The following is a 113,150-nucleotide window of genomic DNA, read 5'->3' on the forward strand; positions in this document are numbered from 1 at the left end:
TCGGCGTGGTCGCAATACACCGCCGCGCAGCAGAGCGTCGCCGCCAACAGGCAGGTGATCGACGCCGCTCAACTGGCGCTGAACGGTGTCATCGAGGAACGCAATGTCGGCCAGCGCACCACGCTGGATGTGCTCAACGCGCAGGCCACCGTCATCACCGCCAAGATCAACCAGGCAAATTCCGAGCACGACGTTGTGGTGGCGAGTTATGCCATCCTGTCGGCGATCGGCCGCCTCTCGGCCGAGCGCCTTGCGCTGCAGGCGACGAAGTACAGGCCTGAAGAGCACTACAATGCCGTCAAGGACAAGTGGATCGGCCTGCGCACGCCGGATGGCCGCTAAACTCCACAGATTCGAGTAGTTCTCTCGAAGCGACCCGGCGTTCGATCGAAACGCCGGGTCGCTTCATTGTTTGCGCAACTGCGCCGGCAACCCGTCACATGCTTTTCGACGAATTGCGCTAATCTGTTGAAATCCCACATGTCCCCAGAATGGGGATTCTCGTACGGCGCTCCGTCGGTTACGCTGTCGCCATGATTCGAATCCGGCGTTTACCGGAGCGGAAGTCTGTAACAGGTCACAAGGGCGGCGGATGTGACGATGGCAACGGCAAGCAGCGCACAGCGCGAACCTTCCATGGAAGAGATACTGGCTTCCATCAGGAGGATCATCGAGGACAGCGACAGCGGCCGCAAGCAGCCGGACGATGCCGATGACTTGCGGCAGGATCTGAAGCCGGCGGCGGGCGCCGCTCCCGACGTCGATGCGTTCCGCGCCGAATTGCATGCCGCTCCCGAGGTCAGGAAGCCGGTCACGCTGGCGGAGGTGCAGGCACAGACATCGGCGGCCGAACCAACGGTCGCGCGCATGGAAGCGCCGGAGCGAACCGATCCCGTGGCACCAAGGGCGTCGATGACGCTTGCCGAGGTGAGCGCCCGGATCGCCGCCGAGCCGCTGCCCGCCGAAAGGACCGACAGGCCCGCGACGCCCGAGGCCGGCGCGGCAAGCGATGCCATCGTCGCCGATTGGCGCCGCGAGATCGCGGCGGTCGGCGAGCAGGCGAAGGCGATACCAGGCATTCGCAAGCCGGTTGTTCAGCCCGAAGCGCCGGTGGACGAGCCGATGCCGGAGCCGGCGTTCGAGCGGACCCCTTCGATCGCCGCCCCGGCGAGCACCGACGAGGCGCGCAAGGCGGCGGATGAAACGCCTGCGGCCCGTCCGGCAATCCTTTCCGAGCATACGGGCCGGCAGGTCGCCGCGGCCTTTGGCGAACTCTCCGACGCCTTTGCCAGCCGCAGCAAGAAGACATTCGACGAGATGGCCGAGGAGATGCTGCGGCCGATGCTGCAGGACTGGCTGGACAACAACCTGCCAACGCTGGTCGAGCGCCTGGTGCGCGAGGAGATCGAGCGCGTGGCGCGCGGCGCGTAATGATTTTCCCGGGTCGCCTTAGGTGGCTAGTTGGACACCGCTGCGCCTTCACCCTGGCGCAGGCACGGTAATCTCAGGATCGGCATGTCGAGGGAGGCGGTGGCCGCAATAATAGCTCCGATGATGGCGATTGCCACGACCACGCCGCTCCACGCTTCATATAGGCCGATCCAAGCATAGAGCCCGCCAACCTTATTGCTCGAACATATCTCGGCAGTCATTTCGGGTCTTCTCCGGGTTGGACTAGGCCCATGCGGGCCAAATAGGTTTCGAGTTTCGCGGTTCGGTCTGCACCAAGAATCGCCATCACACCGATATATCCGTCCGGCCGGATCAGCACACATTCGCCCGGTGCCAGTGCATAAGCATCGCGAAGGTGTCCCCAGGCATCGATGACATCGCCTTGCGGGCCGATGTGGTGGACATGCAGCCCCTTGAGTGGCCCAACCGTCTCTCTCCCGGCTTGATGAACAAGCAGTGTCCAATGCGGCCCTTGCAGCAATTGGAACAGTCGCCATGGTTGCCCCGCCGCGCCGCTGATTTGGGCATCCGGCGCGCGGTCCCCCGCACGCGGGCCGCCGCCGCGTTCGGCCATTTCCCTGGAGAGCGGCGATTCCGGATAGGCGATATTGAGCTGGCGCACCTCGCGGCCGCGGTGCATTCCACCCTGTTTCTGGGCGTCGAGCAGCCGGGTCGAAAGGCCGAGAACCGATTCTGCGACCGGACGTCGTTCCTGCTCATAGGTGTCGAGCAGGCAATCATCCGCGCCGTCGAGGACGGCGGCAAGTTTCCAGCCCAGATTATAGGCATCCTGCACGCTGGTGTTCAGGCCCTGGCCGCCGGTTGGCGGATGGATATGAGCTGCATCGCCAACGAGGAATACCCGATCGACCCGGTAGCGATCGGCAAGCCGGGCGTTCATCAGGTAGGCCGACGCCCAGGCGACCGAATCCACCCGCACGTCGCCGCGGCCGGTCCGCTCATTAATCAAGCGCCCCAGCTGTTCTGCTGAGAGGTCCACTTCGCCGTCCAGCAGAATGGGTGCCTGAATCTGGAAGAGATCGGTTCCGGCGAGCGGGCAAATCGCGACCATTCGCTCCATGTCACCGTCGTTGAACTGGTGCCACGCATCGCGGTCCAGCCCGGTCAACAGCACATCCGCCACGACCGCACGCACGCCCAGCGTCTTGCCGGGGAAATTCAAGCCGAGCGCGCCGCGCACGAAGCTGTGCCCGCCGTCCGCCCCGACAAGATAGCGTGCGCGAACGGTTTGCTCGCCATTCGGCCCCGCAAGACGTGCCATGACACCGTTCTCACCTTGCTCGAACCCAACCAACTCACATCCGTACTCGACCCTATGGCCTAGTTCTGCCAGCCGCTCTCGCATGATCCGCTCGGTGAGGAATTGCGGAATCATTAGCGCGATGGCGTAAGGCTCTGCCGGGGTCGGATCGGGGCGCTCGCCGGTGTCCTTTTCGATATAGCTGCCGTCATCGCCATACACGCGCATCGGCGGATAGACGCCGCCTGCGGCAACGACCCTGTCGAGAATGCCAAGATCTTCGAAAATCTCCTGTGTCCTCGGCTGGATGCCCTTGCCGCGCGAGCCACGGAAGGGGTCGCTCATCTTCTCAATGAGCTGGAAGGATATACCGCGCCGTGCAAGCTCGATCCCAAGCGTCAGGCCAGCCGCTCCCGCGCCGCAGATGAGCACATCTGCCGTAAAACCGTTTGTCATGTCGATCTCCTTGTGTGTAAAATGCACATAATGGAGAGTCGGAGTGGCGTCAATGAAAAACGTGAAAAATACACATATTGGGAGTCATCAGATTCGTGAACTCCACGGAGCGCTGATCGAGATTGCCAGCCTTATGAACCGGCCTCAGCGCGATGAGCAGATGGTAAAGGAGGCCGGAATTGCGCTCGACCGCGCACTGTTTCCTCTGCTGGTCGGGATAGAGCGGCTTGGGCCGATCGGGATAGTGGACCTCGCCGACCGGGCTGGCCGCGATTACACCACTGTCAGCCGTCAGGTGGCGAAGCTCGAAAGCCTTGGCCTGGCCGTGCGCCGGCAGAGCGAGACAGACCGCCGCGTGAATGAGGCTGTCGTCACGCCAAAGGGCAAGGCGATGACCGACAAGATCGACGCAGCACGAGAGAGAAACGCTCGCGCCGTTTTCGAAAGCTGGGACGCACACGACATCGACGAACTCGTGCGGCTCATGCGCAAGTTCGCCGAAGCTTTGAAAGAAAAACCAGAGGACTCCAGCGCGTCCTGAGACGTCGCACTATTCCTCGTTTCGTACGACCCGAGCTGGCATTTGGGATTGGGCGGCGTAGGCGTGCAATGCCTCTCCGGCTGGAGCCGGTGACAGTGCCGACGCCACCAGGGATTGTCGCATACGGGACAGACACTATCTGAACGGTGATCCTCTTTCTGTTGTGCCGGTTGCCGAGGCGGCCCCTACGGTTGACTCGGTCAAAGCCTTCCGATTTACACCGGACCAGCAAAAATCCGACAGCGCGGACCATTTTCCCATGCTTGAAAAGACCTACGACGCCAAAACCGTCGAACCGAAGATTGCCAAGGTGTGGGAAGAGGCCGACGCGTTTCGCGCCGGCGCCGGCGCCGAGGAGGGGGCCGAGGCCTTCACCATCGTCATCCCGCCGCCCAACGTCACCGGCTCGCTGCATATGGGCCACGCGCTCAACAACACGTTGCAGGATATTCTTGTTCGCTTCGAGCGCATGCGCGGCAAGAACGTGCTGTGGCAGCCGGGCATGGACCATGCCGGCATCGCCACGCAGATGGTGGTCGAGCGGCAGTTGATGGAAAAGCAGATCCATCGCCGCGACCTCACCCGTGAACAGTTCATCGAGAAAGTGTGGGAGTGGAAAGCCGAATCCGGGGGCGCGATCCTCAACCAGCTGAAGCGGCTCGGCGCCTCGGCCGACTGGTCGCGCGAACGCTTCACCATGGACGAAGGCCTGTCCAAGGCCGTGCTCGAAGTGTTCGTCACGCTCTACAAGGAAGGCCTGATCTACAAGGACAAGCGCCTTGTGAACTGGGATCCCAAGCTGCTCACCGCGATCTCCGATCTCGAGGTCGAGCAGCAGGAGGTCAACGGCAATCTCTGGCACTTCCGCTATCCCGTCGAAGGCGTGGCCTTCGATCCGGAAAACCCGAAGACCTTCATCATCGTGGCGACGACGCGCCCCGAGACGATGCTGGGCGATACGGCCGTCGCCGTGCATCCGGACGACGAGCGCTTCCGGCACCTGGTCGGCAAGAATGTCGTCCTGCCGATCGTCGGCCGCAAGATTCCCGTGGTGGCGGATGAGTATTCCGACCCCGAGAAGGGCTCTGGCGCGGTCAAGATAACGCCGGCGCATGACTTCAACGACTTCGAGGTCGGCAAGCGCCACAAGCTGCCGGCGATCAATATCCTCACCGTCGAGGCGGCGGTAAACCTCAGGGACAACGAGGATTTCCTCGCCGGGCTCGAGGTGACGCCGGAGCGCCAAGCCGTCTGGGATGAACTCAACGGCCTTGACCGCTTTGTCGCGCGCAAGAGGATCGTCGAATTGATGGAAGAAGGCGGCTTCCTCGACAAGGTCGAGCCGCATCGCCACGCCGTGCCGCATGGTGATCGCGGCGGCGTGCCGATCGAGCCGTTCCTGACCGAGCAGTGGTATGCAAACGCCGCCGAACTGGCCAAGCCGGCGATCGCCTCGGTGCGCGAGGGGCGTACCAAGATCATACCCGCGAATTGGGAAAAGACGTACTTCCAGTGGATGGAGAACATTGAACCCTGGTGCATCTCGCGCCAGCTTTGGTGGGGCCACCAGATTCCGGCATGGTATGGGCCGGACGGGCGCGTCTTCGTCGAGAAGACGGAGGAAGAGGCGCTGAGTGCCGCGATCGAATATTATCTGGCGCTCGAAGGACCCTGGAAGGCCTGGGTCGAGGACAAGCTCGAGAATTTCCAGCCGGGCGAAATCCTGACCCGTGACGAGGACGTGCTCGATACCTGGTTTTCCTCGGCGCTGTGGCCGTTCTCGACGCTGGGCTGGCCGGATGAGACGCCGGAGCTGAAAACCTACTACCAGACCGACGTGCTGGTGACCGGCTTCGACCTGATCTTCTTCTGGGTCGCGCGCATGATGATGATGGGCCTGCACTTCATGGACGAGGAGCCGTTCCACACCGTCTACATGCACGCGCTGGTGCGCGACAAGAACGGGCAGAAGATGTCGAAGTCGAAAGGCAATGTCGTCGACCCGCTCGACCTCATCGACGAATATGGCGCCGACGCGCTGCGCTTCACGCTGACGGTGATGGCGGCGCAGGGGCGTGACGTGAAGCTCGACCCGGCGCGCATTGCCGGCTACCGCAATTTCGGCACCAAGCTTTGGAACGCGACGCGCTTCGCCGAGATGAACGAAGTCGCGCGCAACGACGATTTCTGGCTGAACGACGCCAAGCTGGCGGTCAACCGCTGGATCCTGACCGAGCTGACGCGCGCCGCGCGAGAGGTCACGGACGGCATCACCTCATATCGCTTCAACGAGGCGGCGGGGGCGGCCTACCGCTTCGTCTGGAACCTGTTCTGCGACTGGTATCTGGAGCTGCTGAAGCCGGTGTTCATGGGCACGGACGAGGCGGCCAAGGCCGAAAGCCGCGCCTGCGTCGCCTTCGTGCTCGACGAAATCTACAAGCTCCTGCATCCGATGATGCCGTTCATGACCGAGGAACTTTGGGCGCAGACCGCGGGCGAGGGCAAGGAGCGCGCTTCGCTGCTTTGCCATGCCGCGTGGCCGTCGCCGGATTTCGAGGACGCTGAAGCGGCCGCCGACATCAACTGGCTGGTTGATCTCGTCTCCGGCATTCGTTCCGTGCGTTCGGAAATGAACGTGCCGCCGGCAGCCATCGCGCCGCTGATGGTGATCGGAGCCAACACGCTTACCCGCGAACGGCTGGAGCGCCACGCCGCCGCGATCAAGCGGCTGGCGCGCGTCGGCGACATCTCGCAGGTTGACGCCGCACCCAAGGGCTCGGCGCAGATCGTGCTCAACGAGGCAACGGTCTGCCTGCCGCTCGGCAGCCTGATCGATCTCGCCGCCGAGGCCGCGCGCTTGCAGAAAGAACTGGCCAAGGTGACCGAGGAGATCGCACGCCTGCACAAGAAGCTGTCGAACGAAAGATTCGTCGCCAGCGCGCCGGCCGAGATCGTGGAAGCCGAGCGTGAAAAGCTGGCCGAATACCGCGAGGCGCAGGGCAAGCTTTCGGTGGCGCTGGCCAGGGTTCGCGAAGCGGGTTGAGGGCAGATTCGGGAGACTTTAGGGCCCTCTAAAATGGGGTGGCTTTTTGCCTCGAAACTGGCATTCCGTAGCGTTAATGTTGACGTAAACGGAAGTTTTCGCCCCATTGTTGCCATAATGTAACAATGGGGCATTCGACTGCTCAAAACTGATTATTTTTGGCCTTTTTGGCCGATTTTCTCCCGTTTTTCTGAGTGAGACACGCCCGGCGAACCGTTTTTCTGCCTCGCTGCGCTGGTCTGCATTTTGTCCGGAATGCGTCCGGTGGACATGTACATGTACGCCCCAAGAATTCGTTGTTGCACCGTTAACCCGAATTGGTTCTAGCTGGATGCACTGACTATTCGGGGAGGACATCCATGAACAATCTGCGTTTGAAAGCACTGCTGGGGGCAGGGTGCTTTTCGCTGGCTTTGCTGGGGACGGCAATGAGCTCGGCACATGCCGGCGGCCTGGAACGTGGCGGCTACGATATCGACCTGCTGTTTGATCCGGCGCCGTTCGCGACGGACGCGGAAGCGACCTATGTGATGCCGGACCGTAAGTACGAGAATGCGCGTGGTCCCGGCGGAGCCAATCTCGGCCTTGGTACCTCGGCCGACGGAGCCGAGGGCTATTGGGTACCGCGCATAGGAATGAAGGCCCAGGTTGTGCAGGGCGTCGACTGCATGGTCGATTATTCGCAGCCTTGGGGCGCGCATACCGCACCAGGTATGTGGAACGGAGCGCTTTCTAACGTCGAGACCGATATCAAGAGCAACAATTACGCCGGCACCTGTTCCTACAAGTTTGATGCTGGCAAGGGCCAGCTCCGCTTTATCGGCGGGTTGTTCTATCAGGACATTTCAGGCTTCAAGGAAAGCTTGGTCGGTTTTACTCCCCTCGGACAACCGCTGCTTGGTCGTGTCGATCTGGAGGCTAACGGTTGGGGCTGGCGCGCCGGCGTTGCCTACGAAATCCCTGATATCGCGCTCCGCGCCAGCTTGGTCTACAATTCGAAAGTCAAGCTAGACAACATTTCGGGCACACTCACCTTACCAGCTATTCTTGGAGGTTCTCGGCCGATCTATGGCGCAGAGGAGTCGATGCCGGATTCGCTGGAACTGAAACTGCAGTCCGGTATTGCGCCTGACTGGCTGGCCTTCGGCTCAATCAAGTGGGTCAACTGGAGCGTGCTGCAGAGCGTTCCGATCTGTCCAACAATTGCGCCTGGGGCGGCTTGCTTCACGAACGGCCCGGGTCAGGTGACGTCGCTCGACCTGATGTATCGTGACGGTTGGACCGTTTCAGGTGGTATCGGCCACAAGTTCAATGATCAATGGAGTGCCGCCGGTCAATTGACCTGGGATCGTGGCACCTCGCATGGCTATGGTGCGCAGACCGATACGTGGACCCTGGGCGGCGGCGTCGCCTATACGCCGCAGCCCAACATCGAAGTGCGGCTCGCTGGAGCGGTCGGCGTTTTGACCAGCGGCCACTCGGGGACATTGGCTGGTGAGAACGGCTATGTTGCAGGCGAGGATGCCAGCTATGATTTCGGGAATGATCTGATCACGGCGATCTCTGGTGGTGTGAAGATCAAGTTCTAAGTCTCTGTAAAATCAAATGAAAGGCCGGGCAATGCCCGGCCTTTTTCGTTCCGGGGCTGTGGCCGAGCCTGTCGGCCCCAGGGCTGCGTTGCAGATAAACCGCACCAGCTCCGCCTCGTGTCGTTGTGATGTTTTGGCAACACTTTCTGAACAACCCCTGCGCTAGAAGTCAGGCCGACGAAATTGCCCATTTCCCGCCATAAACCCGGCGCACCTCGATCTTGTCTCGGGACACGCGCCAAAAGGCTCGGCGATGGGAGCAGGCCGCACCGCCCTCTTGCGAGGAAGATGTGGGGCAAGGAAGAGTATGGACGCCAAAGTCATCTCCAAGGCTAAGCTCCCCAGCCGCTATGTGACCGTCGGTCCGGCGCGTGCGCCGCATCGCTCCTATCTCTATGCCATGGGCCTGTCGGCGGCCGAGATCGCACAGCCGCTGGTCGGCGTCGCCTCCTGCTGGAACGAAGCGGCGCCCTGCAACATTTCGCTGATGCGCCAGGCGCAAGTGGTCAAGAAGGGCGTCGCGGCCGCCAACGGCACGCCGCGCGAATTCTGCACCATCACCGTCACCGACGGCATCGCCATGGGCCACCAGGGCATGAAGTCGTCGCTGGTGTCGCGCGAGGTCATCGCCGATTCGGTGGAGCTCACCATGCGCGGGCATTGCTACGACGCGCTGGTCGGGCTCGCCGGCTGCGACAAGTCGCTGCCCGGCATGATGATGGCCATGGTGCGGCTCAACGTGCCGTCGATCTTCATCTATGGCGGCTCGATCCTGCCCGGCAGCTACCGCGGCCGCCAGATCACCGTGCAGGATGTGTTCGAAGCGGTCGGCCAGCACTCGGTCGGCACGATCGGCGATGCCGAACTGCTTGAAATCGAGCAGGCCGCCTGTCCCTCGGCCGGCTCCTGCGGCGCCCAGTTCACCGCCAACACGATGGCGACCGTGGCCGAGGCGATCGGTCTGGCACTGCCCTATTCCTGCGGCGCGCCGGCGCCTTATGAAATGCGCGATCGTTTCAACTTCGCCTCCGGCGAGAAGATCATGGAACTGATCGCCAGGAACATCCGGCCGCGCGACATCGTCACGTTGAAAGCACTGGAGAACGCGGCGACGGTGGTTTCGGCCACCGGCGGCTCGACCAATGCGGCGCTGCATTTGCCGGCCATAGCGCATGAGGCCGGCATCAAGTTCGACCTGTTCGATGTCGCCCGGATTTTCGAGAAGACGCCATACATCGCCGACCTCAAGCCCGGCGGCAAATATGTCGCCAAGGACATGTTCGAGGCCGGCGGCATTCCGCTGTTGATGAAGACGCTGCTCGACCACGGCTACCTGCATGGCGATTGCCTGACGGTCACTGGCCGCACTTTGGCCGAAAATATGGAGCATATTGCCTGGAATGAACACCAGGATGTGGTCCGCCCGGCCGACAGACCTATTACCCAAACCGGCGGTGTCGTGGGCTTGAAGGGAAACCTTGCCCCGGAAGGCGCGATCGTGAAGGTCGCGGGCATGACGGAGTTGAAGTTCTCCGGCCCGGCGCGCTGCTTCGATTCGGAAGAGGAATGTTTCGAAGCGGTGACGCATCGCAACTACCGGGAAGGCGAAGTTCTCGTCATCCGCTACGAAGGGCCGCGCGGCGGACCTGGCATGCGCGAGATGCTGTCGACGACGGCGGCACTCTACGGCCAGGGCATGGGTGGCAAGGTGGCGCTGATCACAGACGGCCGTTTCTCGGGCGCGACGCGCGGCTTCTGCATCGGCCATGTCGGGCCCGAGGCCGCCGTTGGTGGTCCGATTGGCCTCATCCGGGACGGCGATGTGATCTCCATCGATGCCGTGAACGGCACGATCGATGTGGCGTTGTCCGATAGGGAACTGGCTGCGAGGGCAAAGAGTTGGAAGGCGCGCACAACCGACTATCAGTCCGGCGCGATATGGAAATACGCACAGACGGTAGGTTCCGCCCGCGACGGCGCGGTCACCCATCCGGGCGGTGCGAAAGAAACACACTGCTATGCGGACATCTGAGTTGTTGAAGTCAACACCAGAGTTGTTGAGGTCGTCTGTCCTTCCGGCACTGGTCGCGTTAGCGATCTTTGGCGCCGTCGGCCAGGCCATGGCCTTCGACGACAAGGTGTTCGACGACAAGACCGGCGTGAAGCCGCAGTCGAGCCCCTGGGCGGTGTTCCAGTTCGGCTTCTCCGCCTACAAGAACGGCCACAAGGAACAGGCCGCGGAGGCTTATAAATACGCCGCCGAGAACGGCCAGATCGGCGCTACCTGGAAGCTTGCCCGCATGTATGCCGAGGGTGATGGCGTGGCGCGCGACGATTACGAGGCGTTTAAGTTCTTTTCGGAGATCGTCGATCAGGACGTCGAGCCCGGCTCACCGGAAGAAAGCTACGTTTCCGACGCGCTGGTGGCGCTGGGCGACTATTTGCGCAAGGGCATTCCCGGCAGCCCGGTGACCGAGAACGAAGTGGCGGCCCAGGAATATTACATGCGCGCCGCCGCCAACTACCGCAACCCGAATGCCCAGTTCGAGATGGGGCAGATGTTCCTGAAGGGCGAGGGCGGCGTGAAGGCCAGCGTCAAGCAGGCCGGGCGCTGGTTCCAGCTCGCCGCCGAAAAAGGCCATGCCGGCGCGCAGGCGACGCTTGGCCATCTGTTGTTCCAGAGCGGCAAGATCGTGCGCGGCCTGGCGATGATGACGGCAGCACTCGAACGTGCGGCGCCCGCCGACCAGCCCTGGATCCGCGGCATGCAGGAGGAGGCCTTTGCCGCCGCCGGCGAAGCCGACCGCCGCACAGCGATCTCGCTCGCTGACGACATCCTGACCAAGGGCAACAGCGCCGATCAGTAAGGATGATCTCCCCACGAGGAGATCGCTAATCAGACATTAATTCTCGGTCGGCTCCGCCGGCACCATGCTGGGAGCCGGCGCCGAGATCGGCGTCATCCGCCGGTGCGGCGCCAGCCTGTCTTGCGGGCAGCTGTCCCCGACTTTCGTCCATGAGGTGTTGTTGAGCACCATCTCGCAGCGGGCGAGGTAGTTCTTGTCGGCGATCGTCAGACAGGCGACCTGGCCGACCGGGTAGGATTTTCCATTGGCAAGACATTCCTCGGCGGCGAAAGCCGCCGCAGGGACGGCGACAGCGAATGCCAGGCCGATCGGACAAAGGACAAGTCGTATGGTCATGGGAACCCCAGCCGCCATGATGATCTCCCATCATGCGCCTGATTGTGGCGATACGAGGTCCAGCGCGGGCCCGGGGTCTCCCTCAGGCCGGCAGCAAATCGAGATCGATGGCCACCGGCACGTGGTCGGACGGTTTTTCCCAGGCGCGCACATGCTTTTCGATCGAGGCCGATGAAAACCGGTTGGCGGCCTCGGGCGACAGCAGCAGGTGGTCGATGCGGATGCCGTTGTTCTTCTGCCAGGCGCCGGCCTGGTAGTCCCAGAAGGTGAAGGTGTCGCCCGCATCGGTGACCGAACGCACCGCTTCGGTGAAGCCGAGATTTTTCAACCTGCGGAACGCCTGCCGCGTCTGCGGCTGGAAGAGCGCATCATTCAGCCAGTTCTCCGGGAACTTCGCGTCGACAGGTTCGGGAATGACGTTGTAGTCACCGGCCAGCACCAGGGCTTCCTCCAGCCTCAGCCGCTCCTCGGCCCAGCGCTCCAGCCGTGCCATCCAGGACAGCTTGTAGGAGAATTTCCTCTCGTCATCGATCGGATTGCCGTTCGGCAGATAGAGCGAGGCGACGCGCAATGCGCCCTTGTCGGTCGAGAACACGCCTTCGATGAAGCGCGCATGCTCGTCGGCGTCGTCGCCGGGCAGACCTCTGATGACCTCGTCGAAGCGCAATTTCGACAGCAGGGCGACGCCGTTGAAACCCTTCTGGCCGTGGGTTTCCACATTGTAGCCAAGCGCCTCGATCTCGGCGCGCGGGAACTGCTCGTCGACCGTCTTGATCTCCTGCAGGCAGACGATGTCGGGGGCGCTTTCGGTCAGCCAATGGGTGAGATTGCCGATGCGGGCGCGAATGCCGTTGATGTTCCAGGTGACGATCTTCATGGCGGCCTCAATGTTCTTCCGGGGCAAGACGTTCGACCAGGCCGATCGTATTGCCTGCGGGATCCTTTAGAAAGGCCATCCACTCGCTTTCCCCCGCCGGACCGAACTGGCCCTCGGTGTCGCGATGAACAAGCGTTGGAGGCGCGGTGAAGGGAACGCCCGCAGCTTTCGCGCCGGCGTGGAAATCCTCGAGACCTGATATGTCGAGATAGACGGTTCCGGCCGGAATGCCGTCGGTGAACAGCAGCCGCACGCTGCCGGCCATGATGAAGGCGATGCCCGGCGGATCGTAACGCACATGCACGCTCATCCCGAGCACGTCGCACCAGAAGGCCAGAGTCGCGTCGAGGTCTCGCCCGGCCGAGAGCGCGACCTGACGAACCGCGCCAATGGCAGGCATGTTGTTCCTAAATGGAGAAGCTTGTGCCGCAGCCGCAGGAGGCGACCGCATTCGGGTTGCGGATCTGGAACGACTGGCCCATCAGGTCGTCGACGAAATCAATCACCGACCCGCCCATATAGACCAGCGACAGATCATCGATCAGAACCGTGGCGCCGTCCTTCTCGATGGCGACATCGTCGTCGTTGCGCGCGTCGACCAGATCGAACTTGTAGGAAAAGCCGGAGCAGCCGCCGCCTTCGACGGAAACGCGCAACGCCGTCTTGCCGGCCTCGTCCGACACAATCTTGGCGATCCGCCTTGCGGCGGCATCGGTCATCTCGACTTTCATGGCGGTCTTGGCATCCGCGCCCATGGGCGTCACCTTGCTTTCGGTTTCACATGATAGGTATGAAGCGCGAAGGGCCAAGTCAACCGGCCAAGTCAACCGGCCATAGTCTGGCGGCCAAAGTCAGGCGGCCAAAGTCAGGCGGCATCGACCATGACCAACGAGTTGGGCGACATCGGATTTGGCTATAGGCCCCGCGCGGCCTATGCCAGCGATCCGGCGCGCTCGCGCGGGCGCCTGTTCGAAGAGGTCGAAAGCCCGACCCGTACGCCGTTCCAGCGCGACCGCGACCGCATCATCCATTCCACCGCGTTCCGCCGGCTGAAACACAAGACGCAGGTCTTCATCGCCCATGAAGGCGATCATTATCGCACCCGGCTGACCCATTCGATCGAGGTGGCGCAGATCGCACGCGCTCTGGCGCGGGCGCTGCGCGGCGACGAGGATCTGGCTGAAGCGGTGGCGCTGGTGCATGATTTCGGCCACACGCCCTTCGGCCACACCGGCGAGGACGCCCTCAACGAGAAGATGGCTGATTGGGGCGGCTTCGACCACAACGCGCAATCGCTGCGCATCGTGACAAGGCTGGAAGCGCGCTATGCCGAGTTTGACGGACTGAACCTGACCTGGGAAACGTTGGAAGGCCTGGTCAAGCACAATGGTCCGCTGACCGATGCCAACGGCAAGGGCCTGAAGGGTCCGGTGCCGCAGGCGATCCGCGACTATTCGGAACTGCACGACCTCGAACTCGACCGGTTCGCCGGCATCGAGGCGCAGTGTGCTGCGATCGCCGACGATATCGCCTACAACACGCACGACATCGACGACGGCCTGAGGGCGGGGCTGCTGACGCTGGACATGCTGAAGGCCGTCTCGCTGCCGGGGACCATCCTGGAGGGGGTGCGCGCGCGCTATCCCAATCTCGACGAGGTGCGCACCGGCCACGAGCTGATGCGGCGCCAGATCACCGCCATGGTCGAGGACGTGATCAGGTCGACCACCGCCAACCTGGAACGCACCGGGCCGCGGAGCGCCGATGCGGTGAGGGCGGCGGGCGAGACGATGGTGACCTTTTCCGCCGAAATGGCCGTCGCCGAGAAAGAGCTGAAGGCCTTTCTCTACAAGCACCTCTACCGGCACAAGGAAGTCATGCGGGTGCGCGCCGATGCGGAGCGGATCGTCAGGGACCTGTTCGACGTCTATTTCGCCGACCCGCGCGCTATGCCGGACGGCTGGCGCGAGGGGCTCGACCGGGCCGAGGATCGCATCAAGGCGCGCAGCGTGGCCGACTTCCTGGCGGGGATGACCGACACCTACGCGCTGAAGGAACACCGGCGTTTGTTTGACGATACGCCGGATTTGAGCTAGGGCGGGCTCGATTTTGCCGGCCAACAAGCCGGATTCCCTGCAAAGCCGCCAGAGTCATACCCATGAACATCTTCGCCGACTTCACCGCGCGAATCATAAAAGCCGTCGAGACGCTTGATCTGAAAGACAATGACGGCGTTTCGCCCGACCTGTCGCGCATCGCCGTCGAGCCGCCGCGCGATGCCAGCCATGGCGACCTCGCGACCAATGCGGCGATGGTGCTGGCCAAGCCCACCGGCCAGAGCCCGCGGGCGCTGGCTGAGCGCCTGGCGCTCGCGCTGCGGGACGACAAGGATATCGCGGCCGCCGAGGTTGCTGGCCCGGGCTTCGTCAATTTGCGGCTCAAGGACGGTTTCTGGCAGGCACATCTCACGACGCTTCTGGGCGAGGGCCGCAATTACGGCCGCTCCAGCATCGGCGGCGGCAGGAAGGCCAATGTCGAATATGTATCGGCCAACCCGACGGGGCCAATGCATGTCGGCCATTGCCGTGGCGCCGTCGTTGGCGATGCGCTTGCCAATCTGATGGCCTTTGCCGGTTACGACGTGACCAAGGAATATGTCATCAACGACGCCGGCTCGCAGATCGACGTTCTCGGCCGCTCGGTGATGCTGCGTTATCGCGAGGCGCTTGGCGACGAGGTCGGCGAGATTCCGGCCGGGCTCTATCCAGGCGACTATCTGGTCCCGGTCGGGCAGGCGCTGGCCAAGGAGTTCGGCCGGTCCTTGCTGCAGATGCCGGACGAAGAGGCGCTCGCCATCGTCAAGGACCGCACCATCGACGCGATGATGGCGATGATCCGCGAGGATCTGGCGCTGCTCAACGTGCATCATGACGTGTTCTTCTCCGAGCGCACGCTGCACGCCGACAATGCCAGGAAGATCCGCTCGGCGATCAACGACCTGACGCTGAAGGGCCATATCTACAAAGGCAAGCTGCCGCCGCCCAAGGGCGAGAGGCCGGACGACTGGGAAGATCGCGAACAGACCCTGTTCCGTTCGACGGCGGTCGGCGACGACATGGACCGGGCGCTGGTCAAGTCGGATGGTTCGTTCACCTATTTCGCCGCCGACGTCGCCTATCTCAAGGACAAGGTCGATCGCGGCTTCGTCGAGCTGATCTACGTGCTCGGCGCCGACCATGGCGGCTACGTCAAGCGGCTGGAAGCGCTGGCGCGGGCGATCGCCGGCGACGAGGTGAAGCTCACGGTTCTTCTGTGCAACCTGGTGAAGCTGTTTCGCGATGGCGAGCCGGTGCGCATGTCCAAGCGGTCCGGCGATTTCGTGACGCTGCGCGAAGTGGTGGAGGAAGTCGGCCGCGACCCCATCCGCTTTATGATGCTCTATCGCAAGAACGATGCGCCGCTCGATTTCGACTTCGCCAAGGTGACCGAACAGTCCAAGGACAATCCGGTGTTCTATGTGCAGTACGCTTCGGCGCGCTGCCATTCGGTGTTCCGGCAGGCGAGCGAACAGTTGGGCGAAGCGAATTTCGATCGCAACAGCCTGGCGGCTGCCGTGGCGTTGCTGACCGACGAAGGCGAGATCGGCCTGATCCGGAAACTCGCTGAATATCCACGGTTGATCGAGTCGGCGGCACTTGCGCTCGAGCCGCATCGGCTGGCATTCTACCTCTACGATCTGGCCTCAAGCTTCCACGGGCACTGGAACCGCGGCACCGATAATCCGGACTTACGTTTTGTTAAGGTTAACGACCGACAATTGACGCATGCCAGACTAGGGCTGGTGCAGGCTGTTTCGGATGTCTTGACGTCCGGCCTGACGCTGATCGGCGCCGCGGCGCCCACCGAAATGCGTTAGGTTTGACTAAAAAACCTGTCACCTTTTGCCCACATTGCGCTGGTAAGGGCCAACCCTGCGCGACGTCCATGGCGTCCGAATGAGTGCGAGTTCGGGAACAATAATGGCAGACAGAACCCAGCTGAGAATAGCCGACAACAACGACATCGCCAACGATGATCCGTTCGCGGAACTGACCAGGATCATGGGGTTCGACCCGCGCCAGCCGGTCAAGCCACAGGCGCCCGCCCAACCGAAAGCCGCCGCTGATCAGCAGGCGCAGGAGGGCGATTTCGACATCGATCTCGAAAAGGAATTGATGGGCGACTTCGACTTTGCCGAAGGCAACGCCGCGACGGTCGCCGATGTTGATGAGCCGGCGTTCGACGCCGCCGCTACCGACGGCATGGATGACGAACTCGCCATGGCGTTCGACGACATGCAGCTCGACGATGAGCATGGTGCCGACGACGCTGTTGCCGAGGCCGCGCCAACCGTCGATGCCGCTTTCGATACGGATTTCGACGATGCGGTAGCCAGCTCTCTCGATGGCGTTTCGCCGCTCGATGACGATCTGCCCATGGCGGACGAGCTTGCGGCATCGCTCGATCAGGACTTCCGGCTTGATGACGCGACCGATGCGGCCGAGCCCGCCTTGGCCGCCGAAGTGGCGGAGCCTGTCGCGGAGCCTACCGTCGACCATGAATTCGACGATGGCTTTGCCCTTTCGCTCGAAGACGAACTGATGCTCGATGGTCACGTGGCGGAGCAGCAGCCTGAAGCGGCCGCGGCTCCGGTCGAGCCTCCCGTCGAGGCGGCGCTGAACGCGAACCATGCGGTTTCCGAAGAGGATTTTGGCGATCGCTTTGATGACGCCACGGCTTTCGACGACGGGCTGGCGGATATCGATTTCGATCTGGCTGCCGATCATTCGGTCGCGACCGATGCGCCCGTGGCTGCGGAGACGGATGCGCTTGACGCGCATGACGTGACCGCCGAGACGGCAGATGCGCACGAAATGGAGGACGTGTTCGCCGAGGCGACGGATGCGGAAGGCGAGGCGGCAGACCTGGCCGCCGATGAGCCGCTGGACGATGCTTTCGAGCAGGATTTCAACGACGCGCTTGCCGAAGCGACGGACGAGCCGGCCGCTGAGCCTGTGGCTGCCCCCGTTCATCCGGCCGCCCCGGCTATGGCCGAACCGGTGCATGCCGCCGCCGTCGAGCGTAGCCTTGAAGACGAGTTGAACGCGCTGTTGGGCGCCATGAGCGCGCGCCCGGCGCCGGTGGCCAAGGAGGAGGTCGCGGTTCAGCAGCCTGTCGCCGCGACCGCGAAACCCGACGAAGAACCGACGGCCGGTGACCTCGACTGGAACCTGGACGAACCTGCGGCGACGCAGCAGCATCAGGCGGTCTCGACCGCTGACGTCGATCTTGACGATCTCATGCTCGATGAGCTTCAGGACCAGGACCTCGGCGCGCATGCCACTGTCTCTGAAGACGATGATTTCGAAGCGGAACTCGCCGCAAGCATCGACCTGGCCGAAGGAATCGACCGGGATGAAGATCTCGCCGCGGATTCCGCCGCGCCGGAAACTTTCCGCGACGATCCCCTCGATTGGCTGACGACGCAGTCCACTCCGCCCGAGCCGGCCCGCTCGTGGAGCCGGGTTACGCCGGTCCCGCAGCCGCAACAGGCGAGTTTTACCGCCCAGCCGATGGCTTCGGCGGCCCCCATGGCGGCGCCGGCTGCCGCGATCCCGACCTATCGTGCGGCTGAGCCTGCCGCTTATGCGGCGCCGGCCGCCGCGCAGCGCGAGCAGTCCGCGTTCGATGACGAGATGCCTGACGTCGAGACCGTCGATGTGCCGGAGCGCGTCGTGGCGCTTCAGGATGATCTCGACATTCCGGAATTGCACTTCGAAGAGGACGAGCCGGCCGCGCCCGGCTACGACGATCTCGACGCCGAATTCTCCAATCTGCTGACCGAGATGAATACAGTGGATGTCGCTGCGGCTCCCGCAAACGCCAGCGCGCCCTATGCCGACGACTCCTACAATCCCGGCTTCAAGTCGGGATACGATGCCTTTGAACAGGGCTATGAGGCTCTCAAGCCGGGCTATGAGGGGCTCAAGCCGGGCTATCAGCCCGAGGCGCGCACCTACGCGGCACGGCCAGCGGAAATGTCTGCCCGCGCGACAGCGCCGGCGGGTTATGCCGACGCCACCAATGGCTTCGACGTCGACGACTTGCCCGGCAGCCAGCCGGTTTCACAGGCCGACGATTTTGCCGTCGACGAGCTCGACTACGATCCCGAGCTGGACGAGGCGATGTCGGTTCCTGGTCTCGCCGAACGCGAGGCCGGCGGGTCGCCGCGCAGGCGCGGCCTGCTCATCGCCGCCATTGTCGGTGCAGTCGTTGTCACCGGAGGCCTCGGCGCCTTCGCGCTGTCTCCGGGCGGCCAGGGCGGCAGTGACGCCCCGGTCCTGGTCAAGGCGGACAATGCACCGATCAAGGTCAAGCCGGAAAACCCGGGCGGCGCCGTGGTGCCGAACCAGGACAACAAGGTCTATGACGCGGTCGCCAAGGGCGCCAAGCCCGCCGAGCCGGTCCAGCAGAAGCTCGTCACCAATGTCGAGGAACCGGTCGATGTGGCGGCGAAAGATCCGGCTCGCGCCGTCGATCTCTCGCCCGACCAGACCGCAGCCGACGCGACCGACGGCGACGGCGGCGATGCTCCAACCGCCGTTGCGGCGCCAGCCGATAACGCCGCGCCCGCAGCCAAGTCCGAGGACCGCATCGCGCAGGTCCTCCAGGATGCCGACAAGGGAACGAATCCCGACGTCGTCGCCGTGGCGCCGCGCAAGGTTAGGACCATGGTGGTCAAATCGGACGGGTCGCTGGTGCCGCGTGAGGATCCGGCGCCCGCCGCACCGAAAGTGGCTGCCGTGGAGCCGGTCGATCCGGCGCCGCAACATGTCGCGCCGTCGGCTCAGGCTGATGCTGACCAGACCGGCACGGTGGCGCCGGACGCCGCGCAGGCGGCCGATGAGCCAGCCCTGAAACCGGTGACCGAGCCCAAGGCGGAAGCCAAGGCCCAGTCGGCCAACACGCCGGCCAAGGTCCCGGTCGCGCCGCAGCGCCCGTCCGACCAGCCGGTCGACGTGGTCGGCGAGGTCAAGCCCGATCAGGTTGCCTCCATCAGTCCCGCGGCGCCCTCGACCGGCGGCGGTTCGTGGTCGATGCAGATCGCCTCGCAGCCGACGGTCGAAAGCGCGCAGTCGACCTATCAGGATCTGCAGCGTCGCTATGGTGGCGTGCTTTCCGGCCGCACCGCCAACATCGTCAAGGCGGAGATCGCCGGCAAGGGGACTTTCTACCGCGTCCGCGTGCCCGCGCAGTCGCGCAACGATGCCATCAATCTGTGCACCAGCTACAAGGCTGCCGGCGGCAACTGCTTCGTGTCGAGGTAGTCATTCACCTCCCGTGTCGGAGGAGAGCAGTTTGAAAACCGGCGCGGCCTCAACGCCGCGCCGTTTTCTTTTTGCACTTTTCGACGTGATTCCCTTTGGCCGCGGAAGATTCTAGACTCGTCGGCATGACCGAATCAAAATCCATGATCCTCGGCTGTGCCGGGAAGTCGCTCACCCGCGAAGAAATCAGTTTCTATCGCAATGAATGCCCGTGGGCCTTCATCCTGTTTGCCCGCAATATCAGCGAGACCGAGCAGATCCGCGATCTGGTCGCCGAGATGCGCGACTGCATCGGACGCCCGGACGCGCTGGTGTTCATCGACCAGGAGGGCGGCAGGGTGCAGCGGCTGCGGCCGCCTCTGGCGCCGAACTATCCAGCCGGCGGCGCGCTCGGTGCGCTGTGGCGCGACGACCATGACGCCGGAGCCCGCGCCGCCTGGCTGATGGCGCGGCTGCACGCTTTCGACCTTCTGCGCTACGGCATCACGGCGGATTGCCTGCCGGTGCTCGACGTGCCGATCGAAGGGGCGAGCGACGTCATCGGCGCGCGCGCCTATGGCAAGGAGCCGCGCCCGGTCATCGAGCTCGGCCGCGCCGCGGCGCAAGGCCTGATGTCTGGCGGCGTGCTGCCGGTCATGAAGCATATTCCCGGCCATGGCCGGGCTTTCGCGGACACGCATTTCGAACTGCCTGTCGTCGACGCTTCGATGAGCGAGCTGCAGCGGCACGATTTTGCGCCGTTCAGGGAACTCAACCACCTGCCGATGGCCATGACCGCGCATGTCGTCTACAGCGCGATCGATCCGAAAAACCCGGCAACCACCTCCGGCAAGGTCATCGACGAGATCATTCGCCGCGAGATCGGCTTCGATGGGCTGCTGATGAGCGACGACACCTCGATGAAGGCACTTTCTGGGGATTTCCCGACAAAGGCGGCCTCGATCCTTGCGGCCGGCTGCGATCTGGTCCTTCACTGCAACGGCGTTTTCGAGGAGATGGCGGGCATCGCATCGCGAACCAAAGGGCTTGAGGGCAAGTCGCTTGAGCGTGCAAACCGGGCAATGACCTATATAGAAAAACGCGACGCGGCTGAAGAAACCGAGATACGCGCCGAATTCGCCACCTATTTCGATGCGGTGGCCTGACAGAGGGAAGAACGGGACGTGGCGGAAGCATTGGAAAGCAAGGCCGGGAAGGCCGCACCGATGGACCGCCTGTGGGCCGAAAGCGATGATACCCGGCTGACCGGCGATCCGTCGCTGGTCGTCGACGTCGCAGGATTCGAAGGCCCGCTCGATCTTCTGCTGCATCTTGCCCGCAACCAGAAGGTCGATCTCGCGCGCATCTCCATCCTGGCGCTGGCCGAGCAGTATTTGGCCTTCGTCGAGACAGCGAGGGCGCTGAGACTTGAGCTCGCCGCGGACTATCTGGTGATGGCGGCGTGGCTCGCCTTCCTCAAATCGAAGCTTTTGATTCCGAAGCAGCCGGGCGAGGAAGGCGAAAGCGGCGAGGAACTGGCGGCGGTGCTGCAATTCCGGCTCAAGCGGCTGGAAGCCATGCGCGATGCATCGGCGCGGCTGGTCAACCGGAACCGGCTCGGCCGCGACGTGTTCGCGCGCGGCATGCCGGAAATGGTTATCATCGAGAAGCGCAATGCCTATTCGGCGTCGCTCTACGATCTGCTCACCGCCTATGCCCAGCAGCGGCAGAAGCAGGCAATCACCAATGTCACGATCGCCAGGCGCGGCGTCTGGTCGCTCAAGGACGCCCGCGACATCCTGACCAGGCTGATCGGAAGCTTGCGGGACTGGACGGCGCTCGACAGTTTTCTCGTCCAATATCTGTCCAGCCCTGAAGAGCGGCGCACCGCGATCGCCAGCTCGTTCGCGGCGACACTGGAACTGGTGCGTGAGGGCAAGATGGATGTGCGGCAGGACGAGGTGTTCGCGCCGATCTATCTGCGCGATCACCGCGCACCGGCAATCAAGGCAGTCGAGGTGGCATCATGAGCGAACGCGCCAACGCTTCGGTTGTCCCGTTCAAGGTGGACAACGAACCGGAGGAGGGCGAGGTCGACCAGGCTTCGGTTCAGAATCCGGCCCAGAATCCGGCGCAGAATCCCGCCGAGCGGCTGCATATGGCGGAAGCGGTGCGCATGGCCGAGGCGATCGTTTTCGCCAGTGCCGAGCCCGTCAGCGAAAAGCAGTTGGCCGCGCGCCTTCCCGATGGCATCAACATCGCGCTCGCGATGGCCGAGCTGCAGCAGATCTATGCGCGGCGCGGCGTCAACCTGGTGCGGGTCGGCGATGCCTGGGCGTTTCGCACCGCCGGCGATCTCGCCTTCCTGATGAGCCGCGACACCGTCCAGCAGCGCAAGCTGTCGCGCGCGGCGCTCGAAGTGCTGGCGATCATCGCCTATCACCAGCCGGTGACGCGCGCCGAGATCGAGGACATCAGAGGCGTCGAAACCTCGAAAGGCACGCTGGATACGCTCTTGGAGACGGAATGGGTGCGCATGCGCGGCAGGCGCAAAACGGCCGGCCGTCCCGTCACCTATGGCACCACCGAAACCTTCCTCGACCATTTCGCGCTCGAGGAAATCCGCGATCTCCCCGGCATGGAGGAGTTGAAGGGCGCCGGCCTGCTTTCGGGCCGCATGCCGTCGAATTTCTCCATTCCGCAGCCGCCGGCCGATCCGGATGCGCTGACCGAGGACGAGGATCCGCTGACCGATATCGATCTCGAGGAACTCGGCCTGCTGACGCCGCGCGTCACGGAAGATTGACCACAAGCCCCTGTTCCTGGAGGCTTTCCCGGGCTAGATGCGCCGATTGGTAGCGGACCGCATCGCCGAAAATGCGTGACATCCGACACCCTTTCATAAACTCTGTCGCGGTTGTGTTTGAATCCCAACGCGAAAACGCATAGATCATCGCCAGGGAAACCATTCGAGAGAGAGTTGCTATGGGTTCATTTTCGATTTGGCACTGGATGATCGTGCTGGTCATCGTGCTTCTGGTGTTCGGCCGCGGCAAGATACCCGAGCTGATGGGCGACATGGCCAAGGGCATCAAGAGCTTCAAGAAGGGCATGGCCGACGACGACGTTGCCGACGACAAGCGTACCGTCGAACATCGCGCCGACGAAACCGTTTCGGCAGCGAAGGAAAAGGCCAGCAAGAGCTGAGCCAAGGGTTGTTGCTTTTGTGCGTGTCGTTGTCCCAGAACCGCTTCGCACTTTTGGGCGGCATGCATTAGTCGGAACGGATAGCCATGTTTGAAGTCGGCTGGACCGAAATGCTGGTGATCGCGATCGTTATGATCGTGGTCGTCGGGCCGAAGGATTTGCCCAACATGCTGCGCACCTTCGGCCGCACGACGGCGAAGCTGCGTGCCATGGCGGCCGATTTCCAGAAGCAGTTCAACGAGGCGCTGAAGGAAGCGGAGCTCGACGACGTCAAGAAATCGGTCGACGAGCTAAGGGGGCTCAGCCCGGTTGCCGAGATCAGGAAACAGCTCAATCCGTTCGAGCAGGCGGCCGCCGATGTACGTTCCGGCGTCGACGCGGCGATGAAGCCGAAGCCGGCCGTCGATACGGCAGCGCCCGCCGGCTCGGTGCCGCAGGCGGCCGAACCGTTGAAGAACGGCGCGACCACCATGCCGGGGCCCACTGAACCCGATACCGCGCCGGCCGCGCCGATCTTCCCAGTCATGACCGATGAATCGGTGGTGGCGTCCTCAGCGCCGACAGAGCTGGCGCCAAAGACACCTGCGGCAGGGAAAGCGGCCAAGCCCGCCAAGGCTTCGGCGAACGGCGCGAAAGCTTCCACGCCTGCGAAAGCGGCGACCGCCAAACCCGCGCCAGCACCCAAAGCGCCGGCGAAGCCCGTGGCGGCGTCAAAGGCTGCCAAACCGGCAGCAGCCAAGGCGGCGACGACCAAGGCCGAGGCGAAACCGGCTCCAGCGAAGAAGCCAGTGGCCAAAAAGACGGCGGGAGCCGCCAAGTGAGCGTTTCGGACAAGGAAAAGGACGAGATCGAGAAATCCTCGGCGCCGCTGATGGAGCATCTCATCGAGTTGCGCCGCCGACTGATCTGGTCGCTCGGCGGCTTCTTCGCCGCGTTCCTGGTCTGCTTCTTCTTCGCCAAGAAGCTGTTCAACCTACTTGTCGTGCCATTCAAATGGGCGACGCAATGGGCGGGGCTCGACCCGCACAAGGTCGAGCTGATCTATACCGCGCCGCAGGAATTCTTCTTCACGCAGGTCAAGCTCGCCATGTTCGGCGGCATGGTGATCGCCTTTCCGCTGATCGCCACGCAGATCTACAAGTTCATCGCGCCCGGCCTCTACAAGAACGAACGCAACGCCTTCCTGCCGTTCCTGATCGCGTCGCCAATCCTGTTCCTGATGGGCGCCTCGCTGGTCTATTTCTTCTTCACGCCGATGGTGATGTGGTTTTTCCTCGCCATGCAGCAGTCGGGCACCAACGACCAGGTGCAGATTTCGCTGCTGCCGAAGGTGTCGGAATATCTCAGCCTGATCATGACGCTGATCTTCTCCTTCGGCCTGGTATTCCAACTGCCGGTGGTGACCAGCCTGATGACGCGCGTCGGCATGCTGTCATCCAAGGCGCTGGCCGAGAAGCGCAAATGGGCGATCGTCATCGCCTTCGTCGTCGCGGCGGTGCTGACGCCGCCCGACCCGATGAGCCAGATCGGCCTCGCCATCCCGACCATCCTGCTCTACGAGGTCGCCATCTGGTCGGCGCGGATGATTGAACGCAGCCAGGAGCGCGAGCGCCTGGCGCGGGAGAAGCAGCAATCCGAGGAAGAGGTGGCGGAAAAGCCGGCAGACGCATCCTCCACATAGGGCAGGCGCGTCGCCCCTGCGGGCTGCCGGCCTCGGAATCGGTGCGCGGCCCGGTGCCGATAGGAATTTTTTCTTGACTTGGTGCCCGCCGCTATGGTACATATTCGGTTATGGTGCTGATTTGCGCCAACGACCCGCCGCCGAGGCGGGTTTTTTATTTCTGGACTGTCGCGCTATCCCTCACCACTCGAAAGCGGGCTCGCGGCCCCTGCCGTCCGCAAGCCCGATCTTGCATCGATCAGAGATGCGGTTTACCCCCTCTGGCCTGAAACGCATCGCGAAACCGACGATGCGTTTCAGGCTATATTCTTGGAGCATATCGTAGCGCAAACCGCCGCGCGCTTTGGCGGCAAGCTACCGCAGGAGCTTTCAGACCATGCTTGACATCAAATGGATTCGCGACAACCCGAAGGCCCTTGTCGAGGCGCTGGTCAAGCGCTCGTGGTCGGTCGAGGAAGCGCAGTCCACCGTCGATGACCTGATCGCCAGGGACGAGGCGCGGCGCGAACATGTTACCGAGCTGCAGACCAAGCAGGAACGCCGCAACGCCGCCTCGAAAGAGATCGGCAATGCCATGCGTTCGGGCGATGCCGCCCTTGCCGAAAAACTGAAAGCCGAAGTCGGCGAGATAAAAACCTTCATCCAGAACGGCGAGGCGCGCGAGCGCGAGCTCGACAAGGCGCTGAACGACGCGCTGGCGGTGCTGCCCAACGTGCCGCTCGACGATGTGCCGGTCGGCAAGGACGAACATGACAACGTGGTCAAGCATATCGTCGGCAAGGTGCCTACCCGCCCGAACTGGGTGAAGGAGCATTTCGAGATCGGCGAAGCGCTCGGCATGATGGATTTCGAGCGCGCCGCGAAACTTTCCGGCTCGCGCTTCACCGTGCTGAAGAGCGGGCTGGCGCGGATGGAACGCGCGATCGGCCAGTTCATGCTCGACCTGCACACGACCGAGCATGGCTATGAGGAAGTCATCCCGCCGCTGATGGTCAAGGACGATGTTCTTTTCGGCACCAACCAGCTGCCGAAATTCGAGGAGGATCTGTTCTTCACCCCGCATGGGGACGGCAGGCTTGGCCTCATCCCCACCGCCGAAGTGCCGCTCACCAACCTCGTGCGCGAGGAGATCACCGCCCATGAGAAACTGCCGCTGCGCTACACCGCGCTGACGCCGTGCTTCCGCTCGGAGGCCGGCTCGGCAGGGCGCGACACGCGCGGCATGCTGCGCCAGCACCAATTCTACAAGGTCGAGTTGGTGTCGATCACCGATCAGGAGTCGTCGCTCGCCGAGCATGAGCGGATGACCGAGTGTGCCGAGGAAGTGCTGAAGCGGCTTGAATTGCCGTTCCGCACCATGGTGCTGTGCACCGGGGACATGGGTTTTGGCGCGCGAAAAACCTATGACATCGAGGTGTGGCTGCCCGGCCAGAACGCCTATCGCGAAATCTCGTCCTGCTCTGTCTGCGGCGATTTCCAGGCCAGGCGCATGGAAGCCCGCTACAAGGACAAGGACGGCAAGGGCAACCGCTTCGTCCATACGCTGAACGGCTCAGGCACGGCTGTCGGGCGCGCACTTATCGCCGTCATCGAAAACTACCAGAACGAGGATGGCAGCGTAACCATTCCTGAAGTGCTGCGGCCTTATATGGGCGGGCTGGAAAAGATCGAATCGAAATAATGCGTATTCTCCTGACCAATGACGACGGCATTCATGCCGAGGGCCTGGCGTCGCTCGAGCGCGTCGCGCGCACATTGTCCGACGATGTCTGGGTGGTGGCGCCGGAGCAGGACCAGTCCGGCTATGCGCACTCGCTGTCGATCTCGGAGCCGCTGCGGCTGAGGAAAATCGGCGAGAAGCACTTTGCCGTGCGCGGCACGCCGACCGACTGCGTCATCATGGGCGTGAAGAAGATCCTGCCCGGCGCGCCCGACCTGATCCTGTCGGGCATCAATTCCGGCGCCAACATCGCTGACGACGTCACCTATTCGGGAACCGTCGCCGGCGCGATGGAGGGCGCGTTGCTCGGCATACGCTCGATCGCGCTCAGCCAGGGCTACAGCACTATCGGCGAGGACCGCGTCGTTCCCTACGAGACCACCGAGGCGCTGGCGCCGGCGCTGCTCAAGAAACTCGTCGCGACGCCGCTGCCGGACGGCGTGCTGCTCAACGTCAATTTTCCGAACTGCCTGCCTGAAGAGGTCGCCGGCACGGTGGTCACCTCGCAGGGCAAGCTCGTACACAGCCTGTGGGTCGAGGAACGCCGCGACGGGCGCGGGCTGCCGTACTACTGGCTGCGCTTCGGCCGCGAACCCGTCGAGGGCAAGCAGGGCACCGACCTTTTTGCGCTGCGCAATCGCCTGGTGTCGGTGACGCCGCTGCAGCTCGACCTCACCGCGCATGAGATTCGTGACCAGCTGAGCAAGGCCCTTGCATGAACCTGCCGATCGATGACCGAGAAGGATTTGCCGCCTTCCTGCTGCGCCTGCGCGGCAGGGGGACCGTGCCGAAGGCGCTGATCGCGGCCTTCGAGGCGACACCGCGGCGCGGCTTCCTGGCCGCCCAATTCCATTCCATCGCCTGGTCGGACCGCATGCTGCCGATCGAATGCGGCGAAGCGATCGAGGGCGCGGACATGCAGGCGGCGGTGATCGCCGCACTCGCCATCGAAGTCGGGAATCGCGTGCTCGAGATCGGTACCGGCTCCGGTTATACGGCAGCGGTGATGTCGCGCCTGTCAGGCCGGGTTGTCACCATCGACCGCTACAAGACGCTGGTCGAACAGGCGCGGCAGCGCTTCGAGGCGCTCGGCATCGGCAACGTCATCGCGCGCCAGGTGGATGGTTCCTCCGGTTTGGCCGCAGAAGGCCCGTTCGACCGGATCGTCGCCTGGGCCGCCTTCGACAGCCTGCCGCGTTTCCTGCTCGACCAGTTGTCGAGCGGCGGCATCGTGATCGCGCCGATCGGACCGGAGGAGGGCGAGCAGGTGCTGGCCAAGCTCACCAAGGTCGGCAGCCGTTTCGAGCGCGAGGATATCGGCCTCGTGCGCCTGCAGCCGGTATTGCGCAGCCTGGCGGCCGTTATCTAGGGATTGTCCATGTCAGCCGGCCTGCAACGGCGGCTGCGCGTGCCTCTATATGGGCAGTCTGGGCGGCCCCCAAATATTTTAAGAAAATTTGCGTCTGATTCTAAGGGGTTAACCGACCAGTAACATTAACGCGCTTTAATCCTGTCCAGTTGGTGCAGAGTTTGTGCGGGTTAGTGCGATGCAACTCAGTGTTTTGAAGGCAAACAGTCGCAATTTGGCGCGGGGCTGCGCTGTTCTCATGATCGCGGGTGCTGCGGCTGGGTGCAGCTCGCAAGTGTCGCGGTTCAACGGCGTCGACGACGTCTTCACCTCCTCGACAAACAATCAGCGCGCCATCATCAACAAGCAGGATGCCGTGCAGCAGCCCTATCCGGGGGATGTCGCGGCCGCGCCGCTCGATGGCAGCCACACGCAGTCGGTCAGCCGCTCCAGCCTCGAACCGGTGTCGACGCGGCCGCTGCCGCCACCGGTCGCCCAGGCGCAGCCCGCTCCCGCGCTGGCACCCGCCGCCAATCCGGTGCGTGTTGCATCGGCGCCCGCTCTGGTGCGCCCGGCACCGCATGTCGACCGGACGGCGACCGGCACGGTTGCTCCCGCGGCCAAGCCCTTCAAGGATGCCCAGCCCGACGCCAAGGCAGCCGGCACGGCGCATGCCACCGAAATCGTCGTCAGGGACGGTGAAACGATCTCCGGGCTGGCGCAGCACTACAAGGTGCCGGCCGACGTGATCATGAAGGTCAACGGGCTGAGCGCGACCAAGGGGCTGAAGACCGGCCAGAAGATCATCATTCCGGCCTACGCCTATTCCAGCAAGGCCGAGCCCAGGGTTGCCGACGCCAAGCCAGCCAACGGCAAGCGCGACTTGCCGGCCACCGCGCCGGAAAAGGTCGCCGTGCTGCCGCAGCAGCCGAAGCTCAAGGAGGGCAAGTCAGCCGCGCAGGTCGATGCTTCGGCCGCGGCGAACAAGCCCAAGGACAACAAGCCCGCGCCGCAAATGGCCGCCGCCGCGCCCAAGGCCGGCGCCGGTGCCTATACGGTGCAGTCGGGCGATACGCTTTCCTCGATCGCCAGGAAGACCGGTGTCGGCGTTGTCGCCATCAAGCAGGCAAACGGCATGCAGGACGGCTTGCTGAAGATCGGCCAGACGCTGAAGGTGCCGGCCGGCGGAACGGCCACGGTGGCCGCCGCAAAGCCTGCGGCGGTGGACCCGGTGACGACAGCCACGACGCAGCCGACGGCCAAGACGACGCCGTCGCAAACGCTGGCTTCCTACACGCCGCCGAAGAAGGACGCCAAGGTCATCCAGCAGGCCGAGGATGACGACGCTGTGGCGCCGGACGCCACCGGCATAGGCAAGATGCGCTGGCCGGTGCGCGGCCGCGTCATTTCCGGCTTCGGTTCCGGCAAGGACGGCGTCGACATCGCCGTGCCGGCGGGCACGCCGGTCAAGGCGGCCGAGAACGGCGTCGTCATCTATGCTGGCGATGGCCTCAAGGAATTCGGCAATACGGTGCTGGTGCGGCACGAGAATGGCCTGGTCACCGTCTACGGTCACGCCAGCTCGATCGAGGTCCAGCGCGGCCAGAAGGTCAAGCGCGGCCAGGAGATCGCGCTGTCGGGTATGAGCGGCACGACGGACTCGCCGAAGCTGCACTTCGAAGTGCGCAAGAACTCGGCCCCGGTCGATCCCTCCGGCTATCTCGAATAGTCGGGGCTATTTCGAATAGAATAAAAAAAGCGATTTGCGGGCCGCCTGACCTCCAGTCCGGCCCGCCGGCTCAGCCCGCCCCGCAAGGAGCGGGCTTTTTCAGTTGGTCGCGGGATGCACGTCGCAATCTCAATGTATGTCGTCGTTCCAAAACCAGGGCCGCCGTCAGAAAAGCGGTTATCTGCATTTTAACTAATGTAGAGGAAAGTCATTCTCGACGCTCTGCAAGGAGAGTGGAATGATTGAATCTGTCGAAGAGGATGAACTTCCGTCCGCCAGCCCAACGCATCGCTGGCAATCGCATGTGCGAGCAACTGCTTTAATTGTTGCACCGGTCATTTCGATCGCAAGTGCCGTTCTGGCCGGTTATTTCTCCTATGCGGTGATCAATACCAAACCGCCCACAGACATGTCCAAGCTGGCCATTTCCATCCTGAAATCAGGTGATGCTTCACCAGAAATGCAGGCCTGGGCGACTGACGCACTAGGGATACAAACCGATATTCCGATGGTCCTGGGAAGCATAAAGCCTGTGCGGGAATGAACACGATATAGACAACCCGGCGTCCACGGACGGGGTCGGCCACGAAGTTTGTGACCGGCTCCTGCCCACCCGTTGTACCCCGCCTAGTCTCTCAACGGCTTGCCGAGCCGGCCAGCCAGGTCCTGCGTGAACTGCCAGGCGACGCGGCCCGAGCGGCTGCCGCGTGTCGTCGCCCATTCCAGCGCCTCGGCGCGCAACTGCCCGGGGTCGATGTCGAGCCCATGATGGCTGGCGTAGCCGTTGACCATTTCGAGATATTCGTCCTGCGAACATTTGTGGAAGCCGAGCCATAAGCCGAAGCGATCGGAGAGCGAAACCTTCTCCTCGACCGCCTCGGACGGATTGATGGCGGTGGAGCGCTCATTGTCGATCATGTCTCGCGGCAGAAGATGGCGGCGGTTCGACGTGGCGTAGAAAATGACATTGGCCGGGCGGCCTTCGACGCCGCCTTCGAGTGCTGCCTTCAACGATTTGTAGGAGGTATCGTCATGGTCGAAGGAGAGGTCGTCGCAAAACAGGATGAAGCGGTAAGGCGCGGCCTTCAGCAGCGTCATCAGCTTCGGCAGCGTATCGATGTCCTCCCGATGGATCTCTATCAGCTTGAGCGGGCGGTCGAGTTTCGGCGAGGCGTTGATTGCGGCATGCACGGCCTTGACCAGCGACGATTTGCCCATGCCGCGCGCCCCCCACAAAAGCACGTTGTTGGCGGCATAGCCGGAGGCGAAGCGCTCCGTGTTGTCGACGAGGATGTCGCGCACGCGGTCGACGCCGCGGATCAGGCCGATGTCGACGCGGTTCACCTTGCGCACCGGCTCCAGATAACCCGGATCCGCCTGCCAGACGAAGCAATCGGCTCCGCCAAGGTCGGTTACGGGCACAGGCGGCGGGGCGAGGCGGCTGACCGCCTCGATCAGGCGGTCGAGTTTCTGGTTCAATGCGTCGATGCTGGTATCGGTCATCTCAGGTCTTTTGCTCTGGTTCCGCGAGGGAAGGTGTGGCCGGGTTCGATCCCGACGGTTTCGAAACTCGCTGCAACCGTTTGTTACAGCGCGATCTTTTGCGAAAACCCGCTCGCGCTTTTCGCGGTCATGCTCTAACACGGGTGAACAGGCCGGAAAAGCAGCCGATTTGCCCGGCCACGCAGTTGCATTGGCAACTTTACCGACTATATTCCGGCCAAATTTCGCGGGGCTGCCAAATCCACTGAACCGTTTGGCGGCTGTTTTCAAAATTCAGGAGTACCTCGATGTTCGTGACACCGGCATATGCCCAAGGCATTGGGGCTTCTCCCGACATGTTCATCAGCATTTTGCCGTTCGTCCTGATCTTCGTGATCATGTATTTTCTCATCATCCGGCCGCAGCGCACGCAGCTGAAGAAGCGCGGCGAGATGCTGGCGGCCGTGCGCCGCGGCGACACGGTCGTCACCGGCGGCGGCTTCGTCGGCAAGGTGACCAAGGTGATCGACGACCATGAGCTCGAGATCGACCTCGGTGGCGGCACGAAGGTGACGGCGTTGCGCTCGACGATCGCCGACGTGCGCGTCAAGGGCGAGCCGGTAGCGAACCAGAACGCCAAGAAATAACCAAATTCCAGGCGGAGCGATCCGCGGACGGGGCCCTGACAAGCGACGGCATATGTCTCATTTTTGGCGCCTGAAGATGATGCTGACGTGGCTTGCCGTAGCCACGATGACCGTCTTGGACGCGTCCAGCCTTTCCGCCGCCAGTCCGCATGCCATGCGGCCCGAACGGCCTGCCGATAGTCCGGCAGTCGTTCGAGCAGGCCAAGACGGTTCGCATCTCCTGCTCCATCTGGTGGTGGCTGATGTGATCGACGGCCGGCTGAAGATTGCGCGTGGCGATGTCCGGGCGCTTCTGATGGAGGCCAGGATCGGCTACACGGGGCTTGCTGTGTCGGGCAGGACCTTGCAGGTGCGCATCACGAATCCGGCTCAGCTTGAGGCGGCAAAGACAGCGCTCAAGAGGGTAACGGATGTTGCCCCGGACAGCCGCGTTCAGGAAATGACGCTGGATTCCGGCAAAGCCGGCTTGCTCAAATTCACGCTGACGGATGCGGGTTTGAAGTATCAGACCTCTAACGCGATTTCTCAGTCGATTAAGGTCATCAAAAATCGTCTCCAAGATCTGCGTGTCGCCGGCACGGTGGCCCAACCAGCGGACCAAGACGGCATACTTGTTCAGACGTCAGACATCGCCGATCGGCAAACGCTGGAAAAAATTCTCACCCGGCCTGGTCGCCTGAGCTTCCATTTGGTTGACCTTTCGATGCCGGTGAACGATGCGATCAGCGGTTCCCCGCCTGTTGGCTCGCTGGTGGTGTATACGCAGGACGATCCGCCGGTTCCTTACCTGGTCGAGAATCGGGTCATCCTCTCGGATAAGGACGTGCTCGACGCCCGCCCAACTTACAGTGGGCAGCAAAATGACCAGCCGGTTGTCATAATCCGGTTTGACGCCAAAGGCGCGGCACGGTTCAAACAGGTTACAACGCAAAATGTGGGCAAGCCATTGGCTGTGATCCTGGATGACCACGTGATTTCAGCACCTGTCATTCGCGAGCCCATCGATGGTGGTTACGGTCAAGTCTCGGGCAATTTCACGGTCCGGGAAGCCAACACCGTCGCCATGCTGTTGCGAACCGGCCCATTGCCGGCAAGATTGACAATCGCTGAAGAAGCACGATAGGGCCGGCCGTGCTCAGAATGAGAAACGGGCCCGCGAACCGAACCGATGGCGGAATGCTGCCGCTTGTACGCCTGAACGGATAAGAACTGATGCTTTATTTCTCGCGCTTCAAGATGATCCTGATCTGGCTGGCCGTGGCCGCCACAGTGGTCCTCGCCGCGCCCAATCTCATTCCCGCAAGCACGCTGGCGCAGCTTCCGAGCTGGGTGCCCAAGCGGCAGATGACGCTCGGCCTCGACCTGCAGGGCGGCTCGCACATCCTGCTCCAGATGGATCAGAACGATCTGGTGAAGGCGCAGCTGGAGACGACGCGTGACGAGATCCGGACACTGCTGCGCGAGGCCAAGATAGGCTATACCGGCCTGGCGGGCACGGGCAGGACCGTACAGGTCCGCATACAGGACCCGAACCAGCTCGATGCGGCCAAGACGGCACTGAAGCCGCTGACCGATCCGGTCGCCGCCAGCCTGTTCACCGGCGGCTCCGTCCAGGAGATGGCGCTGGATGATTCCGAGCCCGGCCTGCTCAAATTCACCGTCACCGACGCCGGCATAAAATATCGCACGTCGGCTGCGTTGGCACAGTCGATCGAAGTCGTCGAACGCCGCGTCAACGAACTCGGCACCACCGAACCGATCGTGCAGCGGCAGGGCGACGACCGCATTCTGGTGCAGGTGCCCGGTTTGCAGGACCCGCAAAGGCTGAAGGAAATCATCGGCCAGACCGCCAAGCTGACCTTCCAGATGGTGGACCAGTCTATGCCGGTGCAGGATGCGCTGAAGGGCCGTCCGCCGGCCGGTTCATCGATCCTCTATTCGCAGGACGATCCGCCGGTTCCCTACCTGATCGAAAACCGCGTCATCGTTTCCGGCGAAGACCTCTCCAAAGCGACCGCAACCTACAACTCGCAGACCAACGAGCCGGTGGTTTCCTTCACCTTCAACTCGCGCGGCGCGACACGGTTCGGGCAGGCGACATCGCAGAATGTCGGCAAGCTGTTCGCCATCATCCTCGACAACCAGGTGATTTCGGCGCCGCAGATCCGCGAGCCGATCCTGGGCGGCAGCGGCCAGATCTCAGGCAATTTCACGGCCGAGAGCGCCAATGACCTCGCGGTCCTGCTGCGCGCAGGCGCGCTGCCGGCAAAGCTGACCGTGATCGAGGAGCGCACGGTGGGTCCGGGCCTCGGCCAAGATTCGATCCATGCCGGCAAGGTCGCCGGCATCATCGGCTCTATCCTTGTCGTCGCCTTCATGTTCGTCGCCTACGGCTTCCTCGGCTTCCTCGCCAACATCGCGCTGGCGGTGCACGTGGCGATGATCGTCGGACTGCTGTCGCTGCTTGGCGCGACACTGACCTTGCCAGGCATTGCCGGTATCGTGCTGACCATCGGCATGGCCGTCGATTCCAACGTGCTGATTTATGAGCGCATCCGCGAGGAGCGGCGCGCCGGACGCTCGGTGATCCAGGCGATCGACACCGGCTTCTCGAAGGCGCTGGCGACGATCGTCGATTCCAACGTCACCTCGCTGATCGCGACCGTGGTGCTGTTCTATCTCGGAACGGGGCCGGTGAAGGGCTTTGCCATCACCTACGCCATCGGCATCCTGACCACGGTGTTCACCGCCTTCACCTTTACCCGGCTGCTGGTGTCCATCTGGCTGCGCCGCGCGCGCCCGAAGGAATTGCCGCGGGCGCCGGTGACCTTCATTCCGCCCGGCACGAAGATCCCGTTCATGGGCATCCGCCGCTGGACCTTCGCGCTGTCGAGCCTGCTGTCGGTCCTGTCGGTGGTGCTGTTCATGACCGTCGACATCAATTACGGCATCGATTTCAAGGGCGGATCGCTGATCGAGGTGAAGTCCAAGAGCGGCAATGCCGATCTTGCCGACATCAGAGCCAGGCTCTCGGAACTGAATATCGGCGAAGTGCAGGTGCAGCAGTTCGGCGAGCCGAACGACGTGCTGATCCGTGTCGGCACGCAGGACGGCGGCGAGAATGCCGAGCAGACCGTCATCGACAAGGTGCGCGGCGAGTTGCAGGACAATTACGATTTCCGCCGCGTCGAGGTGGTGGGACCGACCGTGTCAGGAGAACTGGCCAAGCAAGGCACGATCGCCATGCTGGTCGCGCTGGTGGGTATCCTGATCTATGTCTGGTTCCGCTTCGAATGGCAGTTCGCGGTCGGCGCCATCGTGGCGACGGTCCATGACGTGGTCATGACCATAGGCTTCTTCGTTATAACCGGGCTGGAGTTCAACCAATCGTCGCTGGCGGCGATCCTGACCATCATCGGCTACTCGCTGAACGACACGATCGTGGTCTATGACCGCGTTCGCGAGGATCTCAGGAAATACAAGAAGATGCCGCTGCCGCAGCTCCTCAACAACGCCATCAACGAGACGCTGTCGCGAACGACGCTGACCTCGGTGACGACGATCCTGGCGCTCCTGGCACTGGTGCTGTTCGGCGGCGAGGTGATCCGCTCGTTCACGATGGCAATGCTGTTCGGCGTCATCTTCGGCACCTATTCGTCGATCTTCATCGCCGCGCCGCTGCTGATCCTATTCAAGCTGCGGCCGCAGGCCACGAGTTCGGACGAGGAAAAGCCGGTCGGCGGCGGCAAGGCGGTCGCGACCTGACGCGCGACCCGAAGGGCGGATCGGCAGGGATGGCCAAAGGTATCGTCATCCGCGAGGCGCATTTCCCCGGCCGCGCCCCTATCGAGGCGTATGGCAATGGCGGCTTCCGCTTCGCCGACATGTCGCATCGCGGTTCGCTTCTGTGCCTGCCGTCGGGTATCCATGGCTGGGAGCCGGCGGACCCATCTGCGCTGACGGTGGCGGATTTCGAACGGCTGCTGGCCCAGGCCGAGAAGATCGAAATCCTGCTGGTCGGCACGGGCAAGGATTTACGACCCTTGCCGGCGGGGCTTCGCGCCGCCTTGAAGACCGCGGGCATAGCCGCCGACCCGATGGCGACCGGTGCAGCGGTGCGGACATATAATGTCCTGCTCGCAGAGGATCGCGCGGTAGCCGCCGCGCTGATCGCCGTTGACTGACGTGGACCAAAAGGGCGAAATCGTCATGGGCGCCGTGCGCGCCGCCGACCATGACCGCTATCTCAGCGCGCTCTACGCGCCGACGGACAAGCGCGAAGCGCTGTTTTCGCTCTACGCCTTCAATGCCGAAATCGCGGGCATTCGGGATCGCATCCGCGAGGCCTTGCCGGGCGAGGTGCGGTTGCAATGGTGGCGCGATGTCATCGCAGCCGAAGGGTCCGAGACGGGCCATCCGATCGCGGATGTGCTGAAGGCCACGATTTCCAGGTACGGCCTGCCGAAACAGGCATTCGAGAATATGCTCGAGGCCCGGATCTTCGACCTCTATGACGACCCGATGCCGTCGCGAACCGATCTCGAAGGCTATTGCGGCGAAACGGCAGCCGCGCTTATTCAACTGGCGGCAATGGTGCTGGATCCAGGAGTGGCGCCACGTTTCGCCGAACTGGCCGGTAGGGCCGGTTGCGCGCAGGCGATTACGGGACTGTTGCTCCTGCTGCCGCTGCACCGCAGTCGCGGACAGTGTTTTGTTCCGGCCGATATCCTGGCCGCGGCGGGTTCGTCTCCGGAGGAATTCGTCACCGACGATGGTGGACCAGGTGCGCAGCGCGCCGTCGCCGCCATGATCGCGCTGGCGCGGGAGCATCTCTCGGTCTTCGAGAAAGGCGCATCGGATTTGCCGGCTTCACTGCGCCCGGCCTTTCTGCCGCTGGTCCTGTCGCGAGCCTACCTGACGAAAATGGAACGCGGTTCGCCGCTCGACGGCACGGTGCGACTCTCGACCATGCGCCGCCACTGGCTCATGCTGCGTCGCGCCATGGTGGGCTGGCCAGCAGTTTGACGTAAACGTCAATTGTGTTAAGGGATCGCTCAACCGGAACTGTTGCCAAGACAACAGGCCGGCTGGAGGAGATGCCTGTCCATGAGCCTGCCCGTGCTGGTCGTGATCGTCGTATTCGGCATCGCGTTGTCGGTCGCCGCCGTTCATTTCACCGGCGGCAGCCGCAAGGCCAGGCTGGCCGATGCAGAGCAGGCGCGAGAGCGTTTTGCCGAGGATTTTCCGGATGAACCGGCGGCCGCCATCCACCTCACATCCGATGGCCGAACCGCGTTCCTGGAACTCAGGCGAGGGCGCCTTGGCATCGTCCATGCCATTGGAGATCGTTTCCTGACGCGGATCGTCACGCCGCGCGATGTATTGGCACGCAGCGAAGATGATGTCGGCACGATTGTGCTGCGCCTTGCCGATTTCACCTGGAAAGGCGGTCACTTCACCTTCGCTAACGCTGCCGACGCGCACGCTGTGCTAAGAGTTCTTCAGCCGCAGCATCCTAGTTCGACCAAGGAGGCCGCGTGATGGGCGATTACAATTTCCCGCAGGTTACCCAGCTCGCCATCCCGTTCTTCGTTGCCGCCATCCTGATCGAGCTGTGGCTGGTGCGCACCGGCCGGGCCAAGGGCTCGTTCGAGACGCACGACACGCTGACCAGCCTGATGATGGGCACCGGCAATGTCGTCGCCGGGCTGCTGCTCGGCGTCGTCTCCTACTGGGCGCTGCTGTGGCTCTGGCAGTTCCGTTTCTTCAACCTCGGCCTGTCGATCTGGGTGTTCCTGGCGGCCTTCCTGCTCGATGATTTGCGCTACTACATCTACCACCGCATCGCGCATCGGGTGCGCTGGGTGTGGGCCGAGCACGTCAACCACCATTCCAGCCAGCACTACAATCTATCGACGGCACTCAGGCAGAGCTGGACGGGCCTGTTCACCTTCATGTTCGTGCTGCAGGCGCCGCTGGTGCTGCTCGGCTTCCATCCGGCGGTGATTGCCTTCACCTTCGGCTTCAACCTTATCTGGCAGTTCTGGATCCACACCGAGACGATCGGCAAGATGTGGGGCTGGTTCGAATTCGTCTTCAACACGCCCTCGCACCACCGCGTCCACCACGCCATCAATCCGCGCTACCTTGACGCCAACTACGCCGGCACGTTGATCATCTGGGACCGCATGTTCGGCACCTTCGTCGAGGAGTTGGAAGAGGACCGCCCGCGCTACGGAATCGTGAAAAATCTTGGCACCTTCAATCCGCTGAAAGTGGCTTTCCACGAATGGATCGGCATGTTCAGGGATGCCTTCGCACCTGATCTGACCCTGAGCGACCGCCTGAACTACCTGATCAAGCCACCCGGCTGGAGCCATGACGGCTCGCGCGAAACCTCCGAGAGCCTGAAAGCAGCCTATGTCAGGCGAAATCCGGGTGAGGCCGGGAAGCCCGGGCTGCGACCGGCGCGTGCCGAGCCGGCCGAGTAGTTATTTCGGGCCGATCTAGGAAGGGCCCGATCCGCCATCTCGCATCAATGTCTCGTAGTCGCGGCCGCCGTAAAAGATGTTGACGATGCGAATATGTCGCTCTCGATTAGATAGGCTATGACGGCGGAGTGCTCGAACGGAACGGTTCGCAGTCCCGGCACGATGTCGTCGCGCAGGCGACCGCCACGAGGTGCGTTGCCGATGTTTTGACAACGGTCTTCAATTCGAAGCACGAATTTCAGCGCCGCGTTGGGGCTTCCGCCCGACTCAACTATGTATCTGAAAATGTTGGTAAGATCGTCTCTGGCACTTTCGCGATACTCGACCTCAAGCCGCCGAATCATCAATGCGGCTCGAATATTGCTCAGCGAATTTCTTAAGCTGGTCGCGAACCTCTTTTCCGGAAAGGTTCGGCCTTGTGTCGTCAATCGAAGATTTTACCCGCGCCCGGATCGACGCCATGCGCTCGGCATGCTCTTCCTCTTCGCGCTGGAAAGCGCGGAGCGCGGCGCGAATGACTTCGCTTGCCGAGCCGAAGGAACCGTCCTCGACTTTTTCGCGGATCATGCGCGCCATGGCCGGCGTGACGGTGACGGACAGTTTCTCGGCTGTTTCCATGCAATGACTCCCACTAGGCGAGTGGGATAGTATCCTACTTCCGCGGCAAGGCCAGTCAGTAAGGCTATTCCGCCGCTTGAGCTTGCGCCGGCAGTCCCAGCCATCGCCGGCAATCACCCAGCGCACGCGACGTAATCGCATGCCGCTTGGCGACCGTCTTGTCCTTGCCGCGCAGGCGTTTGCCTTCGATCTTCACCGCCTCGACAGGCGGGAACAGGCCGAAATTGACGTTCATCGGCTGGAAAGAGCGCTTTCCCGGCTCGTCGTCTGAAACGATGTGTCCGCCGGTGATGTGGTTGAGCAGCGCTCCGAACGCCGTGGTGAGTGGCGGCAGCGACGGCGCGTGGCCGAGCCGCTCGGCAGCGGCGAAGCGGCCGGCGAGCAGGCCGATGGCGGCGCTTTCAACATAGCCTTCGCAACCGGTGATCTGGCCGGCGAAACGCAGGCCCGGGCGCGACTTCAGCTGCAGCGAGGCGTCGAGCAAGGTCGGCGAGTTGATGTAGGTGTTGCGATGGAGGCCGCCGAGGCGGGCGAATTCGGCGTTCTCCAGACCAGGAATCGTGCGGAAAATGCGCACCTGCTCGGCATGCTTCAATTTGGTCTGAAAGCCGACCATGTTGTAGAGCGTGCCCAGCGCATTGTCCTGCCGCAGTTGCACGACGGCGTAGGCCTTGACAGTCGGATTGTGCGCATTGGTGAGGCCCATCGGCTTCATCGGCCCGTAGCGCAGCGTCTCGACGCCACGCTCGGCCATGATCTCGATCGGCAGGCAGCCGTCGAAATAGGGCGTGCCTTCCCATTGCTTGAATTCTGTTTTCTGGCCCTCCACCAGTGCCTGCACGAAGGCAAGATACTGGTCCTTGTCCAAGGGACAGTTGATGTAGTCCTTGCCGGTGCCGCCGGGCCCGACCTTGTCGTAGCGGGACTGGAACCAGCAGGTGTCCATGTCGATCGTGTCGAAATGGATGATCGGCGCGATCGCATCGAAGAAGGCGAGCGCATCGGCGCCCGTCGCTTCGGCAATCGACTGTGCGAGCGAGGGCGCGGTCAGCGGGCCGGTGGCGATGATGGCCTGGTCCCATTCGACCGGCGGCAAGCCGGGTACCTCCTCGCGCTGGATGGAGATCAGCGGATGTGCCTCGATCCTGGCCGTCACCGCGTCGGAAAATCCGTCGCGGTCCACGGCCAGCGCCCCGCCGGCCGGCACCTGGTTGGCGTCGCCGGCGCTCATGATCAGCGAGCCGGCCAGCCGCATTTCGGCATGCAAAAGACCGACGGCGTTGTTCTCGGCGTCGTCGGAGCGGAAAGAATTGGAGCAAACGAGTTCGGCCAAGCCGTCGGTCTTGTGCGCCTCTGTGCCGCGAACGGGCCGCATTTCGTGCAGCACAACGGGAACGCCGGCTTGGGCTGCCTGCCATGCTGCTTCGGATCCGGCGAGGCCACCGCCGATGATGTGAATAGGTTTTTTGCTCATGAGCGCCGGAATAATCGCTTGGCGGGACGATTGCAATTGCCGCACCTGGAACATGCCGCGGCGGCGAAGGCGAAGGCTGCCCTGAAAACAACAACACCCGCCGGGGGAGGAGGTCCGGCGGGTGTCGTTTTGGGGGTCGACCCTCGGGAGGAGGTGAAGGCCGACCGTATTCGTCATCGCCGGGGAGGAGGTCGGCTTTGACGAAATTCCTTTCGCCGTTTGAAAAGGGGCGAAGCCTCTGGAGCAAAATTCGTTTTGCTCCGGGGAAACAACGCCCGCCGCGGGAGGAGGTGCGGCGGGCGCCGTTTGGGTGGCCAACCTTCGGGAGGAGGTGAAGGTCGGGCCTATCCGTCATCGCCGGGGAGGAGGTCGGCTTTGACGAAATTCTTTTCGCCATTTTGAAGAGGGGCGAAGCCTCTGGAGCAAAACTCGTTTTGCTCCGGGAAACAACGCCCGCCGCGGGAGGAGGTGCGGCGGGCGCCGTTTTGGTGGTCAACCCTTGGGAGGAGGTAAGGGGTGACCGTATTCGTCAGGATCGGGGAGGAGGTCGACCCTGGCGAAATTCCGTTGTTAGATCGCCTGGCGGGCGACGATCTTGATTTCGTCGCGGACGATGCCGAGATCATGCAGCTGGCGGTTGGAAAGGCGACCCAGCTCGGTAACCGTCTCGCGATAAACGCGCCAGTTACGATAGTTGCGGATCAGGTTCATTGTCATGCTCTTCTCAAAACTGGTTCGGACCATTCGCGGTCCGAAGGATTAGACCGCCTTGCGAGCGACGTAAGGAATGTCGCTGCGGCTGATGCCGAGGTCGGTCAGTTCACGGTTGCTCAGGCGGCTCAGCTCGGAAACGGTGTCCCGGTAGCGGCGCCAGTTGCGGTAGTTGCGGATCAGGTTCATGGTATTGCTCGTTTCGTCTTTTCTTGCGGATCATTCCGTTTGTGTACAAACCATAAATAGGCGGGCCCATATCGATTTAAAAGCGCTATGGCTGCATGGCAGCAATGCAAATTGTGCAATGCAACATTAACAAGCCTTCGCGGACCTGACACAAAGAAGCCAGAATCAGAAAGTGCCGTGACGTCAACGGTTTGGCAGCTCCAGCTGAAAAACCGACCAAGCAGCGGGGGAAGGTATGCCGGGCTACGCGACACGGGTCAGGTCGGACATTGCGCGATGGCTTGAGGCCGGGCTGATCGACGCCCCGACGGCCGATGCATTGCGGCGCGACGTCGAGATCAACGCGCGCCAGTCGTTGAGCTTCGGTTCGATCCTGGCGATGATGGCGGCGCTGCTGTTCGGCGCGGCCATCCTGATCTTCGTCGCCGCCAACTGGGAAGCCATCCCGCGGCTGGCGCGCGTTGCCGCGCTCTTTGCCGTCATCCTTGGCGGCTATGTCGGCGGTGCGGTGCTGAAAACCCGCGACCACGCGGCGATCGGCGAGGCGTTGTGGATCGTGGCGGCGGCGGCTTTCGGCGGTTCGATCGCGCTGATCGGCCAGATGTACCATCTGTCGGGCGACGAGGCCTCGGCCTTGATCACCTGGGGCGCCGGCACCGCATTGGCGGCGGTGGCGCTGCGGTCCAACCCGCTGACCGTCGCCGCGGTCGGCATCGCCGACGCCTGGCTGTTCCTGAAAGGGTTCGACTATTTCAATCGCAGCGAATTTCCGCATCTCTTCCTCGTCATGGCGGCTGTGCTGTTTGCCGTCTCGTTCTGGACCCGCAGCCAGGCGGCGCGGCACCTGATCATCCTGTCGCTGCTCTTCTATCTTGTGCTGGTCGCCGTGGATCACGAGACGCTGCCGGTGGCGATCCCGCTGGTCATCGTATCGGTATTGTTGTTCGTGGCTTCCGTCTTCGCGCCGGAACCGGTCGACCGGATCGTGCAGCTTGGCGGCCGCTTGCCGCTGCATGCTCTGCTTGGCTTCCTCACTGGACTGGCCATCATCCAGTTCGAACTGGCCGGCGAAAGCAGCTACGACAGAGGCTTCGCCATTGCTTCGGTCGTCGCGCTGGCCGGCATTGTTGCCGCCATTGTGCTCGCGGGGCGCGAGAGCCGTGGCCTGCGCTGGCTTGCCTATCTCGGCTTCGCCTTCGAACTCGCCATGATCTATGTCGTGACCTTGCAGTCGATGCTCGACACCGCCGGCTTCTTCCTTGCCGCGGCGGTGCTGCTTGGCATCCTGGCGATCGTTATCATCCGCGTGGAGAAACGCATGAAGGATCCGGCCACCGGAGGAGCCACGGCATGATGACCGGAAAGAGGCTTGTCATCTTGGCGCTGGTGCTGGCGCTCGTCCAGATCGGCTTTCTGGGTTGGATCATCGCCGGCCGGGCGGCGATCCTGCGCAGCGGCAAGGAAGTGCTGCTGAAGATCGAGCCTGTCGATCCGCGCGACCTGCTGCGCGGCGACTATATCATCCTCGGCTACGACATCTCGCGCATACCGGTGAAGATGATCGCCAACATCCCGGCCGGAAAACTTTCCAGCGACGACACCTCGATCGTCGTCCGTCTGAAGAAGAACGCCGACGGCTACTGGACGCCGAGCGCCGCGTGGTTCGGCGCGGCGCCGACACCGACCGGTGCCGACGAGGCCGATATTCGCGGTCATGTCGCCGGAGGCTGGGATCTTCGCGGCGAGGGACTGACGATCGCGCCGGATTACGGCATCGAACGGTTCTACCTGCCGGAAGGCGAGGGGATGGCAATTCAGAACGACATGCGGGTACGCCCGTTCGGGATCCGTCTTGCACTGGCCAGCGACGGCACCGCCCAGATCAAGGCGCTGGTGGACGGCGACAAGACGCTGTTTCAGGAGCCTCTATATTAAGGTGTGCAGGGGTGGGCTGCCATCCATAGCTTGAACGGGGAGGGCGGTGCGGCCTCGAAGGCTCAAGCCTTGGAAGCTTACGTCTAATCGACCTCAGGGGCGTCCTTTACGGCGCTAGCGTCTCGCCACTGGATTGTGTTGCGTGGTAGGTATATTCTCGACGCTGGCGGTGGCATTCAGAAAGATGGAAAGCCCATGGCGACCGGGTACTTGGATCACCAGTTGGAGTGTCCTTTTTGCGGCACGATAAGGCTGCGGATTCCTGCCGATGCCGAACCTTCGACGGGCATCCGGTGCGACGACTGCGGTCAGTATCTTGGCACATGGGACGAATTGCAGGATGATTTCCAGCGCCAAGGCGGTAACGATGGCATCTTCCGCCTCGACAAGGGACGTATCAAGAAGCTCGCCTAGGCAGTGTCCTGATTTCCTGCCAGCGCCTGTGCGCTAGTGGACTATCCGATGCCATGCCGGCAGTGGTGCGCGTGAAGGGACTCGAACCCCCAAGCCTTGCGGCGGCAGGACCTAAACCTGCTGTGTCTACCAGTTCCACCACACGCGCCTCGGGCGGGCTGTAGCAGAGCCTCGGCGGCCTTGTCGAGGTCTTGGGAGTGAGGTGGAATACCGCATCGTCCTTTGAATATCGCGGCAGCCGCCAGCCGCGACCTGAGGGTCTGGCAATTCCGTCACGCCCGCACGGTCTGGCGATCCCATTAGCCATCATTCTGTCAATGTCAGGGCCGAAATGATGGTTATTCGCCTAAACGCGAAGATGGTTGAAAATTGGCCTCGCCTGTGACAAAAGGCGTGTCGAATGTGACGGGACGCGACGATCCGCTTCTGCAAAATGTGATAAGAAGTAGGAAAAACAAAGACTTATTCACATTTTGGAACGCAGTTTGGAAGAGTTTGAGCCGTATTTCAGGTCAAATCGCCAGGTTCCGTACCAAAAGCCATTCCCGGCAAGATTATACCGGCAGGCTGTGAACGGCAGAGAGCCGTTTGGCAGCCTCATTGGTGAAAACAAAGGTTTTACGATGCAGGTCACCGAAACACTCAATTCCGGTCTCAAGCGCGAGATCAAGATCACCGTGCCGGCTGGTGACATGGAAGCCAAGCTGATGGCGCGGCTGACGGACGCCAGGAACAAGGTTCGCATCAACGGCTTCCGTCCCGGCAAGGTGCCGGTGCAGCACCTGCGCAAGGTCTATGGCAAGTCGTTCATGGCCGAAGTGGTCAACGAGATCCTCAACGATTCGACCCGGTCGATCATTTCGGGCCGCGGCGAAAAAGCCGCCATGCAGCCCGAAGTCATCATGACCGAGGACGAGAAGGAAGCCGAGAAGATCCTGGCCGGCGGCGCCGACTTCGAATTCCGCCTTAACTACGAGATCATCCCGCCCATCGAGATCAAGGATTTTTCCGACATCAAGGTGACGCGCCAGGTGTTCGACGTCCCTGACGCGGAGATTGACGAGCAGGTCAAGCGCGTCGCCGAATCGGCGCGCAGCTACGAGCCGAAGACCGGCAAGGCGGCCGAAGGCGACCGCGTCACGATCGACTATGTCGGCAAGATCGACGGCGAGGCCTTTGCCGGCGGCGCCGGCACGGATCAGCCGCTGGTGCTTGGCTCCAAGGAATTCATTCCGGGCTTCGAGGATCAGCTCATCGGCGCCAAGGCCGGCGATGAAAAGCAGGTCACCGTGACCTTCCCGGAAAACTACCAGGCGGCGCATCTGGCCGGCAAGGAAGCGACTTTCGACGTCACGGTCAAAGAAGTGTCCAAGCCGGGCGAACTCGAAATCAACGATGAGACCGCCAAGAACCTCGGCCTGGAATCGCTGGAGCGCCTGCGCGATGTGGTGCGTGGCCAGATCGAGAGCCAGTTCGGCTCGATGACGCGCCAGAAGGTCAAGCGCCAGCTGCTCGACCAGCTTGACGCGGCTTACTCGTTCGAGGCGCCTTCGAGGCTTGTCGAGGCCGAGTTCAATAACATCTGGGCGCAGGTCAACCGCGATCTGGAAGCGGCCGGCCGCACCTTCGCCGATGAAGAGACGACCGAGGAAGAAGCGCGCGCCGAATATATGCGGCTCGCCGAGCGCCGCGTGCGCCTTGGTCTTGTGCTGGCCGAGATCGGCGAGAAGGCCGGGGTCACCGTGTCGGACGAGGAATTGCAGCGCGGTCTGTTCGAGCAGGTTCGTCGCTTCCCGGCCAACCAGCAGCAGGAAGCCTTCGAGTTCTACCGCAACAATCCCGAGGCGCTGAATGCGCTGCGCGCGCCGATGTTCGAGGAGAAGGTGGTCGATCACCTGCTCGGGCAGATCTCGGTCACCGACGTCAAGGTCAGCAAGGAAGAGCTGATGGCCGACGACGAGGAAGCCGAGACCGCGACCAAGGCGAAGCCGGCGAAGAAGGCCGCGTCGAAGAAGACTGAAGACAAGAAGAGCGATGACGCGGAAGAGCCGAAGAAGAAGGCCGCGCCGAAGAAAAAGGCCGCCAAGGACGCCGAGTAAATCCCGAGTTGATGGAACTGACGAAGGCCGCCCCTCGAGGCGGCCTTTTTCGTTGCGAAACTGCAACAGCCAATCCGTTTCGCGGACGGTGACCATTGTCGATACCAAGCATTGATCACTATCTGCGCTCCTGCTGCAAACCACAGGGTTGTTGGAGGGGCGGTTGAGCCTATTCTTCGAAACGCGACGCGTCGTCGCCTTGGCGATCGTCCTGGCCTTCGCCTGCGATTTCGCCCAGGCCGATGCCGGCACCTGGCGCATCGGCACGGACGATGACGGCCTTGTCACGGCTTCGGTCCATGCCACCAACAAGCTGATCACCGGCGGTGGCGCCCTGAGCTATAGCCCGATCCTGACCATCGCCTGCCGCCCGGACAGCCAACCGCGCTGGACCGAATGGTTGCAATTGAACGACACCGTCTCGGCCAATCGCAAGATCACCATGTCGGTCACCGTCGACGGCGACAACAAGTTCGACGAGAGCTGGTTGGTCGGCCCGCGCGGCCGCATGCTGGTGCGCGATGGCGCCGACGGCATAAAGCGCCTTACCGCCGCGAACCGGCTCCAGCTTTCGTGGCGCTTCGGGCTGCTGTCGGGGCGGGGCCACGCCGATTTCGATCTGACCGGATTTGATGAAGCGGTCAGCCAGCTCGCCGGCAGCTGCAACACTGCTATGCCTTGATCCGCTGCGGACAACCTAAACCTTTGTAGGTCGACCTCTTCTACCTGCCGGCCAGATTCCGTGGTATATAGAGGCCGCAATTTCATATGGGAGAAGTGGACAATCTGTTCTGCCGTACAAGGCGCTTCGCTGGCGATGCTGGCTTATACCAGATCGTCTCAGGCGCATTTGACGATCAGGGAGGAAAAAGTCATGCGCTTAGCCGCATTTTTCGCCGTCGTGTTTGTTGCAACCTTCGTCGCCAATCCATCGCAGGCTCAGGATACTGCGGCTGGCGAGAAGGTCTTCACCAAATGCAAGGCCTGCCACATTGCGGACGAGGACAAGAACAAGATCGGTCCATCGCTGCACGGCGTCATCGGCCGCACTGCCGGTACGCATCCCGGTTTCAAATATTCCGACGCCATGATTGCGGCCGGCAAATCCGGCGTCAAATGGGACGAACCAACACTGATGACCTATCTTCACGATCCCAAGGCTATGGTCAAAGGCACCAAGATGGCGTTTCCCGGCCTCAAGAACGATGCAGACGTGACCAACGTCATCGCCTATTTGAAAACGTTCTCCAAGTGACTTTCTCCTCCGCCATGCGTCTATCCTCTCGTTCGCCGTGATCTCGTCCGAACCCGAAGGGGCCGCGTAAGCAAAAACCGGGTTTCAATTTCGCTCACGCGTGCCTTCGGTTCGGGATCATGGCCTAGGTTTCTTGCTTCCATCGGTCTGAGATGTCGACTAGGGAAAGCCGCCTCAAGGATATCGTCATCCGCCTTCCGGAAGCGACGGCGGGTGATTTCTTCGCGCTTTTAAAACCGCGGGTCATGGCGCTTGCCGTATTCACTGCTTTCGTGGGCCTAATGACGGCGCCTGGCCCGACGAATCCGGTCATCGCGGTGATCGCCATCAGTGCGATTGCGATGGGAGCAGGCGCGGCCGGGGCGCTCAACATGTGGTACGACGCGGACATAGATGCGTTGATGTCTCGCACGTCCAAGCGGCCAATCCCGTCGGGCCGCGTCGCGCCAGGCGAAGCCCTCGGCTTCGGTCTGGTGCTTTCCGCACTTTCGGTGACGGTGCTCGGCGTGCTGGTGGGGTGGCTTGCCGCATCGCTGCTGGCATTCACCATCTTCTTCTACGTCGTCATCTATACGATCTGGCTGAAACGCTCGACACCGCAGAACATCGTCATAGGTGGCGCGGCAGGCGCTCTTCCTCCGGTGATCGGGTGGGCTGCTGCCACCGGCGCCATCGGCATTGAAAGCATCATTCTGTTCCTGATCATTTTCCTCTGGACACCACCGCATTTCTGGGCGCTAGCCCTGTTCAAGGTCGGAGAGTACGCCGCGGCGGGCGTCCCCATGATGCCGAACGTGGCTGGCCAACCCTCGACCAGAAAGCAAATCTTGGCCTATTCGCTGGTTCTGGCGCCAATCGGCGTGCTTCCCTGGGCCTTTGGATTCGCGAGCGGATATTACGGGACTGTCTCGACCGTCTTGGGTGCGGGATTCGTCTGGCGCGCCTGCAAGGTGCTCACCATCCCCGACAAGGAGATGAAGCAAGCAAAGGCGTTGTTTTCTTATTCGATTTTCTACCTGTTCGCGATCTTTGCAACGTTACTTGCCGACACTACTGTAATGCGTACGATCGCATCAGCCGTCCGTTGACGCCGGCGCAAAACATTACGTCGGCAGTGCGCAAAAACCCAGCAGCAGCAGAACAACGACGCCAAGGCCGAGTATGAGAACTGTCCTTCCGTCCATGACCCTTCACCTTCGACTTGAGGAGAATATCGAAGAAAGGCGTCCAGAGCTAGCCAGGCGACCGGGCCTTCTTACCCAACCTTCTTACAAAGCGCGACAAGTCGCTCGCATGAGAGTATATTGATCCTGGTGCAGGTCGCGGTTTGCGTGGCCAGTCATGCAGAACGGCAGCACCGTGAAACCGCGGCCTTACCAGACCTGTCTGGAGGAATGGTCATGGCAAGCTTTCACGTCATAGCAGGCGCCAGCGAGACGCTGGAGCACACCAGAATTCGCAAGATCGGTGTCACCGACCTTTTCGATGCGCTCAGGCGCGGCGTCGACGATTTCATGGTCAAACCGTCGCACATCATTTTTCTCTGCCTGATCTACCCGCTTGCGGGGGTCGTGCTTGCAGTCTGGACATCAGGCAATAACACGCTCCCATTGTTGTTTCCGCTCGTGTCCGGATTTGCGCTAATTGGTCCATTCGCCGCAATCGGCCTCTATGAGATCAGCCGGCGACGGGAAGCCGGGCTAGACGCCTCATGGAGGGCCGCCTTCGAGGTCAGGAATTCTCCGGCGCTGCCAGCCATCGCCGCGGTTGCGATCATGCTGCTTGCAATCTTCATCGCCTGGCTTTTGACTGCGCAGGCGTTTTACCAACACCTGTTCGGCCCCGCCCCACCGCAATCCTTCTCCAGCTTCATCAATGACATATTCGCCACAGGACGCGGCTGGACGCTCATCATCCTGGGGCACGCCATCGGCTTCGTCTTCGCTGCGATCGTGCTGTGCACGACGGTCGTCGCCTTCCCGTTGTTGCTCGAGCGAGATGTCGGCGCCTATGAAGCCATCCACACCTCGGTGCGCGTGGTGCTGGCGAACCCGATCGTGATGGCGGTATGGGGCCTGATTGTCGCCGTCGCCCTGATCATCGGCACGCTGCCAGTATTCGCGGGGTTGGCGATCGTGCTGCCGATCCTCGGTCACGCTACCTGGCATGTCTACCGCAAGGTCGTGGAACCGCCGCCGACGGCCGGACCGGCGCCTCGATGAACTCCCTGCCGCGCCGGCAAGGACCGGTGCGTGCAGGTTGATCAGAGCCCTTTCCGGCTTCAGTAAGCCGGATGGCTGAAGCGGGCCTGGTGGGCGCCCATAGTCAGGTTACGGAAATCCTTGCCGCTGACACGCACCAGCGTCCTGTGATCGCCGCCCTCGAAATAGATATCGGCGGCACCGCCAAGGCTTTCGTCAAGGACTACCGGCACATCGTAGGCCGCGCCGATCGGCGGAATGGCGCCGGTATCGCAATCGCCAAAGAGCGAAACCGCTTCATCTTCGGTGGCGAGTCCAAGATTCTTGTCCATGACCTTCTGCAACGCGCCGAGCTCGATCCTATGTGTGCTGGGGACCACGGCCAGCGCATAACCCAGATCGTGGTGAACGAGCACCGATTTGGCCATTATGCTGCCGGGCACGTGCGCGGCTATGGCGGCCTGCCTGCTTGTGGCCGTGCGATGATGCGCGACAGTATCGTAGGAAATCCCTTTCCGGTCGATATAGTCCTTCAGTTTGTTTGCGATTGTCATTTTGGGCGTCCCTTGCTGAGTTCGCGACGCAGGTCAAAACGCGGCAATCATTTCGCTTCCGTCGTTTCGGTATGAATAAAGATGGCCCAACCGTCGATTGTTTCAAGGCGAGGGTGGCGGCACCGGACCGCCCGCAGCATCGTCGGAATCCTGGTCGGCGACAAGGTCTGAACTCCGATTTGGCGTCAGGGCCCAGCCCCGAAAAACGCCATCCGGGTGAGAAGCGTGTAATCCGCTTCAAAGACCATCATCGCCACGAATACCAACACCAGCACGGGCGGCAGGATGATTGCGTATGTCAGCGCCAGCCGTTCCCAGGCCATGTGCATGAAAATGGCGACGATGAGCCCTGCCTTGAGGATCATGAAGATCAGGATCAGCGACCATCTGAGATAGCCGTGCAGACCGAAATAATCGATCAGATAGGAGCAGGTGCTGAGAATGAACAGCCATGCCCAGACCACCAGATAAAGCTTGATCGGGTGCTCCTGATGAACTTCTGCCGGGGGGGCGCCGGTCGTCGCCGCGTCATGAGTAGCGTGCAGCGTGTGTTGCCCGAGGCCGTTTGCGGTTGCTTCAGCCATATCTGCCTCTCACCAAAGATAGAAGAACGCGAAAATGAAGACCCAGACCAGGTCGACGAAATGCCAGTAGAGTCCCATGATCTCGACGTTCTCGTAGCGGCCCCTGCGGCTGGTAAAGAAGCCGGGCCGCCCAAAGTCAAAATCTCCACGCCACACCTTTCGCGCCACGATGATCAGGAAGATCACCCCGATTGTCACATGCGTGCCGTGGAAGCCGGTGATCATGAAAAAGGTTGACCCGAACTGGGCAGCGCCCCAGGGATTGCCCCAGGGCCGCACGCCTTCGGTGATCAGCTTGGTCCATTCGAAGGCTTGCATACCGACAAAGGTCGCACCGAGTGCTGCGGTCAGAAGCATCAGGATTGCCGTTTTGCGGCGGTCGCGGCGATAGCCGAAATTGACCGCCATGGCCATGGTTCCGCTGCTTGAGATCAGCACGAAAGTCATGATGGCAATAAGGATCAGCGGAATATCCGAGCCGCCGATACGAAGCGCAAAGACCTCGCTGGGATTGGGCCACGGCACGCGTGTCGAAATGCGCGCGGTCATATAGGAGAGCAGAAAGCAGCCGAAGATGAAGGTGTCGCTGAGCAGGAAGATCCACATCATGGCCTTGCCCCATGACACGTTCTTGAACGCCCGCTGATCCGAGGACCAGTCGGCGGCGATGCCTTGCCAGCCTGCGGGCCGCGGCTCTGTCTGAGCGATATGCGTGAGTGTCTCAGCCATCCGCCCGTTCCTCCTACGTCAGTAACCCCCGGCAAATATCGATGAAAGTCGCGGCCCAGCCGGCCAGAAGCGCGAAGATGGCAAGCCAGACGAAAAGCAGGAAATGCCAATACATGGCGCACAGCTCGACGCTGAGGCGAAGCCGCGCCGGCCTTGCCCCGTTCCAAGCGCCGACGGTTGTTCTGCCCAGGCCCACCAGTCCGCCCAGTATGTGCAGGCCATGCATTCCGGTAAGCAGGTAGAAGAAACTGTTGGCCGGATTGGAAGCCAGAAAGTAGCCATCGGCAGACAGCTCGCGCCAGGCCATAAACTGTCCAATCAGGAAGGAGAGCGCCGTAAACCCGGCGGTGGCAAGGCCGAGCTTAACCATGTCCATTTGACCCTTACGAGCCGCGAGCGAGGCGCATTGCAGCGCAATGCTGCTGAGGACCAGCATGCCGGTGTTGAACCAGAGCAGCCGCGGCAGCGGCAGCGCCTGCCAGTCCGACAGCGCCATGCGCATGAAGTAGGCGCTGGTGATCAGCGCGAACAGACAGCCGACGACCGCCAGGAAGACGCCGAGGCCGATCTTGGCGGTCGGTAGCGCCGATCCTTCCATACCAACAAAATCCCCGGCCATACCTTGCTCGAGCCATGGCTTGGTCATCAGCCGCTGGTGGGAAAGCCACCATCCGGCAAAACCGGCGATCACGAGCATGAAGACCAGAATGACGCTCATGCCGGCTCCTTGGAGGGACCGAAGGAGCCCGGTACGTTTTGCGGGATAAAGTCCTCCTTGGCGCCCGGTACGCTGTAGTCATAGGCCCAGCGATAGACGATCGGTAGGTCTTTGCCGAAATTGCCATGGGCCGGTGGTGTTTGCGGCGTCTGCCATTCGAGGGTCGTGGCCCGCCACGGGTTGCCGCCGGCCTCGCGGCCATGACGGATGCTCCAGATCAGATTGAACAGGAACACAATCTGGGCAAAGCCGACGATGAACGCCATGATGCTGATGAACGAGTTCAGATGGTGGGCCGATTCTGTCATCACCGTCATATCGGTCAGTTCATTGTAACGCCTGGGCACGCCCATCAGTCCGAGGTAGTGCATGGGAAAGAAAATCAGGTAGGCGCCGAGGAAGGTGACCCAGAAATGGAACCGGCCCAGCGCCTCGTTCAGCATCCGGCCGGTGACCTTCGGATACCAGTGGTAGATCGCACCGAAGATCACGATGATCGGCGCGACCCCCATGACCATATGGAAATGGGCAACGACGAACATCGTGTCCGACAGCGGGACGTCGACCACGACATTGCCAAGGAACAGCCCGGTCAACCCGCCATTGACGAAGGTGACGATGAAAGCCAGGGCAAATAGCATCGGTATGGTGAGGTGGATGTCGCCGCGCCACAACGTCAGCACCCAATTGTAGACCTTGATGGCGGTCGGAACCGCGATGATCAATGTCGTGGTGGCGAAGAAGAAACCGAAATAGGGATGCATGCCGCTGACATACATGTGGTGCGCCCAGACGACGAAGCTCAGCGCACCGATGCCGACGATGGCCCAGACCATCATGCGATAGCCAAAGATGTTCTTGCGCGCATGGGTGCTGATCAGGTCCGACACGATGCCGAAGGCCGGAAGGGCCACGATGTAGACTTCGGGATGGCCGAAGAACCAGAACAGATGCTGAAACAGGATCGGGCTGCCGCCATTATGCTGTAATTGCTCGCCCATTTCGACGATCGCCGGCATGAAGAAGCTGGTGCCGAGCGTCCGATCAAGCAGCATCATCACACAGGCGACGAATAGCGCCGGGAAGGCGAGCAGAGCCATGACGGTCGCGGTAAAGATGCCCCAGACAGTCAGCGGCAGACGCATCAGCGTCATGCCGCGCGTGCGGCCCTGCAACACCGTCACGACATAGTTCAGCCCGCCCATGGTGAAGCCGATGATGAACAGGATCAGCGAGACGAGCATCAGGATGATGCCCCAGTCCTGGCCCCCCGGTGTGCCGGTCATGATTGCCTGCGGCGGGTACAGCGTCCAGCCGGCCCCCGTCGGTCCGCCAGGCGCAAAGAAGCTCGACACCAAAACCAGCACGGCAAGCAGGTAGATCCAGTAGCTCAGCATGTTGACATAGGGAAAGACCATGTCGCGAGCCCCCACCATCAATGGGATCAGGTAGTTGCCGAAACCGCCGAGGAAGAGCGCCGTGAGCAGATAGATCACCATGATCATGCCGTGCATGGTGATGAACTGGTAGTAGGCTTCAGGCGTGATGAAGTCGAAGGTGCCGGGAAAGCCGAGTTGCAGCCGCATCAGCCAGGACAGCACCAGGGCGACCAGGCCAATTCCCGTTGCCGTCGCCGAATACTGGATGGCAATGACCTTGGCGTCCTGCGAGAAGACGTATTTCGTCCACCAACTGTGCGGATGATACAGTTCGACTTCCGCGACTTCGGCCGGCGGGATGGCATCTGCAGGGGTAATATCGACCATAGGAACACCTCCGTGTCCTTTTTAGCGAGACCCGACGGTTTCGAGCTTTGCTGCAATCCTCGAACTTGACACCGTCGTTGGACCCGACGCCTGGCTTGCCGAGCCCGTCTGCTGGGGCGCCGACAATTGCGCAAACGTCTGTTGCTGGCCAAGCCACGCCAGGTAATCCTCCTGCGTATCGACCATCACCACACCGTGCATCATCGGATGTCCTTGGCCGCAGAGTTCAGCGCACAGGACCTGGAAGGTTCCGGTTTTCGTTGGGGTGAACCAGAAGTAGGTGACCGAGCCCGGGATCATGTCCATTTTGGCGCGGAATTCCGGCACATAGAAATCATGCAGCACGTCGATCGAGCGAAGCAACATCTTGACCGGCTTGCCAACCGGCAGATGCAGATCGGCCGCTTCGACCACGACATCGTCCTGGCCATTGGAATCGCTGGTGATCACGCCCAACGGATTGTCAGCGGTGACGCCGCGGGTGTCGGACGTGCCGAGCTTGCCGTCCTTGCCGGGCAGGCGGAAACTCCATTGCCATTGCTGGCCGACAACTTCGACCACGGTTGCGTCGCTCGGAACGTTGACGAACCGGTTCCAGACGAACAGGCCGGGAACCAGCAAAGCCGTTACGCCGACCGCGGTGACAACCGTCAGCCAGGATTCGAGCCGCCTGTTCTCCGGTTCATACGCCGCCTGATTGCCTTCCCGATGACGGAAGCGGAAGACGCAATAGGCCATGAACAAAACCACGGCGGCAAAGACGACACCGGTGATCCAGAAAGTTATGATGATGGTGTTGTCGATATAGTCCCAGTTCGAGGCAATCGGCGTCCACCACCATGGGCTCAGGAGGTGGAACAGCACCGAGCCCACAACTATCAAAACGAGTACAAGCGCGAAGGCCATGTCCCGTTCCTCCCGGCATTCCAGGGGCGCGAAGCCGTCTCCGGAAATGCCAAGTGCATCATAGCTTGATTTGGGGTCGCAATTCTAGAGCCGACTGTCTTGACGGGAAAAATCCCGCCTTGCCTGCGCCAACCCTTCGAGAGGAGCCGTCCATCACACACGGGGACGCGTTCGTCCGGCTGATGCGCCTGCGCCGGATCGTTTGGGCGAAGTCGACGGTGGGGTGTGCCAAGCCACGTCGGCAGGCCGAATTCGATCTTCGCGCCGACGAAGTTTCGTTTGTGCTATTTCAGCAGGCCGACCAGAACGTCGAAGGCGGCGTCGATGTCGGCGCGGACCGCGGCCTTGACCGCTTCCGCGTCCCGGTCACGCAACGCAGCGAACATCTCCTGATGGTGCGCATTGGCGGTCGAATAGTTTCCGGAATCGTGCAGCATGTTGAAATAAGGACTGATCTGCAGCCACAAGTTCTCGATGATGTTGAGAATGTTCTCGGAGCCGGCCGCCCGGTAGATGGAGAAATGAAAGGCGTAGTTGGCGCGCAGATAGGACTTGACGTCTCCCGCCGCATTGGCCTGTTCGAGCGCGTCCAGATGCTGGCGCAGCCGGGCGATAGCTTGGTCGTCCATACGCTCGGCCGCCCATGCGGCGGCGATCGCTTCGATCTCGAAGCGGACGTTTCTCAGATCGACGAGGCGTGTGCGGCTGAGTGCGGGAATGCCGATCGAGCGGCCTGAAACCACCATCAGCGCGTTGGCGGCGGTCAGCCGCCGCAGGGCCTCCCTGACCGGCATCGGACTGACGCCGAAAGCATCGGCAAGGCTTTGCACCGTTACCATCTCGCCCGGCACGATGCTGCCGTCGAGGATCAATTCGGTGACATGGCGATAGACCCTGTCCTGCAAGGTCTCCTTGGACAGGGGCGCGATCTCGACACCCGGCTTTCTGAACGCCGCTCCAGCCATCTCCCCTCAACCTTCCCGCGCAAGCTGCGCCATAACCCGTATCCGGAATGCAGGCTTCCGGCTGCGGCGTCAAGCACCCCGGCCGTCGCCTTGTCATGAGCATATTTCATCATTGATCTTTGATCAAATGGTGATACGGTTGCGATATCGGATGGCAAGGTCACGTCTCGTGCCCTTGGGAGGCATCCGATCGTTCGGATCGGGAGGAGTTTCATAATGGGTATCGGATTGAAAGCCCGGCGGCTTGCGCTGCTGGCCGGCATGGCTGCCTGTGCTTTTGGCATCTCCGCGGCCGAGGCCGCTGAAAAACACAAGATTTTTCTCAGCATGAGCTTCATCGGCAATGACTGGCAGGCCGAGGCGGCGAACATGGTCAAGGCGATGGCCTCGCACAAGAGCCTGGTCGACAAGGTCGACCTGCAGGTCCAGGTGGCCGGGCCGAATGCGCAGCGCCAAATCCAGCAGATCAACGCCATGGTGCAGGCGGGAGCGGAGGCGATCGTGATTTATCCGATCTCGCCGACGGCGCTGAACCAGGTCGTCAAGAACGCTTGCGAGAAGGGGGTCAAGGTCTTCGCCTACGACGCCGAGATCACCGAGCCATGCGCTTACAATGTCCATATCGACCAGGAGGAGGCTGGCAGGGTGACAGCCGAATGGCTGGCCAAGAAGCTCAACGGCAAGGGCAACATCATCGCCGTGACCGGCGTTCCCGGCACTTCGGTCGACGAGCTGCGCACCAAGGCCGCCAAGGCGGTGTTCGCCAAATATCCGGACATCAAGATTGTCGGCGAAGCGGTCGGCATGTGGAGCCAGGCGGTGGCACGCACCGAACTCTCCAAGATTCTCGCCACGCGCAGCTGGGACGACATTAACGGGCTGTGGATGCAGGTAGGCTGCTTCACCGCCAATTCGATGCAGCTCGAGGCGGGCAGGAAGGCCAGCCAGCTTCTGCCTTGCGCCGGTGAAGGCTCCAATGGCGGCCGCATCCAGATGCTGCCGGAAGGGACGGAGGTCGAGGGTGCTGCTTCTCCCTATGCACCGCTCGGCGCGCCGCGCATTTCGTATGCCTCGCCGCCTTATTCCGGCGCGCTCGCCTTGAAGCTCGCCATCGAGGCGATCGAGGGCAAGGATGTGCCGAAAGCGACAATCCTGCCGCTGCCGATCGTCACCAACGAGACGAGCAAGCTTTGCAACGAGGGCACCTGGGCCGAAATGAAGGCCGGATGCAACACCTTCAAACCGTCGCTGGTTTCCAACCCCGGCTGGTTCGCGTCGATCTTCTCCGACCAGACGCCCGAGATCGGCCTCAACGCGGCGCTCGTCGGCCAGCCCGAGGAGTAGGCTTCAGCAATCCGTGCGCGTGGGGCACTGTGGGCTCCACGCGCCCGCAAGCATGGCATGCCGGAACCGGGAATGATGACTTCAACAACGCATGTGCCGGCTATTGCCGTCAACGGCATACGCAAGGCGTTTGGCGCGACGGTCGCGCTTGACGACGTCTCCTTCGCGATCTCGCCTGGCAGCGTGCACGCTTTGCTGGGTGAGAACGGCGCCGGCAAGTCGACGCTGGTCAAGCTCCTATCGGGACTGGTGCGGCCCGATCAGGGCCAGATCAGCATCCTTGGCGCGCCGGCCGCGCTCGGTTCGCCGCGCGCCGCGCATGAACGCGGGGTGCAGACGGCGTTCCAGGAGATGACGCTGGTCCGCGACCTCAGCGTTCTCGACAATATGCTGCTGCCCTATGCGCCATCCGGCCCGACCGGATTGATCAGGCGGTCGGCCGCGCGCAAGGCAGTCGGCCGGCACATTGCCGATCTCGGTTTTTCGGTCGATCTCGACGCGGAGGTGGCGACGCTCGATCTCGCGGTCCGCCAGAAGATCGAGATCGCCCGCGCCGTCTACCGGAAACCGCGCATCCTGCTGCTGGACGAGCCGACCTCGACGCTTTCGGGCGGCGACGTCGAATGGCTGGGAACGACCATCGCGCGGCTCAAAGCCGCCGGAACGACGGTCGTGTTCATCACCCATCGCATGCGCGAAGTGCGGGCCTTCTGCGATACCTTGACCATCCTTCGGAATGGCCGCCACATCATCACCGCACCGGTGGCCGACATGTCGGACGAGGATGTGATCGAGAAGATCATCGGCCGCGCTCTCGCGCAGACCTTTCCGCCAAAGCCTGAGGGCGCGGCAGTCTTCGGTCCGCCGGTGCTCGGCGTGCGCGACCTCAAGGCGGGCAGAAAACTCGATGGCGCCAGTTTCGATTTGCGCAGGGGCGAAATCCTCGGCATCGCCGGACTTCAGGGCATGGGCCAGCTGGACCTGTTCCTCGCCTGCTTCGGCATGGCCGAGATCGAACGCGGCCACCTCATGGTCGACGGCCGCAAAGTGTGGCTCGGCTCGCCGGCCGATGCGCTGAGGCCCAACATGGCGATCGGGCTGGTGCCGGAGGATCGCAAGACCGAAGGTCTGTTCCTGAAATTGTCGGGCCGGCAGAATGCATCCCTGCCGGTGGTCGGCCGCTTCACCCGGCTCGGCTTGATCCGCGAGGAGGAGGAAGCACGCGCCGTGCAGGCGGCCTTCTCGACGGTCGAGGTGGACAAGCGTGCGCTGTGGACAAGGGCCGGCGCCTTTTCCGGCGGCAACCAGCAGAAGATCGCCATCGCCAAATGGCTGGTCGCCGAAAGCCGCATCCTGCTGCTCTTCGACCCGACCCGTGGCATCGATGTGGGCACCAAGCATGAGCTCTACGTGATGATGCGCAACTATGTGGCGGCGGGCGGCTCGATCCTGCTGCATTCGACCGAAATTCCCGAACTCGTCCATCAATGCGACCGCGTGCTCGTTCTCTATGACGGACGGCTGGTGGCCGAGCTCGCCGGCGACGAGATCACCGAGAGCGCGATCATGCGTCCGGCGCTGGGACATGGCGGCAATATGCTGGAGGCAGCACAGTGAGCGCGGTCGGTTCGACGGCAACCGGACAGGCCGGATCCCTGGTGCGCCTCCTGGCGCGGCATCGCGGCGCCATCATCGCGGCGATCGTCTTTGCAGTGCTGCTCGTCGTCGTCGACCTGATCAGCGCCGGGCGGCTCACCTATTTCGACATTTCGTTCCTGTCGAGCGGCGGCGCCACCTCGGCGCTGGCGGCGATGGGCCAGACCATCGTCATTCTGTCCGGCGGCTTCGATCTGTCGGCGGGCGCCGTGGTTTCGCTGGTCAATGTGGTGCTGGCCACGACGATGGATCCGATGGCGACCGGAACGAGCGTCTGGCTGTGGACGATGGCCGGCATTGGCGTCGGCATGCTCGTCGGGGCGTTCAACGGCTTCTTCATCGCGGTGCTGCGCATGCAGCCCATCGTCGTCACGCTGTCGACCATGTTCATCTTGCAAGGCATCACACTGCTGGTCATGGACAAGCCCGGCGGCTTCGTCTCGCCCGATCTCGGTTCTTTCTATCTCGGCGATGCGATCCCGGGCTGGTTGCCCATGCCGCTGGTCGTCATCGGCATGGTCCTGCTGGCATGGTTCTGGCTGAAAGGCACGCGGTTCGGCACGGCGCTTTACGCGGTCGGCAGCGATCCAGACGCTGCGGCCGCGGTCGGCGTGCGCGTCGCTCTCGTGCGCTTCCTCGTCTATGTCATCGCCGGCGGCTGCTACGGGCTTGCCGGCGTGTTCATCAGCGCCCAGACCGGCAGCGGCGATCCGCTGGTCGGCAATCCGCTGCTGTTGTCGATATTCGCCGCCGTCGTGGTCGGCGGCACGCGGCTCGGCGGCGGGCAGGGTGGTCCGTTCGGCACCGTCTTCGGCGCCTATATCCTGATGATGGTCGTCAACGTCCTGCTCGTGCTCAACGTCTCGGCCTATTATTCGACCATCGCCGAGGGCACCATCCTCATCCTTGCCGTTCTCGCGGGCTCGCTGTCGCATGGCTCCGTGCTCGCCTACCAGGTCCGCGCCTTGCGCGCGCGGTTCGCCGCATGGCGCGCCGGCATGCTGCCGTCGCAACTCGATCATACCGACCGCAGGCTGCGCATCGCTCACAAAACGGCCGTTCCAGGACAGGCACCCGGCTTTCGCGTTCGCAATGCCGAGGCGCTGCGCTACGCGCTGCCGGCTTACGTCTGCCTGGCCGTCGTCATGATCGTCACCCAGATCTGGCTCGGCCGGGCCATCTTCAATCCCACCTACTGGAACTCGCTGTTCGTGCTGTCGAGTTTCCTTGCCGTGCTTGCGCTCGGGCAGGGCAGCGTCATACTCACCGGTGGACTCGACCTATCGGTGCCATGGACCATTGGCCTGTCGGGCATCCTCCTTGCCGGCATGGTCAACGGATCGGACGCGGCACTCGCCTATGCGCTGCCGGTGGTGCTCGCCATCGCCTGTCTTATCGGACTGGCGAACGGCATCGGTATCGTTTTCCTCGGCATCTCGCCGATCGTCATGACGCTCGCCATCAACGGCATCCTGCAAGGCTTCGCGCTTCTCTATTCGCAAGGCACGCCGGCCGGCTTCTCCTCGCCCATGCTGCGCTGGTTCATGACCGGCAAGATATGGGTGGTGACGCCGGTCGTGCCGTTCATGGTCGTCTTCGTGGCCCTTGCGGTGCTGCTGCTTGGCCGCACGGCCTTCGGCCGCAAGGTCTACGGCATCGGCAACAGCCCGCGCGCGGCCCAGCTTTCGGGCATCGCCGTCGGACGGATGCTGATCTTCGTCTATATGCTGTCGGCGCTGTGCGCGGCCATCGTCGGCGTCATGCTGACCGGCTTTTCCGGCCAGGCCAGCCTTGGCATGGGCGACGACTATCTCCTGCCGTCCATCGCCGTTGTCGTGGTCGGCGGCGCGCTGATCACCGGCGGGCGCGGTCACTATCTCGGCATGCTCGGCGGCGTGCTGCTGTTGACGGCGCTGCAGATGCTGCTGGCCGGCACGACGCTGCCTTACGCCACACGGGCGATCCTGTTCGGGCTGGTGGTGCTCGGCGCCGTCATGGCGCTGCGCGAAAGACGCATACAATGAAGGGAATGGAATCATGAGCACGAGCGCACCCAAATCGCCCGACGAATTCCTGGCGGGGCTCAAAGGGCAACGTGTCCTGGTCACGGCGGGCGCCGGCGGCATTGGCTTCGCCATTGCCGAAACGCTGTCGCGGCTCGGTGCGCGCATCGTCGTCTGCGATGTGTCCGACGAAGCCCTGGCGGCCGCCCCCAAGAAGATGGCGCTCGTCGCAGCGGTCAAGGCCGACGTGTCGCGCGACGACGATGTCGACCGGCTGTTCGAGGCGGTGGAGGAGAAACTCGGCGGCCTCGACGCACTGATCAACAATGCCGGCATCGCCGGGCCGACCGGCGGCGTCGACGAAATCGATCCGGCCGACTGGCGGCGCTGTCTCGACATCGGCCTGACCGGCCAGTTCCTGTGCGCACGGCGCGCCGTGCCGCTCATCAAGGGGGCCGGCGGCGGTTCGATCGTCTCGATGTCGTCGGCGGCCGGCCGCCACGGCTATGCGTTCCGCACGCCCTATTCGGCGGCCAAATTCGGCGTCATCGGCTTCACGCAGAGCCTTGCCAAGGAGCTCGGGCCGCACGGCATCAGGGTCAACGCCATCCTGCCGGGCATCATAGAGGGGCCGCGCATCGAGAGCGTCATCTCGGCACGCGCCAAACAGGTCGGCATCAGCCATCAGGAGATGACCGAACGCTATTTGCAGAACATCTCGTTGCGCCGCATGACCAGCCCGTATGATGTGGCTTCGATGGTCGCATTCCTGTTGTCCGACGCGGGCATCAACATTTCAGGCCAGTCGCTCGGCGTCGACGGCAACGTCGAAACGCTTTGAGGAGCAAGCCATGGCCAGGGTTGCAATTGTCGGAAGCGGGTTCATCGGACGGGCCTGGGCGGTCAGCTTCGCGCGTGCCGGCCATGACGTGCGCATGTGGGACCAGTCGCCGGTCGCGGCAGGCGGCGCGCGCGACTACATAGAAGGCGTGCTCGGCGATCTCGCTTCGAACGACCTGCTGCGCGGTCAGTCCGCGCACGCGGTGCTCGAGCGTATCGCCGTCGTGGGCGATATGGACGCTGCGCTGGCCGGCGCCGTGCATATCCAGGAGAACACGCCGGAAAATCTCGAAGTGAAGCGCGAGGTGTTTTCGCGGATCGATTCCCTCTCTGATCCGCAGGCGGTGATCGCCAGCTCCACCTCGGCGCTGTTGCCGTCGAAATTCACCGATCATCTGCCGGGGCGGCACCGCTGCCTGGTCGTGCATCCGATCAACCCGCCCTACCTCATTCCGGCGGCGGAGGTGGTGCCGGCGCCGTGGACGTCCGCCGAGACGCTTGAAAGGACGCGCGCCTTCCTCCTCGATGCCGGCCACGCGCCGCTGGTGATGAAGCGCGAGCTCGACGGCTTCATCATGAACCGGCTGCAAGGGGCGCTGCTCGAGGAAGCTTTCCGGCTTGTCGCCGACGGCTATGCCAGCGTCGAGGACGTCGATATCGGCATCCGTGATGGCTTGGCGCTGCGCTGGTCGTTCATGGGGCCCTTCGAGACCATCGATCTCAATGCGCCGGGCGGCGTGCGCGACTATGCCGAGCGCTACCAGGGCATCTATTCCAATATTTTCCCGCAGATGCTGCGTCGCGTCGACTGGGCGGGCGAGGTGATGGAAACCGTCGAGGCCGAGCGTAGCAGGCGCTTGCCCAGGGACAAACTGGGCGATCGGCAGGTATGGCGCGATCGCCGGCTGATGGCGCTGGCGGCGCACAAGAAGAAATCGGATCAGGAGTTCGGACAATGAAAGAAACCAGCCGCAAGCCCGGCGCCACGGCGGCCAGGGGCAAGGTCATCATCACCTGCGCGGTGACGGGGGCGATCCACACGCCGACCATGTCGCCCTATTTGCCGATCACGCCGGACCAGATCGCCTCGGAGGCGATCGCCGCCGCGGAAGCCGGCGCCGCGATCCTGCATCTGCATGCCCGCGATCCGGAGACCGGCAAGCCCGACCAGACGCCGGAGGCGTTTGCCCGTTTCCTGCCGCGCGTCAAGCAAGGCACCAACGCCGCCATCAACATCACCACCGGCGGCAGCCCCTACATGAAGGTCGAGGAGCGGGTGCGCCCGGCCGCCCAGTTCAAGCCGGAGGTAGCCTCGCTCAATATGGGCTCGATCAATTTCGGGCTCTATCACCTCGCCGACAAATACGAGACCTTCAAGTTCGACTGGGAAAAGCCGCATCTGGAAGCGACGCGCGACCTCGTCTTCCGCAACTCGTTCAAGGACATTGAGTACATTCTCGCGACTTGCTACGACAACGGCACGCGGTTCGAGTTCGAGTGCTATGACATCGCGCATCTCTACAATCTCTCCCACTTCGCAGACCGTGGGCTGGTGAAACCGCCCTTCTTCGTGCAGTCGGTGTTCGGCCTGCTGGGCGGCATCGGCACGCATCCGGAGGATGTCGCGCATATGAAGCGCACAGCGGACCGGCTGTTCGGGGACCAGTTCCGCTGGTCGGTGCTCGGCGCCGGCGCCAGCCAGTTGCGCATCGCCGCGCAGTCGGCGGCCCTCGGCGGCAATATCCGGGTCGGGCTGGAGGACAGCCTGTGGGCCGGCAGGGGCAAGCTTGCCAAGTCGAATGCCGAACAGGTCGTGCTGGCACGCAAGATCATCGAAGGGATCGGCATGGAGGTGGCGACGCCGGACGAGGCGCGCGAGATCCTGTCACTGAAAGGCGGCGACAAGGTCGCTTTCTGACGCAGCCAATCGCCGCGCGAGCAAAGAGGAGGACGGCATGAAGATCGAAGTCGTGGTGGACGTGAAGACCACGCTTGGCGAGGGACCGCTCTGGGACGTCGAGCAGGAGCGTCTCTACTGGATCGACAGTTTCGACGGGCGCGTCTTCCGCGCGACCGCCGACGGGCGCGAGATCCGCTGCTGGGACGTGCCGATGAAAATCGGCTCGATGGCGCTGCGCAAGGATGGCAGCGGCGCTGTCGTCTCGTTGCAGCGCGGTTTCCATCTGCTCGATTTCGCCACCGGCGAGGTGACGCTGATCCACGATCCGGAGCCGGACAAGCCGATGAACCGTCTCAACGACGGCAAGGTCGACCGGCGCGGCCGCTTCTTCGCCGGCTCGATGGACACGATGGAGGAGGGGCCTTCCGGCGGTCTCTATCGGCTTGATCCGGATTTCTCCGTCACCAGGATCGATTCCGGCATCATCTGCTCCAACGGTCCATGCTGGAGCCCCGACGACCGCACCTTCTATTTCGCCGATACCTGGACCGGCGAGATCTGGGCCTATGATTACGACATCGAGACCGGTGCGGCCAGCAACCGCCGCACCTTCGTTCGCGTCGATACCAGCCGCGGTGGTGCCGCCGACGGCTCGACCGTCGATGCCGAAGGCTGTCTGTGGAATGCGCTGGTCTATGACGGCCGCCTGGTGCGCTACGCGCCGGACGGCAGCATAGACCGTATCATCGACATGCCGGTGAAGAAGATCACCAGCGCCATGTTCGGCGGACCGAAGCTCGACACGCTCTACGTCACCTCGATGGCCAAGCCGCCGCTGCCGCGTTTTCCCGGCGATGGCGTGCTGCGCGGCAGCCTGTTCGCCATCACCGGCCTTGGCGTGACCGGAGTTCCCGAGCCGAGGTTTGGTGGCTGACGGGCGGCCTCTTAGCCGCTCCCCCGGATTTTTTCCCCAAGCTCTCTTGCCGTCATCCCGCTCGCAGTCAGTTAGGCTAAGACTACCGGCACCATTTCTCCACCGCTAAGGCGATGGCCTTCGTGCAGTCGACGAGATCGCGCACCGAAACGCGCTCGTTCGGCTGATGCGCCTGTGCCGGGTCACCGGGACCGAAGTTGACGGTCGGGGTGTTGCCCAGGCCGGTCGGCAGGCCGATGTCGCTGTGTGCGCCGAAGCCGCTCAGGGCCGGCGACAGGTCGGCTGCTTTGACGGCCTCCTGGAACAGGCCGACAAAGGGGTTGTCCGACGGGATCTCGGCGCAATCGGCATCGAGGATCCATTCGACACGGGCAGGGTGCTTTCGCAGATAAGGATCCGCCTGGCAGACATTGGCGATGTGCTCTTCGATTTCGCGTTTGACATTGCCGCCCAGCCTGAACTCGTCATGCTCGCTCGGCAGATACTGTGCGTCGATGATGATCTCGCCGCGTCCTGCCATGGAGGATGGATGTTCGCCGGCATTGATCTGGGTGACGATGATCTGGTTGGGCAGGTCCATCAGCGGGTGGTTCTTCCTGGGATCGAACATCCAGCGCCGGTTGAGGATGTCGATGCCGTCGAGGATCTGCCGGCAAAGCTGGACGGCGTCGACCGGGCCGCTCGAATACCAGGCGTTCGGCGTCAGTTCGGCATGGCCGCCTATGCCGTCGATGATGATCTTGCCCCACAGAATGCCGTGACAAAGCGGTGCGATCCTGTTCGCCGTCGGTTCCGTCATGATGCCGGCGTCGGCGCGAAAGCCGCGATCAACCATGGCGAGCGACCCCATGCCGCCGATTTCCTCGTCGACGACGGTGGTGAAGACGACGTCGCCGGAGAGGGAAACGTCGAGTTCCTTCAGGATTTCGACCGCCAACAGCATGCAAGCGACGCCGCCCTTCATGTCGACCGTGCCGCGACCGTGCAGGAATCCATCCTTCAGGACAGGCTGGAAGGGATCGGTGGTCCAGTGCCCGGCGGCACCCGGCGGCACGACGTCGATATGGCCGGTCAGCATGATGGACCGCCCGCCGCCGGTGCCTTTCAAAACGCCGCCGAGATTGGGCCGGCCCTCGAACGTCCTGCCCTTGTTGGCGCCGGCACGTCCCTTGTATTTTTCGTAGAGTGCCGGGCCGTCCGGATCCCAGAGATCGGTCGAGAAGCCGAGTGCCTCAAGGCGCTTTTGCAGGTAGAGCTGGCAATCCCGCTCGCCGGGGCCGGCCTCCTTCGGATTCGATTTCACGATCGAAGGGAAGGCGACGAGATCGCTCAGCGTCTTAACGATGCGCTCGGCGGCTGCCTCGACGCGCGCGGCGATGGTCTCTTCCATGGAAGGCATTGTTATCTCCAACGTTGGGAAAGTCGGTCGGCGAGAAGGACGAAAACCAGAAGGGCGCCGACAATCCCCACCTGCCAGACCGTGTTGATGTTCAATTGCAGAAGGCCGGTCTTCAGCGTGACCAGCAGCAGGACGGCCGCGAACACGCCGCCGACGCCACCGCGTCCGCCGGTGATGACGATGCCTCCCAGCATGGCCGCGGTCAGCGATTCCAGTTCGAGGTTCTGGCCGATATTGGGCCTGCCGCTGCCGAGCCAGGCGAGAGAGACGAGGCCGGCAGCACCGGCCAGTGCGCCGCTCAGCACGTAGAGAATGAAGCGTACGCGATCGACCGGAATGCCGACCAGTTTGGCCGAGCGCTCGTTGAAGCCCATGGCATAGATCCAGCGCCCCCAGGCCGTCGAGAGCAACACGAGACCGGCAAGCGCGAAGCAGGGGACGGCGAGCGTGAGGAAAGGCACGGGGATGCCCATAATCGCACCGCGCCCCCAAACGAGCAGCCAGGCGGGCACGCCGGACTGCGCCGCGCCGCCGGTGGCGGCAAGCGCCAGGCCGGAATAGACGAAGAATGTTCCCAGCGTCGCGATGAAGGGGAGAAGGGCGAGCTCGTTCACCAGCCATCCGTTCAAGGCACCGAGCACAGCGCCAGCCAGGATGCAGACGACCGGCAACAGAAGGGGCGGCAACCCCAGCTTCAGGGAAAGCATGGCAACGATCGCCGAGAGCGAAACGGCGCCGCCAACGGACAGGTCGATGCCCGCGCCCCCGGCCAGGACGACCAGCGCCTGTCCAAGGCCGACCAGGGCCAGGATCGTCGAAAATTGCAAAATCGTGGTGACGGTGCCAAGATTGAAGACCGAGGGCTTGAGCGCCAGCAGGCCGACAATAACGACCAGCCAGAGGCCGCACAGCAGAGCCAAAGTGAGGGCGGGGCCCTGCAGGTTCCGGATCCTGTTCATGCGCGGGCTCGCAGGAATTGGGCAAGCGGCAGCCGGTTGGAGACAGCTTCGAAGCCAAGCACGCCGATGATGAGAACGCCGGTAACCACAGGCTGCCAAAGCGAGGGGACGCCGATCAGGAGCAATCCATTCTGGAGAATTCTCAGAAGCAGTACGCCGAAGACCGTGCCGATCAAGCTGCATCTGCCGCCCAATATGCTCGTGCCGCCGAGAATGACCGCGGCGATCGCATCGAGCGCCAGCGTGCTGCCGATCGTCATCTCCACATTGCGGTAGGTGGCGACGTAAAACGTGGCGGCAATGCCAGTCAGGACGCCACTGATGACGAAGGTCATGAAGCGTACCTTGACCACGGGGATTCCGGACAGCCGGGCCTTTTCCTCGGAATTGCCGATCGCCAGCAGGTGCGGCCCGTAGGGGGTTCGCCGCAACGCCAGCCAGACGACCAGATAGGCGATGGCAATGACGATGGCTGGGACTGGAATGCCGAGTACGGTGGTTGCCAGAAGATTGGTGAGGCTCGAGGGCAGGCCGGAGAGCCACTGCCCGCCGAGAAGGACAAAGACGGCGGTGCGGTAGACGCCAAGCAGGCCGAGCGTTCCCACGATTGCCGGAATGCGACCGAGGACGACGACGGTGGCCGTCACGCAGCCGAGCAGCGCACCGACCGCAGGGCCAGCGATGAGCGCCAGCAGCGGATTGCCCTCGGCGCCGAGCACACGGCCGATCGCTATTGCCGCCAGACCCATGACGATGCCGATCGAGACGTCGATGCCGCCCATGGCCAGCAGCAAGGTCATGCCAAGGCCGATCAGCAGCAGTTCGACGCTGTTGCGCAGGACGGTCGCCGCATTGCCTGGCGTCGCGTAGTGGGGCGATGCGACAGAAAAGATGACGATCGCCAGGAGACAGGCGGCAAGCAAGGACCACTCCCGCCCGTTCATGGCCAAAACGCCGTTTCCAAACTGTCGCACCGTGTTCATCCCAAGGCTCAGAAGTTGAACTTGTCGACATTGTCCTTCGTGAAGACCGCCGGCGGTCCGAGCAGCAGGATGCCCTTGGCGGCATCATAGGTGGCGGGCTTTTCGAGGCCGGCGATCTTGTTTTCCGCTTCGAAGCTCTTGCCGTCGATCAACTGCTTGCCGGCCCAGACCGTGAGATAGCCCAGCTGTTCGGGATCCCACAGCACGGTGAAGCCGAAGGCGCCGCTCTTCAGGTAGGATCGCGCCGTGTTCGGGCTGCAATAGCCCGTGCCGATGACGGAGCCGATCTTACCGGCGGTTTCGATGGCCTGGGCGACGCCCGGGCAGGTCGAGGATGCGACGGCGATGATGGCCTTGATGTCGGGATTGGCGGCCATGAGATCGCCTGATATCTGCGCGGCGCGCTCGGCCGTGCCGCCGGCGAATTGCGGAGCCAGCAGTTTCAGCTTCGGATATTTGGCGGTGGCCTCTTTCTGCATGAAGCCGATCCAGGCGTTGAGATTGGACGCCGTCGCCTCGCCGGAGACGATGCCGATCGTGGCGTCCTCGCCGACGCGCTTCACCAACTCATCGATGATCGTCGTGCCGAGCCCTTCGTCGGTCGCCTGCGCCACATAGACGGCACGGCCGCTGTCGGGTGCATCGCTGTCGCTGGTGAAAAGCTTGATGCCCTTGGCCTTGGCGCTCTCGACGACGGGCGCGATGCTGGACGCATCCAGCACGCTGACTGAGATCGCCTGGACACCCTGGTCGATCAGGTTCTGCACGATCTGCAACTGATCGACCGGGTTGGTGTCGACGGGGCCGGAATAGATGAAATCGACGCCCAGGTCCTTCGCGGCGCGATTGCCGCCGGCTTCCATGGCATTGAAATAGGGTATGCCGATCAATTGCGGGACGAAGGCGACCTTGGGCTTGTCGGCGGCATGCGCCGCCGTGGCGACCACGAGTGACAGCACGGAAACGGCGAGCGCTTTTTTGAGTTGAGAAAGCATTGGTTTATCCTCTCTGGAATGGACGTGCATTTCAGTTTGATTTTTCAAGCGCCCGCACGTCGGGATGAGCGCCTGTTATGAGCGAAACGACTTCCTCGTGATTGGTCTCGGCCGCCAGCCGTTCGGCCACCTTGCGGCCGCGCCGGAACACCACGATGCGGTCGGCGACCTCGAACACTTCGGAAATGTTGTGGCTGATGAGGACGACGGCACAACCGCGCGCGGCAAGCCGCCGCGTCAGTGCCAGAACCTTGCGGGTTTCGGCGACGGCAAGGGCCGCCGTCGGCTCGTCCATGATGACCAGCCTGGCATTCAGATTGAGGGCCCGGCAGATGGCCACGGCCTGGCGCTGACCGCCGGACAGGCTGCCGACGGGTGCTTCCGGATCGGAAATATGCGCGTCGAGCTCTTTCAGCAGGCCGTCGACGCGCTGGCGCATTTCCTTGCGCTTCAGGAAGGGAATACCCAAAATGGAGCGTTTCAATTCGCGGCCGAGAAAGACGTTTTCGGCAATCGACAGGTTTTCCGAGAGCGCCAGTTCCTGAAAGATCGTCGCGATCCCCGACGACGCCGCATCCTTGGGCGAGGAGAAAGCCACCGGATTGCCCTCGATGAGAAGCTTTCCATCGCTGGGCGGATGGGCGCCCGCCAGGATCTTGATGAAGGTGGATTTGCCGGCGCCGTTGTCGCCGAGAAGCGCCAGCACCTCGCCAGAGCGGATCTCCAGGTCGACATCGGCAAGCGCGGTCAGAGCGCCGAAGCGCTTGGCGATATTTCTGGCGACAAGAAACGGTTCTGTCATGGCGGTTCCCCGGCGGTTGCTGGTCGGCTAGACGGCCTTGCTGACCCAGCGCAGCACGTTGGTCCAAAGACGCGCATAGCCCGGCCATTCCACGAAGCTGTTGGGCAGCCAATGCGGGCCGATATCCGACGTCCAGGCCAGCGTGCGGCCCTGGCCATGGCGGCCGGTGACCAGCAGCGGATGACCGCCGTGATCCTGCGGCAACCGTGCGAGGATTTCGACGTCATCGCGATCGCGAGCGACGACCTCGTTGGCGCCGAGCAGCAGCGGCCATTCGCCTTCGATGCCGGCAAAGATCGGGTGATCCTTGGGACCGGTGATTTCAGGCCGGAACCCTTCGGGAATCTCGAGCCGGTCATCATAGGGGAGGCAGGTTACCGGCAGCGCCTCCTCGACGGCCGTGCGGTGCCAGCGCGCCTTGCCGTCGATGCCCTGGAAAGAGAAATAGCCGCCGATCATGACCATGCCACCACCGGCCTGCGTCCAGTCGCGCAGAAGCTTGAGCCGGTTGGGCACTGTCTTGCCGTGCAGCCAGACATCGGGGTGAAGCAGCAGCGAGTTCGCGCCGATGTCGGAGAGGATGATGGCCTTGTATTGCGACAGGCCCTCCGTGGTGAAAGGCAGCTTTTCGACGGCTTCATGGGCCGGCATGTAGTCGAGGTCGAATTCGCTGCTCTTCAAGGCATCGACCAGCGGCGTCGCGCCCAGGTGAAAGGTGACGCTGCCGAACTGATCGAACCCCTTGTAGTGGGTCGCCGAACTCATCCAGCTCTCGCCGACCAGAAGCACTCTTGTTTTCGCCATGACCAATACTCTCCTGGGTTCCCGTAAGTTGTTGGTTCAGCTTGCCAACATGGCGTTGTTCGCCAAGGCGGCGGCCTTCAAAGTCGCGAAATCCGCGATGTAGCCCTGTGCGCCTTCGACCGTGGTCGTCAGGCTCGCGCCGATCGCCGCATGGCGGGCGGCGTCGTCCAGCGACGCACCATGCAGCCAGAGGCTTAGGAATATGCCGGCGAAGCTGTCGCCGGCGCCCGTCGCATCGACGCGGTCGACAGGCAGTGCCGGCACCTCGATCTGCGGTCCGCCATTCGCCGGAAAGACGACCGCGCCAAACTCGCCGAGAGTGAGCACGACCGTTCCGCGCGGCTTGATGCGCGCCAGCATCAGCCGCACCTCTTCGATCATCGTCGCCATCCTGGAGCGAAAGTCGAAAATCTCCCGAATCATCACATCGTTGATGAAGGTCAGGTCGATGTGCCGGACCATCTGCGTGAAGGTTTCAGGCGTGCGTGCGCTCTTGGGCAGGCCGGCCGAATGCAGGCTCACCCTCCAGCCGGCCTGATGAAAGCGCGCGATGGAAGCGGTCATCGTTTCGTAGTGGAAGCCTTCGATGTGAAGACAGGCCGGGCGCGGCTCGGGCTGGATGTCCAGATTGGCGGTCAGATCGATCTCGCCGAGTTCGAACGGTTCACTGATGATCGTGCGGCTACCATTGCGCTCGATGATCACGATGGCTTGCGAAAGGCGGTTGTTGGGCGTGTTGCGGATCGGCAATGCGTGGACGCCCAGTTTGGAAAGCGCGCCGAGCGCCCAGTCACTCTCCGGGTCTTCGCCGACCGCCGTCGCCAGTTCCACGTCGAGAGCGTAGGGCGTCCCAACACCGGCGGCGGCAACCGCGAGATTGGCCGCCGGCCCGCCCAGCGCCTTCTCGATATGACTGGCTGTGATGCGGTCGTCGCGATGCGGCAGGACGTCGACGCGGCAGAGAAAGTCGACGCTGACCCGGCCCGCGACCAGGAGCCTCGGCAGATGATCGAGATTCTTCGGCCTGTGGGGCGCGCGGCCCGGCAGCGAGCGCGCAAACGAACTCGGCCGGTACATCAGCGTGGCGATCGCCTTTTCAATGCGTTCGCGCGTGGCCTCCTTCAGGCCGGCAGTCCCATTGATGAAGTTCGACACCGTTCCGATGGAGACACCGGCGGCGCGTGCGACATCCGCTATGGTCGGGCGCTTGCGTTGCAATGGCTGGCTCCAATTGAAGCGTTTCAAACGGTATCAACGGAAATGCCGTCCCTCAACGGAATTATCTTCTAAAAGACGGGGAATTTGCAGGGGAATTTGGAAACCTGTGACGAGATGACCCGAATTTCGGGCCATTCGTTCCAGAATTGAACGATTTTCAAATTCTTGAGCCGAAAGACCGGGCCGGCGAATTGCCTGCTTTCATTCGGATAGCTTCGCCGAGCCGATGATCTAGATCAGCAGCAAGCCCTTCATGCTGGAATAGCCCTTGCGACCGATGATGATGTGGTCATGCACGGAAATGCCCAGCCGCTTGGCCGCGTCGATGATCTCCTTGGTCATCTCGATATCGGCACGCGATGGCGTCGGATCGCCCGACGGGTGGTTGTGCACCAGGATGATTGCCGTCGCCGACAGTTCGAGAGCGCGCTTGACCACCTCACGCGGATAGACGGGCGTATGGTCAACGGTGCCGGTCTGCTGCACCTCGTCGGCAATCAGCGTGTTCTTCTTGTCAAGGAACAGGATGCGGAACTGCTCGCGCGCCTCGAAGGCCATGGCTGACCGGCAATAGTCGAGAAGCTGCTGCCAAGAGGAGAGGATTTCGCGGCCATGGACCTCGCTGCGCGCCATGCGCTGGGCCGTCGCCGCAATGACCTTCAGGTCGAGCGCTACCACCGGGCCCACGCCCTTGACCTCCTGGAGGAGGCCGACGGGCGCGCCAAGCACCTCGGCCAGGGTACCGAAGCGGGAGAGCAGCGCCTTGGCGGCCGGCTTGGTGTCGGCGCGCGGGATCAGGCGGAAGAGCAGGAGTTCCAGAAGCTCATAGTCGGGCAGGGCGTCGGGACCTGCCGAGGCGAAGCGTTCGCGCAAACGGTCGCGATGGCCGAGATAATGCGGCTTCTCCTCGATCCCCTTGGTCTTCGCGGCAGGCCCGGCTGTCCCAGGAGAGTGCATGGTCGCGGAAAGCTGCGCAGGCTTTTCTGCAAAGAAACTGCGCTCGTCGTCGTCACCTGACATCTCGTCTGCCCCCAGCTCCCCGACCGCGAGCGCCGGGAGAACGAAACATTAGGCTGGCAGGCCGGGGCGGTCGAGCTTTTTGGGGGAGAGCGTGAAGATCTCGCAGCCGGTGTCGGTCACGCCGATCGTGTGTTCGTATTGCGCCGACAGCGAGCGGTCGCGTGTCACCGCGGTCCAGCCGTCCGACAGGACTTTCACATGCGGCCGGCCGAGGTTGATCATCGGCTCGACGGTGAAGATCATGCCGGGCCGCATCTCGACGCCCTCATTGGCGCTGCCATAATGCAGGATATTGGGCGCGTCGTGGAACAACTGGCCGACGCCGTGGCCGCAGAAGTCGCGCACCACCGAGCAGCGCTCGCCCTCGGCATAGCTCTGGATGGCCGCGCCAATGGCGCCGGTGCGGGCGCCGGGCCTGATCGCGGCAATGCCGCGCATCAGGCATTCGTGGGTGACTTCGAGCAGGCGTTCCGCCGCGCGTTTTATGGTGCCGACGGGGTACATGCGCGAGGAATCGCCGTGCCAGCCGTCGAGGATGTAGGTGACGTCGATGTTGACGATGTCGCCATCCTTCAGCGGCTTGTTGTCGGGGATGCCATGGCAGACGACATGATTGATCGAGGTGCAGGAAGACTTGGTGTAGCCGCGGTAGTTGAGCGTCGCCGGCAGCGCGCCATGATCCATGCCGAACTCGAAAACGAAATGATCTATGGTGTCGGTGGTGACGCCGGGCGCAACCATCGGCACCAGTTCGTCGAGGCAGCGCGCCGTGAGGTCGCATGCCTTGCGCATGCCGGCAAAACCTTCCTCGCCATAGAGGCGGATCTGGCCGGTGTTTCTGAGCGGTGCCGTGGCGGCGTCGAGATAAGTGACCATTGGTGTCCGTCTTGCCGGTGTGGCTCTGCAAGGGAGCCGGCGTGAAAATCTCCCCAGATTTGGCACTTGAGGGCAAAAGGTTCAAGGAAGAACTGCCCGGACACGACCAAGCGGCAGGGATATTCGGCGCGCCCCGGTGTCCTTGACGCCCTTGTTCCTTCCCTTTCAGTCGACCGTGCGGTAGGGCGAGGGAGGTTTTTGGAGATTTCATGAGCGTCGAGCACGCCAGATTGCCTGAAGCGCCGTTGAAGGCGGCCTGCTCATTGCTGATGAGCCTTGTGCTGCTGGCGATGCTGTCGCTTGGCCGGGCGGAGGTGCCCGTCTTTGCCGGAGCAGCCTCCGGTGTCGCCAGCGCCGGCGTGGAGCGGTCCGGCGAAGCGGCGGCGCTGCTGCGCATCACCGGCAAGGCGCAGGCGCTGGAAGTTCGTTCCGGCCGGCCGGCCCTGGTTAAGTTCGCCGGCGGCCATCCGGCCCTGTCGGCTCGGGACACCGTCTTTTCCTGGTTTGTTTCGGTTCCGCCGGCAGAGGTCGTCGCCGCCGACGGGGACGCCCGCACACCGTGGGCGACTGCCAATCAGCCGCGCGCGCCGCCATCGGTTCCGGCCTGAGCGGTTTCAACCGCTCCTTCACTCAAACCACTTCCTGTTCGCGCCTCGATCCGCGCGGCGGCTTCGGTCGCGCAGCGGTGCGTAGCGCGTCATTTCCGGATTGTTTCCATGCAACGTATCAAGACACTCAAGAGCCTTTCGCGCGCGGCCTGCGCCGCCATTTTCCTTTCCGTCCAGGCGCTCATCTGTATCGGAACCGTCTACTGGGCGCTGACGGAGACGCTCGGCCTTTCGGCGACAGGGGCACTTGTCCTTGGCGGGATTTTCGCTGTGCCGTCTGCTCTCGTGCTGCTTACGGCGGTGCGCATGGCCTTCGGTGCGGAGACCGATCCCGCCAACCAGTAGCCGGACCGCCAAGGCGCCCGCGTTCGACAAGGCCGGGCGCCTTGGCGCTTGCTTGCGGCGGCTGCGGCAAAACGTCCATGACCGCGGAGACGCCACATTCCTGCGGTAGCGACCGGCCAGAGCAACTTTTTACGACGGATGGCGTTGCCGCTGGTGACGACAGTTCGGGAGATGGCGGATGGACAGACTGCAATTCGAGGTGCCGGTGCGTATCGCGCCCGGACCCGGCCTGCCTGTCGAGGAGATCTACAGCGTCGAACAGGCCCTTGATTTTCTCCAGGCCTGGCCGCTGCGCCGGCAAGGCCCGATTTACCAGAAGGCCTTCAACGCCTGCTTCGGCGCCACCGTGGACGTGGTCAAGACCGAGGATGCCTGCCGGGCGTTCATGGTGTTCTGCCGGGTGACCGGGCTGATGGCCCGGGACATGATGGCGCCGCGCAAGCGCAGTGGCCAGGCGAGAGGGCTGCAAGCCTGAGGTGCGCTGCGCTCTTTCGTTCTCCTGGCCGAACGGCGCATCGATGCCGATGCCATTAAGCTTCCGTTTCCACTTTCGCGGCTACGCCATGCTTGTTCGGCAATGGTTGATTCGTTGCGTCAGTCTCGTGGTTCGGAAGATGTCCCCAGAAAAAATCCGTGCATTCCCGATCGACCGTCAGGCATTCCTGGTTCGGGAGGTGGCTGCCAGGCTCGACAGTTTGCATGGCGACAGCGCCACCTCGTTCTGGAGGGCCAAGGCGACGGAGTTGTTCGATCTCGTCGTCAGATCAGGCAGGGACAGGGCGGCGGCCAGCGACGAGGTGCGCAGGTTCTTCTTCGCCGTGCAAAAAGAGATATCGGCCGGCGCGGCCACTGAGCCGATGCCAATTCTTTCCGCCTGAAGTGCTCCGCAAGGCGTCCCACAGCCGGTCCATGCCACCGCTAGCGGAACAGATATTTTGAAACTTCGGGGTTGCCGCGTCGCCACATGACGTTGTCAAGGAAGTAGTGGTGCACGTTGATGAAGATCAGCACTATGAAGAAGAACGGCGACGAACCCAGGACTTCCTTGTCGTAAGGGATCAAGGCAGTCAGTGCCGCCGGGATCAGCCAGAAACCGAGACCGCCGAGGACCCCGCCGGCGACGACGAACCCCAGGACTCGCGTCCTGTAGATCGGACCAAGAACGGACAGGATTCTGGAGTCCGGAACCTTTTGTGCATCGGGACCGTCACGCTCGACATTGCTTTGATAGCGCCAGACCACGGCCAGGTACTGCAGCGAATGGAGAGCCGGCACCACGAGCAGCCACAGCGGGTTTATTCTCACGACCAGGATCCAAAGATATAGGGACGCGATATAGGCGACGACGCCGTTATACGGCAGGCTGCCGCCATTTTTACTCCAGCGATTGATCAGCATCACGACGGTGGCGGCCGTGGAAGCGGCCGCGGCCGACAGCGCAATCGTGTTGAGCCACGCAGGCGTAGCAAACGTATAATATTCCAAGCCGTAATATTTTGCTTGGCTGACCGCCGTGTTCGTCTGAAGCCATGCGAACAGCCATACGGCATAGCTGTTGACCAGCAAGATTTTCTTGTCCGGATTGGTGAAGAACCTGCGCTTCAACACGGCGTCCACCATCAACATGCCGTAGCCTTGCTTGACGTAGTGCCAGCCCACGAAAAAGAACATCGCGTTGGCTGCGTTTCCGAGCAGCCGGGCGTTCGCCGTTATCGAGCCGTAAGCAAAAAACCCGACCATGAGCAGGGGAACGACAATGCCGGCGAAAATGTAGCGGATCTGGAGGCCGCTGTCGTATCCCTCGCCGCGCACCTTGCTTCCAAAATTGCGATAGAAGAGTTGGTAAGAGTGGGCGAAATGCGGATAGTTTATCAAGTAGGCCAGGAAAAACATCGCCGCCGCAACAAGGCTGTCGTATTTGGTAGGCACGAAGTACAGGGCCGGCAAAATCAGGAATGCGCTGCCGCCAAGCATGAGGAAGTCGGCCAGCGGGCCAAAGAGATATCTTTGTGGCGGCGTCGCCGCAGGAGCTCGAGCATCCGCCGAAAGGTGAACTGCCATATTAGCATCCCCCTGGGAAAGCCGATTTAACCATCGAGCCTTGCCCTCGACAAGGTCGAGGCGGCGGAATGGTCAACACGTAAAATGACGTTTCGGAAGGGGGTGTTACCCTGTCCGGCGCAATAGCTCTTGACGCCGAAAGGAGCGGAGGGGACATCGAGTGAAGCTGGTACGCCCAAGGGGAATCGAACCCCTGTTACCGCCGTGAAAGGGCGGTGTCCTGACCGCTAGACGATGGGCGCGCTCAGATGAAAGCGGCTTATACTGGCGTTGTGCGCAACCGGCAACCCGTCAGGTGCCGGCTTGGACAACTTTTTTCCTGCCTGCCGAAGCGAGTGATTCACGCAGCGCCAGCGGCAATTTTTCTGGCGGCCGTCACCAGCCGCTGCGTGGATTTCCGGGCACTTTTCAGACGATTGCTGGAAGCGGCCCGATGCAAATGCATGTCGCTCAACAGTGACATCGGTTTGTTCACCAGACATCGTGTTTCGTAAAGCGCTTGTATTTGCCGCCATTCACCGGGGATCCGTTTCTGGTTATGTATACCGTCTCCGCGCGATCATAGACGAAGAGCTTCTTGCCCTTCGGGGAATAGGCAACCGTCTGTTTGACCAAAGGTCCATCTCGTTCAACAACGAACTTGATAACGAAACGTCCGTTCGCATTCAGGTGCGACACCGCCAGTCGGCCCTCGGCATCGTACGCGTTCTCCCAGACAAGCTGGTCTCCGCTTTTGAGTTTCGCCTCTTCGTGTGCCAGATGGCCGTGGTCGTATTTTCCGAAATTTGTCACCGTGTCGCACGTGTCGACAATGCATGTAGACCTGCGGGACAGGGTATTCCCGAACTCGTCATATTCGTACTTCGTTGTCTCGAATTTCAGGTCACCGTCATACTTGTCGTGCACCGGATAAAGGCCCGTTTTCGGATCGTAGTGATAGTCATACCAAAACCTCGGATAGTACCAGTATGCTCGGGCAAGGGCTCCGCTGTCATCGAACCATTCACGTGCATGCCATAGTGATGCGCCGCTTTTCACCTCCGTAATGTTCAGATCGACGAAGTCATCGCGATAGCTGAAGAGGCCGACCTTTTCGGCTACGCCATCTGCATTCAGGACCTCGATTCTAGCGGGCTGCATCTTTGCATTGCGCGCAATCACGCTGGTATCGAGCACATTTCCGTCCGGACCTTTCGCGACTTGCCGCGCCACATGGTTCGACTGACCGTCGTATTCCACGGCCGTCAGACCGGTCTTCTTGCCGAACTCGTAGCGGGTAAAGATCGAGGGCCTCCCAGCCGCATCGCATTCCACGTCGTACCAGGAGGCAGCGTCACCCTTTGCCTCGAGCATTTGTCGATCCACCTTCGGGCCGAGCAGAGGATCGTACAGGAACGTGACCAATTGCACGAAGACATATGAGCCGCCGCAATTCTCTGTGGTCGAAGGTGCGGTGTCCGTCCCTATCTGGCCGCCGGTGACGCGCGACGTCGCCGCATGTTGGGCCTTTCGCCAAATCCAGCCCTGGTTTTCATAGTGGATCACGACGTCGCAGCTGTCGCTGGACATGAATTTGGCGTTCGGAGGGGGACCACAATGCGGGTCGCCCGCATAGATTGTCGCTGAAATCGAACTCAGCTTTTTGTCCTCGCCGATGTCGAAGGTGTCGTCGTACAGATGCTCGTGGAAGATTTCCCTCCAACCGCCGTTCCCTTCGACCATGACCACCACATCGCACCCGCGATTGCTGCAATTCGCGCCCGGGTAATGGCCGGAGCATAAGGTTTCATTCTCGATGAGAAGGGCTGGCGTGCCGTCGACAAGCGAAATCGGTCGGACGCCCGACATCTTGTTGGCAGGGATGCCGCTCGCGTCATAGTCCTTGCAGCTGTTGCGGATATCCTCGACGTAGGTTTTGACCGCGGCGGGGAGGTGGTCATATTGCGGACCACTGTCTGTTGTGGTCGGTGATGCAGCGGCCGCAACCTTCACTTCTGCCAGTTTTTCGGGCGCAGCAGCTCGCGCGGTCTTGTCCCAGCTCTTATCGTCGAGCGACAAGGCCACACGGAAACCCATGACGTTGAAGCGTTCATCGGATCCTTCATCCCGGTTCCACATGCCGTCATCGGTATCGTCGGTGTATCCGAACAGCAACCGCTCTGAGCCACGCATGGAGAACTGCGTCAACTCATAGTCGCCGCTGCGCGCCGCGAAGAGAACGCAGTCCGGCTCCGTCCAAGGCGAACCATCAGCGGGCGCCCCTTGGTAGCTCTTGTGAAAGCAGTCCTCGACGGCTTCCTGGGCGTTACCGCCCATGTCGTAAAGACCCCATGAGTTGGGCTTGTAGGAACCGACCTCGGCGGTCCAGTCAGGATGTATTTTCTCCGAACAGGAGGCAGCCATGCCTGCCTGATAGCCGGACTTGCGGTCTGCGAAGTTCGCGTAATCGCATGTCTGCTTGAAGTCATCGCCCCAATAATTGAACGAATCCGTTCCCGCCCGATAAGCGTATTCCCACTCCGCTTCTGTCGGCAGCCGGTAGTGTTTGTTCGCCATCATGGAGAGCCAGTCGAGATAGTCTTTCATGTCGTTGCGGGAAACGCATACGGCCGGTTGCCGTCCTGTCACAGGTAATCCCGGCTGCGCGTAGGAGCCGTCGCTGATATAGATGGCGTATGGCGCGGATTCAGTCTTGTCGCCGCCGGGGACGGGTGTGCCGCTATATTTGAATTTGTTCGGGCCGCTTTCGATCGTACGTATACCGCACTTGCCGCCGACCCCAGCACCGGTTTCCTTCACATAGGCGTCAAACTCATCAACGGTGATCTCGAAGCGACCGATGGCGAACGGATAGCCGATCGTTACCTCATGTTGAGGCGTCGCCCATTGCACATATCTGAGCCGCTTCATCTCCTTCTGGCTTGCGCCCATCATGAAGCTGCCCGGAGGCAGCGGGACCATTTCAGGGCAATGTTCGCAATCGCGAAATGGCGTTCCGGCCCGGGCGTCCGATGAAGCGGCAGCAGCCTGGGCGTCGAGCTCATAGCAGTTATCGACAGGCGCGAGGCCGCTCTGAACGGCCGTGTCCTTGTCTGGAAATCCGATTTCCGTGCAGCGTTGCTGAGCGAAGGATGGCGATATCGAACCCATGTCCGCCACCAACGCAAGCACAAGCACAGCAATCGCCGCGACGACCTTGTGCATTCCAATCCCCGAGCATGATTAACAAATCCTGAGTGGAAAGCTCCCCCTCAAGGATATCACTGTCAACCTGAAGAAAAGAGGTAAGCGGGGACGTGCGAAACCCGGCTTCTTGCTGCTGGGATCAAAAACTACCGCGCCATAATTAAGCCAAGTCTCAAGAAGGAGATGACTAAGCCTTAAGAACAGATTGAATGTGCCCGTGCCAAACCCAGAACTCACCTCGCTCTTTGCGAAGGAGAGCAATCGCGGAGGTTTGGACCACGGTATTAGCGCGTCCAGCCGAACCGGCCCTGGTCAGCCTTCGCCACCGCTGCGCCGGCGGCAGCGCCAGTTCCAGTCGCGCTCGGGGCCGACGTCGACGTGGACCGATTCGGTGTGGCAGTAGGTGCCGACGCCGCCGCGGCCGGGCATCGTCCTGACGTAGCTCGCCAGCTCCCATTTCGAGACGCCCGGCACCTGGATGTCGGCGGCGGCGCAATACATGTGCAGCGAATTCTTGGCGCCGTTGGCACGGCGGTTGCGGGCGGGGTCGCGATAGCCGGAGGTGACGACCATCTTGCGGCCGTAGTGGCCTTCGATCGTCTTGAGCACGCGCACCAGCGAGGGCTTGAGGCACGCCACGTCGACACTCTCGTTCTGCTTCAAGAGCCCGTTGGGCGCCAGGCGCGCCATGCCGGCGGCGGAAGCTACCTGGTAGAGGCCGCCCGAACCTTCATCCTCGTTGAGGTCGACGTCGCTTTCGTCGTCGAGGCCGGATTTGCGCTTGATCTCGAACAGCGCCGTCTGGCGGACGCCCGGCAGGGCATCGCTGCCGGTGATGTGACCTGAGTCGTCGCCGAGCGAAGCCAGCTGCACCGGTTTCGCCGTGGAATCGGCCGAGGCCAGTGTAATGATCGGCTTTGCCGCCGCCGGGGCGGGCTTGGCCTGCACAGCCGGCTGTTCGCCTGCGCGCGTGTTGACCAGTGGAGCGGGCTTCGCCGAAGCCGGCGTGGCGCCAAACATCGAGGCCAGGAAACCCCTTTTCTTCGGCGCCTCCGCTTGCTGCGCCTCGCCAGCGGTCACATAGACCGGATTGTTCATCGCCGGTGTGGCGGCCTGCTTCGGCGCCGTCACGGCCGCGTCGGCGGCGGCGATCTTCTGCGCCGCCGCATCGGTCTGCTGCGCCGTCTGCGGCTGCTGCTCCAGCGATTGCGGCGTGTTTCCGGCAATCGTTTCAGCTTCAGCCGGCGCGGTGAGCGGGAAGGCCGCCTGCGGCTTGGTAATCGGCACGTAGGCGACCGTCTCGGGCAGCGCTGTGTCGCCTTCCGCCATCACGGTGGTCTGCGTGGTCGCCGTCTGCGACGACGAATCGCCGGCCACGATCGGCTTGTTTGTCGAGGCTGCATTGATGTCCGACGCGGAGGCATTGTAGCCGGGCATGCCAACCGACATTGTGGGGTCGCCGGCCGAGGTGCAGGAGGCCAGGAGCACGGAGCAGAGCGCCGCCGCAATGGTGCGGCGTTCTCCCTTCGCGAGGCTCCACCCTGCTGATTTCAAAGTCAAATTCCCCCTCGATGTCCGATCGGTATATCCTTGGCGCGGCGTCCGAACGGCTGCGTCGACGTGCCCCTTGTCTCCGATCCGGAAACGAGACCTGTGTCAAATCAGCAAGCCTGGAAGTATTTTTGCGGCAATTGCCGAATTTAGGCGGCAAGATGGTTGACGACACCATTTCGCCCGCTTTTACGGGTCCGTCAACTCACCAGACATTACAGTCGGTTACACACGCACCTTGACATAGGTGCCGGGGGCATCACCAAAAGTTTTCATATGCTTGCCTGCTTTGCGGGCGGGCACGCGATTGTTGTCCTTGGCCTCTATCCAGCTCTGCCAGTGCGGCCACCAGGAGCCAGGATGGTCGGTGGCCCTTGCGATCCACTCGCCGAAGTCGCCCTCCGGCTTGCCGCCGGTCCAGTACTGGTACTTGCCCGATGCGGGCGGGTTGACGACGCCGGCGATATGACCGGAGCCCGCCATCACGTATTCGACCTCGCCACCGAAATATTTCGAGCCGAGGAAGACGGACAGCGCGGGAGCGATGTGGTCTTCCCTGGAGGCGAGGTTGTAGATGGGGATCTTGATATCGGCGAGCGAAACGGTGCGTCCGGCAAGTTCCATCCTGCCGCGCGAGAGGTTGTTCTCGAGATAGCAGTTGCGCAAATAGAAGGAGTGGTTGGCCGCCGCCATGCGTGTCGAATCGGCATTCCAGTAAAGCAGGTCGAAGGGCAGGGGATCCTTGCCGCGCATGTAGTTGTTGACGACATAGGGCCAGATCAGGTCGCCCGAGCGCAGCATGTTGAAGGCGGTCGCCATCTTGGTGCCGTCGAGATAGCCCTTTTCGTTCATCGCCTTTTCCACCGCCGCGACCTGTTCCTCGTCGACGAACACCTTGAGGTCGCCGGCATAGGTGAAATCGACCTGGGTGGTGAAGAAGGTCGCCGATTTGATGCGATCGTCACCTTCCTGCGCCAGCAGGGCAAGTGCCGCCGCCAGCAACGTGCCGCCGACGCAGTAGCCGATAGCGTTGACCTCTTTCTCGCCTGTGGCCTTCTCGATAGTGTCGAGGCCGTATTGCAGCCCCTCTCTTGTATAAGCTTCCCAGTTCTTCATGCCGTGGCGTTCATCAGGGTTGATCCAGGAGATGACGAACACGGTGTGGCCCTGTTCGATCGCCCAGCGGATGAAGGATTTCTGCGGGTTGAGGTCGAGTATGTAGAACTTGTTGATCCAGGGCGGGCAGATCAGCAGCGGCCGTTTCAGCACCGTCTCGGTGGCGGGATCGTATTGAATGATCTCGGCGACGTCGCTGCGGCCGACCACCTTGCCGGGGGTGGTGGCGATGTTGCGGCCGATCTCGAAGGGCGAGTAGTCGGCCTGACGCAGCTTCAGGTCGCCCTTGCCGGCCGCGATGTCCTCGGCCAGCATCTTCATGCCGCGCACAAGATTTTCGCCGTTCGAGGCGATGGTTTCGCGAAACAGTTCCGGATTGGTCAGGATGAAATTCGACGGCGAGATGGCGTTGGACACCTGCTTGACGTAGAAGCTCGCCTTGTGGCGGGTGTGGTCATCCAGGCCTTCGGCGTGCTCGACAAGATCAGCCGCCCAGCGCGAGGTGACGAGATAGGCCTGTTTCAAGAAATCGAAGAAGGCGTTGCGGCCCCATTCCGGATCCTGGAAACGCTTGTCGCCGCGCTCCGGCTTGACCGCGTCCTCGGTTCGCTCGGCATCGGCGCTGACGCGCTGGATGGCGTTCGCCCAAACCGTCATATAGCCGGCGAACAGCCGCGTCTGCGCTTCGAGCGCGCGTTGTGGGTCGGCAAGCCAGTATTCGCTGAGCTTGGAGAAGGTCTTCACCATGTCGACGACCGGTTCGGCGACATGGTCGCGCACTTCGCCCTTCTCGCGCGGCTCGGCCCAGGCGGAAGCCGCCTTGCCGGCCTGCTCGATCATGCGCGCCATGTTCAGGGCGAAGCGTTCCGGGTCCTTCACCAGATATTGCTCGACCGTCGAAGGTCCGCCATCTTCCGCTTTGCCCGAATCGGGTGTTTTGGACATGGTGCGCGGGGTTCCTCCCGAAGCGTTTTCTTGACATATTACCATGGGACATCCGACTGGGTCCAACCTCGCTCTACCCCGGCTGCCAAGGAAACAATATGACGATTAACATTGGCGAGACTGTTTTTTTCGGCGCCGGTCGTTTTTGCCGCATCGGTGCGGCAATTGCCCTGCTGTGCCTTGGGGCCTGCTCGAGCACCAATACCAGCGGCCCGGTGCCCATCGCCACATCAGCGGGACCGAAGGATACCGGCACCTTTCCGAACCTGAACATCCCGCCGAAAGTAGCGGCCAAACAGTTCACCGATGCCGAGAGGAATGCCAGGCTCGCGGAATTGAAGGGGGACGAAAGCGCGCAGGCAGCCAATGGCGGCGCCCCCAACGTCACCAATCAGGCGGCGCTGACGGACCTGGCCAGCAAGCATGGCGCGCAGACGCTGAAGCAGATCGAAGGCAAATGCGACCCCACCCTCGACCCTACCTGCAAATAAGTATATAGCGCGCGCCCAAGGCACTTGCCGACACGGTGCGCCTTGCCAAACGCCAAGTGATGTCTGGAACTGCCATGGAAGAGTTTCACAAGGTCCGCCGGCTTCCGCCCTATGTCTTCGAGCAGGTCAACCGGCTCAAGGCCAGCGCCCGCTCGCGCGGCGCCGACATCATCGACCTCGGCATGGGCAATCCGGACCTGCCGACGCCCAAGGCAATCGTCGACAAGTTGTGCGAAGTGGTGCGCGATCCGCGCACCCATCGCTATTCCTCCTCGCGCGGCATTCCGGGCCTGCGCCGCGCCCAGGCCGCTTACTATCAGCGCCGCTTCGGCGTGAAGCTTGATCCCGATACGCAAGTGGTGGCAACGCTGGGTTCGAAAGAGGGCTTCGCCAACATGGCGCAGGCGATCACCGCCCCTGGCGACGTGATCCTGTGCCCGAATCCAACCTACCCGATCCATGCTTTCGGCTTCATCATGTCGGGCGGCGTCATCCGGTCGCTGCAGGTGGAACCCGATGACGGTTTCATCCCGGCGGTCGAGCGCGGCATCCGCCATTCGATTCCGAAGCCGCTGGCGCTGATCCTCAACTACCCGTCGAACCCGACGGCGCTGGTCGCCTCGCTCGATTTTTACAAGGACGTGGTGGCGTTCGCGAAGAAGAACGACATCATCATCCTGTCGGACCTTGCCTATTCGGAGATCTATTTCGACGGCAATCCGCCGCCTTCGGTGCTGCAGGTGCCGGGCGCGATCGACGTTTGCGTCGAGTTCACCTCCATGTCGAAGACCTTCTCCATGCCCGGCTGGCGCATGGGCTTTGCGGTCGGCAACGAGCGGCTTATCTCGGCGCTGACCCGGGTGAAATCCTATCTCGATTACGGTGCGTTCACCCCGATCCAGGTGGCGGCCGCGCACGCGCTCAACGGCGACGGCGCCGACATCGCCGAAGTGCGCGACATCTACCACAAGCGGCGCGACGTGATGGTCGATGCTTTCGGCCGCGCGGGCTGGACCATTCCGGCTCCGGCTGCGTCCATGTTCGCCTGGGCTCCGATTCCGGAGCCGTTCCGCCATCTCGGCTCGCTCGAATTCTCCAAGCTGCTCATCGAACATGCCGACGTTGCGGTGGCGCCAGGCGTCGGCTTCGGCGAACATGGCGATGATTTCGTGCGTGTCGCGCTGGTCGAGAACGAGCACCGGATCCGGCAGGCGGCGCGCAACATCAAGCGCTTCCTGGCGACCAGCGCCAAGCAACCCAACAATGTCGTGCCGCTTTCCGCCCATCGGTAAGCTTTCCGCACACAATTTCGTTTGATCTTTCGGGGGACATCGCCGGCCATGGCTGAAGCTCTGCGTGTTGGAATTGCCGGCCTCGGCACGGTCGGCGCGTCAGTGGCGCGCGTGCTGCGCGACAAGGCGGCGGAACTGACACGGCAGTGTGGGCGCGACATCGTCGTGTCGGCGGTTTCGGCGCGTGATCCCAAGCGCGACCGCGGGGTCGATCTCAATGCCGCGAAATGGTTCGACGATCCTGTCAAGATGGCGCAGGCCGCCGAGATCGACGTTTTCGTCGAGCTGATCGGCGGCGACGAGGGGCCAGCGTTTGCGGCTGTGAAGACGGCGCTCGAGGCCGGCCGTCATGTCGTTACGGCGAACAAGGCGCTGCTGGCCAAACATGGTGTCGCACTGGCCGAGATCGCCGAGAAGAAGGGCGTGCTGCTCAACTACGAGGCCGCGGTGGCGGGCGGCATTCCCGTTATCAAGACCATGCGAGAGGCGATGGCCGGCAACTCGGTCACCCGCGTCTTCGGTATTCTCAACGGCACCTGCAACTATATCCTGACCCGTATGGAGGCCGAAGGGATCTCGTTCGATGCCTGCCTCAAGGACGCGCAGCGGCTGGGCTATGCCGAGGCCGACCCGACCTTCGACATCGAGGGCCATGACACCGCGCACAAGCTGTCGATCCTGACCAGCCTGGCCTTCGGCACCAAGATCGCCGCCAACGACATCTACATGGAAGGCATCTCCAACATCACCCAGGCCGATATCCGTGCGGCCGGCGATCTCGGCTACCGGATCAAGCTGCTTGGCGTTGCCCAGCGCACCGACAGCGGCATCGAGCAGCGCGTGCATCCAACCATGGTGCCGACAGCCTCGGTGATCGCGCAGGTCCACGGCGTCATCAATGCGGTGGCGATCGAGACCGACATCCTCGGCGAACTGCTGCTCTCCGGCCCCGGCGCCGGCGGCAATGCCACCGCCTCGGCCGTCATCGGCGACATCGCCGATATCGCAAAGAGCCGTCCCGGCTTCCAGCACGGCCCGGTCTTCGGCAGGCCGGCGAGGGAATTGAAGCCTTACAAGAAGGCGCAGATGCGCAGCCATGCCGGCGGCTATTTCATCCGGCTGACCGTGCATGACCGCATTGGCGTGTTCGCGGCCATCGCCAAGCGCATGGCCGATAACGATATCTCGCTGGAATCGATCGTCCAGCACGCGATCAGCGGCGAAGTGGCGGCGCAAAAGACGGTGATCCTCGTCACCCACGAGACCACCGAAGCCGCGGTGCGCAAGGCCGTGGACGGTATCACCAAGGATGGTCACCTGACCGACAAGCCGCAGGTCATCCGGATCGAACGGGCAGGATAGATATTTCCTTCCGTCGCGCACCACTGGATTGCTGCGACGATACTGTTGCGGCCGATGCCGCTGCCTGGCTCGCCGGAACCAATCCCGGCCAGCGCCGTTCTCACGAGGTGCAAACCGAGGGAATGCCAATGGCCGAAACATCGAAATCCGACACCCCCCAGATCGACGACATCCAAAAGACGCTCGAAAAGCAGATCGCCGACCTGCGCAAGGAGATCACCAGGATCAACAAGAGCCTTTCGGAGCGAGGTGCGGAACTGGTTGACGAGGCCTCGGCTCAGGCATCCGACGTCTACGACAGCGCGGCGAGCCGTGCGTCGCGAACGGCTCAGCAGTTGCGCAGCCACGCCCAGGCGGTCTCGGAGGTCGCGCGTGAAAACCCGGGCACGACGACGGCAGTGGTCGGCGTCATCGGGCTGCTGGGTTTTCTGGCCGGCCTCGCCGTTGGCCAGTCGATGAATGACAGCCAGCGCCGCTGGTATTGATCCGGTAACGACCGAGCCGGTTTTTGCCGGCTTACCTGTCCGTCGAGCAATTTCCAGGGGAGCACTATGGCTTCTTCCGTCCTGATCGGCATCCTGATCACGTTCCTGGTGATCATTCTGGTGCTTTACCTCATTCAGCGATTGCCGCTGGACGCCAGGATGCGGCAGATCGCGCAGATCATCGTCATCATCATCGGCATCGTTTCGCTATTGAAATATCTGGCCGTGTTTTAGATCTCGATACCTACTTGGAAAGCGGCCCAAGTTCGCCGGAATCGTGCTATCCATAGTTTAATCGATTGATATTGCAGGCTTTTCGAGAAAACCTTCGAGAGGTCTTGCCGTTGTCATGCTCGTTTGACACAAGAGGCGCGCCTCCGGCGGGAGGTGGCATGCGAACGAGGATCGACCTGATGAACGTGGCCCACAACATTATCGCCGGACTTGACCGGATACTCACCATGGAACTGGTGCGCGTCACCGAACGCGCCGCCGTCGCGGCCGCCAGGCTGCGCGGACGCGGTGACGAAAAGGCCGCCGACCAGGTCGCGGTGGACGCCATGCGCCAGGAGCTCAATCGCCTCGCCATCAAGGGCACGGTGGTGATCGGCGAAGGCGAGCGGGACGAGGCGCCGATGCTCTATATCGGAGAGGAGGTCGGCACCGGCAAAGGCCCGGCGGTCGACATTGCGCTCGACCCGCTGGAAGGCACCACGATCTGCGCCAAGAACCTGCCCAACGCGCTGGCCGTCATCGCCATCGCCGAGAAGGGCAGCCTGCTGTTCGCGCCCGACGTCTACATGGACAAGATCGCCATCGGCCCGGGCTATGCCGAGGGCGTCATCGACATCGATGCCTCGCCGGCCGAAAACATAGCCAGCCTGGCAAAGGCCAAGGGCGTCGCGGTGTCCGACGTTACCGCTTGCATCCTCGACCGTCCGCGCCATGGCAAGCTGATCGACGCCGTGCGCGCCACCGGGGCGGCAATCCGGCTGATCGGCGATGGCGACGTCGCCGGTGTCATCCACACCACCGATCCCGAGGAAACCGGCATCGACATCTATCTCGGCATTGGCGGCGCGCCGGAGGGCGTGCTGGCCGCGGCGGCGCTGCGCTGCACGGGTGGCCAGATGCAGGGCCGCTTGATCCTCGATACGCCCGAAAAGGTCGCCCGCGCCGGCAAGATGGGTATTGCCGACCCGAAGCGGGTCTACCGGGCCGAGGACATGGCGCGCGGCGATGTGTTGTTCGCGGCCACCGGCGTCACCGACGGCAACATGCTGGCAGGGGTCAAGTTCGGCCGCAACTACATCACAACGCACACGATCGTGCTGCGCTCGTCGTCGCGCACCGTGCGCGAGATCAAGGCCCGGCATCAGGACCTGGAAAAGTTTTGATGCATTCCTGACTGGCCGTCGCATATTGTGGGCAATGATCATCCGCAAACGTCGCCTCGCATGACGGGCGAGAGACGCCTTTTTCTCGATGTCCGACAGTCGGCCACCGGTGTTTCCTGGGAACATCGGCTGACCGAGCGGCAGGACATGGTCGCGCTTGCCATCGCACAGGGGCACGGCGTGCCCGATATCGTCGCGCGCGTGCTTGCCGGACGTGGCGTGACGGCGGAACAGGCGGAGCGCTTTCTCGACCCGACGATCCGCGACCTGCTGCCGGACCCGGCTTCGCTGACCGACATGGACAAGGCGGCCATTCGAATAGCCGCCGCGGTGATGGCCCGGGAGAAGGTGGCGATCTTCGGCGACTACGATGTCGATGGCGCCGCCTCGTCGGCCTTGCTCAAACGCTTCCTCGCGCATTTCTCGATATCGTCGGAAATCTACATTCCCGATCGTATCTTCGAGGGTTACGGTCCCAATCCCGAAGCCATGCGCGAGCTCATCTCGCGCGGCGCGACGCTGATCGTCACCGTCGATTGCGGCACCAACAGCGCGGCTTCCATCGACGCGGCCAATGCCGCCGGTGCCGATGTCGTGGTGCTCGACCATCATCAGGTCGGCGGCGCCTTGCCGGCGGCACACGCGGTGGTCAACCCCAACCGCGACGACGACCTTTCCGGGCAGGGCCATCTCTGCGCCGCCGGAGTGGTTTTTCTCGCGCTGGTGCAGACGGCCAAGGTCCTGCGCGGCCGGCTGGCCGACGCCACGCCGCCGGACCTGCTCTCGCTGCTCGATCTCGTGGCGCTGGCCACGGTCTGCGATGTGGTGCCGCTCACCGGCGTCAACCGTGCCTTCGTCGTCAAGGGCTTGCAAGTGGCGCGCCAGCAGAAGAACGAGGGAATGTCTGCGCTGGCGCGGGTCTCGCGCGTCGGCGAGCCGCTCAGCACCTTCCATCTGGCCTACCTGATCGGACCGCGCATAAACGCCGGCGGGCGCATCGGCGACGCCGCCCTCGGCAGCCGGCTGCTTGCGACCGACGATCCGGTCGAGGCCCGCACCATCGCCGAGACGCTCGATCGGCTCAACCAGGAGCGGCAGCTGATGGAACACGAGATGCTGGCCGCGGCGCGTGCCGAGGCCGATGCCGAGCTTGCCGGCGGCAGCGGGCCGGCCATCGTCGTTACCGCTAGCACCAACTGGCATCCCGGCATCGTCGGCCTGCTTGCCTCCAGGCTCAAGGACCATGCCCGACGGCCGGCCTTCGCCATCGCCTTCAACGCCACCGGCACCGGCACCGGTTCAGGTCGCTCGGTGTCGGGCTTCGATCTCGGCCGGCTGGTGCGCGAAGCCGCAGATGCCGGGCTGATCGTCAAGGGCGGCGGCCATGGCATGGCAGCCGGCATTACCGTCGAGCGCACGCGGCTCGGCGAGCTCAGGGCATTTTTCGAGGAGCGCGCAGCAGCCGACGTGTTCCGATTGCAAGACGAGGAAAGCCTGGCGATCGACGGCGCGCTTGCCGCCGAGGGTGCGACGCTGGCCTTGCTGGATGCGCTGGAAAAGGCCGGCCCGTTCGGTGCAGGGCATGTCGCGCCTGTTTTCGCGCTGCCTCGCCATCGGCTGGCCGACGCCCGGCTGGTCGGCACCAACCACATCCGCGCCGACCTCCAGTCGGGCAGTGGCGGTCGCATCCAGGCGATCGCCTTTCGTGCCGTCGACACGGTGCTCGGCGACTTCCTGTTCAAGAACCGTGGTAAGACGATCCACGTCGCCGGCTCATTGTCGGGCAATTACTGGAACGGCAATCGCAGCGTGCAGTTCCGCATCGTCGACGCGGCACGCGCCTGATGCGTCTTTGATCAGGCGAGAACCGTCTGAAGCCGGGTCAGTTCGCCGATCTGTGCCATCGTCGCCCTATAGCCGATCTGGATCGCCTCGTCGGCGCGGTGGAATTCGGTCAGGCCGATGTGGCTGAGCTTGGGCTGCAGCGACATGTCGGGCGGATCGCCGGCAAGCCTGGCGCGCGAGATTCGATCCTGGATGATGTTGAAGGCCTCGACCATGACGCCGGTGATGCCAAGCCGCGTCTGATGTGCCCGGTGCTCAGGGTCGAATTGGCCACTGCGCGGCGCATCGTTCTCGACGACCAGTTCGCCGGCGCTATGCTTGATGACGGCGGCACGGCCGAACAGGTCGTAATGAAGGTTGACCGCGACAACCAGCGGCTGCTCATAGGCACGGCAGACCGACACCGGCACCGGATTGACCAAAGCTCCGTCGACCAGCACGCGACCATTGCAAGTCACCGGCTCGAACACGCCGGGCAAGGCATAGGAAGCGCGCATGGCTGTTATCAGCGAACCGTTCGACAGCCAAATCTCATGGCCGGTGCGGATTTCGGAAGCGACCGCGACGAACGGCTTGGACAAATCCTCAAAGCGAATGCCGGCCACATGCTCACGCAGGCGAGCATCCAGCTTCATGCCGCCGAACAGACCGCTGCCGCGCAGGTTTAGATCGAGCAGGCCGAAGATGCGCCGCCTGGTCAGGCTGCGGGCGAACTCTTCCAACTCGTCCAGTTTTCCGGCGAGGTAACAGCCGCCGACCAGCGCGCCGATCGAGGTGCCGGCAATCATCGAAACCTCGATGCCGGCTTCATCGAGCGCGCGCAGCACGCCGATATGCGCCCAGCCTCTTGCGCAACCGCCGCCCAGTGCAAGCGAGATGCCAGTTTTCTTTGGTGATGTTGTTTCGGCCGCGCCGCCGGACGAAGCGGGACCATTCGCCTCTCGTACGTCCGCTCTGTTACGCAATGACGCCCACTCGAGCATCATGATCTCCCTTGTCCCACAGCTAATATATAGGCGGGCCGTATCGAAATGGTGAATCTATGTGGTTGGCTGCGGGCAAAAGGTTCAAGCTGGTTATTCACGGGAGCTTCCGATACGTTTTTTCCGCATCGAACAAGGGCTCGCTGCCATCGTCGGCAAGCATCGCCTTGCCGTCGATCAGCCCCACCGTCCGATAGAAGCAGGAACGCCGGCCTGTGTGACAAGTTGCGTCGTGGCCTAGCACTTTGACGCGCAACCATATGGCGTCCTGGTCACAATCCGTGAGCACCTCGATGACATGCTGGAGATTGCCTGACGTTTCGCCCTTCTTCCACAGCGCATTGCGCGAACGCGACCAGTAGTGGGCGATACCTGTTTCAAGCGTCAACGCCAGAGCCTGCGCATTCATGTGCGCGACCATCAAAAGCACGCCGTCTGCCGCATCGGTGACGACGACGGTGACCAGGCCGGCGACATCGAAGCGCGGTGAAAACACCGCGCCTTCTTCCAGCGATTTCTTGTCTGAGGGAGCCTTCGGAAATTCCAGTGCCGACATCGCCGGGCTATCTTCCTGTTTGACCATGATTATCCGAAAACCGGTAGCCACTTTCGGAATCATGGTCCCGACGATGCCGGGCGAGGCGGCTTACACCCCACCGCCACGCACCATGGTGACGAAACGAACCTGTTCTTCGGGAGTATCCTTGAACACGCCGGTGAAGGTCGAGGTCAGCGTGGTGGAGCCCTGCTTGCGGATGCCGCGCATGGCCATGCACATGTGCTCGGCCTCGATCATCACGGCAACGCCGCGCGGATTGAGCACATCCTGAATGACGCCGGCGATCTGCGCGGTCATGGCTTCCTGGGTCTGCAGGCGGTGGGCGAAGATATCGACCACGCGCGCGATCTTGGACAGGCCGACGACCTTGCCGTCCGGCAGATAGCCGACATGGGCCTTGCCGATGATCGGCACCATGTGATGTTCGCAATGCGAATGGAACTGGATGTCCTTGACGATGACAAGATCGTCGTAACCAGCCATTTCCTCGAAGGTGCGGCCAAGCTCTTCGGCCGGGCACATGTCATAGCCGCCGAACATTTCCCGATAGGCCTTGGCCACCCGCTTGGGCGTGTCGACCAGCCCTTCGCGATCGGGGTTGTCGCCGGTCCAGCGCAAAAGCGTGCGGACCGCAGCCTCGACCTCGGCCTCGCTCGGCCGGTCGGTGACGGGCTTTTCCATGTAGGCCGACTGGGGCATGAACTTTTTGATAACGGCATCCATAAAGGCGTCTCCCGTAGTCCCTCTCTCAGGAGGAACGAGTTGAACGGACCACGACCTTTCGGCGTCGGAAACTCGCCCGGTTTCCAGCCCCGTAAGCGGCGTGAGCAAACTGCGGCAAAGACGTGGGCTTTTCGTCGCCTTGTCGATACCGGACTGCCACCATTATATATGGTCATGACGAGCGAAAGAAAGACGCGTCAGCGGCAAACGCTGTTCGCTTGGCGGCGACGGACTGGAAAATAATGATCAACGACGTCTACAATGCGAAAATTCTCGGTTTTGCCGGAAATATCACACGGATCGGCCGGCTCGATCATCCCGACGCCAGCGCGAGGGCACATTCCAAATTGTGCGGCTCTACCGTTACCGTCGATCTCAATATGGCAGACGGCGTGGTTACCGATTTCGCACATGACGTGAAGGCCTGCGCGCTCGGCCAGGCCTCGTCCTCCATCATGGCGCAGCATGTGGTTGGCGCTACGGCCGACGAATTGCGCGCGGTGCGCGAGACCATGCTGAAAATGCTGAAAGAGAACGGAGCGCCGCCGGAAGGCCGCTTCGCCGATCTCAAATATCTGGAACCGGTGCGCGACTACAAGGCGCGCCATGCCTCGACCATGTTGACCTTCGACGCGGTGGTCGACGCGATCGGTCAGATCGAGAAGAAGCGCGCCGAAGAAGCCGCCTGATAGCCCATTTGGCGGCCTATTGGAGCCGTCTGCTTTCGGCGAATTCGCTTCTCACCCAGTCGGCGAAGGCGGCGGCTGGCTCGGGGAGATCGCGCAGGCTTCTGGCCACCAGCCAATAGGCGCCGGACGCGACGTCGATGTCGAACGGCTTGACCAACGTGCCGGAGGCGAGTTCTTCGCCGATCTGCAGGAGATCGCCCAGCGCCACGCCGTGTCCGAGCAGGGCGGCCTGCTTCGAAAGCGATGCATCCGCCAGCATGGGACCGCGCGCGGGCACGGCGTCGGCAGGCACACCAGCCGCCTCAAACCAGCGCGCCCAACCCTGTCGGTTTTCCTCATGCAACAGCGTATAGCGGCCAAGGTCGGCCGGCTTGTCGAGGGGAGGCCCCGCGGCAAGCAGCGCCGGCGACAGAACCGGTGAATCGACCGTCGAGGCAAGCTGCTCGGCCTCGCTGCGCGGCCACGAGGCAGCATGCGCACTGAAGCGTAACGCAAGTTCAGGCTGGTCGCCGCGAAACTCAATCAGCCTTGGATCGACTTCGAGCGCGACGTCGATGTCGGGCCGCAATTGGCGAAAACGGTTGAGCCGCGGCACCAGCCATACCGATGCCAGAGACGGCTCGACGCTGACGCGAACCACTGTCTGCGCGGGAGCCGCCACCAACTCGGAAAGCAGGGCGTCGATGGCGTCGAAACTCCTGACCAGCTGACTGAGCAGCCGGCGGCCCGCATCGGTCAGTTCGACGCGGCGATGGTGACGTTCGAACAGGGGCCGGCGCAGAAAGATCTCGAGCTCGCGGATCTGCCGGCTGATCGCTGCCTGCGAGACGAAAAGCTCCTCGGCCGCCCTGCTGAAACTCAGGTGCCGCCCGGCTGCTTCAAAGCTCCTCAAGGCCGTCAGCGGCAGTCGCCCACGCTTCATTCGCATAACCCAGGATTATCCGAAGTGGAAATTATACTCGTTTGAAGGCGAAGGCCAGCGGCGGTCTACTCGTCGTCAAGGAGATACGGCCATGATCCAGTTGCTAGAGATTTTTGGCGATGTGATGCGGATTGCAACCTATCAGTGGCGTGACGAAAGGACCCGTCGGAAGCACCACGAAGAGCAGTCTAGCCCCCGCCGATGGGCACTGCCGGCTGATCGGCAGCCACTTCGCCGCTTCCGCCCGTGAAAGCTCAGCAAGCAGGGGCGGGATTGCGTTCTCCCGATGAAGCCCACATCTATCGTGTCGAAAGACGGAGATCGCAGTGGGCGACCAGCATGGGCATACACATACAGCCGGGCCGCCGCGGCAAGGCCGCAACTGGTCCGGCCCGTGGCGCAAGACCCCCGGCCGGGTGTTGGGCACGTCGCTGGTGCGCCTCTATCAACTGACGCTGTCCAGCTTCATCGGCAATTCCTGCCGTCACCTGCCGACCTGCTCGGAATACGCGCATGAGGCGATCGCCCGCCATGGCCTTTGGGCCGGCGGCTGGATGGGATTTTTCAGGGTTCTGCGCTGCGGACCATTCGGCACCCATGGCGTCGACCTTGTTCCGGAGGTTCTGGCGGATCGGTATGTCTGGTTTACGCCGTGGCGATATTGGCGGATCGGCGGCAACCACGACGAGGCGCGAAGCTGACTGCCGGTCAGTTCAACCGTTTACGATCTGGTAGGGTTAACGGCAGCCTGCACAACAACTGCGAATTTGAGACAAAATCGAGACAAGAGACCTCGCTAAGCCGCTCGCCGAACCCCCCTCTGGAGCGAGCATCCAATGCGCAATGTCGACCGTCTTCCCTTCATCCTTGCCGGAGTCCTGTTCCTGCTTGCCTGGCTTCTGGGATTTCCGATGCGCGCGCAGTCGGCGCCGCTCGGGGATGTGCAATGCACGCTGATCGCCGATGCGCAGAGCGGCAAGACGCTTTACCAAAACGGCGTCTGCGATCAGCGGTTCAGCCCGGCCTCGACGTTCAAGGTGCCGCTGTCGCTGATCGGTTACGATGCCGGCATACTAAGCGACGAGCACACGCCGAGCTGGGACTACAAACCTGAATTCAAGGCGGTCAAGCGGGACCACAAGACCGTCGATCCGATGATCTGGGAGCGGGACTCGGTGCTGTGGTATTCACGCGAGATCACCCGCCGGCTTGGACCGGAGAGCTTTGCCGGCTACGTCTCGAAGTTCGGCTATGGCAATGCGGACGTTTCCGGCGATCCCGGCAAGAATGACGGCCTGACTCATTCCTGGGTGAACTCCTCGCTCAAGATCACGCCGGTCGAGCAGGTCGATTTCCTGCGTAAGCTCCTCGCCGGCAAGATGCCGGTCTCGGCCAAGGCTCACGACATGACGAAAGCCATCCTACCCAGCTTCAAGGCCGGCGACTGGACCGTCCAGGGCAAGACGGGCAGCACCAGGGTCGGCGAGGGCGGCAAGGACAGGCGTTCACTCGGCTGGTTCGTCGGCTGGGCGCAGAAAAACGGCCGCCAGATCGTGTTTGCCCGGCTCGTCGTCGATACGAAGCGGAGCGATATGCCGAAGGGGCTCGCGACGCGCGCGGCCTTCCTGAAGGACCTGCCGCTGCTGATTAAATAGCCGAGGCTTTACGGCGGCGGCATCTGCCCATAAAAGACTGCCGCCGCCGGACGCCTCCGGCTATCTGGCAGGCCGCAGCCTCGAACGGCTGACGACCTGCATTTCACCACCCGCGCTCGTTTGCGGGACTGGATAGGAGAATACCTGATGCTGAATGCCGTTTCCCTGACATTTCCCGATGGCTCCGTGCGCGACTACGATGCGGCGATGACCGGTGCAGGCCTTGCCGAATCGATCTCCAAGTCGCTGGCCAAGAAGGCCGTGGCCTATGCCATCGACGGTACCGTGCGCGATCTCTCCGACCCGCTCGGCAAGTCCGGCAAGATCGAGATCATCACCCGCGACGATCCGCGCGCGCTGGAACTCATCCGCCATGACGCGGCACATGTGCTGGCGGAGGCCGTGCAGGAGATATGGCCGGGAACGCAGGTGACCATCGGGCCGGTGATCGAGAACGGATTCTACTACGACTTCGCCCGCAACGAGCCGTTCACTCCGGACGACTTCCCGGTGATCGAGAAGAAGATGCGCGAGATCATTGCGCGCAACAAGCCGTTCACGAAGGAAGTCTGGTCGCGCGACAAGGCCAAAAAGGTCTTTGCCGACAGGGGCGAGCGCTACAAGCTGGAACTGATCGACGCCGTTCCTGACGATCAGGATCTCAAGATCTACGCGCAAGGCGACTGGTTCGACCTTTGCCGCGGTCCACATATGGCCTCGACCGGGCAGATCGGCAATGCCTTCAAGCTGATGAAGGTGGCGGGCGCCTATTGGCGCGGAGATTCGAACAACCCGATGCTGACGCGCATCTACGGCACGGCGTGGGCTGATCAGGCGCAGCTCGACGCCTACCAGACAATGCTGGAGGAAGCCGAAAAGCGCGACCACAGGAAGCTCGGCCGCGAGATGGATTTGTTCCATTTCCAGGAAGAGGGGCCCGGTGTCGTCTTCTGGCATGCCAAGGGCTGGAAGATGTTCCAGAACCTGGTCAACTACATGCGCCGCCGCCTCGACGAGCAGGGCTACCAGGAGGTCAACGCACCGCAGGTGCTCGACAAGAGCCTGTGGGAGACGTCGGGCCATTGGGGCTGGTACCGCGACGCCATGTTCAAGGTCACGGTTGCCGGCGACGACACCGATGACGACCGCGTGTTCGCGCTGAAGCCGATGAACTGTCCTGGCCATGTGCAGATATTCAAGCACGGGTTGAAATCCTATCGCGACCTGCCGGTAAAGCTTGCGGAATTCGGCAATGTGCATCGCTATGAGCCGTCGGGCGCGCTACACGGGCTGATGCGCGTGCGCGGTTTCACGCAGGATGACGCGCATATTTTCTGCACCGAGGAGCAACTGGCGTCGGAGTGCCTGCGTATCAACGATCTGATTCTGTCGACCTATGCCGATTTCGGCTTCGACGAAATCAGCGTGAAGCTGTCGACCCGGCCGGACAAGCGCGTCGGCACCGACGAAGCCTGGGATCACGCCGAAGCGATCATGAGCGGCGTGCTGGAGACGATCAGGACGCGATCGGGCAACCGCATCAATACCTCGATCAATCCTGGCGAGGGCGCCTTCTACGGGCCGAAGTTCGAATATGTGCTGAAGGATGCCATCGGCCGCGAATGGCAATGCGGCACCACGCAGGTCGACTTCAACCTGCCGGAGCGTTTCGGTGCCTTCTACATCGGCTCGGATTCCGAGAAGAAACAGCCTGTCATGGTGCACCGTGCCATCTGCGGCTCGATGGAGCGCTTCCTCGGCATCCTGATCGAGAACTATTCCGGCCATTTCCCGCTGTGGTTCGCGCCGCTGCAGGTAGTGGTGGCGACGATCACTTCGGACGCCGACGGCTATGCGAACGAAGTGGTGGCGAAGCTGAAAGCCGCGGGCTTGTCCGCCGAGGCGGATCTGCGCAACGAGAAGATCAACTATAAGGTCCGTGAGCACAGCCTAGCCAAGGTTCCGGTCATCCTCGTCTGCGGCAAGCGCGAGGCGGAAGAGCAGACGGTCAACATGCGCCGCCTCGGATCGCGCGATCAGGAGTCGCTGGGTCTCGCCCAAGCGGTCGCGCAGCTGACCGAAGAAGCGATCACGCCCGATCGCCGACGCAAACCTGCGGCCTGACCCGGTAGTATTTCAAGCGGAATGGCGGTGGAGCAGTCCACCGCCATTTCCATATCGCACCGTCTTCACATCCCTCCATTTTCACATCCCTGTCACGGCAGTCTTGTAACAAGCCCTCATGCTCAAGCTGAAATTGCGTGAAAAACCGTTTCCCGAGCTTTCCTATGCTAATCCCCGACAGCCAGCGCTGACGCGGTGGGTCATCCATTCCATCGAAGGCCTGTCCGGACGCGACCGTTTTGCAGCGCTTTATGATTTTTGGCGCCGCCAGGTGGTCCCGTCCGGCGAGCGCGTGTTCAGCCGCATGCTCGAATTGATCGATGTGCGGGTGCGAACCCCCGACCAATGGCCGCCGCAGACCCTGCCTGACACGCCGCTGGTGATCGTCGCCAATCATCCCTTTGGCATCGGCGACGGGATTGCCGTGCTGTCGCTGGCCGAGCAGCTTGGGCGGCCGTTCCGGGTCATGATCCACAAGGATCTGCTCAAGATCAGCGAGATGGAGCCCTACTCGCTGCCGATCGACTTTTCCGAGACCAAGGACGCTCTGAAGAACAACATGGCGGTGCGTCACGAGGCTGTGCGGCTCTTGAAAGAACGTGTCACCATCGTGGTGTTTCCGGCCGGCGGCGTCGCCACCGCGCCGAAAGGTTTTGGCCAGGCACGCGATCTGCCATGGAAGATGTTTCCGGCCCGTCTCGTGCAGGATGCCAAGGCTTCCGTAGTGCCGATGCATTTCTCCGGCCAGAACGGCAGGCTGTTCCATCTGGTCAGCGGCCCCATGAACATGGCCGAGCGCGACGGGCGCGTGGCGAAGTTCGTCGGCAAGGCATCGCTGACGCTGCGCATTTCGCTGCTTATCCACGGGTTCGCCCGGCTTTCCGGCAAGTCGATCGACGTGCGTGTCGGCGATGTGCTGAACTGGAACGAACTGGAGCCCGTGCGCGACCGCAAGGCGCTGCTCGAGCGCCTCTATAGAGGCGTCTTCGATCTGGCGCCGCCGGTTCCTCGCCGCCGGATTCCATTCCTGCCGGCACGAGCCAAGCTGGCGGCGTAGGTCCATTTCGTGGAGATCCGAAGGAAAGCGGCCCGAGGCTTTCCGGAATTGACTAATCCGCGCCTTCTTCCGGATCCATCGCGGCGGCTTCCGTCGCGAGAACCTCGATTTCCTGGTTCTGTCCGGCCACGACAGTGAAATCCTTCTGGTAGATCCGGTCGCGGTTCTTGGCGATGATGGTGTAATCGCCTTCGGCCAGAACCATGGAGGCGAAGGCGCCGACGGTTTCCTTGATCGGATCGCCGGATTCGTTGAGCAGCGACCATGATGTGTCGGCGATCGCTTCACCGCCCGCTTCACGCACCAGCTTCAAGGTAATCTCGGCGGCGTGATGCTCGACGGTGGCTTCGGTCAGCTTGCCGGCCTCGACGCGAATGTCGGAGCGGATGACGGCATTGACCGCGCCATAGGTCGAGACCACGTGGTAGATGCCGGCATTGAGACGCACGACGCTGTTGGGCTCGACGTCGGGAATGATCAGCGCGCGATCGCCATTGGGTTCGGCATTGCCCTCATAGATCGAGAAGCGCAGCTTCTTTGGCGGGATGCGCGCCCCTCCCGAAAGGACGGCATCGAGCTTCAGGCCGCCGGCATCGAGCACGAGGCTCTCGCGCTTGGCGTCCTTGCCGACGGTGATGCGCTTGGTGGCGCCGGCCCGGCCGTAGGAAGCGTGAACCAGATAGCTGCCGGGTTCGAGTTGGAAGACCGCCGTGCCGCCATGGGCGGAAGCCACCATCGGCAATTTGCCGTTGACGGCCTCCGGCTTGAAGACGCGCCAGACGATGCCGCGAGTGATATCGCCTCCCTTGTCGGTCAACTGCGCGGACAAGGTGATGGCGCCGCCGCCGCCCAGCGCCAGCGATGTCTCGCCTTTCGGCGTCGCATAGCTCGAAATTCCGGGAAGCTTCAGGTCGCTGACGCCATCCACATTCTGCGCCACGGCAAAGGAAACCGGCGCCATGAGCAGCAGGGTGCAGACCCAGATCAGGAAAAGACGCAAAGTCCCCTCAAACATGCCTTGCGTTGAAGCCCATGGCGGTGGCAATTTCAAGGCTTAAGAGTCCGACCGATACGACTCTCCAGCCTGGCGCGCCCGCGTCGATGCCCGAGCCGCCCCGCATTCCCATGGCGCGCTTCAGCTCAAAATCGAACTTAGGAGACTTGCGCCCATGGCGTCCCCGATCATCGACTTCCTGCTGACCCGCAATTCAGCGCCGATACCGGACTTGAAGGAGCCCGCGCCCGGCGACGCCGAGATCGCCACGATGATCGCCGCGGCCACGCGCGTGCCCGATCATGGCCGGCTCGAGCCCTGGCGCTTCATTCTTTATCGCGGTGATGCCCGCATCGAAATCGGCAGGAAGCTGGCGGCCCTTGCCGAACAGCGGGAGGGACCTTTACCGGATGGCCGCCGCAACCAGGAGCTGGCGCGCTTCTCGCGCGCGCCGCTGGTCATCGGCGTGGTGTCGGTGCCGAAGGAAAATCCAAAAATCCCGCAATGGGAGATGTTCCTGTCCGGCGGCATGGCGGCGATGAACCTGATGATTGCTGCCAACGCACTGGGCTATGGCACCAACATGATCAGCAACTGGTATTCAGACGTGCCGGAAGGCAGGGCGATCCTGGGGCTGGCGCCGCAAGAGCGCGTCATCGGCTTCGTCCATATCGGCTCCTATGGCGGCCCGGCGCCGGAGCGGCCGCGCCCCGATCCGGCAAAGCTTTATGCGGACTATGCCGGGCCCTGGGCGGGGTAAGTGTTCTACGAGCCGTCAAAGGGGCACGGACTGCCGCATGATCCGTCGAAGGCGATCGTGGCGCCGCGCCCGATCGGCTGGATCTCGACCCTTAACGGGGCCGGCGAGATCAACCTCGCGCCCTATTCCTTCTTCAATGCCGTTTCGACAAGGCCCTTCATCGTCTGGTTTTCCTCCGAGGGCGAGAAGGACAGTGCCTCCTTCGCTGAGGAGACCGGCGAGTTCGTCGCCAATCTGGTCGGCCGCGATCTCGCCGAGAAGATGAACCGGACGTCGGTCGACGCGCCGCGCGGCGTCAACGAGTTCGTTTATGCCGACCTCGCCATGGCGCCGTCGCGTCTTGTCGCGCCGCCGCGCGTGGCGGCCGCACCCGCCGCACTCGAATGCAAGGTGACCGAAGTGTTCCGGCCAAAGGCCCTGGACGGAACGCCGACCAGCGCCGTCGTCGTGGCCGGCGAAGTGATCGGCGTGCATATTGACGATGCCTACCTGAAAGACGGCCTGTTCGATATCAGCAAGGCCGGCAATGTCGCTCGCCTCGGCTACATGGATTATGCCAGCGTCAACGAAGTGTTTTCGATGCGCCGGCCGCGTTGGGGCAAGGATTAGCCCGCAAGGGGGCCCAGTCACTGTGCTTTCCTGACGGCGAGCCGTCATCACGACGCGCCCTGAGCTTGATGACGCGGCATGACGAAACCTTCTGCACACCAGGACCGTTTCGTCCAGGCGCGGGATGGGCGATAGTCCGCTGAGGGTCGGCGGTAGTCTGTTGCTGGTAAATGCCGACGGCAAATATCATGGAAGGTTGATCATGGTCTCGAGATTGATCCTCCAGACGTTCGTGTGGTTCGGCGCCATGGGCGCGCTGCTTTTCCTGACAGCGGGTACGCTGACCTGGCCGGGAGCCTGGGTATATCTGGCGGTGATGACCGGGCTGAGCCTGACCCTTGGCGTGACGCTGGCCCGGCGCGATCCCGGGCTGATGAACGAACGGCTGAGCTCTCCCATCCAGAAGGACCAGACCGCGGCCGACAAGGTTCTGTTGAGCATACTCCTGCTCGGCATATTTGCCTGGCTGGCCTTCATGGGTTTCGACTACCGCTTCGGCTGGTCCGTCGTTCCGGTCTGGGTACAGGCGATCGGTGCGCTGGTTCTGCTGGTCGGACTATGGATCAGCTATCTGACGATGCTGGAGAATAGCTTCGCGGCGCCCGTCGTGAAGATCCAGGCGGAGCGCGGACAGCAAGTGATCACAACGGGTCCCTATAGCTATGTGCGCCATCCCATGTATGCCGGCGCCATCCTCTTCTTTGCCGGCACGGCTCTCCTGCTCGGCTCCTGGTGGGGGCTGGCACTGGTCGTCGTGTTCATCGTTCTCTTGGCCATCCGCACATTCATCGAGGAAAAAACGCTTCGCACCGGCCTGCGCGGCTATGACGACTATGCGGCCCATGTCCGCTACCGCCTGATCCCGTTGGTCTGGTAGCGGTCAGGCGGAGATTCCGGCTGCCCGGGCGCGTGCCAGAAGCCGCTCGGCCAGCCGCAGATGCGGCCGGTCATACATCTTGCCGTCGATGCCGACGACGCCGGGATTTCCCGCCGCCTGGAATGCCGCGACAATTGCCGCCGACTGTTGCACCGCTTCCACCGAGGGCGTGAAGGCGGCGTTTATGACCGGCACCTGATCAGGGTGGATCGCCATCTTGCCGGTGAAGCCGTCACGTTCGGCCTCCCTGCATTCGGCCTCGAAGGCCGCCATATCGCGGAAATTCGGGAAGACGGTGTCGATCGCCGCGACTTCCGCCGCGCCGGCGGCGAGAATGGTCATGGCGCGAGCGAAGCGGAATATTTCGGTGTAACGGCCATGTTGGTCGCGGGTGGTGCGCGCGCCGATCGCCGCCGACAGGTCTTCCGCGCCCCAGGTCAGCCCGGCAAGTCGCGCGCTTGCCCCGGCGTAGCTCGCCGCCGCCAGCACGGCCGCCGGTGTTTCGGTAATGATCGGCAGGATTTTTGTCGCGCCGTCGGCCAGGCCGTTCTCCGCTTCGCGCAGCCTGAGCTTTGCCGAGAGGTGCTGGACATCCTGGCCGCCAGCCGATTTGGGCAGCATGACGCCGTCGGGTTTTGCCGGGATAAGCGCCGCAAGATCGTCGTCCGTCAATCCCGTCGAAAGGTCGTTGACCCTGACGTAGATTGCCGACCTTGTTTTCGCCCTGTGGCTGGCGATGAAGCGCGCCGCGGTCATTCGCGCCGATGCCTTGTTTTGGGGCGCCACCGAATCCTCGAGGTCGACAATGACCACGTCTGCGCCGGCGCCAAAGCCCTTCTCCAGCTTCCTCTCGGAATCGCCGGGAACGAACAGCAGCGAACGCATCAGGCTACCTTCTTCAGCATCATGGCCTGTCTCGTGCATTTGGCGACGAGGTCGCCGTTCTGGTTATAGGCCCGATGTTCGAACTCGACGATGCCGCGATCGGGCTTCGACCTGGATTCGCGCACCGAGACGACAGTGGTCTCGACGCGGATGGTGTCGCCATGGAAGACCGGATGCGGAAACACCGTTTCCTTCATGCCGAGATTGGCGACCGTCGTACCGACGGTGATGTCGTTAACCGAAATGCCGATCATCAGGCCGAGCGTGAACAGCGAGTTGACCAGCGGCTTGCCCCATTCGCTCCTGGCGGCGAAATCGAAGTCGATATGCAGCGGCTGCGGGTTCAGCGTCATCACCGAGAACAGCATGTTGTCGCTTTCGGTGACAGTCTTGCGCAGCGTGTGCTGGAAGACATGGCCGACGACGAACTCCTCGAGATAAAGCCCAGCCATTTCATTCTCCTCCGCTGCTGGACGGTTGATAGGCGCTGCATCCAGCGCTCGCAAGCCAGTTAACGAACATGGTGAACGCTTCATAAACCAATTCGGCCTAACGTTCGGCACGGGGTCGGAAACCTTCCGGCAAGGGGCGAAGCAGGCGGTATGGTTGTTGTCTCGCATTTCCTGAAATGGATCTACACGGCCAGGGTATCGGAGCGCGCCGCGGCGGCAAGCGCGCTCGCCCGCGCCTATGTCGACGCGGAATTGCCGTTCGAGGATCGCTGCGCCGCCGAGGCGGCGCTGACCTTGCTGCTCGACGACGCATCGTCGAAGGTACGGCTGGCGATGGCCGAGCCGCTGTCCATGAGCCATCACGCACCGCCCCAGATCATCAGCGCGCTTGCTTCCGACCAGCCGGAAGTCGCCGGCGTCGTGCTGACGCGATCGCCACTGCTTACCGACGCAGACCTGATCAATCGCGTGGCTTCAGGTCCGAAGGCGACGCAAAAACTGATCGCCGATCGGCCATTGGTCTCGATGGCGCTGTCGGCGGCTATCGCAGAGATCGGCGAGGCGGAGGCCTGCGCCGTGCTTTTGGCCAACAGCGGCGCCGATATCGCTTCGTTGAGTTTCCGCCGCATGGCCGAGCGCCACGGCCATCTGCCGCTGGTGCGCGAGGCGCTTATATCGGATGCACGCCTGCCTGCCGACTGCCGGCACATGCTGCTCGTCAAGCTCGGTGAGATGCTAAAGACCTCGCCGCTGGTCATGGCCTTGATGGGAGCCGCCCGGGCCGACCGCGTCATGCGCGACGCCTGCGTTAAGGCCTGCGTGACGCTGATCGAGGGCACGCGCCAGGAAGAACATGCAGCACTGATCGAGCATCTCAGGCTACGCGGCGATCTCACCGCGAGCTTCCTCATTCGCACCATCGCGCATGGCAAGGTCGACTTCTTCGGCTCGGCGCTGGTCGCGCTCAGCCAGCAGTCCGCCCAAAGAGTGAGGGCGCTGCTGGCCGGCGGACACGACGTGGCCTTGCAGGCGCTGTTCCGCAGTGCCGGCCTGGCTGCCGCCACGCACGCGGTCATCTTGCGCGCGCTGAAAATCTGGCGAGAGGTCGCCAACGGCAAGCGCGTCGCCGGCGTGCAGGAAGTCAGCTGGCTGATGCTGAAGGAATTGGGCGGACAGTCCGCGGAAGGCGATCTCGCCGCGCTGATCAAGTCGATCCATCTCGCTGCGTTGCGTGAAAATGCGCGCGGCCATGCGCTGGCGATTGCCGCCGCTTAGCCCCTTTGGGCGGGCTTGATGCCATTGCGTTGTCGGCGCAAAAGAATGGTATTATGTTTCGCGCATGAGCCACTCGTCCTCAAAGCATCTTCCGGTGCCGATCGAGATCAGGCCGCTGATCGATGAAATCAGGATCCGCATGAATCCCGATTCTATTTGGCTGTTTGGAAGCCGAGCACGCGGCGACAATCGACCTGACAGCGACTGGGATATCCTCGTGGCTTTGCCAGATGATGCCAGACCAGAACTTCTCGACCCACTCATTGGCTGGACCATTCAGCACGAAATCGGAATTCCGGCGACAATCCTTTCCACGACATCGGGCGCTTTGGCTGCAAGTTGGGATTCGCGAAATACGATCGCGTATGACATCGCTCGGGACGGACGTCGATTAGATGTCTGATCAGTGGACTATCGCCAGCGCGCTTCGGTTGGCGAACGGCTGTATGAGTGATGCGCGTATTCTGGTCGCAACAGGGTCTCGCAACGCCGCTTATCTCAGCCAACAGGCCGTTGAGCAGATCATCAGGGCGCTGGCGACGTCGGAGGCCATTCACATCGAACGTCATGATGCACACCAACTCGACAAGATTCTAAGACGCTTTCCGGACGACCACGCCGAGAAAACGGCGTTGGGATCACTCGTTTGGCTGGAGGCTTATGCCACCACTTTCAGATATACATTGCCTTCGGGCCAGATACCTCGTGCGCCTGACAGGGAAAAACTTCAGAAAGCCATCGACGATATCGCAGCCCTTATCTCGCGGGCCGCGGGGCACTTCAAAGTCGATCTTGCCGATGATGCAAAGCCCGCCCAAGCAGTGACGCCCATGCGCAGGTCCAAACCGCGTTGAGGTTCGCCTAAGCTCTGCCCCTGGAAAAAAAATCCGGAAAATCCTCCATCGCCGCCGCGACAATCCGTAGTGACGCCGCAATCTGGAGCATTTCACCAGTGGCGTTTCGCTGGGCGATGCCGGCGGCATACTGCCGGGCGACGGCAATGGTGGCTGTCTGCGGGTCGCCCGGGGCGCGGAAGAGCAGTTCGCGTGCCAGTCCACGCAGGAAGTTGGCGATCGAAAGCGACGTCTCGGCCGGAACGGCGTGCGCCTGCTGCGCGGCACGCAGCCGCAGGATCTCCAGACCGACGGTGACGGCGGCGACACTGCCGCCCAGAACCGCTTCACCCTTCCTGCCGCTGGTCTGGACCAGCGGCATCAGCTGGTTGATGCGGTCATAGGCGAGGCTCTCGAAGGCTGAACGCCGCGGCACGCGCTCGTGCAGGCAAAGCCGCGCCAGATCCTCGCGCATGGCCCGCACGATGCGGTGCGCCGCGAGCCATGGGTCGGCGGGCAGCACGATGATGAAGACGCCGATTGCCAAAAGGATGCCGACCAGGATCGAGGCCGAGCCGGCGAAGAACGGGCCCGGGTCGTAGGTCATCGCCTGGTGCGGGCTGAGGAAAGCAAGAAAATTGATGGCGAAGGCCGTCGCCACGCCGACATAGCGGGGATTGGCCATGGCGAGCGCCGCCGGCACCAGGATCGGTACGACGAACAGCATGAACCAGCCGAAACCAGGAAAAACGGGAAGCGCGATCTGGCCGACGAGAAAGGCAAAGGGCAGAGCCAACAGCGTTCCCTGGAAGAACCCCCAGGCTACCCGCACCGGATCGGGGCGGGCGGCAAACAAGCTCGACACGACGGCGACCAGAATGACCGTGCCGGCGGCTTCCGACCATCTCATCGTCAGCCAGAAAGCGGCGACCAGCAGCGTTGCAAGTGCCGCGCGGACCGCGTTGCGGCTCGCCCCGTGATAGTCGCGATGTACAACCAGCGCCGGGGGGCTGCGTTCGCGTGAAGGCCGCGTGACGGGCGCACGCAAGGCATCGAGACCGCGCAGCGTCTGCTTCAGCGCTTCGGCGAAATCGGCGGCGATGGTGAGCCGGGTGACGGTGCCGACTCTGTCGCCGTCCTGGTCGGCCAAGGCGTCGGGCATCTGCGTCGCTTTGGCGCCGATCGCGTCGAGCCGTGCCAGCCAGGGCGCCGTGTCGTCGAGCGCGCCCGGCGTCGCCGCCATTTCAGTGACGAGGGCTTGCAACTCCGAGCGCACCGGAATGAGCGCCGCGTTCTTCGGTGCGGCGTGTGAATGCAGCGCGCGGGCCGCGGACAGCGCTGAAAGCAGTTGTCCGATGGTGCGCCGGACCGGATGGGCGCGCGGCGCGAAGCTCGGGGCCTCCAGCCTGGCGTAGGCGCGCATCTCGGCGAGCGTCTGGGTGTCGGCGACCAGCTTCCGGTGCAGGCCGGAAAGCATTGCCGTGTCGCCGCCGGAAAAGGCGCCGCCGGCATAGGTGGCAAGGTCGAGAATGCTGCGCTTAAGCCGCGAGATGATGGCCTCGCTGGCTAATTTGGGCAGGATCAGACGACTGGTCAGGCCGGCGCAGACAATGCCGAGTACGATCTCGGCACAGCGCGCGACCGCGAGGTCGACGACGAGATGCGGCTGGCCAAACGCCGGCAAGCCGATGATCATCGCGGTATAGCCGGCCAGCGCCGCCCCGTAGGCTTCCGGGTTACGCAGCAGCGACGAGACGAAGGTGCAGAGGCCGATCCATAGGGCAAGCACCGTCACCAGCACCCAGGGATTCGTGCCGAAGACAGTGGTGATGGCAATTGCGGCAACACCGCCCGCCAGCGTGCCGAGCAACCGATAAAAGCCTTTCGCCAACACCATGCCGGCGACCGGCTGGGCAACGATGAACACCGTCATCATCGCCCATTGCGGGTGATCGAGCTTGAGGGCGTAGGCGGCCATAAGCGCGATCAGGCCGGCCGAGACCGTGCGCAAGGCGAAGATCCAGTCCGACCGGGTCGGCTGTGTCAGCCCGGCAAGACCCGCTTCGAAATAGCCTTTCAGCCGTTGCCAGCTCACACGCGCGTCTCCGCAAGCCTTAATCGACCGGCCTGCGCTCAGATATCCAGCACTTCCGTTTCCGCGAATTCGGCGCGTTCCTGGATGAACCGGAAACGAGCCTCCGGCTTGGTGCCCATCAGCGCATCGACCGCGTCCTTGGTGGCGGCCTCGGCATCGATCACATCGACGCGGAGCAGCGTACGCTTCCTCGGATCCATGGTTGTCTCCTTGAGCTGCGCGGCCATCATTTCGCCCAGGCCCTTGAAGCGACCGATCTCGACCTTGCCGCGCCCGGTGAACTCGGTGCGCAGCAATTCGTCCTTGTGCGCGTCGTCACGCGCATAGGCGACCTTGCCGCCCTGCCGGATCGAGTAGAGCGGCGGCACCGCCAAATAGAGATGTCCGCCGCGAACCAGGTTCGGCATCTCCTGGTAGAAGAAGGTGATCAGCAGCGAGGCGATGTGAGCGCCGTCGACGTCGGCGTCGGTCATGATGATGACGCGGTCGTAGCGAAGATCCTCGTCGCGATACTTCGACCGCGTGCCGCAACCGAGCGCCTGGATCAGATCGGAAATCTGCTGGTTGGCGGCCAGCTTGTCGTTGCCGGCGCTCGCGACGTTGAGAATCTTGCCGCGCAGCGGCAGCACCGCCTGGCTGGCGCGGTCACGGGCCTGCTTGGCCGAGCCGCCGGCCGAATCGCCTTCGACGATGAAGAGTTCGGCGCCGGCGGCCGCATTCTGCGTGCAATCGGCAAGCTTGCCCGGCAGGCGCAGCTTGCGCACCGCACTCTTGCGCGACACTTCCTTTTCCTGGCGGCGTCGTACCCGCTCGTCGGCGCGTGCGATAACCCATTCGAGCAGCTTCGACGCTTCCTGCGGATTGTCGGCCAGCCAATGGTCGAACGGGTCGCGGATCGCGGTCTCGACGATGCGGATCGCCTCGATCGTCGCCAGCCTGTCCTTGGTCTGGCCGACGAATTCAGGCTCGCGGATGAACACCGACAGCATGCCCGCCGCCGAGATCATGACGTCTTCCGAAGTGACGATCGAGGCGCGCTTGTTGCCGACGAGGTCGGCATAGGCGCGCAGGCCGCGCGTCAAGACGTTGCGGAAGCCGGCCTCGTGGGTGCCGCCTTCGCCGGTCGGGATGGTGTTGCAGTAGGAGTTGATGAAGCCGTCGCCGCCGAACCAGGTCACCGCCCATTCCAGCGAGCCATGGCCGCCTTGCCTGTCGCTCTTGCCGGCGAAGATTTCGCGCGTTACCTGGAATTCGTCGCCGAGCGACGCTTTCAGATAGTCCTTGAGGCCGCCGGGAAAATGGAATTCGGCCTTGGCCGGAGTGGTGTCCTTTTCCTTGATCAGCGAAGGATCGCAGGTCCATCGGATTTCGACGCCGCCGAACAGATAGGCCTTCGAGCGTGTCATGCGGTAGAGCCGCGCTGGCTCGAACGCGGCACCCTTGCCGAAAATCTGCTCGTCGGGATGGAAGCGGGTCCTGGTGCCGCGCCGGTTGTGAACTTCGCCAAGGTGCTCGAGGCCGCTGACCGGGATGCCGCGCGAGAAGCGCTGCCGGTAAAGTTGCCGTCCGCGCGCGACTTCGACTTCGAGATGATCCGACAGTGCGTTGACCACGGAGACGCCGACGCCGTGCAGGCCGCCCGAGGTTTCATAGACCTTGCTATCGAACTTGCCGCCCGAATGCAGTGTCGTCATGATCACTTCGAGCGCTGGCTTCTTGAACTTCGGATGCGGATCGACGGGAATGCCGCGGCCATTGTCGGTGACGGTGAGAAAGCCGTCAGCCGAAAGCTCGACATCGATGAATGTGGCATGGCCGGCAACCGCCTCGTCCATCGAGTTGTCGATAACCTCGGCGAACAGATGGTGCATGGCCTTGTCGTCGGTGCCGCCAATATACATGCCCGGACGGCGCCGCACGGGCTCCAGGCCTTCGAGTACCTCGATATCGGCGGCGCTGTAGCCCTCTGAGCCGTCACGAGACGCCGCCGCCGGACGCTTGGCTGCCGCCTGCACCAGCGGATCGGCCGGACGCGCCGGTGTGCGAACCGGTTGCGGCTGCTTCTCCAGATTGCCGAAAAGATCGTTGTTGTCGTCCATGCCTGCCATAGAGCCCAAGCTGCGAATCACCCGCCGATACTGCCACGCTTTTCAGCGCCAAGCGACGGAGGTTCCTGTTACGTTCGGGGATTAACCCCCTCGTATCCTAAAACCATTCGATAACCAAGCCGGCGGAAATCAGGCGGATAGCCAGCGAGAAGATTCCTGATTCTTTAACAATGCCGCCTAGCGTGAGCCAACATAACAAGAAACTACGGGCATCAGGGGTTTGGGCGTGAGGGGCAAGGCCATAACGATGATCGGCATCGCCGCCGTTTTCGGCGCAATCTCGATCTTTGCCGCGGATTTCTGGGTCAAGCGCCAGGCCAGGGCCGACGCCGAGGAGAAAACCGCGTCGATCGCGGCGCCCGCCGCGCCGACGGTCGAATTCAAGACCATCGTGGTGGCGAATGCACCGTTGCGGTACGGCATGGATCTCGACCGCGCGAAACTCAGCGAAATTCCGTGGCCGCAGGATTCGCTGCCGCAGGGCGCCTTCGCCACCATCGATGGACTGCTCGGGGACGGCAACCGCGTGGTGCTGTCGCCGATCGAGGTCAACGAACCGGTGCTGCTTACAAAGCTGTCCGGCCCGAATGGCCGCGCCACGCTCTCCAACATGCTGACACCCGGCATGCGGGCCGTCACCATCCGCACCGACGAGATCGCGGGCGTCGGCGGCTTCGTCACGCCGGGCGATCGGGTCGATGTCGTGCTGACGCGAGATGCCGGTGAAATCCAGGAAGTGGCCAAGAATGCGCAAGGCGCCGCCGGCTCGACCATCACCTCTGAGATCGTCGTTGCCGACGCGAAGGTGCTGAGCGTCGGGCAGGGCGCCGACGAGCGTCAAACAACCCCGCAGGTGGCCAATTCCATAACCATCGAGGTGACCACCGAAGGCGCGCAGAAAGTGGCGCTGGCCCGCACTGTCGGCACGCTGTCGCTGTCGCTTCGCTCCGCCAGCGAGGGCGGCGACGGCAAGGACGGTGTCACCACCATCTCCTCCTTTGGCGGATCGGTGGCGGGCAAGGCGCAGGCCGCAGCCGGCTCGCTGTTCGACGCCATGGCAAAGGAGCCTGAGAAGCCGAAATTCAAGACGGTCATCGTGACGCGTGGAACGACGGCCGAGGAATATCAGGTTCCTGCGCGGGACCAGAAATAGGAATATCAGGTTCCTGAGTGGGACCAGAGCAGGACCGGTGGGGACCGGACGGGACGGGAACAATGTTGAGGCAACTTCAATATCGAATGACAGGCCGGTTGCACGTCGCGCGGGCCGTGGCGATGGCGGTGACGATGGCGTCGGCCTGCATCTTCGCCGGCCCGGCCAGGGCGGATAACGACATCGTCTATGTCTCGGCGACCAAGAACGCCTCGATCAAGGTCGCCAAGGGCAAGCCAAAGACGATCATGACGAGCGCGGCTTTCTACCAGATCGTCATCGGCGATCCGGAGATCGCCAACGTCAACCCGCTGACCGACAGATCCTTCTATGTGCTGGGCAACAATCTCGGCACCACTGGCATTGCCCTGTTCGACGAGAACAAGCAGCTCGTCGGCACCGTCGACATCGAAGTGACGCTCGATACCGACCAGTTGGCCGACACGATCCGCGCCAGCGTGCCGGACGCCAAGATCAAGGTCGGCTCCGCCAATGGCCGCGTCGTGCTGTCGGGCGAGGCGGATGACGCGGTCGCCGCCGAAAAGGCAAACAAGATCGCTACCCGCTTCTCCGGCAATGAGGAGGTGATCAATTCGGTCAACATCTCGTCCTCACAGCAGGTCCAGCTCAATGTTCGCTTCGTCGAGATCAACCGCCAGGCGGGGCAGGATCTCGGCGCCAAATACAGTGCCAATTTCGCTTATGGCATGGGCGGACGCGACGTTACGATTGCTCCCGGCACCATTGAGCCGGCGGGGACCGGCGAGATCATCGGCAAGCTGCTGTCGAACGGCGTTTCCATCGACATCGCCATCAAGGCACTGGAAGAGCGCGGCCTGGCTCGTCGGCTGGCCGAGCCGAACCTGATCGCCCGGTCCGGCGAGACGGCGAGCTTCCTGGCCGGCGGCGAGTTTCCGATCCCGGTTTCCGAAGACAACGGCAAGATTTCCGTCAGCTACAAGAAGTACGGCGTCAGCCTGGATTTCACGCCCACCGTTCTGAAGGACGGGCTGGTCAGCCTCGATATCGCGCCGGAAGTCTCCTCGATCGACGCGTCGGCTTCCTACAATATCGGCAGCATCTCGGTGCCCGGCTTCATCGTGCGCCGCGCCAGGACGTCGGTCGACCTGAAGAACGGCCAGAGCTTCATGATCGCGGGGCTGCTGCAGTCGCAGAACGACATCACCACCTCGCGCATACCGGGCCTCGGCAAGATGCCTGTGCTCGGGGCCCTGTTCTCGTCGAAATCCTACCAGCGGCGCGAGACGGACCTGGTGATCATCGTCACGCCTTACCTGGTCAAGCCGGTGGATCCATCGAAGAAAATGGCCGAGCCGACCGATGGCACGCAGCCTGCCAGCAATGTCGACTATTTTCTCAACAACACCGAGGAGGTGAGGGCGTCGGATACCAATCGCGCGCTGGCGCTGGCTGACGGCAGCGCCGCGCGTGCCGCTTCCGCCACCAAAGTCGGGCATTTCCTCGACCTGCCGAAGGACTGAAGCCATGCGTCTGGTCTTGAGCTCGAGCGTCGCCTTGCTGCTTGCCGGCTTCACCGCCGGCTGCACGAGCGACGATTATGTGCGCAGCGAAGGCGTGACGAGCGGCGCCGGGGAGGCCCAGGCCGCCAACACCGTCATGCAGATGGTCGATCCCTGGAAATACGGCGTCCAGAACACCAGGCTTCTCGTGCCTGCCCAGCGCGGCAGCACGGAACCCGCCACCGCCGAGCAGGCGGCCAGCGCCAAGGCATCGCAAGCCAGTGCCGACAATTGATCCGAGATCACAGGCTGACAAGTAATGGCAAACGGCATCAAGATCAGGAAAATCCTGCTCATATCGACGGACAGAACCTTCGCGCAGGACACCCGGACGGCGTTTGCCGCCTCGGAGATCATCCAGCTCTCGACGGTGGACAAGAATATCACCGAACTTCGCGGCGAGGTCCAGGAGGCCGATCTCGGGGCGATCATCGTCGATATGGACGCAGCGAAGCTTGATGAGATCGATGCGCTGCAACGCGTCATGCGCCGGCTGGAAGGCAAGGCGCCGGTCGTGGTCGTCACCCAGGAGTTCAACGCCGCCGCCGCGCGCATCCTCGTGCAGCTCAAGGTCGCGGATTTCCTGGTCAAGCCGATCACCACGGCCGATCTCGTGCGTTCGGTGGTGCGTGCGCTGCAAGGGCCGGGGCGCGAGGAAAACACCGAGTCGCAGATCTACACCTTCATGCCCGCGGCTGGCGGCGTTGGCACCACGACGCTGGCTTTGCAGACCGCGTTCCAGCTGCATCATTCAGTGACGCGCGGCGCCTCGACCTGCGTGGTGGACCTCAATTTCCAGCAGGGCGCCTGCGCCGAATATCTCGACCTGGAGCCGCGTTTCGACATCACCGAAATCGAGAACCAGCCGGAGCGTCTCGACAGGCAATTGCTCGACGTGATGCTGTCCAAGCATGCCAGCGGGCTTTGTGTTCTGGCCGCACCGACGCAGCCGGCGGAGATGCGCTCGTTCAAGACCGATGTCGTGGTGCGGATGCTGGACCTCGTCTCGGCCTATTTCGACAATGTCGTCATCGACATGCCGCGCACCTGGTTTCCGTGGACGGAGACGGTGCTGCTCGGCTCCAACAAGCTCTACATCGTCGCCGAAATGACGGTACCGTGCCTGCGCCACACGCAACGCCTGATCCAGGCGGTCTACGAGACCGCCGGCAAGGAAGTGAAGCCGAACGTCATCGTCAACCGTTTCGAGCAGAAGATGTTTGACAGCGGCATCAAGCAGGCGGACGT

The 113,150-nt window shown here is 62.7% G+C and carries 111 protein-coding genes and 2 tRNA genes (2 of these 113 cut by a window edge); 69 read left to right on the forward strand and 44 right to left on the reverse strand.

Annotated features, from left to right (window positions below):
• Positions 1–342, forward strand: partial view of a TolC family outer membrane protein gene (locus tag FJ949_RS10970; protein WP_140495878.1) — the 3' end only. It extends 1,038 nt beyond the left edge of the window; 342 of the gene's 1,380 nt are visible here — the last part of the coding sequence; its start codon lies beyond the left edge, outside the window; it ends in the stop codon at positions 340–342.
• Positions 343–600: 258 nt separating this feature from the next.
• Positions 601–1,431: a PopZ family protein gene (locus tag FJ949_RS10975; RefSeq protein WP_140495748.1), complete on the forward strand. Its 831-nt coding sequence runs from the start codon at positions 601–603 to the stop codon at positions 1,429–1,431.
• A gap of 26 nt (positions 1,432–1,457) precedes the next feature.
• Here the strand turns inward: FJ949_RS10975 and FJ949_RS10980 are convergent, their stop codons facing one another.
• Together FJ949_RS10980 and FJ949_RS10985 are read right to left on the reverse strand one after the other, a co-directional pair.
• Positions 1,458–1,652 (reverse strand): hypothetical protein, encoded by a 195-nt coding sequence (locus FJ949_RS10980; protein WP_140495749.1) that lies wholly within the window; start codon positions 1,650–1,652, stop codon positions 1,458–1,460.
• Positions 1,649–3,169 carry an FAD-dependent oxidoreductase gene (locus FJ949_RS10985; protein ID WP_140495750.1) on the reverse strand — a complete coding sequence of 507 codons (1,521 nt, stop codon included), beginning with the start codon at positions 3,167–3,169 and terminating at the stop codon, positions 1,649–1,651. Before FJ949_RS10985 ends, FJ949_RS10980 begins: the two co-directional genes overlap by 4 nt.
• A gap of 43 nt (positions 3,170–3,212) precedes the next feature.
• On the opposite strand from FJ949_RS10985, the gene FJ949_RS10990 reads away from it, so the two are divergent.
• The 5 genes from FJ949_RS10990 (at position 3,213) to FJ949_RS11010 (ending at position 11,209) form a co-directional block, all read left to right on the forward strand.
• The gene (locus tag FJ949_RS10990; protein ID WP_140495751.1) at positions 3,213–3,710 is read left to right on the forward strand and encodes a MarR family winged helix-turn-helix transcriptional regulator; all 498 of its coding nucleotides are present in this window, start codon (positions 3,213–3,215) and stop codon (positions 3,708–3,710) included.
• Between the two features lie 259 nt (positions 3,711–3,969).
• The gene (locus FJ949_RS10995) at positions 3,970–6,753 is read left to right on the forward strand and encodes a valine--tRNA ligase (RefSeq protein WP_140495752.1); all 2,784 of its coding nucleotides are present in this window, start codon (positions 3,970–3,972) and stop codon (positions 6,751–6,753) included.
• A gap of 359 nt (positions 6,754–7,112) precedes the next feature.
• Positions 7,113–8,342, forward strand: coding sequence for an OmpP1/FadL family transporter (locus FJ949_RS11000; RefSeq protein WP_140495753.1), 1,230 nt, complete (start codon positions 7,113–7,115; stop codon positions 8,340–8,342).
• Between the two features lie 307 nt (positions 8,343–8,649).
• Positions 8,650–10,374 carry a dihydroxy-acid dehydratase gene (gene ilvD / locus FJ949_RS11005; RefSeq protein WP_140495754.1) on the forward strand — a complete coding sequence of 575 codons (1,725 nt, stop codon included), beginning with the start codon at positions 8,650–8,652 and terminating at the stop codon, positions 10,372–10,374.
• Positions 10,361–11,209, forward strand: a complete 849-nt coding sequence (locus FJ949_RS11010; RefSeq protein ID WP_140495755.1) for a tetratricopeptide repeat protein — start codon at positions 10,361–10,363, stop codon at positions 11,207–11,209. The genes ilvD and FJ949_RS11010 overlap by 14 nt, the downstream gene beginning before the upstream one ends.
• 36 nt (positions 11,210–11,245) lie before the next feature.
• Here FJ949_RS11010 and FJ949_RS11015 read toward each other — a convergent pair whose 3' ends face one another.
• The 4 genes from FJ949_RS11015 to erpA form a co-directional block, all read right to left on the reverse strand.
• A complete protein-coding gene (locus FJ949_RS11015; RefSeq protein WP_140495756.1) occupies positions 11,246–11,563 on the reverse strand; it encodes a hypothetical protein in 318 nt (105 codons plus the stop codon).
• 64 nt (positions 11,564–11,627) lie between these two features.
• Positions 11,628–12,422 (reverse strand): exodeoxyribonuclease III, encoded by a 795-nt coding sequence (gene xth / locus FJ949_RS11020; protein ID WP_140495757.1) that lies wholly within the window; start codon positions 12,420–12,422, stop codon positions 11,628–11,630.
• Between the two features lie 7 nt (positions 12,423–12,429).
• Positions 12,430–12,822: a VOC family protein gene (locus FJ949_RS11025; RefSeq protein ID WP_140495758.1), complete on the reverse strand. Its 393-nt coding sequence runs from the start codon at positions 12,820–12,822 to the stop codon at positions 12,430–12,432.
• A gap of 7 nt (positions 12,823–12,829) precedes the next feature.
• Positions 12,830–13,177 (reverse strand): iron-sulfur cluster insertion protein ErpA, encoded by a 348-nt coding sequence (gene erpA / locus FJ949_RS11030; RefSeq protein WP_140495759.1) that lies wholly within the window; start codon positions 13,175–13,177, stop codon positions 12,830–12,832.
• Between the two features lie 126 nt (positions 13,178–13,303).
• Here erpA and FJ949_RS11035 point away from each other — a divergent pair, with 126 nt between their 5' ends.
• The 14 genes from FJ949_RS11035 (at position 13,304) to FJ949_RS11100 (ending at position 29,997) form a co-directional block, all read left to right on the forward strand.
• Complete coding sequence (locus FJ949_RS11035; RefSeq protein ID WP_140495760.1) at positions 13,304–14,518, forward strand: deoxyguanosinetriphosphate triphosphohydrolase; 1,215 nt, start codon at positions 13,304–13,306, stop codon at positions 14,516–14,518.
• Positions 14,519–14,580: 62 nt separating this feature from the next.
• Positions 14,581–16,338, forward strand: a complete 1,758-nt coding sequence (gene argS / locus FJ949_RS11040; RefSeq protein WP_140495761.1) for an arginine--tRNA ligase — start codon at positions 14,581–14,583, stop codon at positions 16,336–16,338.
• A 103-nt stretch (positions 16,339–16,441) separates the two neighbouring features.
• Positions 16,442–19,789 carry an SPOR domain-containing protein gene (locus FJ949_RS11045; RefSeq protein ID WP_140495762.1) on the forward strand — a complete coding sequence of 1,116 codons (3,348 nt, stop codon included), beginning with the start codon at positions 16,442–16,444 and terminating at the stop codon, positions 19,787–19,789.
• A gap of 125 nt (positions 19,790–19,914) precedes the next feature.
• Positions 19,915–20,934 (forward strand): beta-N-acetylhexosaminidase, encoded by a 1,020-nt coding sequence (nagZ, locus tag FJ949_RS11050; RefSeq protein WP_140495763.1) that lies wholly within the window; start codon positions 19,915–19,917, stop codon positions 20,932–20,934.
• A 60-nt stretch (positions 20,935–20,994) separates the two neighbouring features.
• Entirely contained in the window at positions 20,995–21,798 is an 804-nt protein-coding gene (locus tag FJ949_RS11055; protein ID WP_140495879.1) for a ScpA family protein, read from the forward strand.
• Positions 21,795–22,574: an SMC-Scp complex subunit ScpB gene (gene scpB / locus FJ949_RS11060; RefSeq protein ID WP_140495764.1), complete on the forward strand. Its 780-nt coding sequence runs from the start codon at positions 21,795–21,797 to the stop codon at positions 22,572–22,574. Before FJ949_RS11055 ends, scpB begins: the two co-directional genes overlap by 4 nt.
• Before the next feature lie 179 nt (positions 22,575–22,753).
• Positions 22,754–22,975, forward strand: a complete 222-nt coding sequence (locus FJ949_RS11065) for a twin-arginine translocase TatA/TatE family subunit (protein WP_015317533.1) — start codon at positions 22,754–22,756, stop codon at positions 22,973–22,975.
• 86 nt (positions 22,976–23,061) lie between these two features.
• Entirely contained in the window at positions 23,062–23,796 is a 735-nt protein-coding gene (gene tatB / locus FJ949_RS11070; protein WP_140495765.1) for a Sec-independent protein translocase protein TatB, read from the forward strand.
• Complete coding sequence (gene tatC, locus FJ949_RS11075; protein WP_140495766.1) at positions 23,793–24,656, forward strand: twin-arginine translocase subunit TatC; 864 nt, start codon at positions 23,793–23,795, stop codon at positions 24,654–24,656. The genes tatB and tatC overlap by 4 nt, the downstream gene beginning before the upstream one ends.
• Before the next feature lie 376 nt (positions 24,657–25,032).
• On the forward strand, positions 25,033–26,337 hold the full coding sequence (serS, locus tag FJ949_RS11080) for a serine--tRNA ligase (RefSeq protein ID WP_140495767.1): 1,305 nt from the start codon (positions 25,033–25,035) through the stop codon (positions 26,335–26,337).
• Positions 26,337–27,095, forward strand: coding sequence for a 5'/3'-nucleotidase SurE (gene surE / locus FJ949_RS11085; protein ID WP_140495768.1), 759 nt, complete (start codon positions 26,337–26,339; stop codon positions 27,093–27,095). The genes serS and surE overlap by 1 nt, the downstream gene beginning before the upstream one ends.
• Positions 27,092–27,745, forward strand: coding sequence for a protein-L-isoaspartate(D-aspartate) O-methyltransferase (locus FJ949_RS11090; RefSeq protein WP_140495769.1), 654 nt, complete (start codon positions 27,092–27,094; stop codon positions 27,743–27,745). Before surE ends, FJ949_RS11090 begins: the two co-directional genes overlap by 4 nt.
• A gap of 178 nt (positions 27,746–27,923) precedes the next feature.
• Positions 27,924–29,453 (forward strand): LysM peptidoglycan-binding domain-containing M23 family metallopeptidase, encoded by a 1,530-nt coding sequence (locus FJ949_RS11095; RefSeq protein WP_140495770.1) that lies wholly within the window; start codon positions 27,924–27,926, stop codon positions 29,451–29,453.
• Positions 29,454–29,691: 238 nt separating this feature from the next.
• Entirely contained in the window at positions 29,692–29,997 is a 306-nt protein-coding gene (locus tag FJ949_RS11100) for a hypothetical protein (RefSeq protein ID WP_140495771.1), read from the forward strand.
• An 83-nt stretch (positions 29,998–30,080) separates the two neighbouring features.
• Here the strand turns inward: FJ949_RS11100 and FJ949_RS11105 are convergent, their stop codons facing one another.
• Entirely contained in the window at positions 30,081–30,956 is an 876-nt protein-coding gene (locus FJ949_RS11105; RefSeq protein WP_140495772.1) for an ATP-binding protein, read from the reverse strand.
• A gap of 287 nt (positions 30,957–31,243) precedes the next feature.
• On the opposite strand from FJ949_RS11105, the gene yajC reads away from it, so the two are divergent.
• From yajC to FJ949_RS11140, 7 genes are all read left to right on the forward strand, one after another.
• A complete protein-coding gene (gene yajC, locus FJ949_RS11110) occupies positions 31,244–31,582 on the forward strand; it encodes a preprotein translocase subunit YajC (protein ID WP_140495773.1) in 339 nt (112 codons plus the stop codon).
• Between the two features lie 52 nt (positions 31,583–31,634).
• On the forward strand, positions 31,635–32,705 hold the full coding sequence (locus tag FJ949_RS11115; protein WP_140495774.1) for a hypothetical protein: 1,071 nt from the start codon (positions 31,635–31,637) through the stop codon (positions 32,703–32,705).
• 89 nt (positions 32,706–32,794) lie between these two features.
• Complete coding sequence (secDF, locus tag FJ949_RS11120; protein ID WP_140495775.1) at positions 32,795–35,347, forward strand: protein translocase subunit SecDF; 2,553 nt, start codon at positions 32,795–32,797, stop codon at positions 35,345–35,347.
• A 29-nt stretch (positions 35,348–35,376) separates the two neighbouring features.
• Positions 35,377–35,766 (forward strand): Mth938-like domain-containing protein, encoded by a 390-nt coding sequence (locus FJ949_RS11125; RefSeq protein ID WP_140495776.1) that lies wholly within the window; start codon positions 35,377–35,379, stop codon positions 35,764–35,766.
• 25 nt (positions 35,767–35,791) lie between these two features.
• Positions 35,792–36,607, forward strand: a complete 816-nt coding sequence (locus tag FJ949_RS11130) for a phytoene/squalene synthase family protein (protein WP_140495880.1) — start codon at positions 35,792–35,794, stop codon at positions 36,605–36,607.
• A gap of 81 nt (positions 36,608–36,688) precedes the next feature.
• Complete coding sequence (locus FJ949_RS11135) at positions 36,689–37,123, forward strand: type II secretion system protein (protein WP_140495777.1); 435 nt, start codon at positions 36,689–36,691, stop codon at positions 37,121–37,123.
• The gene (locus FJ949_RS11140) at positions 37,123–38,073 is read left to right on the forward strand and encodes a sterol desaturase family protein (protein WP_181165330.1); all 951 of its coding nucleotides are present in this window, start codon (positions 37,123–37,125) and stop codon (positions 38,071–38,073) included. The genes FJ949_RS11135 and FJ949_RS11140 overlap by 1 nt, the downstream gene beginning before the upstream one ends.
• Positions 38,074–38,117: 44 nt before the next feature.
• On the opposite strand, the gene FJ949_RS11145 is transcribed toward FJ949_RS11140, so the two are convergent.
• The 5 genes from FJ949_RS11145 to FJ949_RS11165 form a co-directional block, all read right to left on the reverse strand.
• Positions 38,118–38,417 carry a type II toxin-antitoxin system RelE/ParE family toxin gene (locus FJ949_RS11145; protein ID WP_318013628.1) on the reverse strand — a complete coding sequence of 100 codons (300 nt, stop codon included), beginning with the start codon at positions 38,415–38,417 and terminating at the stop codon, positions 38,118–38,120.
• Positions 38,401–38,691 carry a type II toxin-antitoxin system ParD family antitoxin gene (locus tag FJ949_RS11150; RefSeq protein ID WP_140495779.1) on the reverse strand — a complete coding sequence of 97 codons (291 nt, stop codon included), beginning with the start codon at positions 38,689–38,691 and terminating at the stop codon, positions 38,401–38,403. Before FJ949_RS11150 ends, FJ949_RS11145 begins: the two co-directional genes overlap by 17 nt.
• 64 nt (positions 38,692–38,755) lie before the next feature.
• The gene (gene trmFO / locus FJ949_RS11155) at positions 38,756–40,165 is read right to left on the reverse strand and encodes a methylenetetrahydrofolate--tRNA-(uracil(54)-C(5))-methyltransferase (FADH(2)-oxidizing) TrmFO (protein WP_140495780.1); all 1,410 of its coding nucleotides are present in this window, start codon (positions 40,163–40,165) and stop codon (positions 38,756–38,758) included.
• 570 nt (positions 40,166–40,735) lie between these two features.
• On the reverse strand, positions 40,736–40,876 hold the full coding sequence (locus tag FJ949_RS11160) for a DUF1127 domain-containing protein (RefSeq protein WP_140495781.1): 141 nt from the start codon (positions 40,874–40,876) through the stop codon (positions 40,736–40,738).
• Positions 40,877–40,924: 48 nt separating this feature from the next.
• A complete protein-coding gene (locus FJ949_RS11165; RefSeq protein WP_013531315.1) occupies positions 40,925–41,065 on the reverse strand; it encodes a DUF1127 domain-containing protein in 141 nt (46 codons plus the stop codon).
• A gap of 235 nt (positions 41,066–41,300) precedes the next feature.
• Here FJ949_RS11165 and FJ949_RS11170 point away from each other — a divergent pair, with 235 nt between their 5' ends.
• The 3 genes from FJ949_RS11170 to FJ949_RS11180 all read left to right on the forward strand — a co-directional run bounded on the left by FJ949_RS11170 (position 41,301) and on the right by FJ949_RS11180 (position 43,414).
• On the forward strand, positions 41,301–42,419 hold the full coding sequence (locus FJ949_RS11170) for a DUF2157 domain-containing protein (protein WP_140495782.1): 1,119 nt from the start codon (positions 41,301–41,303) through the stop codon (positions 42,417–42,419).
• Positions 42,416–43,000 carry a GDYXXLXY domain-containing protein gene (locus tag FJ949_RS11175; protein WP_140495783.1) on the forward strand — a complete coding sequence of 195 codons (585 nt, stop codon included), beginning with the start codon at positions 42,416–42,418 and terminating at the stop codon, positions 42,998–43,000. Before FJ949_RS11170 ends, FJ949_RS11175 begins: the two co-directional genes overlap by 4 nt.
• A gap of 195 nt (positions 43,001–43,195) precedes the next feature.
• A complete protein-coding gene (locus tag FJ949_RS11180) occupies positions 43,196–43,414 on the forward strand; it encodes a hypothetical protein (protein ID WP_140495784.1) in 219 nt (72 codons plus the stop codon).
• Between the two features lie 63 nt (positions 43,415–43,477).
• Here FJ949_RS11180 and FJ949_RS11185 read toward each other — a convergent pair.
• Positions 43,478–43,562, reverse strand: a tRNA-Leu gene (locus tag FJ949_RS11185).
• A 475-nt stretch (positions 43,563–44,037) separates the two neighbouring features.
• Here FJ949_RS11185 and tig point away from each other — a divergent pair.
• The 5 genes from tig to FJ949_RS11210 all read left to right on the forward strand — a co-directional run bounded on the left by tig (position 44,038) and on the right by FJ949_RS11210 (position 48,990).
• Positions 44,038–45,513, forward strand: a complete 1,476-nt coding sequence (gene tig / locus FJ949_RS11190; protein ID WP_140495785.1) for a trigger factor — start codon at positions 44,038–44,040, stop codon at positions 45,511–45,513.
• Between the two features lie 163 nt (positions 45,514–45,676).
• Positions 45,677–46,195, forward strand: a complete 519-nt coding sequence (locus FJ949_RS11195) for a hypothetical protein (protein ID WP_140495786.1) — start codon at positions 45,677–45,679, stop codon at positions 46,193–46,195.
• 192 nt (positions 46,196–46,387) lie between these two features.
• Positions 46,388–46,768 (forward strand): cytochrome c family protein, encoded by a 381-nt coding sequence (locus FJ949_RS11200; RefSeq protein ID WP_140495787.1) that lies wholly within the window; start codon positions 46,388–46,390, stop codon positions 46,766–46,768.
• Positions 46,769–46,920: 152 nt separating this feature from the next.
• On the forward strand, positions 46,921–47,856 hold the full coding sequence (locus tag FJ949_RS11205; RefSeq protein ID WP_140495788.1) for a heme o synthase: 936 nt from the start codon (positions 46,921–46,923) through the stop codon (positions 47,854–47,856).
• Positions 47,857–48,168: 312 nt separating this feature from the next.
• Positions 48,169–48,990, forward strand: a complete 822-nt coding sequence (locus FJ949_RS11210) for a DUF2189 domain-containing protein (protein WP_140495789.1) — start codon at positions 48,169–48,171, stop codon at positions 48,988–48,990.
• A gap of 59 nt (positions 48,991–49,049) precedes the next feature.
• Here the strand turns inward: FJ949_RS11210 and FJ949_RS11215 are convergent, their stop codons facing one another.
• From FJ949_RS11215 to FJ949_RS11245, 7 genes are all read right to left on the reverse strand, one after another.
• The gene (locus tag FJ949_RS11215) at positions 49,050–49,523 is read right to left on the reverse strand and encodes an aminoacyl-tRNA deacylase (protein WP_140495790.1); all 474 of its coding nucleotides are present in this window, start codon (positions 49,521–49,523) and stop codon (positions 49,050–49,052) included.
• A gap of 185 nt (positions 49,524–49,708) precedes the next feature.
• Entirely contained in the window at positions 49,709–50,107 is a 399-nt protein-coding gene (locus tag FJ949_RS11220) for a cytochrome C oxidase subunit IV family protein (protein WP_140495791.1), read from the reverse strand.
• A 9-nt stretch (positions 50,108–50,116) separates the two neighbouring features.
• Positions 50,117–50,836, reverse strand: a complete 720-nt coding sequence (locus FJ949_RS11225; RefSeq protein ID WP_140495792.1) for a heme-copper oxidase subunit III family protein — start codon at positions 50,834–50,836, stop codon at positions 50,117–50,119.
• A gap of 13 nt (positions 50,837–50,849) precedes the next feature.
• Entirely contained in the window at positions 50,850–51,554 is a 705-nt protein-coding gene (locus FJ949_RS11230; RefSeq protein ID WP_140495793.1) for a cytochrome c oxidase subunit 3, read from the reverse strand.
• Positions 51,551–53,320, reverse strand: coding sequence for a cytochrome c oxidase subunit I (gene ctaD / locus FJ949_RS11235; protein ID WP_140495794.1), 1,770 nt, complete (start codon positions 53,318–53,320; stop codon positions 51,551–51,553). Before ctaD ends, FJ949_RS11230 begins: the two co-directional genes overlap by 4 nt.
• A 21-nt stretch (positions 53,321–53,341) precedes the next feature.
• Positions 53,342–54,226, reverse strand: a complete 885-nt coding sequence (coxB, locus tag FJ949_RS11240) for a cytochrome c oxidase subunit II (protein ID WP_140495795.1) — start codon at positions 54,224–54,226, stop codon at positions 53,342–53,344.
• A 284-nt stretch (positions 54,227–54,510) separates the two neighbouring features.
• Complete coding sequence (locus FJ949_RS11245) at positions 54,511–55,191, reverse strand: GntR family transcriptional regulator (protein ID WP_140495796.1); 681 nt, start codon at positions 55,189–55,191, stop codon at positions 54,511–54,513.
• A 216-nt stretch (positions 55,192–55,407) separates the two neighbouring features.
• Here FJ949_RS11245 and FJ949_RS11250 point away from each other — a divergent pair, with 216 nt between their 5' ends.
• From FJ949_RS11250 to FJ949_RS11280, 7 genes are all read left to right on the forward strand, one after another.
• Positions 55,408–56,535, forward strand: coding sequence for a sugar ABC transporter substrate-binding protein (locus FJ949_RS11250; protein ID WP_140495797.1), 1,128 nt, complete (start codon positions 55,408–55,410; stop codon positions 56,533–56,535).
• A 75-nt stretch (positions 56,536–56,610) separates the two neighbouring features.
• The gene (locus tag FJ949_RS11255) at positions 56,611–58,152 is read left to right on the forward strand and encodes a sugar ABC transporter ATP-binding protein (protein WP_140495881.1); all 1,542 of its coding nucleotides are present in this window, start codon (positions 56,611–56,613) and stop codon (positions 58,150–58,152) included.
• The gene (locus tag FJ949_RS11260; RefSeq protein WP_140495798.1) at positions 58,149–60,215 is read left to right on the forward strand and encodes an ABC transporter permease; all 2,067 of its coding nucleotides are present in this window, start codon (positions 58,149–58,151) and stop codon (positions 60,213–60,215) included. Before FJ949_RS11255 ends, FJ949_RS11260 begins: the two co-directional genes overlap by 4 nt.
• Before the next feature lie 13 nt (positions 60,216–60,228).
• A complete protein-coding gene (locus FJ949_RS11265) occupies positions 60,229–61,035 on the forward strand; it encodes an SDR family oxidoreductase (protein WP_140495799.1) in 807 nt (268 codons plus the stop codon).
• A gap of 10 nt (positions 61,036–61,045) precedes the next feature.
• Positions 61,046–61,993 (forward strand): 3-hydroxyacyl-CoA dehydrogenase, encoded by a 948-nt coding sequence (locus FJ949_RS11270; RefSeq protein WP_140495800.1) that lies wholly within the window; start codon positions 61,046–61,048, stop codon positions 61,991–61,993.
• Positions 61,990–62,952: a 3-keto-5-aminohexanoate cleavage protein gene (locus FJ949_RS11275; RefSeq protein WP_140495801.1), complete on the forward strand. Its 963-nt coding sequence runs from the start codon at positions 61,990–61,992 to the stop codon at positions 62,950–62,952. Before FJ949_RS11270 ends, FJ949_RS11275 begins: the two co-directional genes overlap by 4 nt.
• Before the next feature lie 37 nt (positions 62,953–62,989).
• Positions 62,990–63,868, forward strand: a complete 879-nt coding sequence (locus FJ949_RS11280; protein ID WP_140495802.1) for an SMP-30/gluconolactonase/LRE family protein — start codon at positions 62,990–62,992, stop codon at positions 63,866–63,868.
• Positions 63,869–63,950: 82 nt separating this feature from the next.
• Here the strand turns inward: FJ949_RS11280 and FJ949_RS11285 are convergent, their stop codons facing one another.
• From FJ949_RS11285 to map, 9 genes are all read right to left on the reverse strand, one after another.
• A complete protein-coding gene (locus tag FJ949_RS11285; RefSeq protein ID WP_140495803.1) occupies positions 63,951–65,267 on the reverse strand; it encodes an ArgE/DapE family deacylase in 1,317 nt (438 codons plus the stop codon).
• A 2-nt stretch (positions 65,268–65,269) separates the two neighbouring features.
• Entirely contained in the window at positions 65,270–66,226 is a 957-nt protein-coding gene (locus FJ949_RS11290; RefSeq protein WP_140495804.1) for an ABC transporter permease, read from the reverse strand.
• Positions 66,223–67,149: an ABC transporter permease gene (locus tag FJ949_RS11295; RefSeq protein ID WP_224646989.1), complete on the reverse strand. Its 927-nt coding sequence runs from the start codon at positions 67,147–67,149 to the stop codon at positions 66,223–66,225. The genes FJ949_RS11290 and FJ949_RS11295 overlap by 4 nt, the downstream gene beginning before the upstream one ends.
• 68 nt (positions 67,150–67,217) lie before the next feature.
• A complete protein-coding gene (locus tag FJ949_RS11300; protein ID WP_140495805.1) occupies positions 67,218–68,204 on the reverse strand; it encodes an autoinducer 2 ABC transporter substrate-binding protein in 987 nt (328 codons plus the stop codon).
• Positions 68,205–68,235: 31 nt separating this feature from the next.
• A complete protein-coding gene (locus tag FJ949_RS11305) occupies positions 68,236–69,006 on the reverse strand; it encodes an ATP-binding cassette domain-containing protein (RefSeq protein WP_140495806.1) in 771 nt (256 codons plus the stop codon).
• A 27-nt stretch (positions 69,007–69,033) separates the two neighbouring features.
• Positions 69,034–69,810 carry a glutamine amidotransferase gene (locus FJ949_RS11310; RefSeq protein ID WP_140495807.1) on the reverse strand — a complete coding sequence of 259 codons (777 nt, stop codon included), beginning with the start codon at positions 69,808–69,810 and terminating at the stop codon, positions 69,034–69,036.
• A gap of 36 nt (positions 69,811–69,846) precedes the next feature.
• Positions 69,847–71,028: a PfkB family carbohydrate kinase gene (locus FJ949_RS11315; RefSeq protein ID WP_140495808.1), complete on the reverse strand. Its 1,182-nt coding sequence runs from the start codon at positions 71,026–71,028 to the stop codon at positions 69,847–69,849.
• A gap of 231 nt (positions 71,029–71,259) precedes the next feature.
• Positions 71,260–72,048, reverse strand: coding sequence for a DNA repair protein RadC (gene radC, locus FJ949_RS11320; protein WP_140495809.1), 789 nt, complete (start codon positions 72,046–72,048; stop codon positions 71,260–71,262).
• A 48-nt stretch (positions 72,049–72,096) separates the two neighbouring features.
• Positions 72,097–72,924, reverse strand: coding sequence for a type I methionyl aminopeptidase (map, locus tag FJ949_RS11325; RefSeq protein ID WP_140495810.1), 828 nt, complete (start codon positions 72,922–72,924; stop codon positions 72,097–72,099).
• A gap of 209 nt (positions 72,925–73,133) precedes the next feature.
• Here map and FJ949_RS11330 point away from each other — a divergent pair, with 209 nt between their 5' ends.
• The 4 genes from FJ949_RS11330 (at position 73,134) to FJ949_RS11345 (ending at position 74,755) form a co-directional block, all read left to right on the forward strand.
• Positions 73,134–73,532 (forward strand): hypothetical protein, encoded by a 399-nt coding sequence (locus FJ949_RS11330; RefSeq protein ID WP_140495811.1) that lies wholly within the window; start codon positions 73,134–73,136, stop codon positions 73,530–73,532.
• A 108-nt stretch (positions 73,533–73,640) separates the two neighbouring features.
• Positions 73,641–73,877: a hypothetical protein gene (locus FJ949_RS11335; protein WP_140495812.1), complete on the forward strand. Its 237-nt coding sequence runs from the start codon at positions 73,641–73,643 to the stop codon at positions 73,875–73,877.
• A gap of 178 nt (positions 73,878–74,055) precedes the next feature.
• On the forward strand, positions 74,056–74,352 hold the full coding sequence (locus FJ949_RS11340) for a DUF982 domain-containing protein (protein WP_140495813.1): 297 nt from the start codon (positions 74,056–74,058) through the stop codon (positions 74,350–74,352).
• A 1-nt stretch (position 74,353) separates the two neighbouring features.
• Positions 74,354–74,755, forward strand: a complete 402-nt coding sequence (locus FJ949_RS11345; protein WP_224646992.1) for a DUF6074 family protein — start codon at positions 74,354–74,356, stop codon at positions 74,753–74,755.
• Between the two features lie 40 nt (positions 74,756–74,795).
• Here the strand turns inward: FJ949_RS11345 and FJ949_RS11350 are convergent, their stop codons facing one another.
• The 6 genes from FJ949_RS11350 to phaC form a co-directional block, all read right to left on the reverse strand.
• A complete protein-coding gene (locus tag FJ949_RS11350) occupies positions 74,796–75,938 on the reverse strand; it encodes a hypothetical protein (RefSeq protein ID WP_140495814.1) in 1,143 nt (380 codons plus the stop codon).
• A gap of 167 nt (positions 75,939–76,105) precedes the next feature.
• A tRNA-Glu gene (locus FJ949_RS11355) sits at positions 76,106–76,180 on the reverse strand.
• Positions 76,166–76,420, reverse strand: coding sequence for a hypothetical protein (locus FJ949_RS11360; RefSeq protein ID WP_181172101.1), 255 nt, complete (start codon positions 76,418–76,420; stop codon positions 76,166–76,168). Before FJ949_RS11360 ends, FJ949_RS11355 begins: the two co-directional genes overlap by 15 nt.
• Positions 76,410–79,142 (reverse strand): SUMF1/EgtB/PvdO family nonheme iron enzyme, encoded by a 2,733-nt coding sequence (locus tag FJ949_RS11365; RefSeq protein ID WP_140495816.1) that lies wholly within the window; start codon positions 79,140–79,142, stop codon positions 76,410–76,412. Before FJ949_RS11365 ends, FJ949_RS11360 begins: the two co-directional genes overlap by 11 nt.
• A 294-nt stretch (positions 79,143–79,436) precedes the next feature.
• Complete coding sequence (locus FJ949_RS11370; protein WP_140495817.1) at positions 79,437–80,684, reverse strand: YcbK family protein; 1,248 nt, start codon at positions 80,682–80,684, stop codon at positions 79,437–79,439.
• 216 nt (positions 80,685–80,900) lie between these two features.
• Complete coding sequence (phaC, locus tag FJ949_RS11375) at positions 80,901–82,736, reverse strand: class I poly(R)-hydroxyalkanoic acid synthase (RefSeq protein WP_140495818.1); 1,836 nt, start codon at positions 82,734–82,736, stop codon at positions 80,901–80,903.
• A 98-nt stretch (positions 82,737–82,834) separates the two neighbouring features.
• Between phaC and FJ949_RS11380 the strand changes: the two genes are divergently transcribed.
• The 7 genes from FJ949_RS11380 (at position 82,835) to recJ (ending at position 89,608) form a co-directional block, all read left to right on the forward strand.
• On the forward strand, positions 82,835–83,227 hold the full coding sequence (locus tag FJ949_RS11380) for a hypothetical protein (protein ID WP_140495819.1): 393 nt from the start codon (positions 82,835–82,837) through the stop codon (positions 83,225–83,227).
• Positions 83,228–83,301: 74 nt separating this feature from the next.
• Positions 83,302–84,519 carry an LL-diaminopimelate aminotransferase gene (locus FJ949_RS11385; RefSeq protein WP_140495820.1) on the forward strand — a complete coding sequence of 406 codons (1,218 nt, stop codon included), beginning with the start codon at positions 83,302–83,304 and terminating at the stop codon, positions 84,517–84,519.
• A gap of 48 nt (positions 84,520–84,567) precedes the next feature.
• Positions 84,568–85,881: a homoserine dehydrogenase gene (locus FJ949_RS11390; protein WP_140495821.1), complete on the forward strand. Its 1,314-nt coding sequence runs from the start codon at positions 84,568–84,570 to the stop codon at positions 85,879–85,881.
• Positions 85,882–86,009: 128 nt separating this feature from the next.
• Complete coding sequence (locus FJ949_RS11395; protein ID WP_140495822.1) at positions 86,010–86,366, forward strand: hypothetical protein; 357 nt, start codon at positions 86,010–86,012, stop codon at positions 86,364–86,366.
• Between the two features lie 66 nt (positions 86,367–86,432).
• Positions 86,433–86,600 carry a Thivi_2564 family membrane protein gene (locus tag FJ949_RS11400; protein WP_140495823.1) on the forward strand — a complete coding sequence of 56 codons (168 nt, stop codon included), beginning with the start codon at positions 86,433–86,435 and terminating at the stop codon, positions 86,598–86,600.
• 179 nt (positions 86,601–86,779) lie between these two features.
• The gene (gene glpX / locus FJ949_RS11405) at positions 86,780–87,763 is read left to right on the forward strand and encodes a class II fructose-bisphosphatase (protein ID WP_140495884.1); all 984 of its coding nucleotides are present in this window, start codon (positions 86,780–86,782) and stop codon (positions 87,761–87,763) included.
• A gap of 60 nt (positions 87,764–87,823) precedes the next feature.
• Positions 87,824–89,608: a single-stranded-DNA-specific exonuclease RecJ gene (recJ, locus tag FJ949_RS11410; RefSeq protein ID WP_140495824.1), complete on the forward strand. Its 1,785-nt coding sequence runs from the start codon at positions 87,824–87,826 to the stop codon at positions 89,606–89,608.
• 11 nt (positions 89,609–89,619) lie between these two features.
• On the opposite strand, the gene FJ949_RS11415 is transcribed toward recJ, so the two are convergent.
• The 3 genes from FJ949_RS11415 to folE form a co-directional block, all read right to left on the reverse strand.
• Positions 89,620–90,591, reverse strand: a complete 972-nt coding sequence (locus FJ949_RS11415) for a patatin family protein (RefSeq protein ID WP_140495825.1) — start codon at positions 90,589–90,591, stop codon at positions 89,620–89,622.
• A gap of 97 nt (positions 90,592–90,688) precedes the next feature.
• Entirely contained in the window at positions 90,689–91,147 is a 459-nt protein-coding gene (gene hisI, locus FJ949_RS11420) for a phosphoribosyl-AMP cyclohydrolase (RefSeq protein WP_140495885.1), read from the reverse strand.
• Positions 91,148–91,237: 90 nt separating this feature from the next.
• Positions 91,238–91,873 (reverse strand): GTP cyclohydrolase I FolE, encoded by a 636-nt coding sequence (folE, locus tag FJ949_RS11425; RefSeq protein WP_140495826.1) that lies wholly within the window; start codon positions 91,871–91,873, stop codon positions 91,238–91,240.
• A 242-nt stretch (positions 91,874–92,115) separates the two neighbouring features.
• Here folE and FJ949_RS11430 point away from each other — a divergent pair, with 242 nt between their 5' ends.
• Positions 92,116–92,562, forward strand: a complete 447-nt coding sequence (locus tag FJ949_RS11430; RefSeq protein ID WP_140495827.1) for an iron-sulfur cluster assembly scaffold protein — start codon at positions 92,116–92,118, stop codon at positions 92,560–92,562.
• A gap of 16 nt (positions 92,563–92,578) precedes the next feature.
• Here the strand turns inward: FJ949_RS11430 and FJ949_RS11435 are convergent, their stop codons facing one another.
• Positions 92,579–93,484, reverse strand: coding sequence for a LysR substrate-binding domain-containing protein (locus tag FJ949_RS11435; protein WP_140495828.1), 906 nt, complete (start codon positions 93,482–93,484; stop codon positions 92,579–92,581).
• A 326-nt stretch (positions 93,485–93,810) separates the two neighbouring features.
• Here FJ949_RS11435 and yidD point away from each other — a divergent pair, with 326 nt between their 5' ends.
• From yidD to FJ949_RS11455, 4 genes are all read left to right on the forward strand, one after another.
• Entirely contained in the window at positions 93,811–94,185 is a 375-nt protein-coding gene (gene yidD, locus FJ949_RS11440; RefSeq protein WP_140495829.1) for a membrane protein insertion efficiency factor YidD, read from the forward strand.
• Between the two features lie 135 nt (positions 94,186–94,320).
• The gene (gene blaOXA, locus FJ949_RS11445; RefSeq protein ID WP_140495830.1) at positions 94,321–95,139 is read left to right on the forward strand and encodes a class D beta-lactamase; all 819 of its coding nucleotides are present in this window, start codon (positions 94,321–94,323) and stop codon (positions 95,137–95,139) included.
• Positions 95,140–95,286: 147 nt separating this feature from the next.
• A complete protein-coding gene (gene thrS, locus FJ949_RS11450; RefSeq protein WP_140495831.1) occupies positions 95,287–97,263 on the forward strand; it encodes a threonine--tRNA ligase in 1,977 nt (658 codons plus the stop codon).
• 118 nt (positions 97,264–97,381) lie between these two features.
• Positions 97,382–98,320, forward strand: a complete 939-nt coding sequence (locus FJ949_RS11455; RefSeq protein WP_140495832.1) for a GNAT family N-acetyltransferase — start codon at positions 97,382–97,384, stop codon at positions 98,318–98,320.
• 52 nt (positions 98,321–98,372) lie between these two features.
• Here the strand turns inward: FJ949_RS11455 and FJ949_RS11460 are convergent, their stop codons facing one another.
• Positions 98,373–99,335 (reverse strand): hypothetical protein, encoded by a 963-nt coding sequence (locus FJ949_RS11460; protein ID WP_140495833.1) that lies wholly within the window; start codon positions 99,333–99,335, stop codon positions 98,373–98,375.
• A 154-nt stretch (positions 99,336–99,489) separates the two neighbouring features.
• On the opposite strand from FJ949_RS11460, the gene FJ949_RS11465 reads away from it, so the two are divergent.
• The 3 genes from FJ949_RS11465 (at position 99,490) to FJ949_RS11475 (ending at position 101,560) form a co-directional block, all read left to right on the forward strand.
• A complete protein-coding gene (locus FJ949_RS11465) occupies positions 99,490–100,074 on the forward strand; it encodes a nitroreductase (protein ID WP_140495834.1) in 585 nt (194 codons plus the stop codon).
• On the forward strand, positions 100,075–100,683 hold the full coding sequence (locus FJ949_RS11470) for a flavin reductase family protein (protein WP_140495835.1): 609 nt from the start codon (positions 100,075–100,077) through the stop codon (positions 100,681–100,683).
• A 202-nt stretch (positions 100,684–100,885) separates the two neighbouring features.
• Positions 100,886–101,560, forward strand: coding sequence for an isoprenylcysteine carboxylmethyltransferase family protein (locus FJ949_RS11475; protein WP_140495836.1), 675 nt, complete (start codon positions 100,886–100,888; stop codon positions 101,558–101,560).
• Between the two features lie 3 nt (positions 101,561–101,563).
• Here the strand turns inward: FJ949_RS11475 and FJ949_RS11480 are convergent, their stop codons facing one another.
• Together FJ949_RS11480 and FJ949_RS11485 are read right to left on the reverse strand one after the other, a co-directional pair.
• Positions 101,564–102,445 (reverse strand): CoA ester lyase, encoded by an 882-nt coding sequence (locus tag FJ949_RS11480; protein ID WP_140495837.1) that lies wholly within the window; start codon positions 102,443–102,445, stop codon positions 101,564–101,566.
• Positions 102,445–102,897, reverse strand: coding sequence for a MaoC family dehydratase (locus tag FJ949_RS11485; RefSeq protein WP_140495838.1), 453 nt, complete (start codon positions 102,895–102,897; stop codon positions 102,445–102,447). Before FJ949_RS11485 ends, FJ949_RS11480 begins: the two co-directional genes overlap by 1 nt.
• 150 nt (positions 102,898–103,047) lie before the next feature.
• On the opposite strand from FJ949_RS11485, the gene FJ949_RS11490 reads away from it, so the two are divergent.
• The 3 genes from FJ949_RS11490 to FJ949_RS11500 all read left to right on the forward strand — a co-directional run bounded on the left by FJ949_RS11490 (position 103,048) and on the right by FJ949_RS11500 (position 105,026).
• Complete coding sequence (locus FJ949_RS11490) at positions 103,048–104,172, forward strand: DUF2336 domain-containing protein (RefSeq protein WP_140495839.1); 1,125 nt, start codon at positions 103,048–103,050, stop codon at positions 104,170–104,172.
• 94 nt (positions 104,173–104,266) lie between these two features.
• The gene (locus tag FJ949_RS11495) at positions 104,267–104,575 is read left to right on the forward strand and encodes a nucleotidyltransferase domain-containing protein (protein ID WP_224646996.1); all 309 of its coding nucleotides are present in this window, start codon (positions 104,267–104,269) and stop codon (positions 104,573–104,575) included.
• On the forward strand, positions 104,568–105,026 hold the full coding sequence (locus tag FJ949_RS11500) for a HEPN domain-containing protein (RefSeq protein ID WP_140495841.1): 459 nt from the start codon (positions 104,568–104,570) through the stop codon (positions 105,024–105,026). The genes FJ949_RS11495 and FJ949_RS11500 overlap by 8 nt, the downstream gene beginning before the upstream one ends.
• Before the next feature lie 7 nt (positions 105,027–105,033).
• Here FJ949_RS11500 and FJ949_RS11505 read toward each other — a convergent pair whose 3' ends face one another.
• Both FJ949_RS11505 and parE read right to left on the reverse strand, forming a co-directional pair.
• On the reverse strand, positions 105,034–107,100 hold the full coding sequence (locus tag FJ949_RS11505) for an FUSC family protein (protein ID WP_140495842.1): 2,067 nt from the start codon (positions 107,098–107,100) through the stop codon (positions 105,034–105,036).
• Between the two features lie 38 nt (positions 107,101–107,138).
• A complete protein-coding gene (gene parE / locus FJ949_RS11510) occupies positions 107,139–109,199 on the reverse strand; it encodes a DNA topoisomerase IV subunit B (RefSeq protein ID WP_140495843.1) in 2,061 nt (686 codons plus the stop codon).
• A 235-nt stretch (positions 109,200–109,434) separates the two neighbouring features.
• Between parE and cpaB the strand changes: the two genes are divergently transcribed.
• The 4 genes from cpaB to FJ949_RS11530 all read left to right on the forward strand — a co-directional run.
• Positions 109,435–110,361, forward strand: a complete 927-nt coding sequence (gene cpaB / locus FJ949_RS11515) for a Flp pilus assembly protein CpaB (protein WP_246675040.1) — start codon at positions 109,435–109,437, stop codon at positions 110,359–110,361.
• 122 nt (positions 110,362–110,483) lie between these two features.
• The gene (locus FJ949_RS11520; RefSeq protein ID WP_224647001.1) at positions 110,484–111,863 is read left to right on the forward strand and encodes a type II and III secretion system protein family protein; all 1,380 of its coding nucleotides are present in this window, start codon (positions 110,484–110,486) and stop codon (positions 111,861–111,863) included.
• A gap of 4 nt (positions 111,864–111,867) precedes the next feature.
• Positions 111,868–112,137 carry a hypothetical protein gene (locus FJ949_RS11525; RefSeq protein ID WP_140495845.1) on the forward strand — a complete coding sequence of 90 codons (270 nt, stop codon included), beginning with the start codon at positions 111,868–111,870 and terminating at the stop codon, positions 112,135–112,137.
• A gap of 24 nt (positions 112,138–112,161) precedes the next feature.
• Positions 112,162–113,150, forward strand: partial view of a response regulator gene (locus tag FJ949_RS11530; protein ID WP_140495846.1) — the 5' portion only. Its footprint extends 226 nt past the window's final position; the window shows 989 of its 1,215 coding nt (coding positions 1–989); its start codon is at positions 112,162–112,164; its stop codon lies off the right edge, out of view.

This window comes from Mesorhizobium sp. B2-4-1 (assembly GCF_006442185.1).
In the GTDB taxonomy this organism is placed as follows: domain Bacteria; phylum Pseudomonadota; class Alphaproteobacteria; order Rhizobiales; family Rhizobiaceae; genus Mesorhizobium.

Coding starts and splice junctions, on each gene's coding strand:
- FJ949_RS11400 (WP_140495823.1), top strand. CDS start 86,433: ATGGCTTCTTCCGTCCTGATCGGCATCCTGATCACGTTCCTGGTGATC.
- tatB (WP_140495765.1), top strand. CDS start 23,062: ATGTTTGAAGTCGGCTGGACCGAAATGCTGGTGATCGCGATCGTTATG.
- trmFO (WP_140495780.1), bottom strand. CDS start 40,165: ATGAGCAAAAAACCTATTCACATCATCGGCGGTGGCCTCGCCGGATCC.
- recJ (WP_140495824.1), top strand. CDS start 87,824: ATGACGGGCGAGAGACGCCTTTTTCTCGATGTCCGACAGTCGGCCACC.
- FJ949_RS11000 (WP_140495753.1), top strand. CDS start 7,113: ATGAACAATCTGCGTTTGAAAGCACTGCTGGGGGCAGGGTGCTTTTCG.
- FJ949_RS11460 (WP_140495833.1), bottom strand. CDS start 99,335: ATGTTTGAGGGGACTTTGCGTCTTTTCCTGATCTGGGTCTGCACCCTG.
- FJ949_RS11055 (WP_140495879.1), top strand. CDS start 20,995: ATGGACCGCCTGTGGGCCGAAAGCGATGATACCCGGCTGACCGGCGAT.
- FJ949_RS11140 (WP_181165330.1), top strand. CDS start 37,123: ATGGGCGATTACAATTTCCCGCAGGTTACCCAGCTCGCCATCCCGTTC.
- FJ949_RS11015 (WP_140495756.1), bottom strand. CDS start 11,563: ATGGCGGCTGGGGTTCCCATGACCATACGACTTGTCCTTTGTCCGATC.
- FJ949_RS11095 (WP_140495770.1), top strand. CDS start 27,924: ATGCAACTCAGTGTTTTGAAGGCAAACAGTCGCAATTTGGCGCGGGGC.
- FJ949_RS11180 (WP_140495784.1), top strand. CDS start 43,196: ATGGCGACCGGGTACTTGGATCACCAGTTGGAGTGTCCTTTTTGCGGC.
- FJ949_RS10975 (WP_140495748.1), top strand. CDS start 601: ATGGCAACGGCAAGCAGCGCACAGCGCGAACCTTCCATGGAAGAGATA.
- FJ949_RS11475 (WP_140495836.1), top strand. CDS start 100,886: ATGGTCTCGAGATTGATCCTCCAGACGTTCGTGTGGTTCGGCGCCATG.
- FJ949_RS11485 (WP_140495838.1), bottom strand. CDS start 102,897: ATGGCTGGGCTTTATCTCGAGGAGTTCGTCGTCGGCCATGTCTTCCAG.
- FJ949_RS11300 (WP_140495805.1), bottom strand. CDS start 68,204: ATGCTTTCTCAACTCAAAAAAGCGCTCGCCGTTTCCGTGCTGTCACTC.
- FJ949_RS11210 (WP_140495789.1), top strand. CDS start 48,169: ATGGCAAGCTTTCACGTCATAGCAGGCGCCAGCGAGACGCTGGAGCAC.
- FJ949_RS11360 (WP_181172101.1), bottom strand. CDS start 76,420: ATGTCTGGTGAACAAACCGATGTCACTGTTGAGCGACATGCATTTGCA.
- FJ949_RS11340 (WP_140495813.1), top strand. CDS start 74,056: ATGGACAGACTGCAATTCGAGGTGCCGGTGCGTATCGCGCCCGGACCC.
- FJ949_RS11520 (WP_224647001.1), top strand. CDS start 110,484: ATGGCGGTGACGATGGCGTCGGCCTGCATCTTCGCCGGCCCGGCCAGG.
- glpX (WP_140495884.1), top strand. CDS start 86,780: ATGAACGTGGCCCACAACATTATCGCCGGACTTGACCGGATACTCACC.
- ctaD (WP_140495794.1), bottom strand. CDS start 53,320: ATGGTCGATATTACCCCTGCAGATGCCATCCCGCCGGCCGAAGTCGCG.
- FJ949_RS11490 (WP_140495839.1), top strand. CDS start 103,048: ATGGTTGTTGTCTCGCATTTCCTGAAATGGATCTACACGGCCAGGGTA.
- thrS (WP_140495831.1), top strand. CDS start 95,287: ATGCTGAATGCCGTTTCCCTGACATTTCCCGATGGCTCCGTGCGCGAC.
- FJ949_RS11160 (WP_140495781.1), bottom strand. CDS start 40,876: ATGAACCTGATCCGCAACTATCGTAACTGGCGCGTTTATCGCGAGACG.
- FJ949_RS11395 (WP_140495822.1), top strand. CDS start 86,010: ATGGCCGAAACATCGAAATCCGACACCCCCCAGATCGACGACATCCAA.
- FJ949_RS11115 (WP_140495774.1), top strand. CDS start 31,635: ATGTCTCATTTTTGGCGCCTGAAGATGATGCTGACGTGGCTTGCCGTA.
- FJ949_RS11220 (WP_140495791.1), bottom strand. CDS start 50,107: ATGGCTGAAGCAACCGCAAACGGCCTCGGGCAACACACGCTGCACGCT.
- FJ949_RS11245 (WP_140495796.1), bottom strand. CDS start 55,191: ATGGCTGGAGCGGCGTTCAGAAAGCCGGGTGTCGAGATCGCGCCCCTG.
- FJ949_RS11285 (WP_140495803.1), bottom strand. CDS start 65,267: ATGCCTTCCATGGAAGAGACCATCGCCGCGCGCGTCGAGGCAGCCGCC.
- FJ949_RS11100 (WP_140495771.1), top strand. CDS start 29,692: ATGATTGAATCTGTCGAAGAGGATGAACTTCCGTCCGCCAGCCCAACG.
- FJ949_RS11035 (WP_140495760.1), top strand. CDS start 13,304: ATGACCAACGAGTTGGGCGACATCGGATTTGGCTATAGGCCCCGCGCG.
- FJ949_RS11385 (WP_140495820.1), top strand. CDS start 83,302: ATGGAAGAGTTTCACAAGGTCCGCCGGCTTCCGCCCTATGTCTTCGAG.
- FJ949_RS11290 (WP_140495804.1), bottom strand. CDS start 66,226: ATGAACAGGATCCGGAACCTGCAGGGCCCCGCCCTCACTTTGGCTCTG.
- FJ949_RS11215 (WP_140495790.1), bottom strand. CDS start 49,523: ATGACAATCGCAAACAAACTGAAGGACTATATCGACCGGAAAGGGATT.
- FJ949_RS11010 (WP_140495755.1), top strand. CDS start 10,361: ATGCGGACATCTGAGTTGTTGAAGTCAACACCAGAGTTGTTGAGGTCG.
- FJ949_RS11135 (WP_140495777.1), top strand. CDS start 36,689: ATGAGCCTGCCCGTGCTGGTCGTGATCGTCGTATTCGGCATCGCGTTG.
- FJ949_RS11500 (WP_140495841.1), top strand. CDS start 104,568: ATGTCTGATCAGTGGACTATCGCCAGCGCGCTTCGGTTGGCGAACGGC.
- FJ949_RS11175 (WP_140495783.1), top strand. CDS start 42,416: ATGATGACCGGAAAGAGGCTTGTCATCTTGGCGCTGGTGCTGGCGCTC.
- FJ949_RS11280 (WP_140495802.1), top strand. CDS start 62,990: ATGAAGATCGAAGTCGTGGTGGACGTGAAGACCACGCTTGGCGAGGGA.
- blaOXA (WP_140495830.1), top strand. CDS start 94,321: ATGCGCAATGTCGACCGTCTTCCCTTCATCCTTGCCGGAGTCCTGTTC.
- FJ949_RS11090 (WP_140495769.1), top strand. CDS start 27,092: ATGAACCTGCCGATCGATGACCGAGAAGGATTTGCCGCCTTCCTGCTG.
- FJ949_RS11330 (WP_140495811.1), top strand. CDS start 73,134: ATGAGCGTCGAGCACGCCAGATTGCCTGAAGCGCCGTTGAAGGCGGCC.
- FJ949_RS10995 (WP_140495752.1), top strand. CDS start 3,970: ATGCTTGAAAAGACCTACGACGCCAAAACCGTCGAACCGAAGATTGCC.
- FJ949_RS11065 (WP_015317533.1), top strand. CDS start 22,754: ATGGGTTCATTTTCGATTTGGCACTGGATGATCGTGCTGGTCATCGTG.
- FJ949_RS11380 (WP_140495819.1), top strand. CDS start 82,835: ATGACGATTAACATTGGCGAGACTGTTTTTTTCGGCGCCGGTCGTTTT.
- FJ949_RS11025 (WP_140495758.1), bottom strand. CDS start 12,822: ATGCCTGCCATTGGCGCGGTTCGTCAGGTCGCGCTCTCGGCCGGGCGA.
- FJ949_RS11525 (WP_140495845.1), top strand. CDS start 111,868: ATGCGTCTGGTCTTGAGCTCGAGCGTCGCCTTGCTGCTTGCCGGCTTC.
- FJ949_RS11270 (WP_140495800.1), top strand. CDS start 61,046: ATGGCCAGGGTTGCAATTGTCGGAAGCGGGTTCATCGGACGGGCCTGG.
- FJ949_RS11335 (WP_140495812.1), top strand. CDS start 73,641: ATGCAACGTATCAAGACACTCAAGAGCCTTTCGCGCGCGGCCTGCGCC.
- parE (WP_140495843.1), bottom strand. CDS start 109,199: ATGGACGACAACAACGATCTTTTCGGCAATCTGGAGAAGCAGCCGCAA.
- FJ949_RS11275 (WP_140495801.1), top strand. CDS start 61,990: ATGAAAGAAACCAGCCGCAAGCCCGGCGCCACGGCGGCCAGGGGCAAG.
- ilvD (WP_140495754.1), top strand. CDS start 8,650: ATGGACGCCAAAGTCATCTCCAAGGCTAAGCTCCCCAGCCGCTATGTG.
- yajC (WP_140495773.1), top strand. CDS start 31,244: ATGTTCGTGACACCGGCATATGCCCAAGGCATTGGGGCTTCTCCCGAC.
- FJ949_RS11170 (WP_140495782.1), top strand. CDS start 41,301: ATGCCGGGCTACGCGACACGGGTCAGGTCGGACATTGCGCGATGGCTT.
- FJ949_RS11250 (WP_140495797.1), top strand. CDS start 55,408: ATGGGTATCGGATTGAAAGCCCGGCGGCTTGCGCTGCTGGCCGGCATG.
- serS (WP_140495767.1), top strand. CDS start 25,033: ATGCTTGACATCAAATGGATTCGCGACAACCCGAAGGCCCTTGTCGAG.
- FJ949_RS11350 (WP_140495814.1), bottom strand. CDS start 75,938: ATGGCAGTTCACCTTTCGGCGGATGCTCGAGCTCCTGCGGCGACGCCG.
- secDF (WP_140495775.1), top strand. CDS start 32,795: ATGCTTTATTTCTCGCGCTTCAAGATGATCCTGATCTGGCTGGCCGTG.
- map (WP_140495810.1), bottom strand. CDS start 72,924: ATGGTCACTTATCTCGACGCCGCCACGGCACCGCTCAGAAACACCGGC.
- argS (WP_140495761.1), top strand. CDS start 14,581: ATGAACATCTTCGCCGACTTCACCGCGCGAATCATAAAAGCCGTCGAG.
- FJ949_RS10985 (WP_140495750.1), bottom strand. CDS start 3,169: ATGACAAACGGTTTTACGGCAGATGTGCTCATCTGCGGCGCGGGAGCG.
- radC (WP_140495809.1), bottom strand. CDS start 72,048: ATGTCAGGTGACGACGACGAGCGCAGTTTCTTTGCAGAAAAGCCTGCG.
- FJ949_RS11205 (WP_140495788.1), top strand. CDS start 46,921: ATGTCGACTAGGGAAAGCCGCCTCAAGGATATCGTCATCCGCCTTCCG.
- FJ949_RS11200 (WP_140495787.1), top strand. CDS start 46,388: ATGCGCTTAGCCGCATTTTTCGCCGTCGTGTTTGTTGCAACCTTCGTC.
- FJ949_RS11390 (WP_140495821.1), top strand. CDS start 84,568: ATGGCTGAAGCTCTGCGTGTTGGAATTGCCGGCCTCGGCACGGTCGGC.
- FJ949_RS11430 (WP_140495827.1), top strand. CDS start 92,116: ATGATCAACGACGTCTACAATGCGAAAATTCTCGGTTTTGCCGGAAAT.
- tig (WP_140495785.1), top strand. CDS start 44,038: ATGCAGGTCACCGAAACACTCAATTCCGGTCTCAAGCGCGAGATCAAG.
- FJ949_RS11230 (WP_140495793.1), bottom strand. CDS start 51,554: ATGAGCGTCATTCTGGTCTTCATGCTCGTGATCGCCGGTTTTGCCGGA.
- FJ949_RS11045 (WP_140495762.1), top strand. CDS start 16,442: ATGGCAGACAGAACCCAGCTGAGAATAGCCGACAACAACGACATCGCC.
- coxB (WP_140495795.1), bottom strand. CDS start 54,226: ATGGCCTTCGCGCTTGTACTCGTTTTGATAGTTGTGGGCTCGGTGCTG.
- FJ949_RS11125 (WP_140495776.1), top strand. CDS start 35,377: ATGGCCAAAGGTATCGTCATCCGCGAGGCGCATTTCCCCGGCCGCGCC.
- erpA (WP_140495759.1), bottom strand. CDS start 13,177: ATGGGCGCGGATGCCAAGACCGCCATGAAAGTCGAGATGACCGATGCC.
- FJ949_RS11310 (WP_140495807.1), bottom strand. CDS start 69,810: ATGGCGAAAACAAGAGTGCTTCTGGTCGGCGAGAGCTGGATGAGTTCG.
- FJ949_RS11225 (WP_140495792.1), bottom strand. CDS start 50,836: ATGGCTGAGACACTCACGCATATCGCTCAGACAGAGCCGCGGCCCGCA.
- xth (WP_140495757.1), bottom strand. CDS start 12,422: ATGAAGATCGTCACCTGGAACATCAACGGCATTCGCGCCCGCATCGGC.
- FJ949_RS11415 (WP_140495825.1), bottom strand. CDS start 90,591: ATGCTCGAGTGGGCGTCATTGCGTAACAGAGCGGACGTACGAGAGGCG.
- hisI (WP_140495885.1), bottom strand. CDS start 91,147: ATGTCGGCACTGGAATTTCCGAAGGCTCCCTCAGACAAGAAATCGCTG.
- scpB (WP_140495764.1), top strand. CDS start 21,795: ATGAGCGAACGCGCCAACGCTTCGGTTGTCCCGTTCAAGGTGGACAAC.
- FJ949_RS11435 (WP_140495828.1), bottom strand. CDS start 93,484: ATGAAGCGTGGGCGACTGCCGCTGACGGCCTTGAGGAGCTTTGAAGCA.
- FJ949_RS11255 (WP_140495881.1), top strand. CDS start 56,611: ATGACTTCAACAACGCATGTGCCGGCTATTGCCGTCAACGGCATACGC.
- FJ949_RS11480 (WP_140495837.1), bottom strand. CDS start 102,445: ATGCGTTCGCTGCTGTTCGTTCCCGGCGATTCCGAGAGGAAGCTGGAG.
- FJ949_RS11130 (WP_140495880.1), top strand. CDS start 35,792: ATGGGCGCCGTGCGCGCCGCCGACCATGACCGCTATCTCAGCGCGCTC.
- phaC (WP_140495818.1), bottom strand. CDS start 82,736: ATGTCCAAAACACCCGATTCGGGCAAAGCGGAAGATGGCGGACCTTCG.
- FJ949_RS11150 (WP_140495779.1), bottom strand. CDS start 38,691: ATGGAAACAGCCGAGAAACTGTCCGTCACCGTCACGCCGGCCATGGCG.
- surE (WP_140495768.1), top strand. CDS start 26,337: ATGCGTATTCTCCTGACCAATGACGACGGCATTCATGCCGAGGGCCTG.
- FJ949_RS10980 (WP_140495749.1), bottom strand. CDS start 1,652: ATGACTGCCGAGATATGTTCGAGCAATAAGGTTGGCGGGCTCTATGCT.
- FJ949_RS11165 (WP_013531315.1), bottom strand. CDS start 41,065: ATGAACCTGATCCGCAACTACCGCAACTGGCGCCGCTACCGGGACACC.
- FJ949_RS11265 (WP_140495799.1), top strand. CDS start 60,229: ATGAGCACGAGCGCACCCAAATCGCCCGACGAATTCCTGGCGGGGCTC.
- FJ949_RS11455 (WP_140495832.1), top strand. CDS start 97,382: ATGCTCAAGCTGAAATTGCGTGAAAAACCGTTTCCCGAGCTTTCCTAT.
- nagZ (WP_140495763.1), top strand. CDS start 19,915: ATGACCGAATCAAAATCCATGATCCTCGGCTGTGCCGGGAAGTCGCTC.
- FJ949_RS11305 (WP_140495806.1), bottom strand. CDS start 69,006: ATGACAGAACCGTTTCTTGTCGCCAGAAATATCGCCAAGCGCTTCGGC.
- FJ949_RS11365 (WP_140495816.1), bottom strand. CDS start 79,142: ATGCACAAGGTCGTCGCGGCGATTGCTGTGCTTGTGCTTGCGTTGGTG.
- FJ949_RS11465 (WP_140495834.1), top strand. CDS start 99,490: ATGGCGTCCCCGATCATCGACTTCCTGCTGACCCGCAATTCAGCGCCG.
- folE (WP_140495826.1), bottom strand. CDS start 91,873: ATGGATGCCGTTATCAAAAAGTTCATGCCCCAGTCGGCCTACATGGAA.
- FJ949_RS11145 (WP_318013628.1), bottom strand. CDS start 38,417: ATGATTCGGCGGCTTGAGGTCGAGTATCGCGAAAGTGCCAGAGACGAT.
- FJ949_RS11105 (WP_140495772.1), bottom strand. CDS start 30,956: ATGACCGATACCAGCATCGACGCATTGAACCAGAAACTCGACCGCCTG.